Origin of the sequence: Pedobacter sp. GR22-10, assembly GCF_026239715.1 — a bacterium.
Lineage (GTDB): Bacteria > Bacteroidota > Bacteroidia > Sphingobacteriales > Sphingobacteriaceae > Pedobacter.
On record NZ_JAPIVR010000007.1, the window covers coordinates 1 to 115,343 of the forward strand.

Consider the following 115,343-nt stretch of genomic DNA (forward strand, 5'->3'; position numbering starts at 1 on the left):
GCCTACAAAAGGTTTGTAGGTGTAGGTGGTCATTTGAGCGTCCTTTGGATACAGCCTAATGTCATCAATGTAGGTATAGCCATTACCAATGATGACGTCTGTGTAATTGCTGCCTGCTGAAACCATCTGTTCTACATAGGTCCAGGGAGCTGCAGCATCTACTTTACCCCAATAAGACAATATCAGCTGACTATGGCCTGAAGAAGCGGGCGGCACTTTCACTGTGAAATTACCCAAGTGACATTGCTCTCCCGTCTTTGCATAGGAAGTACTGATTTGATTGGTATCTTCCTCAAAACTGGTATGAAATGGCGTCGTCCAATCTACTGTCGTCGTAAAAGTCAGATTCACCTCAATTTCCTGGAAAAACAAAGTATTTGACTGAGCTGGCTGATAACCTGTCCTTACTTTCATAGTATAAGTACCTGCAGGTAATGTGACCTGCCCCGTCAACGTTAATGCAGTTGACGATGCTTCCATTTTGTCAGAAAATGATGCGACCAAACTATTGCTACTGTTGTAGATATCGGTATAAAACCAGGCTTCATGATCATCACTTTTATAATAGGTACGGGCAATTGTGGCACTAACCGTTTGCGAAAAAGTGGTGCTGCCATCCATAGCGTAAGTGGTGCCATTGCTCATCTGGTTCATAAAGTGATGATAGCCATACGATGTACCCTCTAATGAAGTGCCGGATACTGATGTCGAATTGTCTATTTTAGCAATAGGTAAGGATTGTTTATAAGCCCATATATAGGATGTTTGAGCAGCTGATTCCTTTGACAAAGAGGTAGCGTTACCCTTTGTATCGTAGGTGTGATAGCGGAGACGGGGCTCATAAGTTGTCTGATTTTTTTCTTTTGTTTCCACAAGCCGGGGCACAATAAGATTAGTAGCGGTTGTACTCCAGGAAGAGCCATTCCCAAAAATCGTATCCATTTCTGGTAGATTCCAGCAAACTCCCATTTCTATATTTAGATTCCTCTATGACTGGTGAAACCATAAAACGACCGGCCATCGTTGTGTAAGGCTCGGCAACTGAAAAATCTATAGGGTAGCGATATTTCTTTTCTAAAACGTCGCCGATGCTTGAAACAAGCTTCTCCTCGGCGATGTCGCCATTTGCATTGTATTTAAAAGATTTTAATGTCTCAACAAATTGTGCCGGATCGGATTGAGCATAGTTTCTCGTTAGCGAGGTTTCGAGCTGGAGTGAATTGTAGAAGACCTTATACGCTGACTTGTGAAAAGTATTGAAATTAATCGTATAAGAATTAGTTGGAGAGGTAACACTGCAAAAACTTTCCTTACCATTCCTAATGGCACGTGCATAATTAGTGTTATTACGAGTATAGGTATTAATGATCCTCGAAACTGGTATCCCAAGGTTACTGAACATGGTTTCTTCCGATAATTTCCCCCGCTCATGTGCGCGTGATGAAACTGGAAACTGGTAATTAAATCCTCCATTGTTAGAAGCTATGAATATCTCATCCCCATATCCATTATCATGATTGGTATATTTATATATAGTATAAGCACCATCACTTCGTTTTTCCACTACTTCTGAATAACCTATATAGCTACCAGAACTAAATTCAGTTAAAGGAATTACAGGATTTGAATAGATTGCGTAATATGAAAAAGAAACGGGGGTAGAAACATTAAGAGACGAACTATATTTTGGTCTTGAATGTAATATGCCAGATGAAACGAGGGCATTAGTATCCACACCAGCCGTATAACCTTTCACATAAAGGTACTCTTTCACTGTGGTTCCGCTTGTGGCATCATCACTAATAATCTTCTTTATGCGAAGTCCACCTATGGTATTTAAATAATCTTCCAGAACAATATTTGCCTGATTATCTACCGCTGATATAGCGGCAACTTTGCTACACCTGTTAAGTTCATATTCGAATTTCGTATTTCCACCAGTAGGATAAATGATTTCATTCAGGACGCCGGCTTGGGTATATTGCAAACTCGGCCCCCTATAATTCGCTATGTTAGCGAGATCATTTGAAAAACTTGAATAAATGCTCGGCAATGTCGGACCATTATTATAAAACCCCCAATGATCACCAACTGACTCTAAATACCTCGCAATTGGCTGTTTATTGTATTTAAATTGATATTTTTCCTGAGAAATCGCCCCTGCATCAAGAAAGGTTATTCCTGAAAGACGTAGTCTTTCAGCCGAACTATTATCATAATCGAAGCGAAAAGTACGTTTGATATTGGTACCCGCTATGTTGGTTATTTCAATTTTATCAAGTTTAAGCCATATCAGGTTTTTCCAATAAGCCGTTTCTTTGTCATGTGTCTGAAAATAGGGAACATTTGTATTCATGAATTGCGGAGTCAGAAAATCACCAGGTGTTATCGGATAAGACAAAGGATCTGCATTTTCTCCATTTTCATCTTTGTAGGTTCCGATAAATGCCCTTAAATAAGGGTTGTTCTGGGGGTCGTTATGGTCTGTATTAGGAGGCAGATAACTCATTTCATTACTGGCAGATGTCTGAAAATTGAGTTTAACATCCATTTGTGCACATTTAACAGATTTGAGATATACCGGCGAGATCAGGTTTCCCCGCTCCGGATAACCTAAGCTTTTACTCCAGCTATTTATAGTACTTCCACAACCCCATGAACCGGAAAGTCCTGAGTATGTTTTTTTGTAAGCTGCTATGTACAGTTGAATAATAGTTGGGCCTCTTTCGTATTCCAGATCGAATACCAGCTCTCCTGAAGGCGCGATGATTTGCGTAAGCTTCCATGAGGTTGCGGAAAAATAATTAAAGTTGGTACTGTTAGGGTAGTACCTGTCTGAATATTCAATAGCGGGCTCTACACCACCATATACGTATTTACATCCCATACCATCCACCAGCACGAACTTTTTGAATACTTCACCTGCCCCAAACACAAGAGAATTAACACCTGTTTCAGAGGTAACTACTTTAACAGGCTTTTCCGATTGCACACACCAGACACCCTTTTCATTTAGGAAGAACCGTCCGGAATTTCCAGGGTAAGAAAACTGGAAATCATCTGGCTCAAGATCTCTGTTCAACTGATCTGTCCCATCGGAATTGATACCAGTAAATAAAAAAGAGCTTGACCAACTCGTCGCATTATCAAGAAGCGCATAGGTACCATAAAAGCCTTTAAGAATCCCACCAGTCGTTTGGGGGCTATTATAATTCTTTTCATCAGGGATGCCCCGTTGTACACGGTCTATCGATCCGCCGGCAACAAGGCTCCAGCCCAAACCTATCCAGGAAGGGTGCTGATCTATTTTGCTGCCCGAGGCATGGTAACTCGCATTGACTGGTAATGTGATTCCTTTGTTATTGAACTGATAAATTGGTACTGATATTTGTGGTAGTCCAGAGAATAAAGAAACGGGTACTTCACCATATACACCAAGATTTTGTGTATTAGGTGACGGGGCAGCCGATACTGGTGTATAGCTGAGGCCGCTTTGAGAATAGCAAGGAACAATACAAGTGCAGCAAACTAAAATGATTAGGTATAGTTTTTTTAACATATGCTTTCGATGAGTTTTTATATATGTATTATAGTGAGCTTACAGTTTTAGCACCAGGAATGCTGTACTGATCCTGGCATTACCAACATGCCCCTTGGGTGATGTTGGTAATTTCATGACGAATTTTAATGGTTTTAATAGATTACAGCAGGAAATTAAAGAATACAAGCAGACCTTTTAAAGCTGCCATTAAATCAACAAGGTTAATCTGAATTAAATATTTTCATAAAATCTGCCATAATGGTTCTACTCCATACCCGGTTTGTATATATGTTAAAGCATCCGATGGATAATTCTGTCGTCATATGGTTGTCCCAACCTGAATCTGTCAGCGTTACCGGATAAAATTTATCTCCATGTACAGTAATTGAGGTATTGGTTTGTGCGTAACTTTGCTGATAAGCCCAAGTAAAGAACAAAATAGTAAATAGCATTCTCATGGTCGTTTGTTTTTTTTGGAGTTTTGGTTCTCTTTAATCATTTGCTGAAAAAGCTGTTTAGTGGATTTTGCTTATGGATTTGTTGTGCCTATTCCAACATTTCCATTAGCCGGAAACATGTTGGTTTGTGCGTAACCAAATGTGATTGAAACCATCAACAGCAAAAGAATTGCTAATATTCTCATCATTAATTCTTTTTATTTAAAATTTGCTCAATCTCCAAAAGCCGTCTATTTTGGTTCTCTATCTGTTTCTCTTTATCTATCAAATGTAACGTCAACTCTTCCACCTTCTTCAATAAAAGCTTATTCATTTCACCCAGTGTAACCCCATTGGCTTCCACTTCTTTTGCAAATGGTATATCCGGAAGGTGGCCATTAAGCTTGATTTGTTTAGCTATCTGAGTAAGTGTAGGCAATTGATAATCTTGTAGAAATACATAATCCGGCCAGTTGGTCGCTTCCACTTTAATTTCCCGTGCCTGGATTTTACCTTCCACATTTAACTTTTCGGTAAGGCTTGAGGTTCCGATGCCTATATTTCCGGCCGTAACCATGAAACCATCTACATAAAGTCTGCTGAAATAGTTGTTCGGACCACCGCCGTAAGGCGCAGGTGATCTTGCCGAGTTTTCGCCAGAACTTTCCAGGTAAAGTACATTTGATCCATCGGCAGCAAGCCTGAATTGTGGCCCACCGCTGCCATAACGGTGAAAGGCAAGCGTAGGCGAAGAATGATTAACCGTGCTGTTATTATTTACGATCTCGATGCTGTTTGTATTGAGAGCCGCATTGGTCCAGCTGTAACCACCCATATTGGTATTACCGTAAGAAAATGATGCCTGTCCGTCCACTATTGATTTACCATCCGTTTGCAATAGTATTTTAGACCAGGGCTGACCGGCATTATTATTCGTTTTCCGAAAAAATAGGTTCTGATCGAAGAAGCTGCCAGAAAATTGCATGGCATAATTATTTTCTGCGTTGCTATGCCTAACATCTAACAAATGCCACCAACTTCCAGCACCAGCAGGATAATTAATTGGATTATACGTTTCAAAAAATCCGGATACGGCACCAGCATTACCTTGTGAACCCACATTATCCCGTGTTAGACTAAAAGCTAAAAAGGGTACAAACAGAAAAAAGAAAATAAATTTAGATTTCATAAAAGTTTATATAATGTTTTCTACGTTCTTCGAACCATAATTATCATTCAGCAAGCCTGACAATCAAAAACAAAGAAGGTAAAAAAGAATAATTATGGTCTGATCTTTTTGACGAACGTGCAATATGAAGTGATATTCTACTGTTTTGGAGTGACGAACGTAAATCAGTTTTTTTAAAAATTAAGGTCTACGAAATTTATTCCTTAGCTAAATTGTAGTGGTTTAATTAGAGTGCAGGAAAAGTATCCATTTGTAGAGGAAGGTTGATATCACAGAAGAATTCATTACATTTTTTGAGATAAGCTTAACATTAGCTACTCTTCAACTCTGCCAGCAAATGAACATTTTAAGTCACTAGAAAGTATAGGATAATACCCATTTAAACTGTCTGGCAGCGAAAGCCAGCAAATTTTAGTACAAGGCGACTTTCGCTTTGACCCGAAAAACCTTTTCAAATCTCACTAAAGCGCATTTCATCATCGAACTCAAATTATTAGCTATATAGTTTTATCAAAGGTTTTTAAAAGTGAGCATAGAGGTTATAAACTAGCAAACATAGTTTGCTAAGAGGGATTCATTTTAATATTAGCAAGACGTCTCTCGCAGATGAAATCGATTTACGCTGAAAAATCTAAGACATTTATGTCAAACCAAAAAACAAGCATCTATCCTGTATTTAATTAAGGGTTGCCTTAGATATCAGCTGCATGAATCTGTTATTACCATTTGTTCGACATTGCATTACCTTTTGTTAACCTTTTCTGTACCCTTGGTTAACCCTTAGCTTACCCTTTGTTAACCCCTTGCTTACCCTTTGTTAACCCATCGGTTACCCAAAAGGTAATCAACCAGACCAGAAATGGTGAAGAACAGGTCATAAAGGATGCCACTATTTTCAGATCATCTGTATAGAAAGGCCAATAAAATAAAGAATTTTGCGTGATCAAATCAGAAAAGCTGCAATGCTTATAACCATATAACAAACATTTACTTTCCTAACCCGGCCAGTGCATTTATAGTCAATGCCACAATAACGGTATTAAATACAAAAGCAATTAAACTGTGAAGTAACGAAAGCCGGCGGATTCTCCGGGAAGAAATTTCCACATCAGAAACCTGAAAAGTCATGCCGAGAACAAAAGAAAAATAAGCGAAATCAATGAAATCTGGTGCTTCATTCCCGGGGAAATCCAATCCGGAGCCTTTTTTCCGGGCATCGCCCTGATCAATGGTTTCGTAATAAAGATGAGCATAACGCATACTGAAGGTAGTATGCACCAAAAACCAGGATAAGAACATGCCTGATATGGCGATGATGAGGTCAAATGGCTTGATATCCTGATCAATTAATAATAAAACCACGGCAAGCAAGCCTGCGAAGGTAGAAACCACCACAACGGCAAAGATCTCGCCCCGGGTTTCATCCTGCTTAACGGCCTTTAAATGGGTTTGCGCTACAGAAGTATGAAAAAACATGTACCAGTGCAGGCTGATTAAAACCAGGCAAAAAAGATCCCAGCCAAACATCATATGGGTTAAAGTTCCGAATTGAAGCGGCAATACAATAAAATAGCCAGCAATACCTGTAAGCAAACTGATCAGCAGTATATATAAAGCAGATAACTTTTGAATGCCCTTTAATTTCGGTTCGATGTTCACTGTTTAAATTTTAATTTAAAATGTTCTTTTGCCTGACCTTTCTTAAAATAAACCAAACCGATCCAGAATAAATCGATCGTTACGGTCACATCCGGATGGCTTTTAATCTCTTCCCAGGCTTCTTTCATGCCCTGGCTCCAGTAAATATCATCAAAAATAAGCAATGAATGTTCAGTTACTTTCGGCAGGCACCATTTAAAGTAATTCAAAGTGGCATCTTTTCTATGGTTGCCATCAATGTAAACGAAATCCAGACTCGGTTGCTTCGCGATAATATCTGGCAGGATAAGGTCAAAGTTCCCTACATGAAGTTCGACATTTTGCAGGTCAAGATCTTTAAAGTTTTGATGGGCAACTTCAGCAGTTTGCGGACAACCTTCAATCGTGATAATTTCAGCCTCCGGACAGGCTTTGGATAAATAGGAAGTAGTGATACCTAAACAGGTGCCCAGTTCAATGGCTGTTTTAGGCCCGGTATCTTTTGCCAAACGATATATCAATTTGGCTAAACGCGGACTCTTAAGTGCGTTCTGTGCAATCTGATTGACTTTCTTTGTACGATTTTTATTGAGATGAGAACCGGCCCCCAAGTCAGTAACGGTTATAGTGGATTCGTCAGAAAAAAGTTTTTTTCTTTGCGCTTCTATTGTTTTGTATTCAGATTTGTCGGTAAAATCGTAAATTACCTCATCTGCAAGCTTGTACACAAAGGGTGAGTGTGTACCGTGTCTGGTTTTAGCTGTTAATTGGTGTTTAAGATAATCGGTAATAAATTGAAATAGCATATTGCAAAAGTAATTAATCGCCGCATACAGGTTATATGTTTTATGGAAAATATCACAGAGATAAGTGCTTTAGTTAAATTACTTGATGATCCTGATGAAGAAGTTTATCATCATGTAGAAAAAAAATTACTGGAATATGGTGGTGAAGTGATTCACTATCTGGAAAATGCCTGGGAGCAGTCTTTTGATGGACTTTTACAGGAGCGCATCGAAAATATCGTTCACCAGATTCAGTTTAGTACGGTTAAAGAAGATTTAAATTTATGGTATCTGAGCGGTGCATTTGATCTGCTTCAGGGTGCCATGATTATTAACCGCTATCAATATCCTGATCTGGATGAACAAAAAATCATCATCCAGATGGAAGAAATCAAACGCGATATCTGGCTGGGTTTGCAATATGAGATGAGTTCTGTAGAAAAGGTTAAACTCATCAACCATGTATTGTACCAGCAATATGGCTTTGGCGGCAATACGAAAAACCACCATGATCCACAAAACTCTTATTTAAACCAGGTTTTAGAAAGTAAAAAAGGCAATCAGATTTCACTGGCCATCATTTATTCTACCCTTGCCCAGAAATTGGATTTACCTGTTTATGGTATCAATTTGCCTCAACATTTTATTTTAGGTTATATTGACGACAGCAAACAGGAAGGAACGGATTATAGTGTTTTATTCTATATTAATGCCTTTAACCGGGGCAATATTTTTGGCAAGCATGATGTAGACCAGTTTCTGCGTCAGCTCAATTTAGAGCCGTTGCCAGAATATTATAAGCCCTGCAGCAATACAGATATCATTCGCAGGGTGATCAGAAACCTGATTTCTGCTTATGAAAATGCCGGTGCAACTGAAAAAGCAGCAGAACTAAACGAATTACAAGATATCTTAAAAGAAGAGCCAAATACCCATTAAAATTTTCAGGATGCAGTCTAAGTCACTTTTTTTTACCTTTTTTAGTTTTACAGCAATATTTTTCAGTACCAGTCTTTTTGCTCAAAAACCTCTTAAACCGAATGTGATTGCCTACTATACGGGTAATGGAACAGTGATCGATAGTTTTCCGGTTGAAAAGATCAGTCACCTGATTTATAGTTTTGGTCACTTAAAAGGTGATAGCCTTTACATCAGTTCTGCTAAAGATTCTGCTTTAATTGACAGAATGGTACATTTAAAAAAAAGAAATCCCGTTTTAAAAGTGATGATTGCCATGGGCGGCTGGAGTGCCTGCCCGAATTGCTCCGAAGTTTTTAGCCGGGCCAATGGCCGGAAAACTTTTGCCCAAACCACAAAAGCCTTATTGAATTATTTCAAAGCTGATGGAATTGATATCGACTGGGAATACCCGGCAGTTGAAGGTTATCCAGGGCACAAATACATGGCAGCTGATAAACAAAATTTCACCTTGCTGATTAAGGATTTAAGAGATGAACTGGGCAGCAAAGCCGAAATCAGCTTTGCTGCCGGTGGCAATAAAAACTGTCTGGATTCATGCTTTGAATGGAAAAAAGTGATGCCCTTGGTTGATCGTGTTAATTTAATGAGCTACGATCTGGTAGGCGGTTATGCCAAAATCAGCGGTCACCATACGCCACTTTATTCTACGCCGCAGCAACAGTCATCAGCAGATTATGCCATTAAAGAAATGATTAAATATGGTGTTCCGCCAGATAAAATTGCCTTAGGTGCGGCATTCTATGGAAGAATATTTGAGAATACCACGGATGCGAATCATGGCTTATATCAGCCTACTAAATTTCTGGATGGTGTTTCATCCAGAGATTACAAAACCTTTTTCAGTAAAGACAGTGGCTATCAGTACTATTGGGATGATGTGGCTAAAGCGCCATATTATTACAATGCCACCGCCAAACGTTTGGTTACATTTGATGATAAGAAATCTATAGCACTAAAAACCAGATATATTATCGATCAAAAACTGAACGGGATCATGTTCTGGGAATTGAATGATGACCCTTATAGTGGTGGCTTACTTCAGACAATTCATGAAGCGTTACCCCATCAATAATAAATCTAATTGCTGAATTTTAAATTAAATTTGCCCTCAGTAATTTTAATGATAGCACCATTTGTTCCTTTTACCTGACCACTAAACGATCCCTTTATTATACCACCATTAGTGTATGCCACATCAGAATAAAAGAAATAAATACCTTCGCTATCATTAATAGTCGAATATAAAGCGTTTGATGCATTTGTATATTCTACATATGAAAATGGATAGGTGTAATCGCTATTCCCTGTATTTAATCCCGGCGAAAATCCGATAACTGACTCATTACTAAAGAATTTAAGTCTTGGCGCTGTGCCATTAGCCATAGTACCTAAAATGGTTAATGATCTAGGTGTTGAACTTGTATTTCTCACTGCTGAAACTTCCTTTTCAGTTATAGCAATACCATCTGCCTTAAAAGTAATGAAATATTCAGAGGTAGCTCCACCATTACTACTTTCAGGACTTGTGTTCGGCCCTAAACCGTCCCAATCAATTTCTTTTCTACAACTTGCAATCGAAATAATGGCTACAAGAGCCACCATGAGGTATTTAATCTGGTTATTCATCTTCACAGCATTGAGCGTAATTACTAGCAGCAAATATATTAAAAATTTGCAAGTCTTAATCTTTTGGCAGCCAGCTTAATTCCTGGTATTTAAGCAACAAGCTAATTCATTTTTTGCGCTTTAAGCCAGTTTGCCATCAGGTTAAACCAATCCACATTTGAGGTTTTATTGATAAGGCCAAAGCCATGACCACCTTTTTCATAAAGATAAACTTCAGAAGATATACCATGGCTCTTCAAAGCATCATGCATTAAAATACTATTAGCATAAGGAACCGCGTTGTCATCCTTTGCATGAACGAAAAACACCGGCGGAGATTTCCTGTTGATGTTTTTATTTGCTGAGAAATAATGTTTCAAACTATCTGTCGGGTAATCGCCCAGTAAGTTTTTCATTGTTCCGGTATGAACAGATTCTTCAAAACTAATTACCGGATAAACCAATATGCCAAAATCTGGCCGGAGATCAATTTTTTCAGGGTCGGCAATTTTTATATCATGATAATGCGTAATCAGGGTTGAAGCAAAATGTCCACCGGCTGAAAAGCCCATGATGCCGATTTTATTCTTTTTAATGCCATATTTCCTGGCATTTTTCCGCACCAGATAAATGGCTTGCTGCGCATCCTGCAAGGGGCCATAGGTTTTCTCCGTCATGATCTGATCACTTGGCAAACGGTATTTCAAGACAAAAGCGGTAATACCAATGGCATTAAAACGTTTGGCCACATCAATGCCTTCATGACTAAAAGCTAAAGCGCCATAACCACCACCCGGACAAATGATTACAGCCGTACCTGTAGCTATATTTTTAGGTGCTTCGAAAACCGTAAGTGTGGGTACAGCAACTTTGGTGATACTTAAAGTACCATTCGCACGCGTTTCAATATTTTCTATATAATCTGACGGGGTTGGTTTTGCACCAGGAATATTTCCTGCGTAAAGGGGAATAACTTCCTGGGCTTTTGTGATAATAATACAATGAGAAATGATCAAAATTAAGAATAGTCTATTCACTGTTTTATAAATTATTTGGATTAATACATATTAAAGATTCAACTTTAGCAAAATCCTTATCATTGTCAGCTATTAGCGTTAGATTATTAATTAAACAGGTAGCAGCAATCAATGCATCAGGTAATTTAAGATGATAAGTTTTTCTAACTCTTATCGTCTCGGCAATAATCCCATTTTCCAGAAATAAGATAATGGAGTTGGAAACAAATTGCCTGTAAATATTGATATCATCCGGATTAATAGGATTCCATACCTGCAATTCTATTTCTGAGATAAATGACAATACAGATTCAACATCTAAAACATCATCCATAAAGATTAAACCTTTTAATGGGAATGTTCCATTTAAATATTTTATGGCAGCAGATGTATCAATTAAATATCTCTGTGCCATTCCTCACGTAAATGATTTAATTGTGCATCAATAGATTCAGTATTCATCGGACTTTTAATTTGATTTCGAAGAGTGGATATTTTAGTTGAATCATTGATTACCTTAATAAGATGTAACTCTTCTAATTCCTTTAAAAGTTTATAGGCTTTTTGATTGGTTAATTCTATCGTTAATGTATTCATAATGATTTAATTAATATTAATACTTGCTAATCAAATATACAAAGATTTAAATTTAGCTAATCAAATCTCCAGGATTAAAATTCCATTAAATAAGCTTTCAAAAAGTCGTTGATATCACCATTTAATACGGCATCAGGATTTGAGGTCTGGTAGTTCGTTCGGTGATCTTTAACCCGCCTGTCATCTAACACATAACTTCTGATTTGCGAACCCCATTCTATCTTTTTCTTCGATCCTTCTACCGCTGCAATGGCTTCATTCCGTTTACGTTCCTCTACCTCATATAACTGAGATTTTAATAAACGAATGGCGTTTTCTTTATTCTGCAATTGCGATCTCGACTCCTGGTTTTTAATAATAATGCCTGACGGTTTGTGGTATAAACGAACGGCTGTTTCCACCTTGTTTACGTTTTGTCCGCCGGCACCACCCGCCCTGAAAGTTTCAAATTCAATATCAGCCGGATTAATGTCGATCTGAATCGTATCATCTACCAGAGGATAAACATATACCGAAGCAAAAGAAGTGTGTCTTCTGGCATTGGAATCAAAAGGTGAAATCCTCACCAAACGGTGAACGCCGTTTTCACCTTTCAGGTATCCGTAAGAAAAATCACCGTCGAACTGGAGGGTAACCGATTTAATCCCGGCAATCTCCCCTTCCTGACTATCCTGTTCCGTAATTTTATATCCGTTTTTCTCACCCCACATGATGTACATCCGCATGAGCATATAAGCCCAGTCGCAACTTTCTGTTCCACCTGCACCAGCGGTAATCTGCATCACTGCAGAAAGCTGATCTTCCTTGTTGCGCAACATATTTTTCAGTTCCAGTTCTTCAACGGCCCTGGTACTGGCTTCAAACTGTTCCTTCATCTCTGCTTCTGAAGCATCGCCAGCCTGGAAAAACTCCAGCATCACCGCCGCATCTTCCACAGCATTATGGGTATCATTGAAACCATCTGTCCATTTTTTCTTGGAACTGATTTCAGCCAGAATTTTTTCTGCTTTTTTTGGATCATCCCAGAAATCGGGTGCCATGGTTAATTTTTCTTCTTCGCGAATGGCGTAAAGGAGCTCATCAACGTCAAAGATGCCTCCTCAGGGACGTTACTCTGTCCCTTAAATCCTGCAAGTTTTCTTTTGTCATAGTGGCAAATATATAAAATCGGATTGAGCATCAGGCATAGCCAGATGAGGATCAAAGCGAAACGTTACGGTAAAATCAGTTAAAGTGATGCAGAATTACACTTTTTTATTTTTTCATCGCCAAATAATCAAGCGTAAGGTTGGAAAGTAATTTAACGCCCAATACAAAACCACTTTCATCCAGGTAAAAATCGGGTGTATGATGCGAAGGGGCTTTTAAAGGATCTTTACCTTTGGGCATACCGCCTAAAAACACAAATAGTCCAGGGATTTTTTCCTGGAAGAATGAAAAATCTTCGGCTCCGGTAACCGGTGGCCTCAATAATACATGATCTTTGCCGGCAGTCGCCTGCATACTCGGCAGCATTTTTTCCGTGAGGGCGACATTATTAAAAGTAACCGGATAGTGGTTGCTGTAAGGGATCTTTACTTCTGCAGTTGCACCATTTGCTTCTGCTGTTTTGGTGGCAATGGTTTTAATGCGCGCGATAAACATGGCTTCATCTTCCTGACTGAAATTACGAACCGTGCCCAGCATTTCTACTTTTTCCGGAATGATATTAGAACGGATACCTCCATTTATAGCACCAATAGTCACCACACCAGGATTTTCGGTTACATTGAGGTTTCGGCTGACAATGGTTTGAAGGTTATTGATAATCTGAGCTGAAGTCACAATAGGATCAATGCTACTCCATGGGTATGCGCCATGTGCCTGACGACCAGTGACTGTAATCTTCATATCATTCACGGCAGCCATTGTTCCGCCCGGACGATAAGTGACATTTCCAACTTCAGTTTGAGAATTGATGTGCAAGCCAAAAATCACATCAACTTTTGGATTTTCTAAAACACCTTCTTTAATCATTAAAGCTGCCCCGCCTTCTTCACCGGCAGGTACGCCTTCCTCAGCAGGCTGAAAAATAAACTTCACCGTTCCGGGAATATCTTTTTTCATGGTACTCAATACTTCTGCAACCCCCATCAGTATGGCCACATGGCTGTCATGACCACAGGCATGCATTACGCCAACTTCCTGCCCGTTATATTGTGTTTTAACTTTTGAAGCAAAAGGCAAATCAACCCTTTCCATTACGGGTAACCCATCCATATCTGCACGCAAGGCCACCACTGGCCCGGGTTTACCACCTTTTAATACCCCAACCACACCTGTTTTGGCCACACCGGTAGTCACCTGAATACCCAATGACTCCAGGTGTTTAGCGATAATGCCAGCGGTTCTGACCTCTGTATTGCCCAATTCGGGATGTTCATGAAAATCTCTCCGCCAGGTAATCACTTTTTGTTCAATCGCGTTAGCTTTTTTAGCAACCTCTTCTTTTAAAGGTGATTTCTGAGCAAATAAGTTGAGCGAAAGGAATGACAAGCCGGCGAGATAGATGTATTTCATGAGCGGAACTGAAGTTTAGTTTAAGATAACCTAAGCTATACATTTTTGCCCGAAATTACAATAATCAACCTCCCTTACTCGCTTACTGCTACAAATGAGCGCAGGGGAGTTAATCATAATGATTTTTGAACATTAAAAAGACCATTTTAAATTTTTGCTTTATTACTTTTACAAAAAACAAATATTATGTTACCAAAAATAAATTTTACAGAAACAGCGGCCTATAAGTATTTAGCCGATCATTTTATTGATATTAACCAGAAAAGCATTAAAGATCTTTTCGCTGAAGATGCAGATCGTTTCAACAAGTTTTCTGTTTTTTTTGAAGATATTTTATTAGACTACAGCAAGAACCGCATTAGCGATGAAACTTTAGCTTTGCTGATGCAACTGGCACGTGAGTGCAAACTGGATGAAGCTATAAAATCAATGTATGCTGGTGATAAAATTAACGAAACTGAAGATCGTTCGGTTCTTCATATCGCCTTGCGAAATTTAAGTAACACCCCTATCCTGGTGGATGGTAAAGATGTGATGCCGGATGTAAATGAGGTATTGGCCAAGATGGAAAAGTTCAGCAACGGCATTATCAGTGGCGAATGGAAGGGTTACACCGGCAAAGCCATTACAGATGTAGTAAATATTGGTATTGGCGGATCAGATTTAGGCCCGGTAATGGTGACTGAAGCTTTAAAGCACTATAAAAATCATTTAAATATACATTTCGTTTCCAATATTGATGGAACACATATTGCGGAAACCTTATCCGGATTAGATGCTGAAACCACGTTATTTTTAGTGGCCTCCAAAACTTTCACTACACAAGAAACCATGACAAATGCACACTCTGCCAGATCATGGTTTTTAGAAAAAGGTGGTAAAGAAGGCGATATTGCGAAACATTTTGCAGCATTATCAACCAATGCCAAAGATGTATCCGCTTTCGGGATTGATACTGAAAATATGTTTGAATTTTGGGATTGGGTTGGCGGTCGTTATTCTTTATGGAGCGCCATTGGTCTATCCATTTCATTAAGTATCGGCTTTGACAATTTTAAAGAATTACTTGCTGGTGCACACGCCACTGACCATCACTTTAAAACTGCAGAATTTGAAAACAACTTGCCTGTAATTTTAGGCTTATTGGGTGTTTGGTACATCAATTTCTACAATGCAGAAACGCAGGTAATTTTACCATATGATCAATACATGCATCGTTTTGCTGCTTATTTCCAGCAGGGAGATATGGAAAGCAATGGTAAACATGTAGATAGAAATGGCCATGAGGTGGATTATGAAACCGGACCCATTATCTGGGGCGAGCCCGGCACGAATGGCCAGCATGCTTTTTATCAATTGATTCACCAAGGCACCCGGATTATTCCTGCTGATTTTATCGCGCCTGCACAAAGCTTAAATCCATTGGGTGACCATCACCCGATTTTACTTTCAAACTTTTTTGCCCAAACAGAAGCCTTAATGAATGGTAAAACGGAAGAAGAGGTAGTGGAGGAGCTGAAAAAAGATGGTAAATCAGAAGCAGAAATTGCGAAAATTGCGCCATTCAAAGTTTTTGAAGGCAACCGTCCTACCAATTCTATTCTCTTGAAGAAAGTGACACCATATACATTAGGCAGCTTGGTCGCTATTTATGAACACAAAATCTTCGTTCAGGGGGTAATCTGGAATATTTTTAGTTTCGACCAGTGGGGAGTTGAACTGGGAAAACAACTGGCGAAGAAGATTCTTCCTGAATTAGACGGCAGTGAAAAAGTAGAAAGTCATGATAGTTCAACCAATGGCTTAATCAATCAGTATAAAGCCTGGAGATAATCATATTATTTCCATTGATTAATTCATACAGCCGTCGCATTGTAAAATGCGATGGCTTTTTTATTGGCACCCTGTTTATGGAATCTTTCAAACCCATACATCCTTAAATTGTTATATCATTAAGAAACAGCAATATGAAACATTTAAAACTGATTTTGAGCATTGCCTTAACTGCATCTGCCTTACAGTTATTTGCACAAACAAATAAAGAAACTACTGTAAAAATATTGAGCGAAAAAAATTACACCTTCGTAGCCAATTCAGCCATGCCTTTGGCCAATATGGATGTTTCCAGGATTTTATCCAGCATGCCTGGGAATCAGGGCGGCGCAACCATCAATTTAACCGGTAGTCAGTATGATTTAAAAGTAACCAAGGATAGCGTAGTTGCTTATTTACCTTATTATGGCCGCTCCTTCAGCACGCCGATGAATCCGAATGAAGGCGGCATTAAGTTTACCTCAAAGGATTTCAGCTATAAGGAATCGAAAAACAAAAAGGGGGCATACACTATACAGATTAACACGAAGGATGTTTCACGGGAGAATTTCAGGCTTACTTTGAACGTAACCGAAAATGGCTATGCAAACTTAATTGCCAGTGGAAACAATAAACAGCCCATTAACTTTAATGGTTATTTAAGTGAATCAAAGAAAAAGGACAAATAATGAAAAAGCCAGATGAGTTCTGGCTTTTTTATTGAATCGTACACTGAAATATGTTATTGCTTTGATATTTTAATTTCGAAAATGTGTGGCCATTTTTTGCCTGTTACAAATAGTCTTTTAGAAGCTTTATCGTAAGCGATTCCATTCAGCACATTATTAGCCCTTGCATCATCTGTTTTGAAATAATCATCTGCTAGTAAGCCGCTGAGGTTGATTTTACCTTCAACTGCACCAGTTTCCGGGTTAATGATGAGGATATGATTTGTTGTATAAACATTGGCATAAATTTTCCCGTCAATATATTCCAATTCGTTGAGTTGTTGAATCGCTCCCTTATTGTCAAAAACATCAATCTCGCCAATGGTTTTATAGGTGTTTTTATCTAAAAAGAATATGGTATTGGAACCATCTGTTTTCAGTATTTTTTCACCGTCAAAATTTAATCCCCAACCTTCCTGCGTGCCTTCATTATAGGTAAATTCTGATAATTTTTTAAAAGTCTTTTTATCGTAAACAAATCCGGTTTTTTCACGATAGGTTAACTGGATGATTTTATCGCCTACCACCGTCATTCCTTCTCCAAAATACTGCTGATCAAGGTCTGCCTTTAACACAACCTTTCCTGTAGCGGGTTCTACCTTGCGTAAACTGGAATGACCATAATCGCCGGCACTTTCATAGAAAAATCCATCATGATATTCCAAGCCTTCTACATATGAAGACGTATCATGAGGAAGTGTTTTGATTATTTTATAGCTGTATTCTACCGGTGCCTGGGCAGCCAGTATGTTTACATTAGAGGTAAGATCTTCTGATTTTCCATCACCATAAATTCTAGCCGTAATTAAGTGATTACCCAATTTTAAACCAGCAGTTTTCATTTTTATAGCCATGGTATCGGTTTTGGCGGTAACCTTGGTACTATCCATCAGGTAAATTACGGAATCTACTTTTCCTTCTTTACCAAACAGGGCTTTAACCTCAAAATCATTTCCCGATGCAACGTTAAGTCCCATCATGGGTGAAATCAAAGACCGATAAGTTTTCGGCGCATCATCTTTACAAGAGCCTAAAAAGGCAAGGGTAATTCCAAAAAGGATAAATGTGCTGATTTGTTTAGTCTTCAGGCCAAAAAGCATCTTCAATATGGTTTAATGTGTACGTATTATTTTTTGTAAAGGTAATGGCAATAATGTCAAAACGAATATCATTTTGATGATTCATGATTTCGATGTATTCTGCAGAGGCCAGTTCCAGCTGCTTTTGTTTGGCGGTGTCTACAAAATCTTCGGGTTCACCAAACGCAACAGAAGTTCTGGCTTTTACTTCCACAAAAACCATAATTTTATTTTTGTAGGCAATTAAATCGATTTCAGCCTTTCCATATGTCCAGTTTTCATCGAGGATCTCATAATCATTGGCTTCCAGGTAGTCCTTAGCAATTGATTCACCATGTTTGCCTAAGTCGTTGTGAACAGCCATAAGGAATTATTGATTGAGTGAATTTTGAATGAGTGAGTGAGTGAATTTTGAATGATTGAATTATCGAATTATTGAATGAGTGAGTGAATGTTTATTTGTGTTCATGTATCCCGATTCTACATTCTATCATTCATTTATCCAATAATTCAATCCTTCTTTTATTCTATCATTCAATAATTTAATCCTTCTTTTATTCAATCCTTACTTTACAATTACCGAACCTAAAAATTTGTTAATCTCTCTTTCCACGCCCTTAATTACACTATATCTTTGCATCAGGATCATTTGATTATCGGCATCTTTTTCCTCTTTAATTTCTTTTAAAAGGTTGGTTAAAATGCGGTCGACTTTCCTTTTCTTCAGGTGGAAAATTCCTCCCAGAATAGTGGCTTTGAGATTCATAGATTCATCCTTTACGTAAATTAAGTGCTTATTGAGCCAATTTTCACTTAATGCATATTCGGATGTGGATAAGGTAATCGCTAAATCAGCAATATCGCGATCTTCATGTTTGATAAAATGATTGGCTGTTGGTAATCTGCCATTATCAATTTCCGACTTATAGTAATCGATAATGCTTTTACAAAGTTGATTTTCAAATTCAACATCGGCCAGATTTTGCATGACGAAAGAGCCAATGTACATGTCATCAATACTATCCCAGTTCACAAACTCATGTCCGTAGGCCAGCAGCAACCTTACTATTTCTTTCTCCTGGATCTCATCAGTATCAACCTTTGGTTCTCCATATCCGGAAGGCCCGGCATTATCATCCCATAAATCATCTGGTGGCCCAAGCGGTTCTGGTGCACCTGATGAATAGGATTGCGGCTGACTGCTTTGTGCATGAGCCCTTTGGTTGCTCTCAAAATTCTTTTTAACCTTCCCGGAACGGATTTTATTTAATTCTGAAAGCAATACGCTTTCTTCAATCTCGAGTAAACTGCTGCTCTCTCTGATAAAAACAGAAGCCTTAATCTGATCGGGAATTTTAGCAATACTTTCTACGATGTCGCGAATAATCCCGGCGCGTTTAATCGGGTCGTCACCAGCATCCTTCAGCAGAACATTTGCCTTGTACAGGATAAAATCCTTCCGGTTATTTTCGAGGTAAGTTTTAAATGCGCCCGCCCCCACATGGTGCATATAGGAATCGGGATCGTGCCCATCGGGAAAGGAAACAATTTTAACATTGAGCCCCTCTTCCAAAATCATATCCAGACCACGAAGTGAGGCCTTTATTCCGGCAGCATCCCCGTCAAACAGGATGGTAATATTTTGCGTAAAACGACCAATCAGCTTGATCTGTTCTACCGTTAAGGAGGTACCTGAAGAGGCCACCACATTTTCTATTCCGGCCTGGTGAACGGAGAGCACATCGGCATATCCTTCTGCCAGGTAACAGTTGTCTGAATCGCGAATGGCTTTCTTGGCATGAAACAAGCCATATAAAACATTCGATTTATGGTAGATCTCGCTTTCAGGCGAGTTTACATATTTCGGAACATTTTTATCGGTTTTTAACGTTCTGCCACCAAAACCAATAATTCTACCGGTAAAATTATGAATGGGGAACATCACCCGGCCGCGAAAACGATCGTAAATTTTCCCGTTATCATTTTTAATGGATAAACCGGTTGATTCCAAAAATTCGAGTTTATGGCCAGCGTGGGTTGCGTTTTGTGTTAAAGCATCCCAAACATCGGGAGAATAACCGACTTCAAACTTCTTCAGGATGTCTTCCCTGAATCCGCGTTCCTTAAAGTAACTTAAACCAATCCCTTTACCTTCATCCGTTTCCCAAAGTTGTTTGACAAAAAAAGCCGCAGCGTACTGAGATACGATGTAAAGACTTTCTTTTGCACTCTGCGCTTCCGCAGCCTCCGGAGAAAGTTCAGCCTCCTCTACTTCTATATTATATTTGTTGGCTAAAAATTTAAGTGCTTCCGGATAAGAGTATTTCTCATGATCCATGATAAAACGCACCGAATCGCCACCCTTGCCACAACCGAAACACTTATAAATGCCTTTGGTTACGGATACGTGAAAGGAAGGTGTTTTTTCGCCATGAAAAGGACAGTTACCAATTAAACTGGTTCCGCGTTTTTTTAAGTGCACAAAATCCCCTACTACCTCCTCTATCCGGGCGGTATCCATTATCTTATCTATCGTTTCGCGGTTTATCATACTTATTATTGTCCGTCATTGCGAGGCGGCATGACAGCCCGTCCCGAATTTCGGGAAAGCAATCTTTTTTGCTATTATATACTTTTAATCAGTTATCGCCTTGCAGAGTAGATTGCTTCACTCCATCGCACATTCCATTTCCTCAGTTCGCACAATGACGATACCACTTATCGTCATTGCGAGGAGGCTTTTTCAGCCGACGAAGCAATCTTTTTTGCTATTCATTTTTAAATCATTAACGTCTTGCAGGATAGATTGCTTCACACCAACACTCAATCCCAACCCTTCGGTTCGCAATGACGATTCCACTTTTCGTCATTGCGAGGAGGCTTTTTCAGCCGACGAAGCAATCTTTTTTGCTATTCATTTTTAAATCATTAACGTCTTGCAGGATAGATTGCTTCACACCAACGCTCAATCCCAACCCTTCGGTTCGCAATGACGATACCACTTATCGTCATTGCGAGGAGGCTTTTTCAGCCGACGAAGCAATCTTTTTCGCTATTCATTCATTTTTAAATCATCAATGCCTTGCAGGATAGATTGCTTCACTCTAAACACTCAATCCCAACCCTTCAGTTCGCAATGACGATACCACTTGTCGTCATTGCGAGGAGGCTTTTTCAGCCGACGAAGCAATCTTTTTTGCTATTCATTTTTAAATCATTAACGCCTTGCAGCATAGATTGCTTCAAGCCAACACTCAATCCCAACCCTTCAGTTCGCAATGACGATACCACTTGTCGTCATTGCGAGGAGGCTTTTCAGCCAACGAAGCAATCTTTTTGCTATTCATTCATTTTTAAATCATTAACGCCTTGCAGGATAGATTGCTTCACTCTAAACACTCAATCCCAACCCTTCAGTTCGCAATGACGATATATTCTATTTTACCAATGGCAACAATTGTTCTGCCACCAACTGATTACCCTTTTCATTCAAATGAACCCGGTCTTTAGTTAAAACATCCTTTTCTTTATCTTCAGGATTATGATTTGCTTCGTATTCCGCAAATACTTTTCTTAAATCGCATACAGGCAAATTGTTTTTAGCGGCTAACTGCCTGATGCCTTCAGCATATTTATTTAAGTCGGCATCCATTTCGTTCGTACCATCCTTTTTTTCACCAATTACAGATGGCGTACATAATACCACCTTACTTCCAATGCCCTGAATTTTATTAATCAGTGCCTGATAAAATTTTAAATACTTATCATAATCTGTCCCGGTATGCGACGATTGTTTATGCCATACATCATTAATGCCTACATAAATCACCACCAGATCTGGTTTTTTATTTAATACATCATCCTCTAAACGTAAATATAAATCGTATATTTTGTTGCCACCTACACCAGCACCCATCACTTCATATTTTGATGAATCAAGCGACTTTTTAAGCAATGTGATGTAGCCCATTTTAGATACGCCTTGTTGGGTTATAGAATCACCGAAGAAAATAATTCGTTTTGGTTTTAGCGACATTGATGTGAAGATCACCAGGCATAAGCCTATTAAAATTGTATTCATTAAGGTTCTCATATTTTGCAGGTTAATTATGGTTTCTTTTTAAAATCAAGATCTTGAAAATCGAAGCTGAAATCTGTTAATGGAGAAATGGCTGCTATTTTAAATCCATCCGCAACGGCGTTATTATTCAGGCTAAAGTTGACAAATGCATCAGCATCTAAACTCCGGTCGTACCATTTTACAATAAATGTATTCCCTTTATAATAAGTCATGTCACCCCGCAACTTTGGTGCATTCTTCGCCTGGAAATGCATTTTTCCATTTACCTCGCTTATGGTCACTTCGCCAAACCAGGCATCCTGATAAGTTCCGTAGTAGTTTTTAATAACTGGTTTTGCAGCAGTAGCTTTTTGTGCATCTTCAATTTCCGTCCAAACCTTGGTTACTATTTCCTTCGCCTCTTTCTCATCAGCCAGCCGGCTATCATTAGAAGATTTAATTCTATCCCGGCCTTTTATTCCCAGGTAACCATCTTTAATGGAATTGGTAATTGCACTAAATGCGGCACCGGATTGTTGATTGGTTAAAACAATGATTCCTAATTTTAATTCCGGTAAAATTGTTACCTGCGTTACAATTCCGGATAAGCCGCCGGTGTGGGTAGCCTGGAACTTACCATTCACGTTACTGAGAAACCAGCCCAGTCCATAGCTGTTAAAGCTGCCCTGATTGCCAGCTGCAATAATGGTTTGAGGGGTCCATAGTTCGCGGGCTACAGCGTCGCTGAATAATTTCTGATTAAGTTTCTCGCCATATTGACCACCATTGATCATTGCCTGAACCCATTTACTCATATCAGTTACGTTTGAATAGATACCGCCTGCTGCGTTTGCGATCTCACCAAAACTTAACCCAACAGGCAACAACTTTCCTTCATAGGGTGCGTGGCCGTCAATTACATTTGATTTATCTTTCAACCGATACCATGATGCGGCAGTTTTAGTCATTCCTAAAGGTTTGATCATCCGGCTTTCGATAAAATTTTCGTAAGTCATTCCTGACACCCTGGCCACCACATCGCCTGCAACAATATACATCAGGTTATCATAATCGTATTTGGTACGGAAAGAAGAAACAGGCTTTAAATACCTGAGATTATGGATCAGTTGATTTTTAGTTACCGTTGAAGAATCGGGCCAGATCATTAAATCGCCTGCTCCAAGGCCTAAGCCACTGCGGTGCGTTAATAAATCACGGATGGTAAATTCACTGGTGACATAGGCATCATACATCTTAAATTCCGGAATCACGTCAGTCACTTTCGTATCCCAGGTAATTTTTTTCTCATCAACCAGTATGCCTATCGCAGCTGCGGTAAAAGCCTTTGTATTGGATGCTACGCCAAAAAGTGTATTCTCATCTACTTTCTTATTGGTTTTGACAGAGCGGACGCCATAACCTTTCAAATGAATTATCTTACCATCTTTTATGACAGAAACGGCTATCCCCGGAACATTAAAAGTAGTTAAGGTCTTTTCAACCACACTATCAATCTGACTGGAAGAAAGGATTTGAGCCTGTAGGTTGACCACACAGCAAAGGAAAAGAACAGGAAGAACGGTAAATTTTAAAAAGAAAGAAAATTTCATTTTTGAGGATTTAAATAACGGCTTAAAGATAATAAATCTTTTATGCGCAAGCCATTCTTACTTCCCCTTTTCCAGCTTATAATCTTTATGTACAATCAGGAAACTTGCCCGCTCCTCTTTCTTAAATGGGTAATCCCAATTTCCCTGATAGGTGATTTTAGTTGGTAGTTTATCCTCACCAAAATAACCCATTTCAATATTCATCTGCACATTAAAATCAAATAACATGTTGCCATATTTCATGTCTACATATCTTCCCAGAATATTAAAATTCCGTTTATCAAATATGGTTACCAGTTCTTTGATCATGATACCATCCTTGGTCCAGCTGCTTAAATCTGGTTTCACTGAAACTTTAAAACGGTAAACCGGAATAGAATCCAGGTATGTACCGCTGGTGAAAGCATAGTCATAATACTGACGCATATTTGCGCTAAAAATTTCAGTTTTACTCCCAATAAAGGGTACCTTAACCGGCCTGCCCGGATTAAAAATCAGGGTTTTGAGTTTGTCTTTGTAGCCTTCATTAGTCCCACCTTTACCATCGCCTGTTGGCGCATTTGGCACAAAGTCAGTATTATAGGCATTCATAAAAATATAGTCAAACATCTCTACGGTGTAAAGTTGATATTTGCCGTTTTTCTTATAAACCTTACCAGTATCCTGTTTTACCAGGTATTCCATTTTATAAGGGCCGTTGTTGTTGTGTTTAATCTTTCTGTAAATCTTTCCGTCAACCTTATTTTTTTTATCATAGGTATAAATCCTGTTTTCGGCGATGAAACTATATCGTTTCATGTTTCTAAAGGATTGATAAAATGACGTATCATTAATCACTTTATTGATAAAGGTTTCAATATTCAGCTTTTCGGCTTTAATATTTACGGTAGAATCCAGCGTAATGGTTTTAATCGTATCGGGATTAAAACGTGGAATTTCCTGTGCAAAACCTGTAAAATAGATTGCGGTAATGACCAGGATTAAAAATATTTTCTTCATGCTTGTGTAGCTTGGCAAAAACGATGCCTTATTTAATTTGAGAAGCATTAATTACATGCACAACATTTATTCGTTACCCAATTGTTTTAATGCAATGTAAGCCATTAAACCGGTTGAGATTTTCAATGCATCTTCATCAATATCAAACTTTGGTGTATGCACAGAATATTGCGTATCCTTTGCGGCATTCCCGGTACCTAAACGGTAAAAACAGGCATCTGTTACCTGTGAGTAGAAAGAAAAATCTTCTGCAGCCATCCAGATATCCAGGTCAACTACATTTTCCTTGCCTAAAAAATCTTCGGCAAAAGATTTAGCATTGGCGGTTAGCTTTTCTTCATTAATTAAAAACGGATAACCCTTGTGGATATCGAAATCACAGCTTCCGCCCATGCTTTCGGCCATACCTTCAGCCATTTTTTTCATGCGTCTGTGCGCTTCCGCTCTCCACTCCTCATCAAGGGTTCTGAATGTACCTTCAATTTTAACTTCGTTAGGGATAATATTCGTAGCACCATTGGCCGTAACCTTACCAAAGGATAAAACAGAAGGGATGCGTGGATCGGCATTACGACTTACAATTTGCTGCAAGGCAATAATAATATGTGAAGCAATCACCACCGGATCGATATTTTGATGCGGCTGCGCACCGTGTCCGCCTTTTCCGGTTACGGTGACATATAACTCATCCGTTGATGCCATGTAAATTCCCGAGCGGAAACCTACCTTACCAGCATCTATTAGGGGCATTACGTGCTGGCCAACAATATAATCGGGTTTTGGATTTTCGAGAACACCTTCCTTAATCATGATGCTAGCTCCTCCGGGAAGCAACTCTTCTGCCGGCTGAAAGATTAATTTTATGGTACCACCAAAATCAGTTTTCAGCTGGTTTAAAATATAAGCTGTTCCCAACAGCGACGAGGTATGCACATCATGTCCGCAGGCATGCATCACTCCCGGATTCCTGGAAGCATAAGGCTTATCACTGATTTCGGTAATAGGCAGGGCATCCATATCGCCACGAAGTGCAATGACTTTTTCAGAAGGAAGATGGCCTTTAATTAAGGCGACAACACCGGTATTGGCGCAACTGGTAAATTCAATTCCCCATTGCGTTAGCTTTTCCTTCACAAATGCAGCAGTTTCAAATTCCTGGTAAGATAATTCGGGGTTGGCGTGTAAATGCTGGCGGTAGCCTACGACATCATTGAAAATGGAATGCGCTACATCTTTTATTTTATCTTTGATCATCGGTTGTAATATCTAATTGCGGAGCATTAATTTTCTCCCTGAAAATAAATAAAGTAGGAAAGGTTGGCCGGATTTCACTCATTAATCGTTGTGCTTCCAATCTCGTTCTAAAATCGCCTACCCTGACATAATAATTGGGTTCTTTATAAATCAGGTATGTATTCAGTTTAGGATACAATGTTTTAAAACGTGCCTGCTGATTAAAAACCTCCCGCCGGTCAGAACCATAAAAAATCTGCACCCGATAACCGTAAGAGGACACAATGGGTTTACCGGTTTTTACCTCACCTGAAGTCCGGTAGACCTGTATTCTTTTGGCAATCAAGCTATCAATTAATGGGTCTTTTATCACCACAACCTCACCTTTTTGAGCGAACGCCATGTTAAAGAAAAATAAACTGAAGATTAGCGTATAAAATATTTTCATGATGGTATGACAGTAGACAGGCAAAAATTGTTTTAAATACAGGAATGCCGAATTCGCTGCAAAATTCGGCATTCTTTATGGGTTGTGCAAATGTTGGCCAATCTTAGTATTGTTATCCTTTTGTGATTCGCTTTGCTGAAATAAAATAAACATATGGAGGTTTATTCATTTCGATAATCTTAACTATTTCGATCCAATGTTTAATAATTACTTGCGTCTTATCCCAGTATCGATAACCTTTTGGCAACTTTAAGAAAAACGCTCCAATATTATGTTTAGTCAAAAGTGCTGCCTGTAATTTGGTTGAATAGATTCTTAAATCCTGAGAAATAAAAACACCAGATCGATTTCCCCAATCTGGAATCCATTCTTCGTCTTTTATTCCTTTGCCAAATTCTTTTTCAATAGAAGTGACCTCAATATTATTTCCGAGAGGATATTGTAATTTGTCTAAGCCTTCAGCAAAATATTTTGAGAGGTTCTCATCTATTAAAACTTTTATCATGCCACGGCTTTACGGTTAAATAACTCAATGGCACAAACCACATCTGCTTCACGAAGATCATATAATCTGGTTAAGAAACCTACCGTTTCACCTGCTGTATAAAGATCATATAATGTTTGTGCCAAAATATTAGTTTCCTCTATAACAGGCTGGCCAAACTGGTGATGAGGGTCTATTATGATATGTTTTTCTTTTCCTAAAGGATAAAACCGCTCTGCTATATCCGAAGTAGAAAATTCAATTTTCTTACAAAATTCTTCAATTATTTGTTTAAAAGCTGCTTGTCTGGATTTGTCTGCGTGCACAACTGTTCCGTCATCCAGCGTAAAAAGAATACTTTTCCCATCAGATAACATTTTAGAAGAGGCAAAAGGATAGGCTGTGCCTAAAATCTCGGCCATATCCTGATGAGCATTTATTATTTTATTCACGCTAACATTAATTTCTCTTAATTGATAAAAAACGTAAAATTCTATGAGTGTGAAGAAATTTGTCGCTTTTTCACGGCCGTCCCCCCAGGAATATTCAACATGATGCTTTTCAGAAAACTGGTTATCCCAAAAATCTTTCATCCACCGGCGTACTTTAGCCGTTGGCAACTTTAAAATAAAAGCTACTTCAGGAATAGTGTACATCCCGCTACCAAGTTCTTGATTTAAGTTTTTACCTTTCATAGTTGATAACAAATATAATACTAATTAATTTAGCTTACTTATCATATTATTTAATAAAAATCCATTATCTAAAATACTAAACTTCCTCACCTTACTATTTTATCGCTAATATTTCCTTACACCAAAAACAAGCATATCAAAAAACAGCAAAGCCGGATTTCTTATCAAAATCCGGCTTTGCTACCTGGTTTGGTTAACTATTTCTTTTGTTCCAGTTTAAATTCGTAAACTTTCGGATCGTACTTCATCATTGCACCGGTGGCAGCGTCAATAATAAAACCTGGGACAAACAGAAAATTGACTACAGATACCGCATTAAATGTGGTGGTTGGTTGAAATGTTTTTGCTTCGTAACCATTTAATTTAAGACTGACAGTTTGCCCCGTGAATCCTTTTTTTAACGTCACGTCCATTGGTGTTACACCAACTTTAATACCGTCTACTTCGATGTCGGCAGCCGGTGGATCTGTCTTGATATTAACGGTTTGTTTTGTACCGGTAAAAACGGTTGCGCAGCTCGAAAGCATCAGTGTTGCCGAAATGGCAAAAATGTTAAAAATCTTTTTCATTTGTGTGTTATTTTGTGTGTTTCTAAATATAGGTTTAATCCTACAGATTAAAAACCAAATTACACAAAAAAGGCCCTGACAAATGTCAAGACCTTAATAATGTGCGATATAATTTATATTACAAATTTGCGCCGTGGCAATTCTTGTATTTTTTACCACTACCACAAGGGCAAGGTTCATTACGTCCTACAGTGGCTTCTTTACGAATAGGCTGCTGCGGAATGGCTTCACGCGTATCACCAAATTCAATACCCGACTCCTCTCTTCCAAACTCCTGTTTGGTGGTTTGTAATTTAGGCTGCTTAGCCGGTGCCGGTGCTTCCCTTATTTCATCAGGCTCCTGCTGAACCGGAATACCGCCTTTATATAAGAAACTGACCACTTCTTTATTTACCGCATTAAGCATGTTTTTGAATAAGTTAAAGGCTTCCATTTTATAGATTACCAATGGATCTTTCTGCTCGTAAACGGCATTCTGAACAGACTGTTTCAAATCATCCATTTCACGTAAATGCTCTTTCCAGCTGTCATCAATCAAAGCCAGTATAATGGTTTTTTCAAACGAACGAACAACCTCTTTACCTTTATTTTCAATGGCTTTCTTCAAATCAACCGCAACCTGAATGCCACGAATTCCATCTGTAAAAGGAACCACAATTTGTTCGATATGCTCGCCACGTTCTTCATAAACCTGCGTTAAAACAGGCAATGACTGCTGTATTACGGCTTCTGATTTTCGGGCATAGAATGATTCTGCCTCATCAAATAATTTTTCAGTAAGCTGAGTAATATTGCCGGAGGCAAATTCTTTTTCAGTAATGGTGGTATCCAGAGAGAAATTTTTGATAACTTCCAGTTTAAAACCATCGTAGTTAGCTTCTTCTTTGTATTCTGTTACGATATCTTCTGCCACATCGAACACCATGTTGTTCATATCCACATCCAAACGTTCGCCAAATAGCGCATTTTTACGTTTGGCATAAATCACCGTACGTTGAGCATTCATCACGTCATCATACTCCAATAAACGTTTACGAATACCAAAGTTGTTTTCTTCTACTTTTTTCTGCGCACGTTCGATAGACTTGGTAATCATAGAATGCTGGATCACTTCACCATCTTCAATACCCATGCGTACCATAATGCTCGAAATTCTTTCCGAACCAAACAAGCGCATGAGGTTATCTTCCAGTGAAACGAAGAACTGTGAAGAACCCGGATCACCCTGACGGCCGGCACGACCGCGTAACTGCCTGTCTACACGACGTGATTCATGGCGTTCAGTACCCACAATGGCTAAACCACCTGCTTCTTTTACACCTGCACCTAACTTAATATCGGTACCACGACCAGCCATGTTGGTGGCAATTGTAACCGTTCCTGCCTGACCAGCTTCGGCAACAATATCGGCCTCTCTCTGGTGCATTTTAGCATTTAATACATTGTGTTTAATGCCACGAAGTTTAAGCATACGGCTTAACAATTCCGAAATCTCAACAGAAGTAGTACCAACCAATACCGGACGACCAGCTTGTGTTAACTTCACAATTTCATCGGCAACCGCATTATATTTTTCACGTACCGTACGGTAAACATAATCCTGCTGATCTTGTCTGGAAATATTTCTGTTGGTCGGAATCTCAACCACATCCAGTTTATAGATTGACCAGAATTCACCTGCTTCGGTAGTGGCCGTACCCGTCATCCCACAAAGTTTATGGTACATACGGAAATAATTTTGCAAAGTTACGGTAGCATAGGTTTGGGTAGCATCTTCAACCTTAACGTTTTCTTTAGCCTCAATAGCCTGATGTAATCCGTCAGAATAACGGCGGCCATCCATGATACGGCCAGTTTGCTCATCAACGATTTTAATCTTGCCTTCATCAATGATGTATTCCACATCAATTTCAAACAAGGTATAAGCTTTTAATAATTGATTTACTGAGTGAATGCGTTCTGCCTTTACCGAATAATCACGCATTAAAGCATCTTTAGTAGCTACCTTTTCTTCTAATGGCAAATCAGATTTTTCAAGCTCTGCCACTTCTGTACCCACATCCGGTAACACGAAGAAATGAGGATCCTCACCTGATTGTGTAATTAACTCAATACCTTTTTCTGTTAACTCCACCTGGTTATTTTTCTCATCGATGTAGAAATATAATTCAGAATCTACCTTGGGCATATTCTTCGATTGATCGGCCATGTAGTAGTTCTCTGTTTTTAACAACAAACCACGCACACCGCTTTCACTTAAGAATTTAATTAAGGCTTTATTTTTAGGCAATCCGCGGTAAGCACGTAATAAAGCTAAACCACCTTCACCTTCTTCTGTTCCGCTGTTACCGGCATTGATTAATTTTTTGGCTTCATTTAAGGCCTGAGATACATAAGCTTTCTGCGCATTCACCAAACGCTCAATACGTGGTTTCAACTCATAAAACTCATGCTGGTCTCCATGTGGAATTGGACCTGAAATAATCAATGGTGTACGGGCATCATCAATTAAAACGGAATCGACCTCATCCACCATGGCGAAATGTTGTTTGCGCTGCACCAATTGATCTGGCGTTTGCGACATATTGTCACGCAGGTAATCAAAACCAAATTCATTATTGGTTCCGTAAGTAATGTCTGCGGCATAGGCTTTTCTTCTTTCCTCAGAGTTTGGCTCGTGTTTATCAATACAATCTACACTTAAACCATGAAATTCAAATAAAGGTCCGTTCCATTCACTATCCCTGCGGGCCAGGTAATCATTCACGGTTACGATGTGAACACCTTGTCCGGCAAGTGCATTTAAGTATGCTGGCAAAGTACTCACCAAGGTTTTACCCTCACCAGTGGCCATCTCAGCAATTTTACCACTATGCAGCACAATACCACCAATTAACTGCACATCGTAATGAACCATGTTCCATACCACTTCGGTTCCGGCAGCATCCCAACGGTTTGCCCATTGTGCTTTATCACCTACAATCTTAACATTACCCTTACGTGCGGCATAATCCCTGTCAAACTGTGTAGCGGTTACTTCCAGGTAATCATTTTCACTTAAACGTCGTGAAGTTTCTTTTACCACGGCAAAAGCTTCAGGAAGAATTTCTAAAAGCACTTTTTCCAGTTCTGCATCGCGATCTTTTCCTAAAGCATCTACCTGATCGTAAATGGCCGTTTTTTGATGAAGATCCAACCCTTCACCTTCGGCTTCAGCCTTTAGGGCAGAGATTTTACCATCAATTTCTGTTAAAAAATCAGATATCCTGCTTTTAAATTCTATTGTTTTACCACGCAACTCATCATTACTGAGTGCTGAAAGTTTGCTGTACTGTTCATTGATTTTACCAACCAACGGCTGAATAGCCTTAATATCTCTTTCTGATTTACTTCCGAAAACCTTCGCTAAAAATCCTAACATTATGTTTTAAATCGTATTTATTATTAAAAAAATGGTGTGTTACAACAACTAAGCCATTGTATTGTGCTGGTCAGTTTGGCAGTTGCTGGTATAAACGGGGGCACAAAACCTTATAAAAGATTTGTTTAAGAAAAGTGTACTAAGGACTATTGTTCTTCGGTTTTTTCCTGATTGTTAAATCAGAAATCACTTGATTTACACTTACATATTTTGCAGCTTTTAATTGAGGTTGAGTTCCAATTAAAGCTAACCTTGAGTAAGATAACAAATAAGGATTTCGGTCTTCATTCAGTTGAACCGATGCCTTACCGATGGTATTGGTGCTGATATTATGCTCATTACAATACTCATTTAATATCCTTAAACCTTCAACACGTTCGGCTTTTGCCAAATGCGTTAAGCTAAAAAATACTAGCGATATGGTAACGAGGTGTTTCATGAATAGCGACAAAGCTACTTTTAATCTTTTACAAAAAAAAATCGACCTGTTGCAAAAAGCATAGCGCAATTTTTGACTAATTTTTTGTTTACGCTCCCCCCCGTATACCCTGGCAGATCTGGAGATTGTACCTTTGCTTAAATGAAACGTCAGTGCCTGGTAAGCCATATTTTCGTATTTTAGCGGGGTCGTTAAGAATTTCCTGGCGCTTTTTTAAATTTTACGCCATGGCAAAAAACGTCATTAACATGTGTTACCGGAAACTAATTGATGCAGGCAGAAGCAATTATTGTGGTCAGCATCCATTCATTAAAAATACCAACTAAGCTAATGGATATTCAGGGAAAAGTATACCCGGCAGATGAGCGGGGTTTAACAGAAACTTCAATAGTAAAAAGGCATAGCACATTCAACTTTGAAAAGTATTACCATAAAGACAAAGTGGCTTCGGGAGCATTATTTATTTGCAATGACGAATACATTGCCGGAGGTAAGCTTTCTTTCTTTCTATCCAGGGAAGATTCCCATCAGCTGTTTTTTCCTGTTACCGGCAGATTAGATATTGTACAGAATGGCAAAGCATTTTCCATTGAAACCGGACAGGTACAGGTTTTGAATGCTGGTAAAGGTGAGGTATTGGAAATCAGTAACCCTTATTCAAACGATTTGGTAAATTACCTGCAGATTGGACTTACGACAGATCTGTTTTTACTCCGGGCAGGTGAAATGCGCTTCAACTTTGATTTCGAAAAATATCCAAATCAGCTGACAGAGATTATTTCCAGCACGAAATTACCATTTAAATTAAGCACAGGGATTTTTACCCCACAGGAAGAAATCACCTATCCGCTTCAAAACCCGGAAAACAAATTTTTCTGTTTCATTATTGATGGCGCTTTCGAAGTAGAAGGCAGGCGATTGCATGCAAGAGATAGCTTAGCACTTTGGAATGTAGAACAGGTGAAATGGAGTGCCTTGAGTAATCATGCCATTATTTTGATCTTAGCACATTTGTAACATGTGTTTAATTTTTTATTTCTCTATTCCCTGATTATCTATTCCTACCCCACAATTCCCACTATAATCTTTCTTTACGCTCAAATATGACACCCCACTTAAATTAATGCAAATCGAAACTTTTATCTTCGATAAACCGTTAATACAAGCACATGAGAGGTTTCCGTTTTTCTGATTATAAGCCTGGCGATACGCCAAAAGGTGGGTTTGATGAGTTGTTGAAATTATTCAGCGAGTTGCTGAATTATACAGCAGGTGATGCAGCAGAGGCGTTAAGCTGGCTCAACGAACTCGACAAGCAATATAAATTAACCAATAACGACTATGGCATTGGAAATTTTATCGATGATTTAAAGGATAAAGGGTATCTAACAGAAGACAATCAATCCGGAGAATTTAAAATCACCGCTAAAACGGAGCAAACCATTCGCAAATCTGCATTGGATGAAATTTTTGGCAAGCTTAAAAAATCAGGTCGCGGCAATCATAACAGCAACCAGTCTGGTATCGGTGAAGAAAAAAATGCCGACAGGAGGGAATATAACTTCGGCGACAGTTTAGATCAGATCGACATGACAGCCTCCATCCAGAATGCACAGATCAATCATGGCATCGGTGATTTTACTTTAACGGACCGGGATCTGGAAGTAGAGGAAAAGGATTTTAAAACCTTAACTTCTACCGTATTGATGATTGATATTTCACACTCTATGATCCTGTATGGTGAAGACAGGATTACACCCGCGAAGAAAGTAGCAATGGCCTTAGCCGAATTGATTAAAACCAAATACCCGAAAGACACCTTGGATATTGTGGTTTTTGGAAATGATGCCTGGCCCATTACCGTAAAAGATTTACCTTACCTCCAGGTAGGGCCCTACCATACCAATACTTTTGCAGGTTTGGAACTGGCAACAGATTTACTTCGCCGCCGAAAAACGCATAACAAGCAAATTTTCATGATTACGGATGGGAAACCAACCTGTTTAAAGGAAAATGGCAAATACTATAAAAATAGCATGGGCCTGGATAGAAAGGTTATTAATAAAACCTTAAATATGGCAGCCCAATGTAAGCGGTTGAAAATTCCGATTACCACCTTTATGATTGCCAAAGACCCTTATTTGCAACAGTTTGTACGCCAGTTTACTGAAATAAATGGTGGCCGGGCATTCTACAGTTCATTAAATGGCCTAGGCGAATACATTTTCGAAGATTATATTAAAAACAGAAGAAAAACAGTAAAATAGATGAAAGAACAAAGATTAAGGCACAATGACAGGATTTTGCAATTAAATCTTTTATCCTTGCTCCTTTATCCTTACTCCAAAAACATATGCAAAACACCACACTAGGCGAATTAAAAACCACAGGATATCAGTCAAGATCAGTTAAGGAAGAATTAAGAGAGAACCTGATTAAAGTTTTAAGAGATAAAAAAACAGAATTTGAAGGTATAATCGGATACGATGAAACCGTAATACCCGAATTACAGACTGCCATTCTTTCCCGCCACAACATTTTACTGTTGGGTTTACGCGGACAAGCCAAAACACGCATTGCCCGTTTAATGGTCAACCTGTTGGATGAGTATGTGCCTTATGTAGCGGGTAGTGAAATCTTCGACGATCCGTTGAACCCAATTTCCTGGTATGCCAGAAATGAAATCGCTACCAAAGGTGATGCTACTGAAATTGCCTGGCTACACCGGAGTGAACGCTATACGGAAAAACTGGCTACACCGGATGTTACCGTAGCTGATTTAATTGGTGATGTAGATCCGATTAAGGCAGCCACGTTAAAACTGACATATAACGACGAGCGGGTAATCCACTTTGGCCTGATTCCGCGGGCGCACCGCAGTATTTTCGTAATTAATGAGTTACCAGATTTACAGGCCCGGATTCAGGTAGCACTATTCAATATGCTGCAGGAAAAAGATATCCAGATTCGTGGTTTTAAACTGCGTTTACCATTGGATATCCAGTTTGTATTTACTGCAAACCCGGAAGATTATACCAACCGTGGAAGTATTGTTACGCCACTAAAAGACAGGATAGAAAGTCAGATTCTAACCCATTACCCGAAAAGCATCGAAATATCGCGTAAAATTACTTTTCAGGAAGCCAGGCTTACCGCAGCACAAAAAGCAAATATTGAAGCCGATGGCCTGTTAAAAGACCTGATTGAGCAGATTGCATTTGAAGCACGTAAAAGTGAGTACATTGACCAGAAATCTGGTGTATCTGCCCGGCTGACCATCTCAGCTTATGAAAATTTAATCAGTACGGCCGAGCGCAGGATGCTTATTTCAGGCGAAAAGGCTACGTTTGTACGCTTATCAGATTTTGCCGGAATTATTCCCGCCATTACCGGAAAAATAGAGCTGGTTTATGAAGGTGAGCTGGAAGGGCCGGCACATGTGGCCACCACCTTAATCGGCAAGGCCGTAAAAACCTTATTTGCCCGCTATTTTCCTGATCCTGAAAAAGCAAAAAAAACCAAAACAGCCAATCCATATACCGAAATTACAGAATGGTTTACAGAAGGAAACAATGTCGATGTAACAGACCATTTAAGCAACGCACAATACAAAAAAGCACTGATGTTGGTACCCGGTTTATATGATACCGTTAAAAAGTTTCATCCAAAACTGAGTGAAAACCAAACTTTACTGCTGATGGAATTTGTTTTACACGGACTGGCAGCGTATTCCCAGTTAAGTAAAAATTATTTAAATGGTGGCTTTGGTTTTTCTGACATGTTTGGCAGTTTATTTAATGCCGAATTTGATGAAGAAGAAGACGAGGATGATTTCAGATAAACATGATTAATGGAGTTTAACGGATATCTTTTATCGCTAAGGTTACAAAGAGAGAATCTTCCTGAAGGATATCCGTTTAACATTCCATGCCTGCAAACTTTTCAAGAACTTGAATTCCACCCGAATGTTACATTTTTCACCGGCGAAAATGGGATTGGAAAATCAACTTTTATAGAGGCAATTGCCGTTAACCTAGGCTTTAATGCCGAAGGAGGAAGTAAAAACTTCCAATTTAGCAGCAGGGAAACTCATTCCATATTACACCAATACCTTACGATTTCCAAAAGTTTCAGACATTTCAAAGATGGTTTTTTCTTAAGAGGAGAAAGTTTTTATAATGTTGCCAGCCAAATTGATAAGCTTGATGAAGAACCTGGTTTTAGTCAGAAGATAATAGCATCTTACGGCGGCATATCCCTACATGAACAATCTCATGGTGAATCTTTTTGGTCACTTTTCATGAACCGATTCAACGGACATGGCGTTTATATTTTAGATGAACCAGAGTCTGCACTTTCAGCAAATAAACAAATTGCCATGTTAGCAAAGATTAATAGCCTGGTACATACAAATGCTCAATTTATTATCACAACCCATTCTCCGATCCTTTTGGCCTACCCTAATGCGATCATTTATGAAATGGCCGATGGTGAAATCAATAGCATTAAATACGAAGAATCTGAAGTTTACAGGATTTATAAATCTTTTTTAGATAATCCAAAAAGAATTTTAGATAATTTATTTACATCAAATACCTAATTTAGGCAGGCCAAAAACCTGCCTTATTTTTTAAACTAATTTTTCAAACCCGATCATGGGAAGACTACCTTTTATCATTGCTGCCTGCATTTTCATTATCATTTTCGATATCTATTGTTTCAAGGCAATTGTAGCTGTTTTCAAAAAATGGAAACCAACCACAAAAAAAATCTTTGCTATCATATACTGGAGTTACAGCATCTTGCTGATAATAGGCGTCTTTGCCGGGATTTACCTCAACCTTTTTTTAACACTAAGGGCCATGATTCTGGTGGCATTCTTTTTAACTGTAGCCTGCAAAATGGCCATGTTACCGTTTTTGGTGTTAGATGATTTAAGAAGGCTCTGGATCAAAGTATTCAGGAAAAAAGAAGTCGCACCAACTGTACCAGTATCAGAAACTGATCAGATTTCCCGTTCAGAATTTTTAGTGAAGGCGGGGTTAGTCGCTGCTGCGGTACCATTAACATCATTAAGCTGGGGAATTATTTCCGGCGCTTATGATTACCAGGTAAGAAAGGTAAATCTCATTTTACCAAACTTGCCAAAAGCTTTTGATGGCATCACCATGGCACAAATTTCTGATATCCATTCCGGCAGTTTTTACAATAAAACAGCTGTAAAAGGTGGTGTGGAAATGCTGCTGGCAGAAAAACCTGAATTCGTTTTCTTTACCGGCGATTTAGTAAATAACCTCACCAATGAAGTGAGCGATTATCAGGATATATTTTCAAAAGTAAAAGCACCTCTAGGTGTTTATTCTTCACTTGGAAACCATGATTATGGCGATTATTATTTTGGTAAAGAAACATCGCCGGCTAAGGTTAAAAACCTGAAAGACATGGTTGATGTACACAAGATAATGGGTTATGATTTGCTGATGAATGAACACCGCAGACTTAAAGTAGGCGGCGAAGAAATTGGTATCCTGGGGATCGAAAACTGGGGAATGGGGCGTTTTCCGAAGTATGGAAAAATGGAACTGGCGGTTCAGCATACGGATGACTTACCTGTAAAATTATTATTAAGTCATGATCCTTCACACTGGCGTGGCGAAGTATTACAGAAATATCCTCAAATTGATGCCATGTTTAGCGGTCATACCCATGGGATGCAGTTCGGCGTGAGGCTGAAGGAATACCAGTGGAGCCCTGTACAATACATCTATAAAGAATGGGCAGGCTTATATCAGGAGCAAAAACAACAGCTTTACGTGAATGTTGGCTATGGTTTTCTAGGCTATCCTGGAAGGGTTGGAATTTTACCAGAGATTACGGTTTTTACCTTGAAAAGAGCTTAATGGGAGAATGACTGAATGAAAGAATTATTGAAGGACTGAAGGAAAGAATGACTGAATGACTGAATGACTGAAGGAAGGAATGATGGATTAATTGAAAGGAATGAGAGAATGGATAGGTATTACGCCAACACATTCAATCATTCAAAATTCAATCATTCAAAACTTTCTCATTCAAAACTCAATCATTCATGCATTAAATCTACCCTGCGTTAAAACGATATCCAACACCTCTTACCGTTTGCAATAATTGCGGATTATCGGGGTTTAATTCTATCTTCTTACGCAAGCGTACAATATGCATATCAAGGGTCCTGGTGTTCACATCAGAATTATAGCCCCAAACCACCAGCATCAGTTCATCGCGGTTAATGACTTTACCAGGGTTGCGCAAAAAGTATAATAAAATACGGTTTTCCAGTATGGTCAACTCAATTTTCTTTCCATCTCTGAATAAAGTATGAATATTCGGATGATGCTCCATATTACCAAAGCGGTGAATTTCAGCAGTATCTTTATTGACGATAAACTTCACCTTACTCTCCAGCATGGCCACCAATACATCCATATTAAAAGGTTTGGTAATATAGTCTGATGCGCCAAAATTATAGGCATCAATTTTATCTACATCCTGCGCCTTTGCTGTCATCATAATGACCAGGTTTTCGAAGCCTTGTTTACGCACACTCTCGCAAACTTCTGCACCTTGTTTGCCCGGCATCATCCAATCCAGCAATACAATATCAGGCTGGTCTGCCATAATAATCCGTTCACCAGATTCACCGTCATTGGCTTCCAATATGTGGTAACCCTCGCCTTTTAAACGGTGTGCAACCAAAAAACGAAGATTTTCATCATCTTCAACAATTAATATTTTTACTTCTTTAGACATCTATATGTGTATTTATATTTTAATGTTTAAAGGTTAATTCCACTTTATAACCTTCCAACTTTAATTTTCAACTTTTAACATTCAGCTATTAAAGGGCAATACGATCTTAAATTCTGTGCCTGAACCTACTTTACTTTTAACCGAAATTTCTCCTTCCATAAAGTTAACCAGTTCCTTGCAAAAAGCCAAACCAAGCCCCACGCTCCCCATTTGATTGTATTCGTTTTGTATCCTAAAAAACTTCTTAAAAATATTATTTAATTCCCCCGAAGCGATACCAATTCCCTTATCGGCAAAACGGAATACCAGCACACCTTTAATCAGCTTGGCACTGATGTGCAATTTCTTGTTTTCGGGTTTTGAATATTTGTATGCATTTTCAGCCAGGTTATCAAACAAGCTACCTAATAACACCGGATCGGTAATGAAGGTTTTAAAACCAACCACTTCATAGGTCATCTGAAAATCGGGATGTTTTAATGTATGAGACTCAATGGTACTTTCTATAAAATCGCGAATATTTACCGTTTCCTGGTTCAGTTTAATGGCTTTGTTTTCAATTTGCGTAAAGGCCAGTAATTTATTCATTAAGCCATTCAGTTTATCGGCCTCCTCATCCAGTATCTTACCATAAAGCTGTTGTTCCTTCTGGCTTAAAGCAGTAGCACTTTTAATATTATTACCTGCAATTTTAATCACACTTACCGGAGTTTTAAATTCATGCGTCAGGTTATTTACAAAATCGTACTGCAGCTTAAACATTTTACTGTTGATATTTAAATTGCGGTAAATTAAAAAGGCCACTAAAAGCAGCACGCCATACACCAGGAGCAGCACAAGCGCGATGGGCATAAAGTAGATAAAAATTTCTCTTTTGACGTAAGATTTAGAGCTGGTGAGGTATAGTTTGAAGTCGGAAAAAGCACCAGGCAAAGCAATTTCAGTGGTCATATTTTCCTCAGAAGTATCAATCGGATCGTATGTTAACGGCTCTACCTGAATTTTCTGGTACAACAATGGCCGGGTATTCACCACTTTAATTTTATTTGGATTCAGCTGAAAAACAAGCATATCCTGCTGATAAACCGGCAAAGGATTGAGTTTACGCCGCATCATATCCTTATAAATTTTCAGGTCTTCTCTCCTGGGAATATTTAAGTAAGTGATTTTATTGGAATTTACGACAGAAAAATTGGTGAACAATTCTTCCTGAGAGGGTACCACAACCGTATCCAGCTGATCAACAAAAGTAACCAGCTTATAGGCCATGGTATTAAAATCATCGCCAACCTTGAAAGACCGGGTATCGGCTTCTGAAAATAATCTGATAGAATCAGCAGGAACATTTTTACCAAACTGGAAAATAGACTTCGGACCGATTGATAATTTCCCTACGTTCATTCCATCCTTTACCGGTATATTTTTAACCTCGGTATCGTAAAAAGTAACCCTCGACACGAACGGATATTTGAGCACAATGGTATCTACAAATTTTGATGCCGTAGCAGAATCCAGAAATCCATTATAATAAGAAATCTCGGGCATTTTATTCTGAAAGAAATCGTTATAAGGTTTGATGCTCTGCTCCAGCACATTTACCTTCTCTGAAACAAATTCATTTTCGATGGATTTTTTACTGAAATTAAAAGCCAGGAAAAGCGATAAGACAAACAAAATGGAAATGAGTACAATGAAAGTAACACCCAATGAGAAATTTTTGCGATAGCCGCTTTTCTTATCCAGCGTCATAACTTATTTCCTGCTGATGTTGTTTTTTAAGAACTCTTCCAGTGCTTTATACAAAGCTGTTCTCCCCTGTTGCCTTTTAACCGGATTTGGTCCTTCTTCCTTTTCTATGTAGGTAACCGGGATGCTTCTCTTCTTAAGTTCTTTGATAAACTGTACCCCTTCTGTAACGTTAACCCTCGGATCTTTTGGGTTCTGGGCAATAAACAATGGTGACTTAAAACGGTCGGCATGAAAAACAGGCGAAGCCAAGCGCAGGTAGTCTGTATCTGTTACCGGATTGCCAATGATTTCGTAATACATCTGTAGATTTGACTTTAAAAATGGTGGAATCCCTTTCAGGTAACTGAATAAATTAATAACGCCAGAATTTGATCCGCCACAACTATAAAGATCGGCATTTTTATACAAACAATTTAGGGCAATATACCCTCCGAAACCATTACCATAAATGGCAATCTTTTTAGGGTTTGCAATCTTTTTTGCAATCAGCCAGCGTACACCATCATTAACATCTTCCTGAATTTTATTACTCCATTCTTTAAAACCTGCCGCATAAAAAGATTTGCCATAACCATTTGATCCCCGATAATTAACCTGCAAAACCGCATAACCCCGGTTAGCCAGAAACTGAACTTCGGCATTATAACCCCAGGAATTCCTTCCCCCCGGACCATTGTGAGGCATTACAACCACAGGTAAATTGGTTTTCTTGTTACCTTTAGGCAAGGTTAGATAGCCGTTAATAGTTAAACTGTCAGAACTTTTAAAACTAACCGGCTTCATATCGCTCATCAACTCCTCCTGAATAGAAGAGTTAATATCATTTAGTTTTTTAAGCTTATTCTCGGCAGCCATGTATAAATAGTACGATCCCGGATTTTTATCGGTAAATGTTCTGATGATGAAAACATTATCCATTTTATCATTATCCATAATGCGCCACTCGGTGCCTGGCAGCAGCCGGTCTATTTTACTATAAGTTAGTTTACTTTGTGCATCCAGGTAATATTTCTGTTTTTTCCAGGTTTCACAGGTAACAAACATAATTTTATTCTGTGTTCTGGAATATCTGGTTTCCGTAACATTCAGGGTATCATTGCCAAACAGTACTTCTTTCTCTTTACCTGTTTTTAAATCAAAAGATACCAATGCATTTTTATCCCTGTTTACGCTGGATATGGCATATAATACATCAGGTTCATTTTCCGGAAAAGCCACCGGCTGAAAAGTCGTTTCAAAATTATTTGTCATCAGCGGTGCAAAAGGTTTGCTCTCATTTTCACGGTAAAGCAAGGTTTCATTCACCCCATCGCTGGCCACGGCAATTTTGAGAATACCTTTATTATCGGTTACCCATTCGGTAACATTACCCGGGTTTTTAGCCGCAATTTCCATTTTGCCGTTCCGGACATTCAGGCGATACACATCGAAAACTGTTGAATCACGTTTATTGGAAGCCACAATAATATATTTATCATCAATCAGCTGATCTTCAATTACGCGGACTCTTGTTTTTTCATTCGAACTCAATTGCACTTGCCTGCTTCCATCCTTATTGATGACAAAGAGATCAGATTTACGCTCCTTTGTATCATCTTCAGCATAATAAATCAGCTCATTGTTGCTGGTCCAGAAGTAAAAACTGATCGATTTTTCTGTCAGGTGTGTCAATTGGGTGCTTTTCCCTGTGGCCAGGTTCTCCACAAATAAGTCAAGCTTTTTATCCTGAAGTTTAAGGTAGGAAAGGCTTTTCCCGTCAGGCGATATGTGGTAATAAGCCTTATCCTGTGTTTTAAAAAAATCATCAACAGGTATAATGCCTGCTTTATCTGAGCGCTTACAGGCACAGATCAGAGCGATTAAAACCAATAAACCAATTCTTTTCAGCATAAATATTTTTTCACCGGGATGACAAAAATAGGCATCTCAACCACTTAACTATACTTTACACTAACAATGTTACTTTAGCTTGTTTCCTGTTAATGGCCACTTAACAGCATACATCTCGGCAACATACAAAATAAAAATGATGTCACCAGAACGATCAGATTTAATATGACAGCTACCATACTACACGAAATCCATTCGGCCAATGTTTAGCGTTAAATCTTTTACCTTTCATGTCTTTTTATTACATTTAAAATTTATAAAACAGGATTATGAATCGTTTAATTGTCTTTGCATTTTTGATGTTGAGCTGGAATGTGCAGGCACAAATTTCACGCAATAATCAGGCTGTATTAAATGATGAAAGTGCTTTAGCCACGCAGTATTATCGCGATGGAGATTATGAAAAGGCTGTTGTTTTACTGGAGAAAATGTTTGCCAATCCTGATAACGAAGGTTATTTCGACATCTATTTCAATGCCTTATTAAAATTGAAGCGTTATGATGCTGCGGAAAAGATCGTCAAAAAAACCATCAAACAGCATCCGGAAAATGATGCTTATCCGATTGCAATGGGTAAACTTTATGAGGAACAGGGCAATGTATCATCTGCCAATAAGATATTTACTGACATCATTGCCAAACTTCCAAAAGATGAATTTAAGATCCGGAATTTAGCGAACAACTTTTACCGTTTTGAAAACTATGATCTGGCTGTTCAAACGTTTAAGCAGGGCAGAAAACTTTTAGGAAACGACCAGCTGTTTACTTATGAATTGCTGAACATATATCGGTATAAAAAAGACAAACCCATGCTCATGCAGGAGTACCTGGATGTATTGCCTTCCACCCCGCAATTGCTCCCACAGGCAGAGAATGTACTTTCCATGATTTTTGAAGATAAAAGTGACTACCAGACTTTTCAAACTGCAATACTCAGAAAGATTCAGAAAGCACCTGACGCAGAAGTATACATCAAGCTGCTGACATGGAACTATATCCAGCAGCAGGAGTTTGAACCGGCATTACGCCAGTTGATTGCCTTTGATAAACGAACAAAAGCTGATGGCGGAACCCTCTTTAATGCCATTTATACATTTGTTGATAACGGCGCGTACGAAACCGCTATAAAGGCTTATGAATACCTGCTCACTAAAGGAAAGGAAAGCCAGTACTATCTTCCATCGAAGATTGAAATGCTAAGCACACGGTACAACCTGCAAACCTCCGGAAAATATACGACAGCCGACTTAAGTTTACTGGCCAAAGATTACCAGGGCCTGCTGGATGAATATGGTAAAAACAGGAATACATTATTTGCCATTAAAAAACTCGCCAATCTGCAAGCCTACTATTTAAATGAGGCAGCCAAAGCTGAAAAAGGGCTGGAAGAAGCTTTGCAAATGCCTGGAATTGGCACAGCAGACCTGGGCCAGCTAAAGCTGGATTTGGGTGATGTTTATATTTTAACCAATCAGCCATGGGAAGCATTTCTGGTTTATGAACAGGTAAGTAAACAGTTTGAAAGTCAGCCCATCGGGAATGAGGCACGCTTCAGAAGTGCCAGACTTTCCTTTTACCAGGGCAATTTTGAATACAGCAACGGACAATGCCAGGTACTCAAAGCGGAAACTTCCCAGCTGATTGCTAATGATGCCCTTAACCTGAGTTTACTCATTTCTGACAACATTCAAACACCAACTGATAGCAATGCATTAAAAATGTATGCTGATGCTGAAATGCTGGAATTCAGAAACCTGCCGGCACAGGCCATTAAAAAGCTGGATAGCATCGGAATCTCTTACCCCCAAAATGAACTGGCCGATGCCATATTAATGAGTAAAGCCAAAATATTTATTAAATCTGCTGATTTTCAAAAAGCGGCAGATATGCTCAAAAAAGTTGCAGATAACTTTAAGGATGGTATCTGGACTGATGATGCCTTGTTTACATTAGGCGATTTATACGAAAAGAAACTCCATGATATTGCACAGGCCAAAAGCTATTTTCAACAATTGATTACGGATTACCCGGGCAGTATGTTCAGTGCCGAAGCTAGAAAAAGATTCAGAAATTTAAGGGGAGACGGGGTTTGATGATGAGTTCAGTTGTCATGAGTTTAGTGGTTCATTAGTCAATTGGAAAATTCTTTGATGGATAATATTTAAGTTGAACGGACTCCAAATGCCACAAAAACTAGCTTTTCAAATCCCATACCACAACATTCCATTCCACCCCACTACTGTCTGTATAAACATGAACAACTTCAAAGCCTATGCGTTTATGCGCATTCATTGAGCGCAGGTTAATACCTGCAATTTCGGTGATTGCGAAATCATATTTTTCATTAAAGTAATGCTTATAGGAATTGTAGCATTGATCAAATAAACCCTGCCCCCGATAGGCTTTATCTACACAAACCTGCCCTACAACGATATAATGGTAATCATCAACCGGTTTTCCATTAAAATGAATATGCTCAAAGCTTTCGTATAATTCAACCAGGCGCGGTATTTCATGCTTTGATTGTTCGGTCATCCCCAATACATAGGCAATCACCTGACCGCCGTCTTTAGCAATGATATTCTTTTCATGCAAATGCATTTTCTTCAGGTCATCCCATGTATGCGAAACCGTTACAAAACCCTGCGCTATAATTTCATCAGGGGATAAATCCGTTTTCAGGTTTCTCTTTTGAAGCGCAAGAATCCCTTCGAGATCTTCATTGGTTTCAGATGTGGTTATTTCAATCATTGGATCAGGCAATTAATAGCTTTCGAATATAGGCAATCTGTTTTGTTCCTCTGTTTTCTTCCTTATCTTTGCCACATGCTTTTATATAATGTTACGCTAATTTTAGAAGAATCTGCAGCAGCAGAATGGTTACAATGGATGCAGGAAACTCATATTCCAGCGGTAATGGCTACCGGCATGTTTGTTTCCAACCGTTTATTAAAAGTGTTGGATTCGCCAAATGAAGGTGTTACCTATTGCACACAATATGTTGCGGAGAATCAGGAAAACTACAATCAATATCAACAGGCCTATGCGCCAGCTTTACAGGCAGACCTGAATGAAAAGTTCAAAAATCGTTTTGTTGCTTATAGAACATTAATGGAGTTTATTGGCTAAGCCAATAAGTGAGTAAGTTTTGAATGAATAACTAAGTGAATGAATTTTGAATGAGAGAATTTTGAATGACTAACTGAGTGAATGAATTTTGAATGACTGAATCTTCAGGCTTTTTTCTCATTCTCTCATTCAAAATTCTCTCATTCAAAATTGACTTTCTCATTCAAACTGCTCCCAATCAAACCCTCACTTTAACTTCTCGTTATTCTTGTGCCGGTCTGCATCGCGGATGTTTTTCTTTTCCAGGTTTTTGTGAAGTGCTTCTGTTAAATTGATGCCGGTTTGGTTGGCCAGGCAAATCAGCACAAAGAGTACATCGGCCATTTCATCTGCCAGGTTTACAGATTCATCACTTTTTTTAAAAGATTGCTCACCGTATTGACGGGCCATTATCCGGGCCACTTCCCCAACCTCTTCCATTAGAATTGCGGTGTTGGTGAGTTCATTAAAATACCTGATACCCGTGGTATTTATCCATTGGTCTACGGTTTCCTGTGCTTCGTTAATGGTCATGATTTTCTTTTATTTTTTACTGGGTTAAATTTCCTAATTTAGGCTGACATAAAACTTATCTTTCTAAAGATAAACGCTAATCATCTAAATTGAACTTATGAATATGCTCTTCAGTGAAAAACAACAAAAAGCCATCAAATCGATTTGGATTTTATGGGCAATCGTAGCTTTTCTGCAAATCAGTTGTTATTTTATAGATAGCTACGGACCAGATACCACTGCATATGATTACTTATGGAGAATACAGACCTGGTTTCTGGAGAGTTTGATCTTTGCGTGGTATTTTTATAAAAATAAGATGTTCTCGAAAGCCATCATCATTCAGCTCCTATTTTCTCCATACTATATTTTTAAAAAAGACTGGCCAAGTTTTATCGATTACCATTTCAATTTTACAAATAGTGGATTAATCTACCAGGTTATTGGTGTACTTTCTTTCTTTGCACCTATACTCACCTTCGCTTATTTCTACTTTAAAGCAGAAGGAAACCTCAATACCATTTCTAAAATTAAATCATTGATAATACAGCTGATTTTTGTTCTGATTTTCAGTGTAACCATTTCTTCCGATCCTGATTCTTTATACAATTATATCAGCAGTTTCAGTACAAGTAATCTTTATTTAAAAGATGCCATCGTAGCCCTTATTTTTGCCATAATATCCCTCAAAATGATTTCGGTTTTAATTGGCTTCTTTTATCTTTCCAATAGAATTTATTCGGTAAAGCAGGTTTTAAATCCAATAGATGAACAGCCTGTTTCCAGCAGTTTTTTTAAATATGGGTTTTTGATTACTTATCCGATTTTACTGCTCTCTATTTTAGATATGGGTGCCTCTGCACTTAAGGTTTCTTTATCTTTTTCATCAATAGAACTTGTAACGGTGTTTTATATCACGGCAAATCTGATTGTACTTTTTATTTGCGGACGGTTTTTTGCCACATTAATTCAATATAGAAACTTCACACTCAAGCGTTATTTCGGCGTAGTGAACACATTATCCATTTTACCTGTAATTAACCTGGCTCCATTTTTCGCCTTACTTTTCTTTAAGCAAAAACCGGAAACAACCGGCACCTATATCGATAAATTAAAACAGAATAGAAATGTACATCTCTCGATTTATTGTGCTTTACTTATTCTATATTATACCTATCATTATGTTTCGGTAAAAGCCGATTACAGAACCTTCGAGCCCATTTATAAATTAGTGGTATTTAGCATATCGGCTATTTTACTGGCAAAATTCAAATGGAGCACCAAGGTAATTCCGTTTTTAGCCGTGATGAGTTTGTACTATGCTGATTTTAAAGACTTTTTCGACTTTGCTGATGGCTTGTGGCCTTTCATTCAGAAAAAATTAATCTCATTTGTCTGGATAGGAACCTTGGCGATGTTTATCACCTACTACATTATAGATTACATCATTCATAAGTGCTTTTACACACCTTACTTTGAAGATCAAAACCGTGATGAGTTTGAAGCCTACATCAATAAGTTCTGATTGGTTTACGATTTACGCAAGATTATAGCCAGTTTATTTCCGAAGAGGCTGCTATTATTGGAACGGTCTATGAGTTTGAAATCAAAAGTATATTTTCCTTCAGCAGGTGCGGTAAATTTTTTACTCTCTGTTTCATACTCATGCACCGTGTAATAAACAGTACTATCACCTGAAGAACTGCTTTCTGTGTAAGATTCCTTCGTTTTTTTTGAATTGATGATGTGATCTTCTGCATCCACATTTAAGCTATCAAGAAGAATGGATTGTCCGTTGGTTTCGACATTAAACTTTACAGCGAATACACCAGCTTCATCTTTACTGCTTTTGGAAACCTTCGTCCAGATGGTAATTACATCACCTTTTTTTAAACTCACGTTTTCTGCAGATATGATCTCGCCGCTTGCCAATTCTAAAACCGTTAATTCTTTCCCAACAGGATTACAAGAACTAAGACCTAAAATAAATAAAACTGAAAATAAATAGTTTTTAGACATATCAGAGGGGCGTTATGGGTGAGCAGTTATTTGTAAGGTATCATGTTTACTAAAATAGCTGAACATTTTTACAAAAAAATCAGCATTGGATGGTGTCAGTTCTTGATCTGTTTTGAGGATAAAAGTTCTTCCCTTATAAATAACCGGACAAAAAACAGTGGCAAAAGTATGGGCTGCATAGCCATCTCTCATTTTTGCAGTACTTGTAACCACATAGCAGCCGGAATCTTCCTTTAATTGATATGAATATTGGTTACTTATATTTAAAATAATTCCTCGTGAACCATAATCCGATTCAACAACCTGATTGCTTTTGATCTGATTGATGCTTTTATTAAAATCGCTTAAGGTTTCTGGTGATGGGCTAAACAACTCTACGAAAGTATAGTTACCGGGTGTTCGCGGAGAGACCTGATCATTTGTGTCGAGAAAATATTTGAGTTCTTTCTCTATTTTCATGAACATATTATTTACCCAGTTTATTTTTAAAGCAGGCATATTCTGAACATAATCATTCCACGACTCAAATTTAACGACCAGATAATTGGTTGCCATTAAATTTTTTGCATGTTTTAAAAGATGTACCGAAAGTTCCAGTTTTTGCTTTTTAGGGTATTTCTGGGTCCAGCTGATTTCAGCACTATAAACTAAAAAGCATTTTTTCACTGCATCATATTGGAGATTATAGGTGAAGAACGTTTCACCCTGACTATAAATAACGCTATTATCATCTTCGTAATAAACGGCATCTATTCTTTCACCGGCAGCCTTTAAATCAGCTACAGAAAACTGTTTCGAATCATTTGAAGGAATGATATAAATATGCTCCGAATGAAGCTTTTCATTACTGGTAAAAAAATCAGCTAAATTTACGCTTAGAGAATTGGTGTCGATTTTCGCAAGATCTATATCCCCTAATAAAACTTCTCCGGGTGCAACTTTTTCCACTTCAAAATCACAATTTTCGGGGATAGTCAGCGAATAAGTTTTGTTGATTAAAACTGTTTTTAAGGGCAGTTTTAATTTCATAATTCTTTGATATTCTGTTTTGGAAACCTCTTCCATATCATCAATGCCAGAATCCTCTTCACGATCCGTTTTTACTGTCCGTTTGCAACCATAAAAACATACGGCTGATAATATGATAAAGACCAGGAATTTTTTAATACAGAAATGGGAGCGCATATTCATCATAAGTTTTTTGAAGATAATCAAATATAGAATAAACCTGTTAATTACACTTATTCTATGATCAACTGTTTCTTGTACGCTTCAAAATTTTATTGTTGTTCTTCTATTATTTCTGCCTCAATGATTGGGTTGATGTTAATTTTGGCACCTTCCAGTAAGAAAACACTTGCGCCAAATTCTCTTGAAAATGGATTTTTTACTTCGCCAATTTTGGTAATCTTCGCAAAAATGGGTTGCTCCTTCTTCCTTTGCGGATCTTCATCATAAGTACCCTGAATTAAAATTAAATCTTTAACCGGCTTCTTCAACTTGAACCAATGCAAATAATCATCACTATAGGCAACAGCTCCGATATTGGGATATTTAGAATAATAATTGATTGCAGCTGCCTGCCCATAGTTGTCTGCGCGTACGAGTACCCTGCTTTTATCTTTAACCTGGCTGTATGCCATATCCGCTAAGTGTGCAATTTCCTTCCAACCCAGCATATCAGCATAATCCTGCGGAAGCTGATGATTTTTTCCATCTTCCCATCGCAATGCTCCTACGCTTTCAAACCGCTTATGGCTTTTGATAATTTGAGCAGGCGAATACACCGGCATAAGCAAAGGAAGTACATATACAAATGATACCATCGTAAAAGCTATAACTGCACCCTTTACCAAATATCGCTTTGATAAAATTTGCCCGAAATATACTGCACCAAAACAGAGCAATACCGGATAAAGCCCTAAGGTATAATAATCCTTTCCTTTGAAATAGATAAACACCAGCATGGTGAAAAGATAAGTTAAAATTACCCAACGGTATTTTAAGAAGGTCTTATGCCAGATCAAAACAGAAATCCCGGCCAGAAGAAAAAAGAAGGAATTGATGAAGAACAAAAACTGGCTCATCAAAAAGTTTTTTAAAGAAACATTTACCAGCTGATATTTCTGCAACAGTTTCATATGGTGTAATACCGGGAAGCCACGGTTGATTTGCCAGATGATATTTGGAAGTGCAATGAATACCCCCACTAAAACCGCAAAATAAAAATGTTTCTGCGTAAATATTTTTCGCTGCCTGCCAATTAAGATAGCGGGGAATAAGCCAATAACCAGGAACAGGATATTGTATTTATTCAAAAAGCCGATGGCAATGGTGATGGCGAAAAAATACAGGTATTTGGGTTGTTCGCCATCAAAATAGCAGATCAGATAATAGAAAGCAGCTGTCCACGCTAAAACATCAAAGGAGTTTGGTTGATATAAGGTATTCAATCTTAAAAAGATTGAGCAGATCATGGCAATACAAACTAAACATTTTGACAACAAGTTACCGTTGATGGCCTCAACGATTTTCCAGCAAAAAACCAGTGTTAATGTGCCTAAAAAGGCAGGTACAAAACGTATCAGGTAAAAGCCGCCCCCTAGTAATTTAATCAACAATGAAAAAAATGATATCAATGGAGGTACGGAAGTAAATCCAAAGGCGGGGTGATTGGCCTGATCGAGGTACAAGAATTCATCCCGGTGTAATTCGTAAACTGAATTCACCAATACAAAAGATAAAACTAATTTTAAAATTAAAAAAAAAGCAAGACAACTATATTCTTTTATCCGGTTCTGATATTGAGCCTCCATATTTATTTAACCGCATTGATGTATTGAAATATATTATCGTCTTTGACAGCCAATTGCTTAAATAGTTACGGTTCTAAAGTTTAATTTTTATTTACTCTTTATTCTTAGTATCAATCAAAATAGTAGTGGGTCCATCATTTACTAAAGCAATTTTCATGTCTGCGCCAAAAATTCCGGTTTCAACTTTTTTCCCAAGCAAAGCCGATAACTTTTCTATCATTTTCTCGTACAGGGGAATAGCAACATCGGGCTTCGCAGCTTTGGTAAAGCCCGGCCGGTTGCCCTTTTTCGTGGAAGCAAATAAGGTAAACTGACTAATCAACAGAATATCCCCGTTAATATCGGCCAAAGCTTTATTCATCAAGCCGTTTTCGTCACCAAAAACACGCATCCCGATAATTTTCTGGGCCAGCCATTCCAAATCTTCAGTGGTATCGGCATCTTCAATACCCAGCAGCACCAGAAATCCGCCTTTGATTTCTCCTGTAATCTTTTCTTCTACTGTACAACTTGCTTCGGTAACCCTTTGTAAAACTGCCCGCATTTATATTACTTTTGATGGATAAATTTAGTATGCGCAAGATAAGTATTTTAGTCATTGCTACAGTTCTGCTATTCAGCTGTAAGCAAAAATCAATCGTTCACCCTACCTTCTATTTTTGGAAAACCGATTACCATAATACTAAATCTGAGACCCAATATCTTGATCAGTTCAAATCGAAAGCCCTATATGTCCGGATCATGGATGTGGATGTTGACCCCGATCTTCAGCAGGCCGTACCGGTATCTCCAATAAAATTTTCTGAGCCATTGCCACCTCAAGTGGAGATTATTCCAGTGGTTTTTCTGGTTAACCGGCTATTTTATGAAACCGATTCGAACAAGACCAAAATGCTCTCCAGCCGGATCGCGAATTTTGTGGATGCGAAAGTAAAGCAAGCGGGAAAGCAGCGTTTTACGGAACTTCAAATCGATTGCGACTGGACCAAAGCCACCCGTGAGCAGTATTTTAAATTTCTTAGCCAATTGAAAAATCAGCCATTGCTAAAAGGAAAAAGTATTTCAGTGACACTCCGGCTACATCAGGTAAAAAACATATTAACCAGCGGAATACCACCGGTAGAAAAGGCCATGCTGATGTGTTATAACATGGGCAATCTGAGGCAGTATGGCGATCAGAATTCTATCCTCAATCAACATGAAATGGATATTTACCTCAAAGATGTGCTTGAGAACTACCCCCTGAAACTGGATGTGGCACTACCACTTTTTGAGTGGACAGTGGTCTTTAGAAATAAGGAGTACGCCGGGATTTCGAAAAGGATTAATCAAAGCCAATTGCAAAACAAAAAACTATTCAGACAGCGGGGAGCTTCTATTTTATATGACCTCTTATCAGACTATCCTGCTGCCGGATTAAAACGAGGGGATGTAGTAAGATGGGAGGAAGTTTCAGCAAAAGATTTACTTGCCACATCCACTTTTTTATCCCGATATTTGAAACCAGACGAACGAAATCTCGTTTTTTACCATCTTGACGCCGATCTTTTAAAACATTATACACATGAAGACCTTCAAAAAGTTATCGCTAATTTCTAGTGTTTTCCTGATTACATTTTTTGGCGAAATCGCAGTGAACCTAGCCTGTGGTGGAGAAGTAGATCCTTACGATTACTATATTTCATATTTCCATAACAATGTGCAGGGAGATGATTACATACCCTTTGCATTCAACCAAATGGCCTATTTAAACAGTGAAGAAGATGTGCTGAGTGAATCGGAAATTAACAGCAATGAATGGGGAAAATATTTGGAGGTAAACCCGCAGGATGTACATAAAGTGATGTACCAGATAGATAGTGCCACCAATGTTAAACTGAGAAATTTTGATGGACAGGTTTCATCCTTACCGGATAGCTTACAGAAAAACACTTTTATCCAGGCTTTAGGGAAAAATAAAAATGCACGGAAGTACTTTACCTTCGCCAAAAGTACTGAACCTTTTGCCAATGTTAATTTTGATCTATGGGATCCTAAACCAAGGGATACCACCGCAATGGCTGACCTGGCCACAGCAGCATTGAAATTAACAGCATCAGAAAAAGACAGCTTTTTAAAACTCCGTTACGCTTATCAGGCCGAAAGAATGTTTCACTATGCCGGCTTACATGCCGAAAGCAAAAATGTTTATGATCAATTTATAAAAACGAATAAAACCACCAGTGCTGTTAAGGGATGGGCACTGGCACTCTATGCCGGATCAACCAGAAGGCTGGGCAATCCGGAAGAGTCTGCTTTCTTATTCTCGAAGGTGTTTACCACTAATCCTGAGCGTAGAATCCAGGCTTATAAAAATTATTACTACAATAGTTCTTCGGTAAATGGCACTTTAAAATATGCCAAAACAAACGATGAAAAGGCCAGTATCTGGGCCATCAATGGTTTTGGAAATCCAGATTTTAATATCGAAAGCTTAACCAGGGTTTATCAATATGAACCGAAAAGTGAGTTAAATGGTGCACTTTTAGTACGTGAGGTAAATAAGCTGGAACAGGCTTTAATTAAAGACAGCGATCTGGCTAAAATCTCCTACCAATATTATTTTTATGATAGTGATAACTCAAAATCCAGAGACAGCATTAAAACCCTGAACTTAAAGCAACTTCACCTGGTTAAAGATTTCGCCTTAAAACTGGCTGAGGAAAATAAATATCCACAACCAGAACTTGGTACTTTAACAGCCGCCTACTTATCCTGGATGGAAAATAAAGATCTCGAAGCCTCAGGTTACCTGGCAAAGCTGAATGCTGATAAACTGCCGGAAAGATTGAAGGATCAATACCGGATTACGGATTTACTGATTAAAGCTAAAAACATTAAAAAGGGCAATCCATTTAATGAAAATGATTTGTTGCCCTCTTTAAAATGGCTGGATGAAAAACGATTTGCGGAGAATAAAACGGAGAAAAACGGACCATATGTCGCCTGGGCAGATCAGGATAAACGCTTTACCAGAACCACCAGAAATTTTTATCAGCAAATTCTGGCTCCGGCTTATTTGAAAATGGGCGATACCGCTAAAGCAGCTTTGGCCATGGTTAAGGGAGACCTCTCCTTCAGCCAAATGAAAAACAATTCACTGTTCGATAATATAAGTTATGCAAGCACTTCATTCTGGCGACAATATTTGAGTCCGGAGAGTATGCAGGGTATTGCAAACTATAAAACGAAAGCAAATGGAAATGACGTCACTGCTTTACTGGCGAAGGCCATAAACAGACTGAGTAAGGATGAATTTTATGAGCTTTGGGGCACTACTTATCTAAGAACGCATCAATATGATAAAGCGGTTCAAATGTTTGCGAAATTATCCCCTAACTATAACTATTCCAGTCCAACCAACTGGTATGCCGATGATGCAAATGGGAAGCTCTATTCGAATCCATTTATCCAAACCCTTAACGATTATCCAAAAAAATATGTGGTTGCAAAAGCTTCCGTTACAAAAAAAGCATTCGCAGCAGAAATGCTCCGGTTACAAAAATTAACCATCAGCGACAAAAAGAACGCGGCGCTTTACTTTTATAAAATGGCAAACGCAGTTTATCAAACGGGTTATTTTGGCAACAGCTGGTTTTTGATCAGTTATGACTGGTCATCTTATGATCATGCCAGTGCTGCAAAATTTGATTATGATATAGATTATAAAAAAGCACAAACGGCGAAAGCCTGGTATTTAAAAGCCAGAACTTTGAGCACAAATGCAGACTTCCGGGCGAAATGCACTTTCATGCTGGCCAAGTGTGCACAAAAGCAAATGATCTTAAATGCTAAATTAAACTCTTTCAGCTATTGGGACAAAAAAGATGTCAAATACAAAAACTTCATCAACGCCAATTATAACAATCCTTATTTTAAAGAAATGAAGTTGAAATACAGTAAAACGCCATTTTATCAGGTTGCCGCCGGAGCGTGTAGTTATCTTGGAGATTTTATAGCGAAAAAGTAGCGCAAGAGCGGGAAGGAACAAAGAATAAAGAGCAAGGAGTAAAAATCAAGAAAGCTAAAATCCAGCTAATAACGAGGGAAAAAACGATCGACCTGAAACCCTGAACCTTCTCCCCTGCTACCACCTGATCAATGCACTAGCCCAGGTAAAACCAGAGCCGAATGCAGCCAGACAAACCAGGTCGCCATCTTTTATTTTCCCGGCTTCCCAGGCTTCACAAAGCGCAATGGGCACAGAGGCTGCTGTGGTATTCCCGTATTTATGAATATTGTTAAAAACCTGATCATCACTTAGGCCAAGCAGTTGTTGTACATACTGGCTGATGCGTAAATTAGCCTGATGCGGCACGAGCATATCGATATCTTTTTCAGTTAAATTATTTGCAGCCAGTGCTTCTTTAATCACTTCAGGGAATTTAACGACTGCCTTTTTAAAAACCGACGGACCATCCATATAAGGTAAGGCTGCACCACTATCTAAAATTTCTTTTGTCATGAACAACCCACCCAATTCCTGATCAGGAAAAGCTGGTTTATCCTTCATCCATTTATTGGCATGAGAACCCGGATAATGCATCGCCAGGATCTCTGCATCAGCGCCATCACTATGTAGGTGCGTACTCAAAATACCTTTTCCAGGCTCATCTGTAGGCTGCAATACGACTGCACCTGCCCCATCACCAAAAATTACCGATACATTCCGGCTCCTGGTTTCGAAATCCATGGCGAAAGAATGTTTCTCGCTCCCCACTACCAGAATATTTTTATACATGCCGGTTTTAATAAACTGATCGGCAACAGAAAGTGCATAAACGAAACCTGAACACTGGTTACGAATATCCAAAGCACCAATTTCCCCCATGCCCATTTCCCGCTGTAATAATACTCCACAACCAGGAAAATAATAATCTGGACTGAGCGTAGCAAAAATGATAAAGTCAACATCCTGTACGGTGATGCCGGCACGTTCGATGGCAATTTTCGCAGCCTCGATTCCCATGGTCGTGGTGGTTTCTTCGTAACGATCAGCAAAACGACGTTCCTGGATTCCGGTACGCTCCTGAATCCATTCGTCATTGGTGTCCATAAAACGGCTTAAATCAGTATTGGTATAAACATTTTTGGGAACGTAGTAACCAATTCCGCCTATTTTAGATTGATGCATGTTATTATTCATAATTTGGTTAGGTAAAGTTAGTTATTTTATAAAGATAGCGCGGCGTACTTCTAGTGGATAAGCAGCTAAATGTCTAACATCTCAAATCTAATCTCTCAAATCTTCCAATTATTGTTTATTTTTGCCTCATGTCTACAGAAACCAAAGAAGAGACCTTTACGCTCGAAGAAATTTTAACTTCCCTAAAAACTGTACATCGCCTTATTTTGTGGAATGATGACATCAATACTTTCGATCATGTGATCTATTGCATGATGAAGTACCTGGATTATAACGAATCTCAATCTGAAAAAATTGCCTGGAAAGTACATAATGATGGCAAATGCCCTGTCTTAGAAGGTTCTTTTACAGAAATGGAAGTTTACCGGAAAATTTTGCAACAAGAGGGATTGACCGTTTCAGTGGACTAGATGCCAGCTTCAATCGATAAATCTTTAGACTGCAGTTGAGGTGTCGTCATTGGTAGGAGTAACAAAGAAGCAATCTTTCCACTCAGGATAAAGATTGCTTCAGCCAATCAAAAATCAGCTTCGCAATGACGATTTCCGGGAAAGAAATGCTATCGAACGTACTATTATAGCAAGCCTTTCAATAGCCCAGTCAACTCTGCCTGCGTAGTTTGGGTTTTATCTTTAGCATACCAGCCATGTAGTTTTTCGGCCAGGATTGGCATCTCAGTTGTTTCCCTTTTCCATTCTTTTAAAAGTTCCTGCAAAACCTGTGGCCTGGGTGCCCAAGTGGCTAAAACCTGATCGGCTGATTCATTCAGCACAATTAAAACTGGAATTGCCCTGCCACCATTCGTCAAATGTGCATCAATTAATGGCAGATTTTGATCTCGCAGTACAAATTTCAAATCAATTTTACCTAAAGATGCAGTTGCGATTTTATTAAACACCGGAACAATCTGCGCAGCATCACCACACCAGCCTTCCGTAATGACTAAGAACTTACGATTACCCGCTAATTGATCAATAGCAGTGGTTAAATCATCAGTCAAACTAATGGTCTTATCTACCCGATTCATGCGCTGCACGTTCATTTTAGTGTAGTGCAAATCGTAAGTTACATCGCCAGTAGCCTTTCCTTCTAACAGCAGTTGATCTATCAGGGCACGATAGGTTAAATAGTCCATCCCTTGTTCTTTGAATATTCCGCTATAATTCACCATAGTGTTTTAAGATATACCGCAAATAAAAGCAGAAATTAAATCAAAATAATCATGGCTTTGCAAGAAATCGCTTCGCGGATGATTACAGAGATTTTTAGATTACACAGCTATTTTTACAGGCTAAAAACAGCTACGATTTGCTGCCCTTCATTAATTGTAGCTTTATTTTGAGTAAAATAAATTGAATAGAATCTATTGAGAAAGAAAGCTTACAAACTTGATTATATTTAAGCTTCCATCAGTTTGCTGAGGTGCTGCGTTAGCGCCACAAAGTCTTCAACAGTTAATTGCTCGGCACGTTTCTCAAAATAAAAATGATCATCCATTTTGTCTTTCGGCATTACAGCAGACACCGCATTACGCAATGTTTTTCTGCGTTGATTAAAGCCTGCTTTAACTACACGCCAGAACAGTTTTTCATCGCAATCCAGCGTTTCTACTTCGTTTCTGATTAAACGAATAACGGCAGAATGTACCTTTGGTGGTGGATTAAATGTTCCAGGCTTTACGGTAAATAGGTATTCAATTTTATAATACGCCTGAAGAAAAACACTTAAAATCCCATAGTCCTTAGTGCCAGCAGGCGAAGCACAACGTTGCGCCACCTCTCTTTGAAACATCCCCACCATCTCTACAACCTTCTGGCGGTTATCTAAAATTTTAAATAGAATCTGAGAGGAAATATTATAGGGAAAGTTACCAATAATGGCAAAAGGACCTGGAAAAATGGTGTCGAAATCCAATTTTAAAAAGTCGCCGTTAATTAACCGGTCACCCAGCTGCGGGTATTTTTCATTCAGAAAATGATAAGATTCTGTATCAATATCAATCAGGTAAGTTTGTAAATCTTCACGCTGCAGCAAAAAATCAGAAAGAATGCCCATTCCGGGGCCAACCTCTAAAACCTGATGATACTGATCGGTATTCACCAGACTTTCAACAATGCGGTTGGCAATGCCTTTATCGGTTAAAAAATGCTGACCTAAATGTTTTTTCGCTTTTACTAAACTCATATCTCAAATTTTTGCCGAATATTTAACCGCAAAGAGCACAAAGATAGACTTATTATTGCTTTGCGAATAACTTAGTATTCTTTGCCCTTTCATTTTTTTTAAAGTCTTTAAACGAAAATCAGTATTTTGCGCTAAAATTTTCCAATAATTATGAGCGATAAACTTAAAATAGGTATTAGTATAGGCGACGTGAACGGTATTGGTTTAGAGGTAATTATCAAAACGTTATCCAACCCGGCTATTTTAAATTATTGTATTCCAATTGTTTACGGACACACAAAGGTCTCCTCTTTTCACAGAAAGGCAAATAATCTAGGTGATTTCAGTTTTAATGTGATCAATCACGCCAGCCAGGCACAGGTAAAAAAAGCAAACATGATCAATTGCTGGGAGGAAGATGTAAAAATCGAACTCGGGCAGGTTACTGCTACAGGTGGAAAATATGCACTTTTATCACTCGAAAAAGCTACAGCAGATTTAGTGAACGGCGACATTGACGCGTTAGTTACCGCGCCAATCAATAAGCACAATATCCAGTCTGAAACCTTCGCTTTCCCTGGTCACACGGAATATTTACAGGAAAAAAGTGGCAGTAAAGATGTGCTGATGTTCCTAATCAGTGAAAATTTACGTGTAGGTGTCGTTACCGGGCATATTCCTGTAAAAGATGTTCCAACTGCTATTACAAAAGATAAAATTTTAAGTAAACTGAGGCTGATTAACGAAAGCTTAAAAAAGGATTTCTGGATTGAGAAACCAAAAATTGCGGTACTAGGTTTAAATCCGCATGCCAGCGATAATAGCCTGCTTGGCGCGGAAGAGGCTGAAATTATTACGCCCGCCATTCAGGAAGCATATGATAAAGGCCTGATGGTTTTTGGCCCATACTCTGCCGATGGTTTTTTTGGAAATGGCAGTTACAAAAAATTTGATGCCGTTTTAGCCATGTACCACGATCAGGGCTTAATTCCGTTTAAAACTTTAGCCTTCCATAGTGGTGTTAACTTCACTGCCGGATTAAACTTTGTCCGTACTTCTCCAGATCATGGAACAGGCTACGACATCGCCGGAAAAGACCTTGCAGATGCTACTTCATTTACAGAAGCATTATTTTCGGCCATCCACATTGTGAAAAACCGCAGAGAACAAGAGGAAATGTTAAGCGGCCAGTTGCGTTCGGGTGGGAAGGTCGTTGAAACGCAGTTTGATATTAAAGACGATGCTTCATAAGCGAACCTTTCAGGCTTTAGAAACACTATAGGTTTAATCAAAAGAAGAAAACCATGTCAAAATTACCTCCAATTATACATCCAGCTGCTTTAGCCTCGCTTAAGGCTAACAATGATATTATCATTATTGATGCCAGTGCAGGTTCAAAAGCACGATACGTGGAACAACATTTGGCGGGTGCGCTTTTTGCAGATGTAAACGAAGATTTGGCGAACATCGGTGACTTCGCTAAAGGTGGCCGTCATCCATTACCTGATGTTAAACAATTTGCTCAGGTGTTGCAAAAATTTGGCATCAGCAAGAATAGTCATGTTATTGTTTATGACGATAAGAATGGTGGCAATGCAGCTGCCAGGCTCTGGTGGATGCTCCGTGCAATCGGCCATGAAAAAGTTCAGGTGATAGATGGTGGATTTCAGGCAGCGGTAAAGGCTGGTTTTCCAACAACAAATAAGGTAGAAACCCCAAGGACTGCTGATGCGTACGAAGCGGATGCCTGGACTCTCCCCTTATCAGATATGGCCGAAGTGGAAGCAGTGGCAAAAACAGCCGGCCACCTGGTTATTGATGTACGTGATGCTAACCGTTATGCAGGCTTAACAGAACCCATTGATACCCTTGCAGGGCATATTCCGGGTGCGGTAAATATTCCTTTTACTGAGAATTTAGATGCTGAAGGATTTTTCCTTCCACCTGAAAAACTTAAAGCTAAATACAGTAAAGCCCTGGCTAACATTAAATCTGAAAATGTGATTGTACACTGTGGCTCCGGTATCACCGCCTGCCACACACTACTTGCTTTGGATTATGCCGGATTACCAATGGCTAAGCTTTATGTGGGATCATGGAGTGAGTGGAGCAGAAATAATAAGGAAATGGTTTTTAAATAGATAACAATTTTTAAAAAACATTTTTTATCTAATTATTTTATCCATACATTTGCAGGCTAAAATTTTACAGTACTTTGAACCCATTAAAACAATTTTCTATACCGTTTACCGGACTAAAATTGGGAACTCATCAGTTTGATTATGAGCTTGATGACCGTTTTTTTAATGCCTTTGAGTATTCGTTAATTAAAAGTGGTAATTTAAAGGTTAACCTGGAACTTGATAAGCAAGAGACCATGTTACTCTTAAAATTTAAGGTTATTGGAACATTAAATTTAGATTGCGATAAATGCTTATCGGAATTTGCTTACCCGGTTAACTTATACGAAAGACAAATCGTAAAATTTGCAGGAGATGAGCTGGAAAGCGATGACGAAGAAATCATTTCGCTAAGCCGTAAAGATTCTGAGATTGATATATCAGGTCCATTATACGAAATGATTAACGTTTCTGTACCTTATATCAAAAACTGCGAGCAGGCAGATAAAGAGTGTGATCAGGAAATGATTGATCGCTTAGCGCAACTCTCTATTGATAAGCAGGCAGAAGAAAATGAACAAACAAGCGACCCACGTTGGGAAGCCCTTAATAAGTTAAAAAAATAATTAGATTATACACCAATGGCACATCCAAAACGGAAAATCTCGAAACAGAGAAAAAATAAAAGAAGAACACACTACAAAGCAGTGACACCTTCTTTGGCAACTTGCGCAGCAACAGGTGCTATTCACGTACCTCACCGTGCATACAACGTTGATGGTAACCTATACTATAACGGTAAATTGGTTATCGAAAATACTCAAATCGGGTAATTTTCTTAAGAAATTGTTTGTGTTTTCAGCGGCTTTAGTCATACCTTAGTCCACTGAAAATTTAGGATTGAACCTAACTTAACACAAACAGATTTTTTCGATGAAAATAGGCCTCGACATAATGGGCGGAGACTATGCTCCCAAAGCAATCGTTTTGGGAGCAATAGCAGCTCATCAATCGCTAAACGCCGGAGAACATATTGTTCTTATCGGTGATACCGAACAGATTAAACCCATTCTCGCTGAAGAAGGCTTTAATCCGGATCATTTTGAATACGTTCATACTGATGAAGTTATTGGTATGGGCGAACATCCCACCAAAGCAATTGTTCAGAAACCAAATTCGAGCATTGCAGTTGGTTTTAACCTTTTAAAAGAGGGTAAAATCGATTCATTCGCCAGTGCAGGTAATTCTGGGGCAATGCTGGTTGGCGCTGTATTTAGCGTTAAAACCATTCCGGGCATTATCCGCCCATGTTTATGTTCCATACTCCCAAAACTTAAAGGCGGTACAGGCTTGTTATTGGATGTTGGCGCCAATGCAGATTGTAAGCCAGATATCTTATTGCAGTTTGGCGTTTTAGGCAGCCTATACGCTGAAAATTTATTTAAAATAGATCATCCGAGAGTGGCCTTAATGAACATTGGTGAGGAAGATGAAAAAGGGAATATGCTCAGTATGGCTACATTTCCACTGATGAAAGAGACCAGTTTATTTAATTTTGTAGGTAATGTAGAAGGAAGGGATCTCTTTAATGATAAATCAGATGTCATTGTTTGCGATGGCTTTACCGGAAATGTTATGCTTAAACTGGCAGAATCTTTCTACGTGATCACCATCAAAAAGGGATTAAAAGATGAATTTTTTGATCGGTTTAACTACGAACAGTATGGCGGAAGTCCGGTTTTAGGTGTTAACGCTCCAGTTGTTATCGGACATGGAATTTCCAGCCCGCTGGCTGTTAAAAATATGGTTCTTCAATCCCGGGAAATGATTACCACAGGATTGGTAGAAAAAATTAGAATGGCATTTAAATAATAAAAAAAATTCTTAAAATGAGTAAAATTCATGCTGCTATTACAGCAGTAAATGGTTACGTTCCAGACTATGTGCTCACCAATGAAGAGTTAGAAACCATGGTTGATACCTCTGATGAATGGATTACGAGCAGAACGGGTATTAAGGAACGTAGAATTTTAAAGGGCGAAGGCTTAGGTACATCAGATATGGCCGTTCATGCCGTAAATGGCCTGCTTAAAAAAAGGGGAATAGATGCAAAGGAAATTGAACTGATTATTTTTTGCACGACAACACCTGATTTTACTTTTCCGGCGACAGCCAATGTGTTAGCCGATAAAATTGGTGCCACTAACGCCTGGGGTTACGATTTACAGGCAGCATGTTCTGGTTTTATCTTCGGTTTAGCAACTGGTGCATCTTTTGTAGAATCTGGAAGACATAAAAAAGTTTTGGTTGTTGGTGGCGATAAAATGTCATCCATTATCAATTATGAAGACCGTACCACCTGCATCATCTTTGGTGATGGTTGTGGTTGCGCACTACTGGAGCCTAATGAAGAAGGCCTGGGTGTTCAGGATTCCATTCTTAGAACAGATGGTGCTGGAAGAGATTTCCTGGGCATGAAAGCAGGAGGTTCTGTTCAGCCGGCCACGCATGAAAGCATTGATGCTAAATTACATTACGCCCACCAGGAGGGCCCTACGGTATTCAAATTTGCCGTAACCAATATGGCAGATGTTGCTGCTGAAATTATGGAACGCAATAATTTAACGGCTAATGATGTGGCATGGTTGGTTCCGCACCAGGCAAACAAACGGATTATTGATGCGACCGCAAACCGCATGGGGGTTACTACCGATAAAGTAATGATCAATATTGAGCGTTACGGAAATACCACCAATGGTACTATTCCATTGTGCTTATGGGAATGGGAAAGCAGGTTAAAAAAAGGCGATAACATCGTTTTGGCTGCTTTTGGTGGTGGTTTTACTTGGGGATCAATTTACCTCAAATGGGCTTACGATTCGAACTAGTCCTCAGCCGGAAGTCGAAAGTCTTCAGTCTGTTAACTATAAAATTTAAAACAAAAAAAGTATAACTTAGTTAATTCATTATACACTATTTTTTACATAACAAGGATTAAAAAATGGATATCAAACAAATACAGGAACTGATTAAATTTGTTTCTCGTTCTGGAGTAAACGAAGTTGCTATTGAGCAGGAAAACTTCAAGATTACGATTAAAACAAACCAGGCACCAACAGTTGTGCATGCTACCGTACCACAAGCACCGCTTGTACAGGCAGCAGCTCCGGTTGCTACGGCTCCTACCGCTCCGGTTGCAGCAACACCTGCTGTTCCAGCTGCTGAAGAAGATGCATCAAAATATATTACGATTAAATCTCCGATGATTGGTACTTTTTACCGTTCAGCAAGTCCCGAAAAACCAATGTTTGTAAATGTTGGCGATGAGGTTGGCATTGGTAAGGTTGTTTGTATCATTGAGGCAATGAAGCTTTTTAATGAAATTGAAAGTGAAGTTTCAGGTCGTATCGTTAAAATCCTGGTTGATAATGCATCTCCGGTAGAATATGATCAACCATTATTTTTAGTAGAACCTATTTAGAAGCTGATTTCACAGATTAATTTGATTTCATAGATTTTTGATCATACCGTTAAACCGGTGTAATCATTTAAATCTGTGTAATCCTAAATTAAAAATTATGTTTAAAAAAATACTGATTGCCAACAGAGGGGAAATTGCATTACGCATTATCCGTACCTGTAAGGAAATGGGCATCAAAACTGTTGCTGTTTACTCTACCGCCGATCGCGAAAGTTTACATGTACGTTTTGCTGATGAGGCTGTTTGTATTGGTCCTCCACCAAGTAAAGATTCTTATTTAAATATTCCAAATATCATATCGGCCGCAGAATTAACCAACGCTGATGCCATACATCCGGGTTACGGTTTCCTGTCAGAAAATGCTAAGTTTTCTAATATTTGCCGTGAATACAACATCAAATTTATTGGTGCCACACCAGAGCAAATTAACGGGATGGGCGATAAAGCTTCTGCAAAAGAAACGATGAAAATTGCAGGTGTACCAACTATTCCGGGATCAGAAGGCTTACTTACCAGTGTTAAAGAAGGTATAGCTATTGCCAACGAAATGGGTTATCCGGTTATTTTAAAAGCTACTGCCGGTGGTGGTGGCCGTGGAATGCGCGTGGTTTGGAAAGATGAAGATTTCGAAAATGCATGGGATAGTGCACGTCAGGAATCTGGAGCTGCATTTGGTAATGATGGTTTGTATTTGGAAAAATATATTGAAGATCCCCGTCACATTGAAATCCAGATTATTGGTGACCAGTTTGGCAAAGCCTGTCACTTGTCAGAACGTGATTGTTCTATTCAACGCCGTCACCAGAAATTAGTGGAAGAATCTCCATCACCATTTATGACGGAAGAACTTCGTGTAAGAATGGGTGAAGCAGCCATCAAAGGTGCACAGGCTGTAAATTATGAAGGTGCCGGTACAATCGAATTTTTGGTTGATAAACACCGTAACTTCTATTTTATGGAAATGAATACACGTATCCAGGTAGAGCATCCGGTAACTGAAGAAGTCATTAACTTCGATTTAATCAAAGAACAAATTAAAGTGGCTGCCGGAATTCCGATTTCGGGTAAAAACTATTTCCCGGATATGCACGCCATTGAGTGTCGTATCAATGCCGAAGATCCTGCAAATAACTTCCGTCCTTCACCTGGAAGGATTACGAACTTCCATTCACCAGGTGGACATGGTGTTCGGGTAGATACCCACGTTTATGCTGGTTATTCTATTCCTTCAAATTACGATTCAATGATTGCAAAACTGATTTGTGTGGCACAAACCCGCGAAGAAGCCATTTGCACAATGGAACGTGCTTTAGGTGAATTTGTAATCGAAGGGATCAAAACCACCATCCCATTCCATTTACAATTGATGAAAGACCCTAATTTCAGGGCAGGAAATTTCACCACTAAATTCATGGAAACATTTGAATTTGCAGAATAAAATATACTGATAGATCAATTATTAATCCCATTTTGTTTTATCAAAATGGGATTTTTTGCTTATTTAAATTTAGATTTTTTTTCATTAAATTTGATTATGGAAACATTAATTGTACATCCCGAAAATAAAGCTCAATTAAATGCTGTAAAACAAGTTTTGAAAGCGATGAAAATTTCTTTCGAAAAGGAAGAGAAACCATACAATCCTGAGTTTGTTGCAAAAATCCAAGAATCAGATCAAAATTACAGGGATGGCAAATTTAAGATTATAAAAGTAGATGATTTATGGAAATAGCCTTTGATGAAGTTGCCGAAAATGATCTTCTTTTTTGGAAAAAATCTGGCAATAAGGCTATTCAAAATAAAATTCAAGAATTAATACAATCTATTGTAGCTACTCCTTTTTCTGGTATAGGAAAACCAGAGGCTCTAAAATACAATCTGACAGGAAAGTGGTCGAGAAGAATCAATTCACAACATAGAATTATTTATGAAGTTTTAGAAGATAAGCAGATTATTAAAATACATTCATTAAAAGGCCATTATCACTAATTATTGACGTCAGCACCTGAAATTTTTAATAAAAGCCTAAACTATTTCTATATTTAACACGTAAATACCATTCTATTCATTTAGAATGGTATTTTTGTTTTCAACATGAGCGACACTACAGAAAAAACATCCCTACGCAAAGCAATCGGGCAAAAAGGAACAACACTGGAAGCAGAAATGTCTTTTTTTGATCACCTTGATGTACTCCGTAAACATTTAATCAGAGCCGTAATTGCCATTGGTGTATTTACAGGTATCGCCTTCTATTTCAATGAAGAAATTTTAGACAAAGTTATTTTCGGACCTAAAAAACCTGATTTCTGGACCTATAGAATGATGTGCAAACTGGTTGAAAATTTTCCATCACTCGGTAAAGATATGTGTATCACTAAAATTAATGGTGAGATTATCAATACTGAAATGGCTGGTCAGTTTAATCTGCAGCTCAATGTGTGCGTAATGTGTGGTATTATTGCAGGCTTCCCCTATCTTCTCTGGGAAATCTGGCGTTTCATTAAACCAGCGCTACACGATAATGAACGGAAATCTGCCAGCGGATTTGTCTTTTTCGCATCCATCCTGTTTATTATTGGTATTCTTTTTGGCTATTTCGTGGTTTGTCCGCTTTCAGTTAATTTCCTAACGGGCTATACCGTAAGTGCAGAAATTAAAAATACTTTTACCGTAGATTCTTATCTTTCTTCTGTTGCCACATTAACTTTAGGAACAGGTATCATTTTCGAGCTTCCGGTCATTATTTTCATTTTATCGAAATTGGGATTAATGACGCCTAAACTGATGAGATCAAGCAGAAGATATGCCGCCGTGATTATTCTGATTATAGCTGCCATTGTAACCCCAACTCCGGATATCATGACGATGCTGATTGTGGCCACGCCTTTATTCTTATTATATGAATTAAGTATTTTCGTATCTGCATACATCGAAAGAAAGAAGAAAAAAGCAGATGCTGCTTTCTATGCTAACTAACAAAAACATTACGAACAGATTTTATAATTCTGTATAAATTTGAACATGTCTGAGACTAAAATTAAAATCGCCATTGGAGGCGATCATGCAGGCTTTGAATACAAGGAAATACTTAAGGATTTTCTAAAAGATTATGAAGTAAAAGATTTTGGACCACATTCTGCTGTTTCAGTTGATTATCCTGACTTTGCACACCCCCTGGCCTCCTCGGTAGAAAAAGGCGAATTTACTTATGGTATACTGCTTTGCGGTTCTGCAAATGGTGTGGCCATTACTGCGAATAAACATAACGGAATCAGGGCCGGCTTATGCTGGGAGAATGAAGTGGCCGCTTTGGTTCGAAAGCATAACAATGCCAACATCTTATGTATCCCAGCCAGATTTGTTTCAATAGCACAGGCCAAAGAAATCACCAACACTTTTTTAAATACTGCATTTGAAGGCGGCCGTCATCAAAACAGAATTGAAAAAATTTCATGTTAACCCTATTCACTCAACTAACCATTACCCATAATGAATAAAAGATTTTTAACCCTTGGGCTAGCCTCACTACTTAGTGTTTCCTGCTTTGCACAAGTTAAACCACTGGTGCCAAACAAAGATGCCATCAGATTCAGCAAGGCTATTAATCCTGAAACGGCATTCAAACACCTTTCTGTTCTAGCTTCTGATGCATATGAAGGACGGGAAACCGGAAAAAAAGGTGCCTGGATGGCTGCAGATTACATTCGCGATTATTTTAAATCAATTGGATTAAAAGGACCGGTTGACGGCAGTTACTTCCAGAAAATTGACCTTGCCAGTTATGTGGTTAGTGAAAGTATGTTCACCATCAACGGACAGCCAAAACAAGCATACAAAGATTATCTGATTACCAGTAATGCCGTAGGTTTAAATGGCTTCACTTTCAGTGCAGATGAAGTTGTTTTTGCAGGTTATGGAATTTCTAAAGATGGTTTTAACGAATATGATGGCCTTAACATTGAAGGCAAAGTCGTGATGATTTTTGGATCGGGAGACCCAACTTTGAAAGCTACGGATAAAACAGACAGACGCGCGGCCATGATGGCGAGGCAAAAAAAATTAAATTACCTGGCCCAAAATAAGGCAAAAGCAGTAATTGTAATTGACCCTGCTGTTGATCAGATCTCTCCGGAACGCAAAGCAGCCTATGAAGCGGGCCAAGTGATAATGAGAACAGAAGAAGTGGTAGAGCGCATGAAAAAACAAAACCCTTTTACTATCATCAGCATTTCTACAGCTACTGCAAATGAAATTTTAAAAGCGGCAAATACTTCTGTTGATGCTTTTCAGAAAAAGACAGCTGAAACAACAAAACCAGCATCTCAAACCATCAATGTTGCCCTTTCTGCAAGTGCAATGAAAAAAGGAATGGCTGTTCGTGGAGAAAACGTATTGGGTTATTTAGAAGGTTCTGATCCTAAACTTAAAAAAGAAGTGCTGGTATTAACCGGTCATTACGATCATATTGGAATTACACCTGAAGTAGAAGGGCCAGACAAAATTAATAACGGCGCAGATGATGACGGATCAGGCACCACTGGTGTTCTTTTAATGGCTAAAGCATTTACTGATGCAAAAAAAGCAGGTAAAGGCCCGAAACGGAGCATTTTATTTATGACCGTAGTAGGAGAAGAAAAAGGTTTGTGGGGTTCTGATTGGTACTCGCAACATCCTGTTTTTCCGGTAGAGAATACCATTGCAGATTTAAATACAGATATGATTGGCCGTATCGGTGAGGAGTATCTTGGAAAACCTGATTCTGCCAATTATATTTATTCTGTAGGTTCAAAAATGTTGAGTTCTGATTTAGGCAAGTTAAGTGAACAGGTAAATGCAACTTATACTAAAATGAAACTGGATTATAAATATGATGATCCTCAGGATACCCAGCGCATTTATTACCGTTCAGATCATTATAACTTTGCTAAACTGGGTATTCCAATTATTTTCTATTATGACGGAATGCTGGAACAGGATTATCACAGGCCGGGGGATGAAGTTAGCAAGATTAACTTCACTCTATTGACAAAAAGGGCAAAATTAACTTACTACACTGCCTGGGAATTGGCTAATGGTGCGAAAAGACCAGCCGTTGATTTAGATGGAAAAGGAAATCCTAAGAAATAATAAAGTCATAAAATTAAGCCTCCTGATATTCGGGAGGCTTTTTTATGCACATTACTTTTGGCGGCAATAGAAATTCATATCTTTGGTTTATGATGAAGACAGCCGAGGAATTTTTAGAAAAATCTGATGAAAAAGCTTTCGATTTACCGCATCGTAAAACCATAAATTATAATATTGGCAAATACAATACGGCAGTAGAACGTGGATTATCAAAATTCGAAAACCTCGAGGCATCTAAAAAGAAAGCTCACGTGATCAAATGGCGTGTGATGGAGAATCTGGATAAATTCCTGCCTGAGTTTGAATCAAATTTTCAACGTCGAGGAGGCAAAGTCATCTGGGCAAATGATGCCGAAGAAGCCCAGCGGGAGATACTGAACATCATCCAACGCAATAATGGCAAAACGGTAATCAAATCAAAATCGATGACTACCGAGGAAATTCACCTGAATGATTTCCTGGAAAGTAACCAAATCGAATCTTTAGAAAGCGATTTAGGTGAATACATTGTGCAATTGCTGGGACAAGCACCTTATCATATTGTTACGCCAGCCATGCACCTGAGTGCAACCGACATCGCCAAATTGTTTCATGATAAATTCGGTACGCCTATAGATGCCACGCCACCACAGCTCGTTCAAAAAGCACGTGAATTGCTTCGCGATAAATATTTAAAAGCAGATATCGGCATCAGTGGTGGGAACTTCCTGATTGCTGATACCGGCAGTATTGCACTTACTGAAAATGAAGGGAATGCCCGTTTAAGTACCACTTTCCCAAAAATACATATTGCTATTGTGGGTATTGAAAAGGTAATCCCTTCCATGGCAGATTTAGATTTATTCTGGCCGCTGCTGGCTTCACACGGAACCGGACAAAACTTAACGGTTTACAATACCATTTTAAGTGGCCCGCGTCAGCCAAATGAAACCGATGGCCCTGAAGAAATGTACGTTATCCTTTTAGATAACGGCCGTACAAATTTACTTGCTCAAAAAGACCAGCGCCAGGGCCTATACTGCATCCGTTGCGGCGCATGTTTAAATGCCTGTCCGGTTTATAAAAACATCGGTGGTCATACCTATAACACTACCTATAGCGGACCAATTGGCGCTGTTATTACGCCGCACCTTAAAGGCATGGAAGAGTTTAAACACTTAAGTTATGCCTCAAGTTTGTGCGGAAAATGTTCAGAAGTTTGTCCGGTTAAAATTGACATCCACAAGATGCTTTTGCTGAACCGCAGAGATGCTGCAACAGCACATGAAAACGCTAAGGTGGAAGAAATGGGCTGGGGAATGTTTAACCGGATGATGCAGAAACGTAAATGGATGGATTTCTTCGGCGGAAAGTTTAAAAATTTTATGCTTAAATCTTTCTTTAAAAAGAGTTGGGGCAAATATCGTGAAATGCCAAAGGTTGCCGATAAATCTTTCGCAAAACAATGGGAGGAGTTGAAGAAAAGTAAGGAGTCTTGAGTCCAGAGTCATTAGTCAAAATAACCAGATATGCAATTTCTAAGAGGAGATAAAGACGACAAATTCTTACTGAATTTATATAAAAAGCTGCTTTATCCTCGTTTGGTAGAAGAGAAAATGCTAAAATTATTGCGCCAGGGCAGAATTGGAAAATGGTTTTCGGGTATTGGTCAGGAAGCCATCGCAGTAGGCAGCACTTTGGCGATGCATAATGATGAATATATTTTACCCATGCACCGCAACCTGGGTGTTTTCACCTCGCGTGGTATTCCATTAAAAAAATTGGTGGCACAGTGGCAGGGCAAAATCACCGGCTTTACTAAGGGCCGCGACCGCTCTTTCCATTTTGGCACACAAGATTATAAAATTATTGGAATGATATCCCATCTCGGCCCGCAAATGGCCTTGGCTGATGGTATAGCATTGGCTGATGTATTACGCCAGCGGCCTAATGCTACACTGGTTTATACCGGAGAAGGTGCAACCAGTGAAGGCGATTTCCACGAAGCTGTAAATGTTGCCGCTGTTTGGAATCTTCCGGTTATTTTCCTCATTGAGAATAACGGATATGGCCTTTCCACTCCAAAATCAGAACAGTTTAGATGTAAAAACCTGGTGGATAAAGCTATCGGTTATGGCGTAGAAGGTATTCAGATAGACGGAAACAATATTCTGGAGGTTTATAATACCATCAACCAGCTGGCTATGGAAATCCGGAAGGATCCAAGACCAGTTTTAGTGGAATGCCTTACTTTCCGGATGCGTGGACATGAAGAAGCATCAGGTACTAAATACGTTCCTCAGGAATTATTTGAGGAATGGGAAAAGAAAGATCCGCTCAGCAATTATGAAGCTTATTTAATTGAGCAAGGTATTTTAACATCCGACTCAATCATTGATCTCAAAATTAAAAATAAACGGGACATTGAACTGGAAGTGGAAGAAGCCTTTAATGAACCGGAACCAGTGGCAGATACCCATCATGAAGAAGCTGATATGTATTTTCCCTTCGCTCAACAGGTTACAGAACCGGAACACTCATCAACCGAAAAGCGATATCTGGATGCCATAAGCGAAGGACTGGACTTGGCCATGCAGAAATACCCCAATTTGGTTTTAATGGGACAAGACATTGCAGATTATGGAGGAGCCTTTAAAATTACAGATGGCTTTACCGCTAAATATGGTAAAGAAAGGGTAAGGAACACACCGATTTGCGAATCTGCCATTGTTGGTGCGGGCTTGGGTTTATCCATCAATGGCTACAAGGCTGTGGTAGAAATGCAATTTGCAGATTTTGTAACCGTTGGATTTAATCAGATTGTAAACAATTTAGCGAAAACACATTATCGGTGGGGTGAAAAGGCCGATGTAGTCATACGTATGCCTACAGGGGCTGGAACGGGTGCCGGACCATTTCACTCACAAAGCAATGAAGCCTGGTTCACCAAAACCCCGGGATTGAAAATTGTTTACCCCGCTTTTCCGGCTGATGCAAAAGGATTATTACTGGCTGCCATTGAAGACCCAAATCCTGTGCTCTATTTTGAGCATAAGTATTTATACAGAAGCTTAACCGCTCCTGTTCCCGATGGTTATTACACTACTGCCATTGGAAAGGCCGTTACTTTAAAAAAAGGCGAAAAGTTCACCATCATAACTTATGGTTTGGGCGTTCATTGGGCTTTAGATTACCTAAAAAACAATCCGGATAGCGATGCAACCTTAATTGATTTAAGAACATTGCAACCCTGGGATAAGGAAACTGTTGCCAAAGCAGTAAGAACAACGGGAAGAGTTTTAATTTTGCATGAGGACACGTTAACCAATGGATTTGGTGCTGAAATTTCAGCCTGGATCGGAGAACATTGTTTTACTGATTTGGATGCTCCGGTTATGCGATGCGCCAGTTTAGACACCGCAATTCCGATGAGTAAAATATTGGAGGAAGATTTTTTAGCAAAAGCGAGATTAGCGCAAACGATAGATAAGTTATTAAAATATTAAATAATTTTTGCCACGGAAATACAGAAATTACGGAAGATATTAGTTTTCATTCCATCCCAATCTGTATTTCTGTGGCCAATTCATAAAAAGCACAAATGAACAATTTTAAAGTCAAAGGAAACATAGTTGATATCACAAACCGAAATATTTTCTTTGGCGAAGTGGAAGTTGAGGATGGAAAAATAAAGTATATAAACGCGATTTCCGAGGCAAAAGAAGATGCTCATTTTATTTTGCCAGGATTCATCGACAGCCATGTACATATTGAAAGCAGCATGTTAATTCCGAGTGAATTTGCCAGGTTAGCGGTTGTGCACGGAACAGTTTCTACCATTAGTGATCCACACGAAATTGCCAATGTTTGCGGCATGAAAGGTGTTGAGTTTATGATTGAAAACGGGAATACCGTACCTTTTAAGTTCAATTTTGGTGCACCCAGCTGCGTGCCGGCTACCATTTTTGAAACAGCAGGAGCTGAACTCAATCATGATGATGTTAGCAAGCTTTTAGAACGGCCGGAGATCAAATACCTGAGTGAAATGATGAATTTTCCGGGTGTGCTTTTTAAAGATGAAGAGGTTTTACAGAAAATTGCTTCTGCACATAAATTGGGCAAACCTGTAGACGGGCATGCCCCAGGTTTACGTGGTGATACCGTTCAACAGTATATTGATGCCGGTATTTCTACAGATCATGAATGTTTCACTGCTGAAGAAGCATTGGATAAATTACAGCGTGGGATGAAAATCCTCATCCGCGAGGGAAGTGCCGCTAAAAATTTCGATGCCCTGATCGGTTTATTAAATGAATGGCCCGACATGATGATGTTTTGCAGTGACGACAAACATCCTGATAGTCTGGTCGACAATCATATTAATGCACTTTGTGCAAGGGCAATAGATAAAGGAATTGATATTTTTAATGTTCTTCAGGCTGCGTGTATTAATCCGGTTCTTCATTATAAACTGGATGTTGGTACCCTAAAGCTTAATGATCCGGCAGATTTTATCGTGATCGAAGATCTGAAAAACTTTCAGGTTAAACAAACCTACATCGACGGCATATTGCTTGCTGAAAATGGAAAAACAGCTGGTGACTGGGTGAAGCACCTGCCTGATCAGGAATCAGTAAACCATTTCAGCTGCAGTTTCAAAAAAGAAGAAGATTTTGCTTATCCGTTTACAGACCAGCAGGAAATCCCGGTGATTGAAGCTTTAGACGGGCAGTTAATTACCAACAGGCTTTACTCCAAACCTCAGGTTTTAAATGGAAACATCGTCAGCGATTTGAAGAATGATGTATTAAAAATAGTGGTGGTGAATCGTTATCATAACGCCCCCATTGCTGTTTCCTTTGTGAAAAATTTTGGCCTCATAAAAGGCGCTATTGCATCCAGCGTAGCGCATGACAGTCATAACATCATTGCTGTTGGTGTAGATGACAAAAGCATTTGTGATGCAGTTAATCTGGTTATTAAAGAAACTGGTGGTGTAGTTGCATTAGGAGATGGAAAAGAAGAAGTTCTGCCTTTACCGGTAGCGGGTTTGATGAGTAACCAAAACGGCTATCAGGTGGCTGAGCGTTATACCTCAATTGATCAGTTTGCCAAGAAATTGGGTTCGACTTTGGTCGCTCCTTTCATGACACTTTCTTTTATGGCACTCTTAGTGATTCCACATTTAAAGCTGAGCGATAAAGGTTTATTTGATGGGGATAAGTTTGAGTTTGTGTAAGGCGTTCGACACCCTGAATTTATTTCAGAGTCTTTTTTGTTGATAAAGATGCCGGAACAGTTCGCAGGGCGGCGATCGCGAAAAAATTATTCTACCACAAAAACCTCCGCTAAGGGATTAAACAGATACAAACGTTTATCATCCAGACAAATACAGCGGTAGCGCTTTCTGATTCGTTCTCCTTTGGTAAAACGCCGGCCATCTTTAATTTTAAAGTTAGCGTTAAGCGGAATTTGTTCTAAATGTAAAGTCTCCGTTTGATTGCGATCATACTTTTTTAAAACACGTGATAAATGCAGGTCAGAGCAACTTGATGCAGCCGGATTGGACATATAATTGTTTATGGCCTGATGAATATCTGCCGGAAAGATGTGCATATCGAAAAACGGAACCATCATCCGCTGGAAGTTTTTTTTCCACTCTGCACCATGAGGTTTTACTTTGTTCTTGAAATCATTCCAGGTGAGTAAGTGCGCAAATTCATGGACAGTAGTTACCAGAAAGGCGTAATGATTGAGGTTAAAGTTTACCGAAATTCTGTGGCCCTTGCCCTGATAAGGATGGCGGTAATCGCCCAGTTTTGTAGAACGGGTTTTAGAGATTTTAAATTCGCACTGAAAATAATCAATCCACTTGGCAATTAGCGGTGCCGCAGGCTCGGGCATGTACTGCGCTAAAACTTTAACCTTTTCCACGGATGCTAAGATAAATAATTTTAAGGTTTAACCACAAAGGACACAAAGTTTTACACAGAGGAAACAGAATCTTCTTGTAGTGTATAACCACAGAGTGCACTAAGTTTACACAGAGAAAACGGAGATGTTTTAGTAACCATTAACAACTCTTTTGATCCCATCTTTCAATCTTAAAACATTAAAATTAATCAGCAATCCAAACCTATAACCACCTAATTTCATATAAGTTAAGGTTTGTGCTAAATGAATATCATTTAAGCCTTCAACACTTTTCAATTCTAAAACTAACTTATTCTCTACCAAGAGATCAATTCGATAGCCACAATCCAAACTTACCTCTTCAAAGAACAAAGGCATTATTTTTTCTTTTTCAACCTGAAAACCTGCTTTATCAATTTTATAAAACAGACATTCCTTGTAAGCACTCTCAAGCAATCCAGGGCCAAGAGCTGTGTGAATATCTATAGCCAATCCAATAATGGTCCTAATTAATAAATCCTCTTTCATAATCCTTTGTGTTCTCTGTGCCTCACTCTGTTCGCTCTGTGGTAAAAACATCGATCTATTCCTCTGATGGGAACAATGATGCCAGCACCAACTTAATCTCCCCGAAAGAATAATCTTTACCCAAAAACTCCCTTATTGTAGCCATCGATTTTGTTTTCTGGCTTTCTACCGCATCCGTAATATTCTTAATTTTGTTAGGCTTTACCAGCTTACTCACATCCAGTTGCCGGGTAGAAACATAATATGCCAGATGCCCTTCAATCGTACCAATAGAAAAACCCCTTTCTTTTGCAATCTCTCCTAAACTTTTACCCTGTTCATAAAGCTCAAAGCTTACCAGCTTGGTATCAATTTTAGGCTCCTTTTTCTTTTTCTCCACTGCAGACTTTACCTTCAGTGTTTCACCCTTCAACTGAATGGCCTTTTGCAGCTGCCGGTTTCTTTCTGAAGCATTTAATAGCGCATCTGTATCTGCCTTGCTAAACTCCTTACCATCGATAATTGCCTGCAGTAAGGCCTTGCTTTTATGCATTTTCTTCAGCTGTTCATACACCAGTATCTCCAGTTCCAGCAACTCTGTCAGATAAGTTTTAATCTGTTTTTCTTCTTTTACCGCCTCAATATGAGCTAATAACTGATCTGAGACACCCTTAATTAGCGGATTGAAATATTTTAATGCAGCCCCTACCCTTTTTGAAACATTAAATAAAGTGTGTTCAGTTTGTTGAGCGAACAGGTTTTTCAGTTGATTGATAAAGGTATCAGCCGTTGCTGCTATTTTCTGAAAATCACGGTAGAGATTCATCGTCCACTCATCATAACGCTGCTTGGTGGATTTGGCCTCACTTTTATCGAAAGTCTGAACATGTTCCTTCAGGTAATACCTCACCAGGTTCAGGTCAAAAGCCGACAATAAATAAGTTCTGATAAAATCATAGCTCTCCAAACTGATCCGCTGATTCAGCACTTCATTTGGTTGTTTCGTTTTAGAAAAATAATGAATATTCTGATCCTGCTGCAGACCGGTTTCACGCAGGTGAGAAGTTAATACCAAGCCTTTTAATGAACGTAAACGCGAAAGGGCAACATAAGCCTGTCCGGGTGCAAAAGCATCTCCAATATCGATGATGGCTTTATCAAAGGTTAAACCCTGACTTTTATGTACCGTAATGGCCCAGGCCAGTTTAATCGGATATTGTACAAATGAGCCAGCAACATTTTCATCGATTTCATTGGTCGCTTCATTCAGTTTATACTTGACATTTTCCCAGGTATAAGGCGAAATCTGAATCACCACCTTGTCTTCCGGCAATTCAATTTCTACCACATCCTTTTCAATATGATGAACCACACCTATTTTACCATTGTAATATCGCTTCTCGGCCGTCATATCATTTTTAATGAACATGATTTGTGCCCCTACTTTAAGTTCCAGGCGTTTATCATTGGGATAGGCATGTTCATTAAAATCACCGGTAATTTTGGCATCAAAGAAATAGGATTTCGTTTTTAACTGCGTTAACCTTTCTCTGTTAATTGTATCTGCCTTATTATTATGCGTGGTTAGCGTAATATAATTTTCATCAGTATCCGGTTTAAAATCCTGTCTGAAATGTTGCTTCAGCAAAGCCGTATCTTCAGCAGTAATCTGATTATTTCGTAAGTTGTTCAGTAAATTAATAAATACGCTATCATTCTGACGGTAGATTTTATCCAGCTCGATGTAAACCGGTGGATTTTCCTGCAAAGCCAGTGCATCAAAAAAATAAATGCTCTTATAAAAGCCGGCCATCACCCGCCATTCATCATTTTTCACCACTGGTGGCAACTGGTGCAAATCACCAATAAAAAGTAGCTGAACACCTCCGAAAGGTATATTTCTGTTTCTGCGGATATATCGAAGAGAAAAATCAATTGCATCCAGCATATCGGCGCGCAACATACTGACTTCATCAATGACCAGTAATTCTAATTCCTGAATCATCCGCCGCTTATTGCCCTGCATATTTAAATGCTTCACAATGGTTTTGGGTGTATTAAAATTAAAAGTGATATTCTGACTGATAATACCTGCCGCCGCATCCGGAAAAAACGCACCAAACGGCAGCTGAAAAAGAGAATGAATGGTTACACCGGCGGCATTAATGGCAGCAATACCCGTTGGCGCACAAATCATTGCTTTTTTGTGCGTAAGCTGAATGAGTTTTCTTAAAAAGGTAGTTTTACCTGTACCAGCTTTCCCGGTTAAGAAAACGTGCTTAGCGGTATAATTCACAAATTTAGCCGCGATCTCAGCGGGCATAGATGTTTCTTCCAGAGTGGGCATTAGCAGTAAAATTTTAATTGGTAATAAACGGAGGGACGAATAAAGCTAAACATTTTAGTACAAAACTAAAGAAATGATTGATGAGAAAATTTAATTTTAGGCGGATATTTTTGGTCTAATGTTTATTTAATCGATAATATCATCATTCGCAGAATAAAAACCTCAATAGAATTACTGCATAAGCAATCTAAACCTGACAGAAACGGCAGCCTCCGATTTAAGCACCGGTTTATGCTATATTTTGGTGTGCTTGCTTGTTTCACAGGTTTTCTATCGGAGCTATAGTGTATGGCAGGGCTTCAATAACAAAAGAACCACTGTCCTTACTTTTCTAAATCATTTTCTAAATCTATCCACCTCAACAATAAAACAATACAACAACCTAACAATTAATGATAAAGCTTTTTATTATCTTTGCGGCCTGATGAAACAACAATACTCAAATCTTATCGCTGTTAAATTCCTTTAACCAGGTTTCATCTCCCTTCACACCCAACATTTTATTATGCTTAACCCTGAAATAGAAAAACGTAAAACCTTTGCCATTATTAGTCACCCCGATGCGGGCAAAACCACTTTGACGGAAAAATTCCTGCTCTTTGGTGGTGCGATCAATACTGCAGGTGCGGTAAAACGGAACAAAGCCAACCAAAGCAATACTTCCGACTTTATGGAAATTGAAAAGCAACGTGGTATCTCGGTGGCTACATCCGTAATGGGTTTTGAGTATAGTGGAAAACGGATCAACATCCTGGATACACCTGGTCACAAGGATTTTGCCGAAGATACTTACAGAACTTTATCAGCGGTAGACAGCGTTATTCTGGTGGTTGATTGTGTGAAAGGTGTTGAGGAACAAACAGAAAAGCTCATGTCGGTTTGCCGCATGCGGAACACCCCGGTTATCATCTTCATTAACAAAATGGACCGCGAAGGTAAAGAGGCTTATGATTTACTGGATGAAATTGAGGAAAAACTGAACATCAGCTTATGCCCGCTTTCATGGCCTATCGGACAGGGCCACACCTTTAAAGGCGTTTACAGCATTTACAATAAACACTTGAATTTATTCAATTCTGATAAAACAAAAGTAACCGATTCAGTTGTGGCGGCCAGTGACTTAAATGACCCCTCCTTATTAAATTACCTGAAGGAAAACGAAATCAATACCTTAAAAGATGATGTAGAACTGGTTGACGGCATTTATGGCAAAATCGACAAAGATTTATACACGGAAGGCTTAGTGGCACCGGTATTTTTTGGCAGTGCCATCAACAACTTCGGGATCAAAGAGCTTTTAGATACTTTTATTGATATCGCCCCTAGTCCGAGATTACGTGAGGCCGAAGAAAGAGATGTATTGGTTGAAGAGAAAAATTTCAGTGGATTTGTATTTAAAATTCATGCCAACCTTGATCCGAAACACCGCGACAGAATTGCCTTTTTAAGGATCTGTTCTGGCAAGTTCGAGCGAAATAAATTCTATTACCATACCCGTCAGGATAAAAAACTGAAATTCTCCAACCCGATGGATTTCATGGCTAACGAGAAAAGTATTGTGGAAGAGGCCTGGCCAGGTGACGTGGTGGGTTTATATGATAGCGGCAACTTTAAAATTGGCGATACCTTAACTGAAGGCGAAAAACTGCAGTTTAAGGGCATTCCAAGTTTCTCTCCATCTATCTTTAAAGAAGTAGAAAACATGGATCCGATGCGCACCAAACAATTGGAAAAAGGTATTGAGCAGTTAACGGATGAAGGTGTGGCGCAGCTATTTGTAATGCAGCCCGGAAACCGTAAAGTAATTGGTGCCGTAGGTGAACTTCAGTTTGAAGTAATCAATTTCCGTTTGGAACATGAATATGGCGCAAAATGTCGTTTCCGTACCTTAAGTTATACCCGCTCAAGTTGGGTAACTTCAACTGATAAAAAGAAACTGGATGAATTTGTAAAACGTAAACAACAGCACATTGGCTTTGATAAAGAAGCCAATCCTGTTTATCTGGCTGATAGTGAATACATGATTAATTTAACTAAACAGGATTATCCGGATATCGATTTCCACAAAACAAGCGAGTTTAAGAGTTAGTTGGGAGTTTCCAGTCCTGAGGCTGAAGTTTAAATGACAGAAGAACCTGTAAGATTTATTTATGTACCCGTAACATAATCATAACTTAAGAACAGATTTTTGAACTCAAAAATTGTGTAGATTCGAGCGTTTTTATACCTAATACTGATGCACTTGATGAAAAATAAAATAAATTATTTTTTGGTTGTTTCTACACTTTTATTTGTGGTTTCCTGTAAGAAAGCTAATGATACGGTTCCAGTTCCTGAGCCTGTTAATCCTACAGAAATAGATAAGACAGAAGTAATAACCTGGAAATTCGATTCCTTTATTGTTGATGATCTTAACGTTAAACAAGTTTTTCCAGGAGCAATCTTCACCATCAGGGAGAATGGGAACGATCTTGAAGTAGTGTCGTTAAAAGATAAATATACCCCGTTGCCCATTACTGCTTCTACTTCTCTTGTTGGTGAGATCAACAACAGTTTTAAAGATGTTCCCTCCTCAGAAAAGATTGCTGCTTATGCCAAAAGCCTGCCGATTAAAAATGATAATGAAAGTCTGGCCTATTCGGAAGATGAATTTAAGGATTATAATGTATTAAAGTATTATTTATCGAACAACGATGATGTAAAATCAGTATTTGAAAAAATTGGAATTACAACATCTACAAGGATCACCAAAAAACACGCTGCATATTTTTTCTCCAACCATATTAAGTTTTCACTTGATATGGACTTGCCCACTAAAACCGAATTATTATCCATAGCGGATGTAGAAAAGATAAATACTACTAATAATGCATACTATATTAATAGTGTGATGTATGGAAATAATACTTTAATTTTAGCCGAAGCTGATACCGATTATGCCATCCTAAAAAATGCGCTAAAAGCCCTGCTTTTAAAACAGGAATTAACACCCGCACAAATTCAATCCTTAAGCACAGCAAAAGTTACTTTTTATGCCAGGGGAGGAAGCGAAAAGTCTTTTATCAAGATTGCTAAAGGCTCAGAAGAGATAAAAGCTGCAAACAAAGAATTTGAAACATTTAACAATACAGCCATTTCTTATCCCATTTCATATTCGCTACACTCGGTAAAAAATTTCACCTTGTTTAAACATGAAATAAAGGTTAATATGATTCATTAGTAAATGCACCAATGGCCAGGTTTAGGAGCTAATTATTTTAGCGTCTGCATTTTTTCTATTTCATATCGCTGATAAGTTTGCGCCAATCTTCTTTTGATTTTAGCAATCAATATTCTTGGGGCAAGCACTTTAACGCATTCTCCAAAACCCAGAATTTCACGCTCCAGTTCATAGTTTAATACGACATCAATCCTGAAGGTGGTAGTTTTTTCATTCTTATTTAATACAACCTGAGAATGGTGCAAGGGTTTAGTTACCACATATGGTGCATGGTCATTGGTAAATTCGAGAATTACTTTTTGTGCACGGTCACGTTCGCTCTTGGTTACGCCAATTAAATCTTCATAATAGCGGTCGAAATCTACCCCTTTGTAAGCAACAAATTCTTCGTTGGGCAGTTCTTGAAATTCTATTATCCTATCTAAGGCAAGGTTCAGGATTCCAGCTCGTTTTTTAGCTTTACAGATCAGAAACCACCTGTTTCTATATTCCTTTAACAGATACGGATAATAAATGCCCTGTTGAGCCTGCTGCGCCTTGAAAGATTTATATTCGATCAGTAATGAACGCTTATTTAAAACCGCCTGGTATAATGGCGGAATGCAGTCTAATCCTTTAACCAGTTTATTGCTTTCCAACTGGATGTGATTGCCACTTTGCTTGGTTGATTTGTTAAGGTTATTCTCCAATCGTGCAATCATATCACTCATTTCATCGAAATAATTAAAAGCATTAAACTGCTTCAATACCCCAACAATCTCCTTCATTTTATCCACGTCGGCATTATTGATCGGTGCTTTGGTAATGCTGAAAGCCGGATCTTCGTAAGCATAAAATCGTTTGTCTTTCACTACAATTGGAGCATTATAGCCCAGTTTATCACTTCGCATCAGTTGAATATCAGCCTGGATAGTTCTTTTGCTTACCCCCGATGTGATACCTTCCAATTCGTATAAGGTTTCTGATACTTTTTCGATAATATCTTCTAATGTCCATTTTCGGAAACGGTTTCTTAAGCAATCATCGATGGTTTTGTAACGGATCAGTGCCAGTTTATTTACAGCCATTTTGGAGTGGATTTGGGTTTCTGCTAAAAATCTGTTGATTTCGCTGATCTAAATATAAGAAAGAGTTTTACTACTACGCAATACATTTGCGTAGTTTATGATTAAAAGAGCTATTCTACGCAATAAATAAAATTTATTTATTTAATTATCAAACACTTAAAAATGATCTGCTAAATATTTTTATCTGCGCAAATGTAGCGCGTAGTAGTGGTGGCATCTTTGTAATGTCGCCAGTCGATAAAGTTCTTTGAGAAATTAATCATCATATATAAGATATCCTGAAAGGGATGGCAATACTAAATAATGACTATCCATAGTTGCGGGTTTCGAAACAGCCCCAAAGTATCCACGCTTTTGCGCAGCATATTCTGATAGAAATTATGATAGATTGTCTAAAACACGTTGTGTGTCGTGGGTTCGAATCCCACTTCCGGGAAATCGGAATAGCTCAGGGGTTAGCGTAACAACATCAAAATGCAGGTTCGAATCCTGCTTCCAAATACCACTTGGAATAGCAAAATGGTAATGCAATGGATTTAGGTTCCATCTAAAAGAAGGGCAACTTTTCAAACCGCCCACCAGAATAAGCGTTGTAAAACCGCATTTGGCTTAAGGATTAATTTCAATCTTAAAGCAAATTCGTCTTTCGCTTTGTAAGTAAAAATGATGAAAGAGCTGATTTAAAAATCAAATCTCGCCGAAAATTTATTTAAATCCTCGGATTTACCTACTTAATAAAGCTTGATTTCATTCTTAAAAACATCATAATTCTTCTTACTTCCGCAAGAAACAAATGAATGCGCTTTTGCAATGCTTTGTAAAGAAAAAATCAAATAATTATAAATCTTAACATCAAAAAACATGAAAAGAGTAAGTATTAACACCAATTATGTTGGATTGGTGTTTAAAAAAGGAAAATTAAAAAACGTTTTAACAGCTGGAACTTACTGGTTAGGTTTTGGCGAAGACATTACCGTATACGACATGGGTAAGGAATATTGCTTCACCATTGCAGAGTTAGAAGTTTTGTTAATGAACAACGACTTTGTAAACTTAGTGCATATTGTTGAAGTAGCTGATAATGAGTTGGCTTTGGTTTACAGAAATAACAATTTTAAAAGTGTATTAACCGCAGGTAAACATGCCATTTGGAAAGGTTTATCAGAATACAACTTTATTAAGGTAAACATCAGCAACATTAATATTGACGAAACAATTGATAAAAACTTATTGGACAAAGCACCATTAATAAATTACATCAGGGCCAACAAAGTAGAGTCATACGAAAAAGGATTGTTATTTATCGATGGAAAATTTGAAAAAATAGTGGGTGCAGGAAACTATTTGTACTGGAAAAATGCCACTACAATTCATGTTTTAAAAACTGATATGAGACAATTGAACATGGAAATTCTTGGACAAGAAATCTTAACCAAAGATAAAGCACAATTGAGGGTAAACTTCAGCATTCAGTATAAAGTTGATGATATCATCAGGGCGTTATTGGAGAACAAGGAATTCGAAAAACAATTGTACATCACCATGCAATTGGCATTAAGAGAATCTATTGGCCTTATGACTTTTGACGAATTGATGGAAAGCAAGGAAAAAATTGCTGAAATGGTAATGGCCACCACATTGGATAAGGTTGAAAGCTTAGGTGTAAAATTGACCAACTGTGGTGTTAAAGACATTGTTTTACCAGGTGATGTGAAGGAGATTATGAACCAGGTTTTAGTTGCTGAAAAACGGGCACAAGCCAATATCATTACCCGCAGAGAAGAAACGGCCTCGACCAGAAGTTTGTTGAATACTGCCAAATTAATGGAAGACAACAGCATGTTGTATAAGTTGAAAGAGATGGAATACGTAGAGAAAATCGCGGAGAAAATCAATAACATCAGCTTATCTGGCAGCGGACAAATTGTCGATCAGTTGAAACAGATTTTCGTGAAATAAACTAAATTTAAAAACCCTCGGTTAGGTGAATGTTGCCTGCCGGGGATTAATGTAGAAAAAAATGAACAACAACATCACAGGTAATAACCTGATCGAAATAGGTTATACCGAAGGAAAAATAGTAGGCTTAGCATTAGCTATCGTGAAAGAAAATTTTGCGGATATTGAAGAAAAAGAATTATTGGCCTTATTTAAGAAAGTAAAAGATTATCCGGAAAGTTTTTTGGATGATGAAATATTGAACACTTTGGCAACAGCCTTGATTGAGGAAGCCAATCCAAAATCAGACGGAACTATTAAACTGATTGATCACGCAAAAGATTATTCAATTTTCGGCGCTGATTACATTGAAGAAGGCGCAAGAAACCAAATGGATATTGCCATGAAATTACCGGTTACGGTTGCAGGTGCATTAATGCCTGATGCCCACCAAGGTTATGGTTTGCCCATCGGTGGCGTATTGGCTACGAGAAATGCGATTATTCCTTATGGAGTAGGTGTAGATATCGGTTGCCGGATGGCTTTAAGTATTTTTGATATTCCCGAAAAACATTATTTCGGTAAAGATGCCATGTACAAACGAGAACTGATTGCTTTTACCAAATTTGGTGCAGGTCAAAATTTTAAAGGTAATGAAAAAGCAGATCATGAGGTTTTAGAGAACGGGGCTTTCAACAGCATTCCTTTCCTGAAAAACCTGCATGGAAAGGCTTGGGCACAATTGGGTACTTCGGGTGGTGGAAATCACTTTGTGGAATGGGGGATCATTGACTTCGCAGAACGAGATGAAATTTTAAACATTGATAAAGGCCGTTATGTGGCTTTATTAACGCATTCAGGTTCGCGAGGCCTTGGCGCAACAATTGCTGGTCATTATACTAAACTGGCTAAAGAGATCTGTAAATTGCCCAAGGAGGCTGTAAATCTGGCTTACCTTGACTTAAATACTTCCGAAGGACAAGAATATTGGATTGCCATGAATTTAGCCGGCGATTATGCATCAGCCTGTCATGAAGTGATCCATAAAAGGTTGACTAAAGCCATTGGTGCCAAAGTTTTGGCCAAAGTAGAAAACCATCATAATTTTGCCTGGAAAGAAATGCTTGATGGCGAAGAAGTAATTGTTCACCGAAAAGGTGCAACGCCTGCCGGTAAAGGCGTGATGGGGATCATCCCGGGAAGTATGACTGCACCAGGATTTTTAGTTAGGGGAAAAGGTGAAGTGAATGCCATCAATTCTGCTTCGCATGGTGCAGGTAGACAAATGAGCCGAACAAAAGCGATTCAATCGATTACGAAATCGGAGATGAAGGCCATTTTGAAAGATCATCATGTCACCTTAATCGGCGCAGGTTTAGATGAGGCACCAATGGCCTATAAAGACATTGATAAAGTGATGGCAGCACAAACTGAACTGGTTGATGTTATCGCTAAATTCGAGCCTAAAATGGTGAGAATGGCTGATGATGGAAGCAGGGAGGATTAGCGTGGAGTGTTGAGTCTTTAGTCCAAAGTCCTTAGTCTATAGAAAAGTCGTCATCTCGACTGAAGCATATGGAAAATGGAGAGATTTATATTAGATTTCTCAATTACGTTGCATGTGCCCCAAATGACGATCAAACTAAAAAAACCTCTTCAAAATTAATTGAAGAGGTTTTTTTATCTATTTATAATCTTATTTCAATTTACTCAATGCCGCTTTAATCCTTGGCAACATATCTTTAATATCCTGCAAAGTACATGCACCTACTGATGCCCTGAACCAAGGCATACTATCTGCATTTCCGAAGGCAGAAAAAGGAACCAAAGCTGCGCCAGCTTCTTTGATCAGGTAGAAATTCACATCTGCACTGTCTTTTAAAACCTGACCATCTTCAGTGGTTTTTCCGATATAGTCGATTTTAATGGTTAAATAAATGGCACCCATCGGCTCTACAGCCTCCACATTAAAGCCCTCATTCTTTAATTCGTTAAAGCCATTATAAAGGGCATTCAAACTATCCTGAATCTGGCTCTTAAAACTGGTTAAGAAAGTATCAACCTGTACTTTATTATTAAAGTAATTTGACATGGCCACCTGCTCAGCCTTAGGTGCCCAGGCACCCATGTGCCCAACCAATGCTTTCATCCTGTTGATAATATCTTCCGGACCAAAACCCCAGCCTACACGCACGCCGGTTGCAGCTAAACACTTAGAACTGCCATCTACAAATACGGTAAACTCACGCATCGCCGGACGTAAAGAAACCGGATTTACATGGGCTTTGCCAAAAGTTAGAAGCGAATAAATCTGATCATACATCATGTACAATGGTTTTTCATCTGCGCCACGCGAAGCATTTTCTTCTAAAACCGCATCACAGATTTCAGCCAGCGAATCTGCATCAAACATGGTTCCGGTTGGATTTAATGGCGAACATAAAGCCAATAAAGTTGCTCCTTTTAAATGCGGTTTTAATTGTGCAGCTGTTGGCATAAAATTATGCGCAGCATCTGTTTCTACAGCAATAGTTTTAGCCGAAGTTAAGTGGCAATAGTGATTGTTATTCCAGGAGGGTGCCGGAAAAACAACGGTGTCTCCCGGATCGATTAAGGCTAAATAAGTTGCATAAATTAACGGACGGGAACCGCCTGAAACCAAAATACTGTTAGTATTGTATTCCAATCCGAATCTATCTTTCAGTAATTCAGAAACAGTTTCGCGTAATTGTAAAACGCCATCTGCAGGAGGATAGTTAGTTTGATTTGCATGGTATGCATCTACAATTCCGGCTTTCAATTCGCTTGGTATCGGGTAAATATTCGAATCGAAATCACCGATGGTTAAGTTAGCGATTGAAGCGCCTTTGCGTTTCATTTCGTTAACTTCATTGCCAATTTTTATAATTTCTGAGCCAATTAATGCACTGGCTAATACTGAAACTTTCATATTATGCTATTAAATCTTCTATTGCTTTATTCACTTTTTCAAAACCAAACTGAGCTAAAACCTGCTGCATTGCTGCCGTAATCTGCTCGTTACAAAGGTTGCCAATACTGCCTTCATGTGTATGTTTGATCTCACTTGATGGTGCAAAGGTACCATTTTCAATCTGTTCGCCTACAATTTTATATGCTTCCCTGAATGGAACCCCCTGCAACGCCAGTTCATTAACCACCTCTACACTAAACAGATAATCGTATTTTTTATCTTTTAAGATGTCATCCTTGATAGTGATGTTTTGAAACATGAATGTAGCGATCTCCAAACATTCATTCAGGGAAGTAATGGCTGGAAAAAGATTTTCTTTCAGCAATTGTAAATCTCTGTGATAACCTGATGGCAAATTGGTGATCATCATGGCAATTTCATTGGGCAAAGCCTGTATTTTATTGCAACGTGAACGAATCAGTTCAAAAACATCCGGATTTTTCTTGTGCGGCATAATACTCGAACCTGTAGTCAGTTCTGCCGGAAAACTAATGAAACTGAAATTCTGGTTGATGAATAAACATACATCCATTGCCATTTTGGCCAAAGTAGCCGCAATGGAACTCATGGCCTGTGCCAAAATTCTTTCTGTTTTTCCACGCCCCATCTGCGCATAAACCACATTGTAGTTTAAACTTTCGAATCCTAATAATTCAGTCGTTAAAGTTCTGTTTAATGGGAATGACGAACCATAACCAGCGGCAGAACCCAATGGATTTTTATTGGTAATTTTCCAGGCAGCAAGCATCAGTTCAAGATCATCGGCAAGGCTTTCCGCGTAGGCACCAAACCATAGTCCGAATGATGATGGCATGGCAATCTGCAAATGCGTGTAGCCTGGCATCAATTTATCTTGGTGTGTATTACTTAATTCAATTAATTGGTTAAACAAGATTGATGTCTGATTGACCATATCTTCAATACAAGCCCTGAAAAATAGCTTTAAATCAACCAGAACCTGATCATTACGTGAGCGTCCACTGTGGATCTTCTTTCCCGCCTCACCAATTCGCTGCGTAAGCAACCATTCTACCTGCGAATGAACATCCTCTACGGTATCTTCAATAGTGAAATTTCCAGCCTCAATTTCAGCATAAATATTTTTCAATTCCTGCTGAACGGTTTTTAATTCATCAGCAGTAAGCAGGTTAATGGTTTCCAACATTTGCGTATGGGCCAGAGAGCCCAACACATCAAATTTTGCCATTTGTAGATCCAGTTCACGGTCTTTTCCAACCGTAAAGGTTTCTACAAATTTATTTACGTCTGTATTTTTTTGCCAGATTTTCATTTTAAATCTATTTAACCGCAAAGGGCACTAAGTTTTTTCGCAAAGTGCGCCAAGCTATTTTATAATTTTAGCACAGAGTTCATGAAGTTTTTCAGAGAACACAAGGCTATTTTTACCACAAAGACACTAAGCACAAAGGTTTTTGAATCTTTTAAAAGATAAAGGGGGCATTTAAGTTTCACACCTGAACCTTACGCCTTAAACCCTCAACCTTCAATAACCGGTTTTAACATATTCACATATCCTTCCACACCTTCTGCTACTTCCCTCACATACAAAAACTCATCAGCCATGTGCGAGCGGCCAGAAAAACCTGGTCCGCATTTTACAGATGGAATATCTAATAAAGCCTGATCGGATGTTGTTGGCGAACCATAAGTGGTTTTACCCAATGCCATACCAGCCTGAACTACAGGATGGTTTTTATCGATTGATGATGGCTTTAAACGGATAGATCGTGGCGTAACATCACAATCTACATTGGCCCGGATAATTTCTAAAACTTCTTCGTTGGTATATGCATCAGTCACCCGGACATCTACTGTAAAAGTACAATTTGCCGGAACCACATTATGCTGCGAACCCGCATTGATAATGGTAACCGACATTTTCAGCGGACCAAAAACCTCAGAGACTTTCGGGAACTGATAATTCCTGAACCATTCGATAGCTGCCAATGCTTTGTAAATGGCATTTTCGCCTTCTTCACGTGCCGCATGACCTGCTTTGCCATGAGAAACACAATCCAATACTAATAATCCACGTTCAGCAATGGCTAAATTCATTTCTGTCGGTTCACCCACAATTCCGAATTCCAATTCACCTAAATCAGGCAGAACCAATTCTAATCCGTTATTACCGGAAATTTCTTCTTCCGCCGTTGCGGCCAAACAGATGTTATATTTTAAATTTTCCTGTTCATAGTAATATAAAAACGTACCGATTAAGGAAACCAGACAACCACCAGCATCATTACTGCCCAAGCCGAATAATTTATCTCCTTCAATGGCTGCATCGTAAGGATCACGGGTATAACCAGAATTTGGCTTTACCGTATCATGATGGGAATTGAGCAACAGTGTTGGTTTCTTCGCATCAAAATGTTTGTTATATGCCCAAACATTATTCATTTTGCGGTGGGTTTTAACGCCCCGCTCATCCAAAAACTGCGCAATTAAATTAGCCGTTCTATCTTCTTCTTTACTAAAAGACTGGATACGAATCAATTGACGCAATAAATCCAGACTTTCCTTTTGTATATTTTCTAATGACATAGTATCAAGTAATGAGTATCAGGCATCAAGACAATTTTCATCTTAACATGCATGATACTTTTTATTTTGCTTTCAGCTTTAGTCTTTCTGCTTTTAGCTTTCCTTGGTATATAAATTCCCGGCTTTTAAGGCCGAAAGTTTAATTCCCTTTATTAGTGATGAGCTAAAACCATTGTGTTCCATTTCGTTTAAACCGGCAATGGTACAACCTTTCGGCGAAGTTACTTTATCTATTTCTGATTCCGGGTGTGTACCATGCAATAAAAGTAAATCGGCCGCTCCTTTTGCCGTTTGAACAGCCATTTTAAGTGCTTCATCGGCATGGAAACCAATTTCTACGCCACCCTGCGATGCTGCCCGGATCGCCCTTAAAAAAAACGCAATCCCACAGGCACAAAGTGCGGTAGCAGAAGTCATTAAATCTTCGTTTATTTTAACTACCGAGCCTACGGTTTCAAACATTTTGGTCACATCCGCAATATTTTCAGCCGAGGCATTATCACTGGCCATGCAAGTCATCGATTGTCCGATGGCAATTGCCGTGTTTGGCATTACACGAATCACTTCTACATCCTCACCCAGTTTCGCTCGAACCGCAGCACAGCTGACACCGGAAATTACAGAAATAACCAAATGTTTAGCCGAATCTATCGACGCATTGATTTCATCTAAAACAGTGTTTAACTGTTGCGGCAAAACGGCGAGGATGACAACATCAGCTTTGGAAACAGCCTCTTTATTGTTATTGCTCACTACAAATCCAGCTTCGGCGAAAGATTTTAAATGATCAATATTTCTACGGGTAAGTGTAATATCGCCCGCTTGAGCAAAGTCGGCCTTTACCAAACCTTTAGCTAAAGATAAACCTATATTTCCGCTACCAATGATGGCTATTTTTTTTGTCATGATTCCTAATTTTCCTGCGGGTTGATTACACAGATGATTTGATTACAAAGATTTATATATTTTTTGAAAAGCAATTTCAGCAATTCTATTGATGTTCAGTCCTGCTATTCGTTACAAGTCCCGATGAAAAATCGGGAGCTTTCCACTACTATCAGGTTTAAATGGCAAAAGCAGAATTCATCGGTTTCTTTTCCTTTCTAATCCCAGAACCTTCAGCCTTTCTTCTCTACCTTTACTTCAGCATTTTGGTGCCAAACATTCCATCAGCCAGTTCTGCTAATTCATCGGCTTTGCCAATATAAACGGCAGAAACACCTTTTTTAATGGCCTCGAAAGCATTGTGCAATTTTGGAATCATTCCGCCCTGCACAGTTCCATCAGCTTTAAGTCCTTCAAATTCATCTGCTTTGATTTCTCTAACTACAGAATCATCATCATTTACATCTTTCAACACACCTTTTTTCTCGAAGCAATATACCAAACGCGTTTCGTATAAAGCCGACATGGCTACCGCAACCGATGATGCAATGGTATCAGCATTGGTATTTAACAGTTGGGTTTCTCCATCATGTGTAATGGCACATAAAACAGGAACCAATCCGGCTTGCAATAATTTACTTAAGGTTTCGGCAGAGACAGATTTTTCATCCAAATCACCTACAAAACCATAATCGATCTCTTTCACAGGACGTTTTTTTGCCTGAATGATATTTCCATCCGCACCAGTTAAACCAATGGCATTGCTACCCTTCGCCTGCAACTGGGCAACCATATTTTTATTAATTAATCCTGCATAAACCATGGTAACAATTCGCAAGGTTTCAATATCGGTAATCCGGCGACCATCCACCATTTTCGCTTCGATGCCTAAACTTTCGCCCAGTTCTGTTGCGATTTTGCCACCACCATGAACCAGGATTTTATCGCCTGGCAAAGCGGTAAAATCCAGCAAAAACTGATGTAAGTTTGCGGAGTGATCGATGACGTTTCCACCAATTTTGATGATGGTCAGTTGCTTATTGTTCATTTCTATAAAAAATTTCAGAAAGTTGATGCAATTTTTCTGCGAGCAGTTTTTTATCAATCAACTTGGTTTCATAATCGGCAATGAGTGCTGGTTCTCTTCAATGCCTTTTGTTTTTGACAGTATTAACAGATGATGTGTCCAGTTTATTTTTAATAATATCCTTTTGCAAAAAGTAAAAATACTGCTTTCTAATTGTGTCACCACTGGTGACACTTTTAAGTTATGATCAGCTTGCAATTTTGTCAACAGTGTCGAAACAATTTGCTCATCGCTATACACTTCATAAAATTGTTTCATTCTATAAAGTCCGCGGCGGTTAAATCCCTTTAAGAGCGGTTGCTTTTCGGCGATATAATCTGCCAGATCATTTACTGTTCCATCACCCCAATTTCCAGCCAACACTTTTTCAGAAACAATTTTTCCAATATTAAAATACAACATTACCAACTCGGCGTTTGCCTTACTGTAGGCCCTGTTCCGTGCATCGTTGATCATGATAATCACCTGATGGAAATCGGATAAAGTACTTGTAATTGGCTTAGCCATGTATAAAAATAATTATAATTTTTATGATCGTAAGCTGTCTTCCTGATAAGTTGCAGGTTATAGGCCTTCAAATCGTAACAGATTATTTCAATTCTTCCAGCATCGATTTAATTACAGCTTGTGCGGCCCATAAACGGTTACCAGCTTCGTGAATGACTAATGAATTTGGTCCATCTAAGATTTCAGATGATAATTCCAAATCTCTGCGAACAGGTAAACAATGCATCACTTTCGCATCATTGGTGAATTTTAACTTTTCATTGTCCATCATCCAGCCTTCAGGATAATTTAATACTTGACCATATTCCTGATAGCTGCTCCAGTTTTTTACATATACATAATCTGCTCCGGCCAATGCCGCCTCTATATTATACTGAATATCGGCACCTTTGGTAAAATCTGCTGAAAGTTCATACCCTTCAGGTTGAGCAATGGTAAAATCGATCATTTCTTCTTCCTGTGCCTGACACATCCATTCAGCAAAAGAATTTGGCACAGCCTGTGGCAAGGCCTTTACATGAGGTGCCCAGGCTAAAACGACCTTTGGTTTACGTCCATCAGGTTTGTTCGTCCAGGTCTCGTGAATGGTAATGATATCAGCAAAGCTCTGTAGAGGATGGCGTGTAGCACTTTCTAAACTTACCACAGGAACTCCACAATATTTCACGAATTTATTAAAGAAATCTTCGCTATAATCTTCTTCACGATTATTTAGTTTAGGGAAAGATCGCAAGCCTAGAATATCGCAATATTGACCCATTACGGCAGCAGCTTCGCGGATGTGCTCCACGGTTGAGCCATTCATCACCACACCGTCCTGTGTTTCTAAAGCCCAGCCTTCTTTATCCAGATTCATCACCATCACATTCATCCCTAAATTTAAAGCAGCCTTTTGGGTACTTAAACGGGTGCGCAGACTTGGGTTCATGAAAACCAAACCCAGGGTCTTGTTTTTACCTAAATCCTGATGCGCATAAGGATTTGCCTTTAAGGCAAGCGCATCATTTACAAACTGCTTGATGCTTGGAACATCGTGCACGGAAGTGAAAAGTTTCATTTTAAAACGTTGTAAGTAGTAAGTTATACGTTATAAGTTTCGTATTCCTCATCCAAAATAATTTATAAATAGAGTCCTGTGTACTTAAAACGTACTACTTAGAACTTAAAACTAAAGCAAACGCTTCCAAAAATTCATCAGCATGTGCCTTGGTTAAATTCAAAGCCGGCAATAAGCGAATTACATTCGGCTTTGCTTCGCCGGTAAAAATATAGTGGGTGAGTAATAACTCTTTTTTAACATGGGCAAGCTCGGCTGGCAATTCAATACCAATCATTAATCCACGACCGCGAACTTCAACTACCTGTTCAATTTTTTTTAATTCTGTAATTAAGTAATTTCCGATTTCTTCGGCGTTTTTCATGAGGTTATCTTGCTCCATTACCTCTAAAACGGCTAATGCTGCTGCACAGGCCAGGTGATTACCACCAAAAGTGGTACCTAATTCTCCATGCCATGGTTTAAACTTAGGGGCAATTGAAATTCCTGCTACCGGAAATCCATTACCCATTCCTTTGGCCATGGTGTAAACATCGGCTTCAACCCCGGCATAATCGTGTGAATAAAATAAACCAGTTCTGCCATAACCACACTGAACGGAATCGGCAATGTAAACCGAATTGTATTCATCACAAAGCGCACGGATTTTCTGCAAGAAACTTTTTGAAGCTTCCTTAATTCCACCTACACCCTGAATACCTTCAATAATTACGGCCGAAATTTCATTACCTTGCGCTTTGAAAGTTTCTTCTAAAGCAACCTCGTTATTAAAAGGTAAAAAGATTACGTTTTTCGTCTGGTTAACCGGCGCAACAATTTTCGGATTATCAGTTACAGATACGGCCAATGATGTACGTCCGTGGAAAGCACCGGTGAAAGCAATCACTTTCTTTCTGCCGTTGTAAAATGAGGCTAATTTTAGCGCATTTTCGTTGGCTTCTGCTCCTGAATTTACCAAAAACAATTGGTAATCTATCTTACCAGAAACCTGGCCCAATTTTTCTGCCAGCTGTACCTGTAAAGGAATTTTAACTGAATTGGAGTAAAAACCAACTTTGTTTAACTGCTCGGTTAAGCGATTAACATAATGCGGATGGGTGTGACCAATGGAAATCACGGCATGGCCACCATATAGATCTAAATATTTTTGTTCATTAGCATCCCAAACATTGCTGCCGGCTGCTTTGGTAATTTCTATATCGTTAAGAGGATAAACGTCGAATAAGTTCATTGTTTGAGTTATGAGTTGTACGTTTTAAGTTATAGGTTTCGGTGCTTAGTTCTAACTTTCAAAATTAAACTGATAAGCATTGCCTTAACTTCATTAATACTATTTGATAAAATTGTAAATTGTTCTTCAGCTAGGTAGTCTAAATCTTTAGATAAAATCAAAAAGTATTCAGTCTCATTTGCTGAACCTAAAGAAATATTTAAAAAATTTGCCAAATCTGCCTGTGAATTTTTCCCACAGCCTTCGGCAATATTAGCTGGTATTGATGCCGATGCCCGCCGGAGTTGATTGGTAAGACTATACACTTCTTCTTTTGGGAAGCTCGCACTAATCTTATAAATACTAAGTGTAAGCTGGTGGGCTTTATCCCATACTTTTAAATCTTTAAAATTTTGCATACACTTATTATTTAAAACTTATAACGTATCACTAAAAATAGGCCGCTTTCAATTTAAGCCCTGCTGTTTCTTCCAGTCCGAACATTAGGTTCATATTCTGAACCGCTTGTCCGCTGGCACCTTTTAAGAGGTTATCAATAATGCTGATGATAAATAATTTATCGCCGTGTTTCTCTACGTGAACCAGCGCTTTATTGGTATTGACCACCTGTTTTAAATCGATATTTCGCCGGCTTACATGCGTGAAAGGATGGCTACTGTAATATTCTTCAAAAATGCGTTGTGCTTCTTCCAAAGAAGAATCACTTTCCAGATACATGGAAGCTAAAATACCTCTGGTAAATGCACCACGCTGCGGAATAAAACTCAAACGATCTGTTAGTGATGGCTGCAACTGCAACAAACTTTCACCAATCTCATTCAGGTGTTGATGCTCAAAAGCTTTGTAGATAGATAAATTATTATTTCTCCAGCTAAAGTGTGAAGTAGCATTTAAGCCTTGACCAGCACCTGTTGAACCCGTAGTCGCATTGATATGAACTTCACTATTGATTAAACCTTTTGCAGCCAGAGGTAATAAACCTAACTGGATACAAGTGGCAAAACAGCCAGGATTTGCAATGTTTTTGGCAGATTTTATTGCTTCGCGATTAAGTTCGGGTAAACCGTATGTGAAGTCTTTAGTCGGGAGCCCGGAGTCTGGATTCGAAAAAATGGCATTTGCAGTTAATCTGAAATCCTGAGATAGATCAATGATTTTAATGCTTTCCTTGATTGGATTGGCTGCTAAAAACTTTTTCGCATCACCATGGCCAACACATAAAAACAACACATCAATATTTTGTGGAATATCACTTACAAATTTTAGATCTGTATCTCCAATTAAATCAGTATGTACATCAGAAATCAGGTTTCCGGCATTGCTGGTACTATTGACGAAAGCAATCTCAACGTTTGGGTGGTTAACCAGAATACGAAGCATTTCACCACCAGTGTAACCCGCACCGCCAATTATTCCTGCTTTTATTTTATTACTCATAATCTGTTCTATCAATATAGATGGATATGAAAATTAGATTTTAATACTCCTTCGACAAGCTCAGATGACAACCCTTTGGGGATTGCTTCGTCGTGCCTCCTCGCAATGACGAGATGCATAAAGGTAGTTTTCCGCTTTAGTCTTTCAGCTTTAAGCTTCTTCTCCGTTTACCTTATGCCAAATCATCACCTGGTTACCAAAAATTTTAGAGAAGCCTTTCACATCTTCTCCGCTCCAGGCATTGTTCATTTCGCCGTAGCTACCAAATTTATTGCTCATTAAATCGTGGTTCGATTCGATACCAATAATCTGGAAGCGGTAAGGCAACAACTCCACAAATACTTTGCCGCTTACTACCTTTTGCGTATCAGTTAAGAAAGCTTCAATATTCCGCATGATCGGGTCGTGGAACTGACCTTCATGTAACCAATTGCCGTAAAAAGATGACAATTGCTCTTTCCAGCTTAACTGCCATTTGGTTAAAGTGTGTTTCTCTAAAGTGTGGTGAGCTTTAATAATTAATACCGGTGCCGCAGCTTCGAAACCCACACGACCTTTAATCCCGATGATGGTATCGCCAACATGTATATCGCGACCAATTCCAAAGGGTTGAGCAATGGCCTGTAATTTTTGAATCGCGCTTACAGGTGCCAATGTTTCACCATCAATGGCAACCAGTTCACCTTTTTCGAAAGTTAATTCAATTTTGCGTGCTTCCGTTTCCGAAACCTGCGTTGGCCAGGCACTTTCGGGTAAAGTTTCGTGAGAGGTTAAAGTTTCCTTCCCACCTACTGAAGTGCCCCATAAACCTTTATTAATGGAATATCTGGCTTTTTCTGCACTGTATTCCACACCATGTTCTGCTAAATATTCTATTTCCGCTTCACGGGATAATTTTAAATCTCTAATAGGTGTAATGATTTCAACTCCAGGGATCAGGATATTAAAAATCATATCAAAACGTACCTGGTCATTACCTGCACCAGTACTTCCGTGCGCCACATAATCTGCACCCACTTTTTTAACATAGTTGGCAATTGCCGTAGCCTGACTTACACGTTCGGCACTTACGGAAAGCGGGTAAGTTGCATTTTTCAATACATTACCAAAAATCAGGTATTTAATGCAGTCGTTGTAATAACTTTCTGTTTCATCTACTACGGCATGTGAAGCAACACCTAAAGCATAAGCTCTTTTCTCAATCTCCTGCAATTCTTCCTCAGAAAAACCACCGGTATTTACAATAACTGAATGAACTTCCAAGCCACGATCCTGTGCTAAATAAATACAACAAAATGAGGTATCAAGACCTCCGCTAAAAGCTAAAACAACTTTCTTTTTCATTATTTATGAAATAATAGGGTAAATAAAAACATCAAGGCCTTGAACCCGGATTTGGGTTTAGGTTTTACAACTAAACGTTGCTTGATGCGCATGAAGCGCTCATATAATTTAGGTTTCTTTTGTAATTCTTCTGCAAATCTTTTGGCCGCATCATGTTTCTGCGTAGCAGGATCATATAACATGGCTGTGCACATGCAGTTTTTACGTTCCTTCATTTTCAGGATCTCAAAGTTCACACAACTCTGACAGCCTTTCCAGAATTCCTCATCCTGTGTTAACTCAGAATAGGTAACCGGTTCGTAACCCAGGTCGGAATTAATTTTCATTACGGCCAAACCAGTGGTTAATCCGAAAATTTTTGCTTTGGGATACAAACTTCTGGAAAGATCAAAAACCTTTTCCTTAATGGCATGCGCTAAACCTGCCTTCCTGAATTTAGGAGAAACAATTAACCCGGAGTTTGCCACAAACTGACCATGGCTCCACGTTTCTATATAGCAAAAGCCGGCCCATGTACCATCTTTATGGAAAGCGATCACGGCCTTGCCTTCGATCATTTTACCAGCAACATAGTCTGGAGAACGCTTGGCGATACCGGTGCCACGTGCTTTTGCAGACTCAGCCATCTCAGTTACAATTTCTTCTGCAAATACACGATGTTCAGGAAGTGCAACCTGCACTATAAATTCGTTAATATCCATTCGTTTTCTAACGAAAAATTATAAGTATTCTTGTTAATTGGGTTTTTAGAGAGGATCAATTCCTCATAACGTTTAGTGGAGGTACTAAATACGTGGCGTGAAATTTTGCCGGCTTGTGGGATAATAAAATACAGGCTGAAAACGATTAATAAACAAACTCTTTCCAAACGCCAGTTGCGCGGAGAAAGCAGAAAGTTTATGTAAAAATTGTTTAATCATTTCAGGCGTATTAAAACGGCTATAACTCTATTGAGGTGCAAAGGTTTAAATAATAATCGAGTTACACAATATTTTTTGAATTTTTTACAATAATTGTAAAAATTAAAGCCCCTGAGTTGGGGCCTTAATTTTATTTTTTTGTTAATCCGACTGAAACCCTTGTTCCATCTACGAAAAAATTTAGTTTTTTAGGTGAGGTGCCTGCAGGCAAGCTAAATTTCCATACGGCTTCTGATGAAGCCTCCGGCTCAGGTTCGGTATTACCGCTCTCTTTATTTCCGGGAACCGCTGTACCATTATCCAATTCAAGTCTGGCATCAGCGGCAGAAACAGAGAAATATTTCTTAGCATCGAGGGTACTTTTATTGGTAACCTGCAGTTTAACAGTAAGTTCAGCACCTGTAGATTTACCATCCGCATCCTGCAATTCTACTGCAGTTGCTTCAGTTACCTTAACCAATGCTTCCTTGCTTTTGCCTAAAACAGCACTATCAGGTGTGATACTAAAGCTACTGCCTGCCGGTGCATTTTCTTGCTTCTCCGGTACAGTTACAACCGTTTCTGTCTTGGTAATGGTGGTATCAGCAGGTTTGTCCTTTTGAGAACTTCCACATGAAGCCATCACCAGTGTACCTAAGCAGATGCAGATTAATTTTGAGCTGTTTTTAATCATTTTAATAAATTTAGTGGTTAAACAAAATTATAATTGACATTTAATATTAAGATTACTAAATAGTTAAGTAAACCTCAGTTGAACAACTAATCATTTATTTTGTTTTTGAAAGAAGCGAGCAATAAACTGCCTCAACATTTAATTTCACTAAATTTATTTTTAAGGTTATTTAATTAGGAAACCCCACTCATACAGAAAGGCAATTCCATATGAAATTGCCTTTCCGTTTAATTGAATTTACATACTATTTTTTTGTTACATCAGGAAATTTCACCTGTATTACATATGTTCCTTCAAGCTTTAATTGCCATGACCACCGGGGATTTACAGAGAATGTTCCGAGAGATGCAGGAAAACCATCAACGGTGACAAAGTTACTTGGGATCCTGTAATACATTAAAAAGCCCCAATCTGTTGTTGGCGTAACATATTTGGTCAGTGGGAAAGGCGCTACCTCAAAATCACAAATCATGGCTGTATCAGTCTTAATAACCGGATTAAACTTTGCATAATTTTCAAAAATCGGCCGATCTCCTCTTTGTATGATTTCGCCTGCCTTAGGGTTAAAAACCTTTCCATTTTTATCAACCATTTTTAATATCGCCCTTGCACCATTATTAGAGATTTTAGTACAGGTAATAATGGGATTTTTCATAGGCGTTGCCACACCTGTAACATCGTGAAATGCATTCGAAACATTATCCGTAACCACAAATAAATCATCGCCTTCAGGGTCTACAACATTTATCGTTGCCAATTTTGGAAAAAGCTTTGTTCCGGTAACGTTTGTCATTTCAACATCAAAAACATACTTGCCCAATGGTAAATTTGCTGAAGCCCTATTGAATGTGAGTTGTCCGCTGTTTTCGTTGAAATACATGGGTAATCTTTTAACCGTTTCTCTTTTCTTGTTCAACAAATCAACAGTCACATCCTTTTCTGCATCGAAACTGGTACCCTCCTTAAACACCAGAATTTCATAGGCTTTAGAAAATTCTACCGGTGCAGGAGAACCGTCTTCTTTCCTGAGGTTTACCATTTTATAGGTAAATGGCGGTGTAGAGCCATCTGCATTAATCCTGTCAGACTGAAAAAGTATCAGGCCTCGTTTAGCATAAATATCGTTGTCTTTATAGCGAATGGCGTTACTTTGAAAACCTTTCTCAATTTTTAAGCAAGAATAAATACTCAGTAAAAACAGTATGCCTAAAATATATTTAATTTTCATGATTGAATATTTTATGGTTTAATTCCCTAACGATTGTCCATTAAAAAACAACCTATGATTTCCGTTTAAAACATGAACAATTCCTGTTTTTGTGATAATACCGGAGGTCTGTACGTCTACCGCTTTATCTTTTTGGTTATCCGGTATAGCATTCAGATCAGGTTCCGTATCATCGCGCGTACCTATCACTTTGGTATAGGTAACATAATCTATGTAATTCAAATACTGGGTATATTCCAAAGTAGATCGTCTAAACTTAATTAAATATTGGACATTTGGAATGGCACCTAACAAGCTATTGTACAGCTTCCCGGCAAGGCTAATCTGATCCCTGTTTATTTTACCTGCAAACAGGTAAGTTTTTAATGAATCACTAAGTTCCTGAGCCGGGATATCTTTGATTCCGAAATCAAAATTTTCTTTACCGAGTTGAAGACTCTTTTGATATTTTTTCGCTTTTACATAATCTGCTATTCCATAATTTGTGGTAGCAAAGAAGGTAGCATCGCCATTTACAGCATCTTTCAAACCCGCCTTATCAATCACTTTCACCAATGAATCAAAATTGCGATTGGATTTTAGGTAGTCATAAGTGGTCATATCAACAAAAGGACTACTCTGCCCCCCATCTCGTTTATAGTCGTCTTTTTTACATGCCGACATGGCCAGTAAAACAATCGACATATATATTAAAATAGTATTTTTCATGATTTTTAATATAAAAATTAATTATTTACACCTTACCCAACCAATATGTAGTTTGCTTTAAGAATGGATTGTTCCTAAACAAAGCGGGATCTACAGGCCAGTAAAAACCTTCTTTTTTAAATCTGTCTTCCGGTAGCCAGTCTACGATGAACCCATACCTTCTGGTGCGTAGCAAATCATAAAACAGGTGTCCTTCGAGATACATTTCCCGTCCGCGTTCGATAATGTATTCATCCATGACATCGCTTACAGACAAGCCGTTATCTACCAACACAGGATTGGGATCATTCCTCCTTCTGAATGTATTGATAATTGAGGTAGCCGTGGCGGCATCTCCCTTATACAGTGCGATTTCAGCTTTTAGCAATCTCATATCACCTAACCTGAAGATTATGATGTTATTGCTTAAATATGGATTTAACTTTTGCCCCGGATTTCTGTATGTCACATTGGAATATTTCAGACACACTGGCTTATCCGGCAGGGTTACATCAAAGCCTTTGGTGTATCTGATATCAGTAGTTGTAGAAAAATGATCTTTCAGATACCTGGGCACCACAAAGTACCTTGGATTATTACCGTTTCCTTTTACATAGCTTTCGTTTAAAAAGCCCCCGCCTATTGAACTATTAGAACCTTCCAACGTATTCTCGCTTATATTGATTTCAAAAATACCTTCTGAAGAACGACCTATAAAAGTATTCTTATAATTGGCCGTATCAGTTAAAGTATAGCCACCACGATTGATTAGTGTGTTAATCGTAGTATCTGCGCTATTTACATCAACCAGGTTGGGCGTGTCTGAACTGACATTGGACATGGTGGCCCGCCATAAATACAAATGGGCTAAAAGTGCATATGCAGCTCCTTTGTTAGCTGTAACTTTCGCATCGCCACTGTTTTCATAAGTCCAGGTCAGCAAATTAATGGCTTTATGACAATCATCTTCAATGAGTTTCATTACCTCTGCCTTTGGCTTTCTGGGAAGTTGAGGTGCATTAAGTGGATCTTCATATGCTTCGGTAACAATTGGCAGATCGCCCCAAACCCTTACCATCATAAAATAACTTAATGCCCTTAAAAAATAAGCCTGGCCTAAAGTGTTATTTCTAAATGCAACAGCATCATTTTCCGCCGATAATTGGGCGTCGGTCATCGCCGCTACTTTTAACAATATGGTGTTCGACATCGCTATACTTTTATAGTAAAGCGTGTAATTGGCTAATGAGTTTAGGTTATACTGAAAGGTAAAATCGCCGGTTTGTATCCCCTCAAGCCCATCCCCACTATACTGAATGGTAAAATAATTTTTAGCAATTGCATCTCCATACATGTAATAGCGGTTATTTTTATTCGTAATTGCACCACGGAACAATGCGTAATTACCCGCCATGGCACTCCTTACATCTTTAGAAGTTTTCCAGAAAGTTTGCTCATATGGTGCATCTTTTGGTTCTTCATAAAGGAATTTTTTACAGGCACTGGTACTCAAGATCAAGGTTAGAGCACATAATATGCTGAGTTTTGTACGTAAATTTTTCATGTGAATGGTATTAAAATTGAACTTGAAGGCCTAATGTATATTTTCTAGGGATCGGGTATCCATTTCCATTATACTCGCCATATCCGTTTACAGCCTCCGCATCAGGCAGTTTTTTAGATTGCTGGAACATATGAACATTGTCAACTACCGCAAATATTTTAAGCTGGCTCAATCCCAATCTTTTTAAAGTCCTGGCATTCAGGTCGTAGCCGATATTGATGCTTCTTATCCTCAAATAACCACCCTTTTCTAAGAAAAAAGTTTGTGCCCCTGTATAATAATAGTGGTAACTACCCAAATCGTATTTAGCGTATTCAGCATTGTCGCCTGGATTTCTCCAGATATTAAGTCTGTCTAAATCAGGGGTGGAGAAATTTGCGAAATTTGATACAGCATCAATAGACGTTGAATTAGCAAAACGATCTGAATCAAATAAGTTCAGTACATCTCTTTTAAATGTAAATGTTGCAAAAATGCTCAACGAGAAATTTTTGTAGCTGAAATTATTGGTCCATCCACCTGTAAAACGCGGATTGGGATCGCCGACTGGCATTTTATCAGGATTAATTCCATCATTGAAAACATCAATAACACCATCTCCGTCAAGGTCAGCCAGATAAAATTCACCGGCTGCATAGGTACCACTCGTATTCTTGTACAATTCTCCTGTGAAAGGATTAACAGGGATATCACTTGTTCTCGAAAATACCCCATTTGTTCTATATAAGTAAAATGCATTTATTGGGCTCCCGACAGAAAGGATATGGGATTTATCAAACCGGTCACCTCTCAATACAATGTCTCTGCCACCGTTAGGCAGGCTCATGATCTGGTTTTTGTTGTAGGATATATTAAATGAGGTATTCCATTTAATCTTTTTACTGATTGGAGTTGCGTTAAAGGTCAATTCCATACCAGAATTGCGCACAGAAAATGCATTGGTAAACGCGTTATCATAACCAGAAGTAACTGGCAAGTCTACATTAAACAATTTATCCTTTACCTCTTTATTGTACACATCAAACGACAGTGCGTATTTTCCATTTTGGAATTCAAGATCAGTACCGATATTCCATTGCGTTGATTTTTCCCAGCTTAAATCTTTTTGTGCCACACCGTTAATAAAATTTGGAGTTATCGCTGTAACGCCGTTATATGAAGTTGCACCGGGGAGTCCATATTGAACACCATTAACAGCACCATTACCTTCAAACCCACCATTATTAACCAGGTATTTATTATACTGTACGTATGAATTCCTTAAATCTTCATTGCCGGTAGCACCGTAACTACCCCTGATTTTCACTAGTGTAAATGGATTATTAGTGATGTTTTTCATAAAATTTTCTTCGGATAATATCCAGCCTACCGATACCGAAGGGAAAACACCATATTTGTTGTTCTCGCCGAAACCAGATGAACCATCAGTCCTGAGTGTTCCGGATAACAAATATTTACTATCGTAGTCATAGTTAAAACGACCGTAATAGGCAATTAAACCATGTGCCCGATACTGCGACAAAGCAAAAATATTGGCTTGCTGAAATCCCGTTACCACTTGTATGTTATCAGAAGCACCACCAAATCCGGCAGCCTGTGTATTCTGATATTTATTGTATTCTATATCCTGCCCTACCACAGCACTGAAAGAATGCTTTCCAAGCGTACCATTGTAGTTTAGGTAATTAGAAGTTCTTAAACCAATACCACTGGAAGAAAAACTAGTCGCGCTGTTTCCAAAATTATTATTGAGCAGGCTACTTCTGCTGGCATCTCTCCGGGTATTGTCTGAAGTATATGAGGACTGCGAGTTTAGCGTAAAATGCTTATTAAACTCATAAGATAAATTCAAGTTGATGCCAAACTGATTACTGATGTTTTTATCGAGGTTCTCGCTGTTAGGACTTACAAAAAAATCTAGTTTCTCAGGTGACAAATTGATCAGTGACGAGGGCAGATTGCCAGCGCCAATTTTGGTTGGTTTGTTCGGATCATCTGGATCTTCATTTCCTCTCGCCCGATCAGCGCTTGAGTAGTAAAATTGTGGATTAATCATCAGCTTTTTATTCAAAGCCCTTGACGTTAAATTAATCCTCGAACTATACCTTTTAAATCCTGTTCCCTTTATAATTCCCTGCTCATTATAATAACCACCACTAAAACGGTAGGTCATTCCGTTGTCCGATCCACCGGTTATACTCAAGTTATTATCATTAATCTTACCCACCTGATAAAATAAATCCTGCCAATCTGTATTTCCGTTAAAAGCCGGATTTAAACTATCGGTAAGCAAATAGGGCAACTGTCTTCTTTGGTCGTAAGTAAGCTGACGCTGCAAAACTTCCATTTTTTGTCTGCGTTCTGTAGCGCCTATCGTTGCTTCCCTCAGATCTGGCCTTTGCACAAAACCCACATAACTACTTAAGGAAACCCTGGTTTCTCCGCTAACTCCTTTTTTGGTTGTAATCAGAATTACACCATTTGCCGCTCTTGATCCATAAATAGCTGCAGCTGATGCATCTTTCAACACATCGATTGATTCAATGTCGTTCGGATTAATCCCTGCAAGATAGTTTGTACCAGTTCCTGTACCAGGTGGCACAAAGTCATCTGAAGATTGTGGCACCCCATCAACCACGTATAATGGCGTTCTTACGGTATTAAACTGATCGTAGCTCGTACTCGCTGTTGAGTTACCACGTACCGAAACAGTTGGTGACACCCCAGGCTGGCCGGTAAAATTTTGAACATTTACGCCCGAAAGTCTGCCCTGTAACAATTGGTCAAAACTTGCAGCAGGTAAATTAGCCAGCTCTTTTCCGGAAATACTGGAAATAGAGGCCGTTGATTTTTTTCTGGTAATTTTTTGATAACCAATCAGTACCACCTCATCAAGCATCTTATTGTCGTCTTGTAAAGAAAAGTTCAGTATGGCATTTGCCGTAACAGGTTTCTCTACCGTTAAGAAGCCCACAATCCTTGCCACAAGTATTGCTTTACTATTTTGTACAGTTAATACGAACTTTCCATCTCCATTTGTGGAAGTACCATTTTTTGTTCCCTTTTCCAATATAGATACCCCAGGAATGGGTTTATCGTTCTGATCTAAAACGGTTCCCTTTATTATTTGCTGGGCAAATGCCAGCCAGGGAATTAATAAATAAAAAAATGTTGCAGATAGAAATTTCAGATAGAAATGTCTTGTAAAAGTTTTTTCCATTGACGGTTAGTTAGTTATGTTTGATTTTTAATAAAAGTAATGGTATTATACCAGCGTCTTTTATTCCTTTTTACCCAACAAACACCATATTTTAACTAAAACCAATCATTAGCCTCATGCGCTAACTAAAAATATTACTCATCACCTACATAAACCCGTTTATAGCTCCTTATTCCGCATGATGATGTAGCTTAAAAGCTGTTTACCCATAAAACTGAGGGCCTAAACATTATCATTTGAATGACTTAAACTTTGTATCAAATAGGTGTTGAACATCCTCCTATTTATTTTTATTGAGCAGATTATTTCTACAGCATCCTAAAACTGTTAAAATCTGACAGTTATCATTAACATCCCTTAACAAGATTTAACAATCACTGCTGATATTAAAACACAATATTTGTGCTATTGTAGCGCTTCCTAACCCGTCGCCGTTTAACCTTACACTACATTTATTAATCAAAATTTAAAAACCAATGAAAATGTTTACCCTTAAAAAACTGAGTTACTATTCCTTCTTAACCCTTATCATTTCAATGGGATTTATTTCCTGTAAAAAAACCGAAACTGTTGATCCAAACTTATCGAATTTAAGAGTAACTAACATTTCGCCTACACTGGGCACCTATAATGTATACCTGAATGAAACGCTACTGAATACCGCTGCATTACCATTTGCCGGATCAACCTCTTACACTACCAGAACCTCTGGCAACTATACCTTAAAATTTACAACGGCCGCTTCAACTGAAGGTATACTCACTAAAGCCCTTAATTTAACCGCCAGCACTAATCAATCTTTTTACCTGATCAACAAACCCGCTGCATTAGAAGTGTTAGCCTTAACGGATGATTTAACTATATCCTCCACAGACAAGGCATACATTCGCTTCATCAATCTTGCTCCGGATGCTTCCGCTATGGATTTGGTAAAAACAGGCAGCACAAATAGCTATGCAACAGGCAAACCTTATAAAAGTGCCAGTGGTTTTATCGCTGTCGACCCCGGAACATTTACCCTGGAATTAAAAGAAACCAGTTCCGGAACGGTTAAAGCTGTTTCTGAAAACAGTTCCTTTGCCGCAGGATATCACTATGATGTTATTGCCGGAGGTTTGGTTTCGCCTGCCAATGATACAGAAAGACCACTTAGCTTGAGGGTAATCCAAATCAAATAAACTTTTTACCGTTGTTGGTTTTTTGGGTTTCAATCCTGGTATAACCAGGAAACTAACATTTATCAGCTTCAGGATTCATCATTTCCGAGTGATGAAATGTTAATGTCAGCTGAAACAGCTTTTAAAATCTGGTTACGGGCAATTTAAAAGGCAAACATCTTTTTGAACGCTATTCTTATTTAGAATTATTACAAATTATTTGGATTATAATTATTTCTACCGTTATTTTGCAGCTGTTTAGAATTAATCCAAATAAATAAGCATGCTTAAACTTAGACTCTTCAATTTAATACTTCTACTTTTATCTTTTACTTCAGCAACTTTCGCTCAGCAAACATCAACCATCAGTGGAAAAGTAACCACTTCAGATGGTAAGCCAGCCCCTTATATTTCTGTTGGCCTTAAAGGAAAAGGCATCGGGAATACCACTGCCGAAGATGGTTCCTTTACTTTAGACCGTATTAAACCCGGCACCTACATCATTCGCACTTCGGGTGTGGGCTTAAGTTCTGAGGAAAAAAACATTACCGTAACATCAGGTCAACCACTCACCATAAATTTTGTACTGCGAGAAAATGCTGACCAGCTTAAAGAGGTGAACATTAGCAGTAATAAACGGAATAAATTTGCTACAAAACCAAGCAATTACGTGGCTAAGCTGCCTTTAAAAAACCTGGAAAACCCTCAGGTATATGTGACCATCAGTAAGGAATTAATGGAAGAACAAATCGCTACAGATTTTAACGCTGCCTTAAAAAATTCTCCCGGAATCGATAAACTATGGACCTCAACCGGCAGAGCTGGCGATGGTGCAGCTTATTATAACCTACGTGGTTTTGTTACGCAGGTATCTATGATTGATGGTATTGCCGGACAAACCAACGGAGATCTTGATCCATCCAATATTGAAACGGTTGAAGTAATAAAGGGACCAGCCGGCACTTTATATGGCGGTGCACTCACCAGCTTTGGAGGCTTGATTAACGTAGTGACCAAAAAGCCGTTGGATACCACCGGTGGCGCTGTTTCTTATTATACTGGTAGTTTTGGTTTAAACAGATTAACCGCCGACGTTTACAGCCCGGTGAATAAGGCTAAAAACCTACTGTTTAGGATGAACGCAGCATATAACAAGCAAAATAGCTGGCAGGATGCAGGTTTTAATAAATCAACTTTTTTTTCTCCGGCTTTAGAGTACAGGGTTAATGATAAATTAAAATTAAATTTAGCTGCCGATTTCTATAGCTACGAAGGCACCAACCCTTTAATGGTTTTCTTAAACAGAAGCAGACCATTGATTGCCCGCACCCCGGATGAATTAAACTTTGACTTTGGAAAATCTTATACCAGTAACGATTTAACTGTTAAAACACCTACTAACAATGTTCGCGGCCAGGTAACCTATAAAATTTCTGATGAGTGGGTCGCTCAAACAAACTTCTCTCAGAACACCCGTAAATCTGACGGATTTTATCAGTACATCATGTATCTCGGCGCTACTGATAATGTGCTTTCCAGGTATATAAACATCCAGAATTCAACCAGTAACGGGGCTAATATTCAACAAAATTTTATTGGAGATTTTAAAATCTGGGGTATCAGAAACCGGGTAGTCATCGGGTTGGATTATTTATCTCAAAAAACAAACAACAGCAATTCTCCATATGTATTGTTTGATTTAGTTAATAGTGTAGGTACACCCGCAAACTATGCCAGCATTACCCGCAGTGCTGTAGAAGCTAAAATTGCCGCAGCTTCAGGCCCGGCAAAATCATCTACTTTAAGTAAAGTATATAGTGCCTATGTATCAGATGTGGTAAACATCACTGATGAGTTGGGTGCAATGCTGAGTTTAAGGGTTGATCGGTTTGACAATAAAGGATCTTATGATATCTCGACTGGCATAACCACAGGTAAATATTTACAAACAGCGTTATCGCCTAAGTTTGGTTTAACATATAATATTGTAAAAGATCAGGTAGCATTATTTGCCAATTACATGAATGGTTTTAAAAACCTGGCACCTGTTATTCAGCCATTGGCAGATATTAATGGCACGTTTAAACCTCAGCAAGCCAATCAGATTGAAGGTGGTGTTAAGGCTGATCTATTTCATAACAAGCTCAATATTACAGCAAGTTATTTCGACATCAAAGTGGATAACATTATCAGGGCTGAATCCATTAACAGAGGTGTAACCAATTATAACATCAGTGTTCAGGACGGAACGCAAAGAAATAAAGGTATTGAAATCAGCTTAAATGCCAATCCGGTAGCGGGCCTGAATGTAGTTGCCGGCTATAGCCATATCGACAGTAAGCTCACTAAAGCCGCTCCATCTGTAGAAGGCAGAAGACCAGTTGATGCGGGACCGGAAAACATGATTAACGGTTGGATCAGCTATACCCTTAGTAAGGGAAGCTTAACAGGGTTGGGTCTTGGTTTTGGTGGCAATTACAACAGCACAAATATAATTACCAATAATGCTGTTACAGGAATTTTCACGCTGCCGTCATATACCGTTTTAAATACCACTGTTTTTTATAACAGGAATAAGTATCGACTCGGACTTAAGTTAGACAACATCACAGATAAGAGATATTATAAAGGCTGGACAACAATCGAACCTCAAATGCCTAGAAATCTGGTAGCAAACATCACTTACAAATTCTAATTTTTAATTCAATGAGATTATTAACACTAACAGCAGTGATGCTGATGATCAGTCTGATTACTGCTGCACAACAAGTGGCCACTATTAAAGGAAAAGTAAGCACTTCAAATGGTCGCCCAGCTCCCTTTATTACCATAGGTTTGAAGGATAAGGGTCAGGGTACCACTTCAGATGATGCCGGTAACTATACCATTCATCGCGTAAAACCAGGAACATATATTATTGTGGCTTCCGCCGTAGGCATTAAAGCATCAGAACAAACCATCACAATCACTGCCGGAGAAGATAAAGTGGTTAACTTTACACTGGTAGAAACTGATCAGGCCCTGGAAGAGATAACCATTGCCGGTAAAAATAACAGGTACAAAATAGGATTACCTTCCGCCTCCCTGCGTTTGAATGAACCTCTTTTAGAAGCGCCTCAAAATATACAAACCGTTAGTGATCAGGTGATCAAAGACCAGCAAATCATTAGCATGAGCGATGGTTTAATCAGAAATGTGAGTGGTGCTACCCGAATAGAGCATTGGGGTGATATGTACACCAACATTACCATGCGCGGATCCCAGATACAGGCAATGAGAAATGGTTTCAATGTCGTGTCATCATTCTGGGGACCCCTGACAGAAGACATGAGCTTTGTTGATCATATTGAATTTGTAAAAGGTCCGGCAGGTTTTATGCTCGGAAATGGTGATCCAAGTGGCATGTATAATGTAGTGACCAAAAAGCCAACTGGTTTTAACCGTGGGGAGGTTTCCTTTACCTTGGGGAGTTATGACCTGTACCGCACTGCAATTGATTTCGACCGCAAGTTAACAAATGATGGAAAACTACTGTTCAGGCTAAATGGTGCGGTACAAAATAAAGGATCTTTCAGGCCTTATGAGAAAAATGATCGCTATAGCATTGCTCCGGTATTAAGTTATCAGATTACAAACCGCACTAAATTGACCGCCGAATATACCTTTCAAAATGCAAAAATGACTGAGGTCGGATCATATTATATTTTCTCGCCGGATGGATATGCCACGCATCCACAGGAGCTTACCATGACGCAGCCTGGAGTTCCGCCAACACGTATCAAAGACCAGAGTATATTTTTAAACCTGCAGCACAATTTTGACGATAACTGGAAATTAACCGCACAGGCCGCCTATTTTAAGTATAACCAGGTAGGTTATAGTTCGTGGCCATCTGCCGTGAATGCCAATAGTACAGTCATTAGAAATGTGGCCATTTGGGATGCCGAAAGCAGCATGAAACTGGCTCAATTATTTATCAATGGAAAGGTGAGAACCGGTGGCATTAACCACCGCATTTTAGCAGGCTTTGACGGTGGAAAGAAAAATTATATGGCAGACTGGGGTCAATCGCATAATTTAGATTTACCAACTGCTCCATTTGATTTAAATAACCCAAACTATGGTTTCCCTTTAAATGGGTATCCGGTTTTTGATCGCACAACACCCTTAACACAAAGAGCCGTCAACGCTGGCGGGTTAATGGATTCAAAATATTTAAGTGCCTACGCACAGGACGAACTTGGTTTCTTCAACAATAAAGTACGTTTAACATTAGCCGGCCGCTATACTTATGTGAATCAATCAGCCTGGGGCGGCGAAGCTTATTCAGCTAAAAAAGTTACACCACGAGTTGGTTTAAGTGTATCCATCGATAAAAATACGGCAGTTTATGCCGTTTATGATGAAGCCTTTACCCCGCAGAGTGGCTTAATCCGTAACGGTGGTAAGGTTGAACCCATTACCGGCACCAATAATGAAATTGGTATAAAGAAAGATTGGTTTGATGGGAAATGGAATACAACGCTATCAGTATATAGAATTCGTAAACAAAATGAACTGACTGCTGATCCTGCAAATGGCGTAATTAATAACCCAGCAGATCCGGCTAATCCGATAAGAGAGAACTTTAGTGTTGTTTTAGGCGAGAAAAGATCCCAGGGTATCGAGTTCGACTTAAGGGGTAAAATCACGGATGGTTTAACTTTAATTGCCAACTACGCCTACACAGATTCTAAAGTAACCGAAGTTACACCTGGTGTTACCGGTATTAATGTGGGCGATGTTGTTCCGGGTTTTGCTAAACATGTATCAAATGGATGGTTAACATATACCTTGCAAGATGGGGCATTAAAGGGTTCCGGAATTTCAGCTGGCTTTACCTATCTGGCCGGCCGCGCAACAGATACCTGGAGTGTGGGTTTACAAAAATTACCCAATTACTTTAAGTTAGATGGCGGATTGTTTTACGAACGCTCGAAATTTAGAATCACCGGAAATGTATTTAACATTCTGGATAAATATTTATACAGTGGTTCTTATTACCAATTTTTAAATGCTTACTACTACCAGGCAGAAGCACCAAGAAATTACAGAGTAAGTGTAGCCTATAAATTCTAACAAATCTGCGAGCAGAAATTGGTCAGATAGTTTCTGCTTGCTTTTACCTAAAACCGAAATACAATGAAAACGAAATTATCACTATTGTTTTTTTTCTTCACCTTCAGCCTTTCCCAGGCATTTTCACATGCCTTATGGATTGAAACAGCATCAACAGGGAAGAAAGGTCAAGCTCAGGAAGTAAAAATCTTTTTTGGAGAATACGAAGCCAATGAACCAGACTCCACCGCAAAATGGTTCAGCAATTTAAAGGATTTTAAACTGATGTTAATTGCACCAAACGGAACAACAAAAGTATTGACGGCTTCGCCAGATTTACATTTCTACAAAGCCAGTTTTACCCCGGATCAAAGCGGAACCTATAAATTAGCTGTGGTACATGAAGTGGCAGATATTTATGAAAAAGGCAAATTAATGTACTATGCATTTGCCGATGTTGCTATAGGTGGCAAGAAAGTAAATAATGGTTTTCCGGCTAATGCAGCATTAACCATCAGGCCAGATCAACCTGTTCTAAAAGTTGGCGAATCATCTACTAATCAGCTTATTTACGACAAAAAGCCTTTTGCGAAACAAAAAATAACACTGGTTAATCCGGAGAGAAAAGTTATTCCGACAGAAACTGATGCTGATGGAAAATTCATCTTTAAGCCGGAAGCAAAAGGAAATTATTTCATTGAAGCATTTACTGAAGATAAAACTGCCGGAAAGCTGAATGGAAAAGATTATGAAAAGGTTTGGCACCTGGTTACTTATACTACCCAGATTAATTAAAAACCAATGCAACATTTACAACCCATTAGCAGCATAAAACCTGCAATGGGTTAATTTATTACAATATTGATGGCACCAACCAAACCAGTCCAAAAAAAACCAGCAAAATCCCGGATTCGAAAAATCAGCGATTGGCTACACTTGTGGCTTGGAATTGCTTCGGGTTTGGTCGTTTTTCACCTGGGTATTACCGGATGCATTTTTGCTTTTCAAAAAGAAATCACCGAATGGATTCATCGGAAAGAAATTTTTGTTGATGTGCCTGCTAACAGGCAAACTGTTCCGCTTAGTGTTTTAAAACAAACAGCAGAGAAAGCTTTAGGTGGCAACAAACAAATTTCCTTTATTTCTACTTACCAGGAAGCAGATCGTGCCTGGGAATTTGGCACTTTTAAAGCAGGAGACCCCAAAGCTTTCTGGTATTTTGATTCAATAGACTATTACGATCTGGTACTGGTTAATCCTTATACCGGAAAGGTAACAATGGTTGCCGATCACAAATATGAATTCTTTGCCATCGTTAAAATGCTCCATTGGAGTTTTCTAATGAATCATCCCATTGGTCAGCAGATTATTGGTTGGGCTACCTTCATTTTTGTATTTCTACTGATTTCCGGAATGGTGATGTGGTGGCCCAAAAACCTTAAAAAATCCAATTTTGATAAAAGTTTCAAAATCAAATGGCGTGCAAAGTTTAAAAGGGTAAATTATGATTTACATAACGTACTGGGTTTTTATGTGATGATCATTTGCCTGATGCTGGCGCTTACCGGCATGGTTTGGGCTTTTAAATGGTTCCAAACCACGGTATATGTGGTTGCTTCCAGAAGCATTACCCCTCCGGTACAGGCTGATGTGAAGTCGGATGCTACAAAAAAAATCACAGCAAATCCGTTCGATATCGCTTTTGAAAAAGCAAAACAGACGTTTAAAGACTTTGACCGGATCGGTATGTCGCCTGCAGTGCCAGGCGGAACCAACACCATTTATGCCACCGGCTATCATGGTACTGAAACGTATTGGAATTTTGATGTTTTACAGTTTGATCAGTATACAGGAAAATTGTTGCATCGCAAAAACCAACGTGATAAAAATGCCGGCGAAGCACTTATCGGAATGAATTACGATATCCACGTGGGTGCAATATTGGGCTTACCTGGAAAAATAATGGCCTTTTTTGCAAGCTTCATTGCCGCAAGTTTACCCATTACAGGTTTCATCATCTGGTGGGGGAAAAAGAAAAAAAAGAAAAATCCCGCCCTGGCGGATCAGTAAACCTTAACCTTTATAAAATGAAAAATCTAAATTTCTTAGCCGTATTGATTGTACTCATAACAGCTAATGTCCAGGCTCAGGATAAATTTGAGCAAGATAGAAAAGCCATTAAATCACTAGCAGGTTTCTATAAGGTAAATTTCAATTATGCAGAAATTACTGCCCCAAACACGGAATATCAGTTTAGCAAGCCTTACCGGAGCCATGGAAATGAATGGGCAGAAATCATTGTTGATGAGCCTAAACGCATCGTGATTCAACATATGTTAGCCATTAATGATTCTACGGTAATTAAACACTGGCGCCAGGACTGGACCTATGAGGATACTGATATTATGCTTTATACACAGGATAATTCCTGGAAGAAAACAACCTTAACGCCTGCTCAGGTAAAAGGGAAATGGACGCAAAAGGTTTACCAGGTAGATGATAGTCCACGTTACCAGGGTTATGGAACCTGGAGCCATGTTGGCGGTCATGATGCCTGGCAAAGCGAAACAGATTCGCCACTTCCAAGAAGGGAATCAACCGTTCGGAATGACTATAATGTTTTAAATCGTGGCAGCAGAATTTATATTACAAAAGAGGGCTGGATGTTTGAGCAAGACAATAAAAAAGTTTTGCGTACGCCGAAAGGTGACCAGTTGCTGGCTATAGAAAAAGGATATGAAGAATTTACTAAAATCGATCCAAAGAAATTTGAATATGCCCAGAAATGGTGGGATAACCAAAAAACATATTGGGCTGATGTTCGTGAGGTATGGACAGATTTAACTAAAACCTCGCCAGCTGATTTCAAAGTTAAAACCAAAGTAAATGATAAATTATTATATGAAGTACTATTTGCATTAGGTGATCAATCCATTACAGATAAATGGACTTCAGTTCAAAATAAAGAAAAGATAAAAGTGGCACTGCAACCCTATTTAGCAAAGTAGCATGGCTAAAACCATATTTACAAAAGCCATTCGATTTCAAAATTGAATGGCTTTTTGCATGGATTTTGTTTAGCATTTAAAAAGCATATTTACCGAATTTATCATTTAACAACAATTTCCGCTTAGCTTTACACTTCATACTTTTTTATGAAAAAGATCTTCACGCTGTTTTTAATGTTGTCCAACATCGCCTGCTTCGCACAGGATTCTCTTTACGTGCGTAAGATGGTTAACACCTTAGCATCTGCGTCCTTCTGGGGGCGTGGCTACACCAAAGATGGCATGAAGAAAACTGCAGATTTCTTATCAGCAGCATATAAAAACATAGGCTTGCTACCTATGGGAACAGACTTTAAGCAAGAATTCGCTTATCCCGTAAATACTTTTCCTGGTAAAATGTTTGTAGCCATTAACGGTAAAAAGCTTATGCCTGGTAGAGACTTTATCGTTAACAACGAAAGCGCTGGCATCAGGCAAAAAGGAAGTTTGGAAAAAGTTGACAGCTTAAATTTCATCGCACATCCAAACCTGCGTATTCAATTAAAAGATAAGTTAACCTGGTCTGTAGCCACAACTGTTGCGCAGGAAACAACCATCGAGATCAATCGTAAAAATTTCAAAGAAATACCAAAGGAGATCAGTGTCGATATAGAAAACAAATTTATTGAAAACTTCAGGGCATCCAATATTTGCGGATGGATTAAAGGAACCAAACAACCCGATTCCATGTTGATCATCACGGCACATTATGATCACCTTGGTGGAATGGGTGCTGATACCTATTTTCCAGGAGCCAATGATAATGCTGCAGGTGTGGCTACTTTA

General features: G+C 38.7%; 100 protein-coding genes (1 of these 100 running past the window's edge). 42 read left to right on the plus strand and 58 right to left on the minus strand.

Annotation, left to right across the window (positions count from 1 at the left end; genetic code table 11):
* The 6 genes from OQX64_RS20910 to OQX64_RS20935 form a co-directional block, all read right to left on the minus strand.
* On the minus strand, window positions 1-942 hold a 942-nt coding region (locus OQX64_RS20910; RefSeq protein ID WP_265820215.1), incomplete at its 3' end, for a hypothetical protein.
* Window positions 893-3,559 carry a hypothetical protein gene (locus tag OQX64_RS20915; RefSeq protein WP_265820216.1) on the minus strand — a complete coding sequence of 889 codons (2,667 nt, stop codon included), beginning with the start codon at window positions 3,557-3,559 and terminating at the stop codon, window positions 893-895. The genes OQX64_RS20910 and OQX64_RS20915, both read right to left, overlap by 50 nt.
* A gap of 203 nt (window positions 3,560-3,762) precedes the next feature.
* Window positions 3,763-3,999, minus strand: coding sequence for a hypothetical protein (locus tag OQX64_RS20920; protein ID WP_265820217.1), 237 nt, complete (start codon window positions 3,997-3,999; stop codon window positions 3,763-3,765).
* Between the two features lie 187 nt (window positions 4,000-4,186).
* Window positions 4,187-5,167: a hypothetical protein gene (locus tag OQX64_RS20925; RefSeq protein WP_265820218.1), complete on the minus strand. Its 981-nt coding sequence runs from the start codon at window positions 5,165-5,167 to the stop codon at window positions 4,187-4,189.
* A gap of 987 nt (window positions 5,168-6,154) precedes the next feature.
* The gene (locus tag OQX64_RS20930; RefSeq protein WP_265820219.1) at window positions 6,155-6,826 is read right to left on the minus strand and encodes a DUF1345 domain-containing protein; all 672 of its coding nucleotides are present in this window, start codon (window positions 6,824-6,826) and stop codon (window positions 6,155-6,157) included.
* Complete coding sequence (locus OQX64_RS20935) at window positions 6,823-7,611, minus strand: O-methyltransferase (RefSeq protein ID WP_265820220.1); 789 nt, start codon at window positions 7,609-7,611, stop codon at window positions 6,823-6,825. The genes OQX64_RS20930 and OQX64_RS20935 overlap by 4 nt, the downstream gene beginning before the upstream one ends.
* A gap of 42 nt (window positions 7,612-7,653) precedes the next feature.
* Between OQX64_RS20935 and OQX64_RS20940 the strand changes: the two genes are divergently transcribed.
* Complete coding sequence (locus OQX64_RS20940) at window positions 7,654-8,529, plus strand: transglutaminase-like domain-containing protein (RefSeq protein WP_088302196.1); 876 nt, start codon at window positions 7,654-7,656, stop codon at window positions 8,527-8,529.
* Between the two features lie 10 nt (window positions 8,530-8,539).
* Window positions 8,540-9,643, plus strand: a complete 1,104-nt coding sequence (locus tag OQX64_RS20945; protein WP_265820221.1) for a glycoside hydrolase family 18 protein — start codon at window positions 8,540-8,542, stop codon at window positions 9,641-9,643.
* A gap of 5 nt (window positions 9,644-9,648) precedes the next feature.
* On the opposite strand, the gene OQX64_RS20950 is transcribed toward OQX64_RS20945, so the two are convergent.
* The 6 genes from OQX64_RS20950 to OQX64_RS20975 form a co-directional block, all read right to left on the minus strand.
* Complete coding sequence (locus tag OQX64_RS20950) at window positions 9,649-10,197, minus strand: hypothetical protein (RefSeq protein ID WP_265820222.1); 549 nt, start codon at window positions 10,195-10,197, stop codon at window positions 9,649-9,651.
* Window positions 10,198-10,298: 101 nt separating this feature from the next.
* Window positions 10,299-11,213, minus strand: a complete 915-nt coding sequence (locus OQX64_RS20955) for an alpha/beta hydrolase (protein ID WP_265820223.1) — start codon at window positions 11,211-11,213, stop codon at window positions 10,299-10,301.
* A 4-nt stretch (window positions 11,214-11,217) separates the two neighbouring features.
* On the minus strand, window positions 11,218-11,607 hold the full coding sequence (locus tag OQX64_RS20960) for a type II toxin-antitoxin system VapC family toxin (protein ID WP_088302192.1): 390 nt from the start codon (window positions 11,605-11,607) through the stop codon (window positions 11,218-11,220).
* Window positions 11,589-11,789: a hypothetical protein gene (locus tag OQX64_RS20965; protein WP_088302191.1), complete on the minus strand. Its 201-nt coding sequence runs from the start codon at window positions 11,787-11,789 to the stop codon at window positions 11,589-11,591. The genes OQX64_RS20960 and OQX64_RS20965 overlap by 19 nt, the downstream gene beginning before the upstream one ends.
* Window positions 11,790-11,863: 74 nt before the next feature.
* Window positions 11,864-12,938 (minus strand): peptide chain release factor 2 gene (gene prfB, locus OQX64_RS20970; protein ID WP_216359252.1). Its coding sequence is split into 2 segments (ribosomal slippage): window positions 11,864-12,877 and window positions 12,879-12,938, totalling 1,074 coding nucleotides; the frame shifts between segments, so codons are not numbered across the junction.
* A 105-nt stretch (window positions 12,939-13,043) separates the two neighbouring features.
* Window positions 13,044-14,348 carry an amidohydrolase gene (locus OQX64_RS20975; RefSeq protein ID WP_265820224.1) on the minus strand — a complete coding sequence of 435 codons (1,305 nt, stop codon included), beginning with the start codon at window positions 14,346-14,348 and terminating at the stop codon, window positions 13,044-13,046.
* Between the two features lie 186 nt (window positions 14,349-14,534).
* Between OQX64_RS20975 and pgi the strand changes: the two genes are divergently transcribed.
* Entirely contained in the window at window positions 14,535-16,181 is a 1,647-nt protein-coding gene (gene pgi, locus OQX64_RS20980) for a glucose-6-phosphate isomerase (protein WP_265820225.1), read from the plus strand.
* 134 nt (window positions 16,182-16,315) lie between these two features.
* The gene (locus OQX64_RS20985; RefSeq protein WP_265820226.1) at window positions 16,316-16,849 is read left to right on the plus strand and encodes a DUF4251 domain-containing protein; all 534 of its coding nucleotides are present in this window, start codon (window positions 16,316-16,318) and stop codon (window positions 16,847-16,849) included.
* 53 nt (window positions 16,850-16,902) lie between these two features.
* On the opposite strand, the gene OQX64_RS20990 is transcribed toward OQX64_RS20985, so the two are convergent.
* The 13 genes from OQX64_RS20990 to OQX64_RS21050 all read right to left on the minus strand — a co-directional run bounded on the left by OQX64_RS20990 (window position 16,903) and on the right by OQX64_RS21050 (window position 31,925).
* Entirely contained in the window at window positions 16,903-17,988 is a 1,086-nt protein-coding gene (locus OQX64_RS20990; protein ID WP_265820227.1) for a glutaminyl-peptide cyclotransferase, read from the minus strand.
* A complete protein-coding gene (locus tag OQX64_RS20995; RefSeq protein WP_265820228.1) occupies window positions 17,966-18,331 on the minus strand; it encodes a YraN family protein in 366 nt (121 codons plus the stop codon). Before OQX64_RS20995 ends, OQX64_RS20990 begins: the two co-directional genes overlap by 23 nt.
* A gap of 201 nt (window positions 18,332-18,532) precedes the next feature.
* Entirely contained in the window at window positions 18,533-20,518 is a 1,986-nt protein-coding gene (gene dnaG, locus OQX64_RS21000) for a DNA primase (RefSeq protein WP_265820229.1), read from the minus strand.
* An 885-nt stretch (window positions 20,519-21,403) separates the two neighbouring features.
* Entirely contained in the window at window positions 21,404-22,048 is a 645-nt protein-coding gene (locus OQX64_RS21005; protein WP_265820230.1) for an SGNH/GDSL hydrolase family protein, read from the minus strand.
* A 26-nt stretch (window positions 22,049-22,074) separates the two neighbouring features.
* On the minus strand, window positions 22,075-23,637 hold the full coding sequence (locus tag OQX64_RS21010; RefSeq protein WP_265820231.1) for a serine hydrolase: 1,563 nt from the start codon (window positions 23,635-23,637) through the stop codon (window positions 22,075-22,077).
* A 57-nt stretch (window positions 23,638-23,694) separates the two neighbouring features.
* Window positions 23,695-24,636 carry a hypothetical protein gene (locus OQX64_RS21015; RefSeq protein WP_265820232.1) on the minus strand — a complete coding sequence of 314 codons (942 nt, stop codon included), beginning with the start codon at window positions 24,634-24,636 and terminating at the stop codon, window positions 23,695-23,697.
* Window positions 24,637-24,702: 66 nt separating this feature from the next.
* Window positions 24,703-25,890, minus strand: coding sequence for a M20 metallopeptidase family protein (locus OQX64_RS21020; RefSeq protein ID WP_265820233.1), 1,188 nt, complete (start codon window positions 25,888-25,890; stop codon window positions 24,703-24,705).
* Window positions 25,877-26,272: an SPOR domain-containing protein gene (locus tag OQX64_RS21025; RefSeq protein WP_265820234.1), complete on the minus strand. Its 396-nt coding sequence runs from the start codon at window positions 26,270-26,272 to the stop codon at window positions 25,877-25,879. Before OQX64_RS21025 ends, OQX64_RS21020 begins: the two co-directional genes overlap by 14 nt.
* Window positions 26,273-26,429: 157 nt before the next feature.
* The gene (locus OQX64_RS21030; protein ID WP_088302592.1) at window positions 26,430-26,822 is read right to left on the minus strand and encodes a hypothetical protein; all 393 of its coding nucleotides are present in this window, start codon (window positions 26,820-26,822) and stop codon (window positions 26,430-26,432) included.
* Window positions 26,819-27,496, minus strand: coding sequence for a DUF433 domain-containing protein (locus OQX64_RS21035; RefSeq protein WP_088302591.1), 678 nt, complete (start codon window positions 27,494-27,496; stop codon window positions 26,819-26,821). Before OQX64_RS21035 ends, OQX64_RS21030 begins: the two co-directional genes overlap by 4 nt.
* Before the next feature lie 197 nt (window positions 27,497-27,693).
* Window positions 27,694-28,065: a PEGA domain-containing protein gene (locus tag OQX64_RS21040; RefSeq protein WP_265820235.1), complete on the minus strand. Its 372-nt coding sequence runs from the start codon at window positions 28,063-28,065 to the stop codon at window positions 27,694-27,696.
* 118 nt (window positions 28,066-28,183) lie between these two features.
* On the minus strand, window positions 28,184-31,486 hold the full coding sequence (gene secA / locus OQX64_RS21045) for a preprotein translocase subunit SecA (protein WP_265820236.1): 3,303 nt from the start codon (window positions 31,484-31,486) through the stop codon (window positions 28,184-28,186).
* 139 nt (window positions 31,487-31,625) lie between these two features.
* Complete coding sequence (locus OQX64_RS21050) at window positions 31,626-31,925, minus strand: hypothetical protein (RefSeq protein WP_088302588.1); 300 nt, start codon at window positions 31,923-31,925, stop codon at window positions 31,626-31,628.
* A gap of 270 nt (window positions 31,926-32,195) precedes the next feature.
* Here OQX64_RS21050 and OQX64_RS21055 point away from each other — a divergent pair, with 270 nt between their 5' ends.
* The 5 genes from OQX64_RS21055 to OQX64_RS21075 all read left to right on the plus strand — a co-directional run bounded on the left by OQX64_RS21055 (window position 32,196) and on the right by OQX64_RS21075 (window position 37,825).
* Window positions 32,196-32,942, plus strand: a complete 747-nt coding sequence (locus OQX64_RS21055; protein ID WP_265820237.1) for a hypothetical protein — start codon at window positions 32,196-32,198, stop codon at window positions 32,940-32,942.
* Between the two features lie 152 nt (window positions 32,943-33,094).
* Window positions 33,095-34,192, plus strand: coding sequence for a vWA domain-containing protein (locus tag OQX64_RS21060; protein WP_047798931.1), 1,098 nt, complete (start codon window positions 33,095-33,097; stop codon window positions 34,190-34,192).
* An 86-nt stretch (window positions 34,193-34,278) separates the two neighbouring features.
* Window positions 34,279-35,766, plus strand: a complete 1,488-nt coding sequence (locus OQX64_RS21065; RefSeq protein WP_265820238.1) for a sigma 54-interacting transcriptional regulator — start codon at window positions 34,279-34,281, stop codon at window positions 35,764-35,766.
* 9 nt (window positions 35,767-35,775) lie between these two features.
* Window positions 35,776-36,525: an AAA family ATPase gene (locus OQX64_RS21070; protein WP_265820239.1), complete on the plus strand. Its 750-nt coding sequence runs from the start codon at window positions 35,776-35,778 to the stop codon at window positions 36,523-36,525.
* A 55-nt stretch (window positions 36,526-36,580) separates the two neighbouring features.
* A complete protein-coding gene (locus OQX64_RS21075; RefSeq protein ID WP_265820240.1) occupies window positions 36,581-37,825 on the plus strand; it encodes a metallophosphoesterase in 1,245 nt (414 codons plus the stop codon).
* A gap of 199 nt (window positions 37,826-38,024) precedes the next feature.
* On the opposite strand, the gene OQX64_RS21080 is transcribed toward OQX64_RS21075, so the two are convergent.
* The 3 genes from OQX64_RS21080 to OQX64_RS21090 all read right to left on the minus strand — a co-directional run bounded on the left by OQX64_RS21080 (window position 38,025) and on the right by OQX64_RS21090 (window position 42,353).
* The gene (locus OQX64_RS21080; protein ID WP_088302583.1) at window positions 38,025-38,714 is read right to left on the minus strand and encodes a response regulator transcription factor; all 690 of its coding nucleotides are present in this window, start codon (window positions 38,712-38,714) and stop codon (window positions 38,025-38,027) included.
* Window positions 38,715-38,795: 81 nt separating this feature from the next.
* Window positions 38,796-40,463, minus strand: coding sequence for a sensor histidine kinase (locus OQX64_RS21085; RefSeq protein ID WP_265820241.1), 1,668 nt, complete (start codon window positions 40,461-40,463; stop codon window positions 38,796-38,798).
* A 3-nt stretch (window positions 40,464-40,466) separates the two neighbouring features.
* Window positions 40,467-42,353, minus strand: a complete 1,887-nt coding sequence (locus OQX64_RS21090) for a S9 family peptidase (RefSeq protein ID WP_265820242.1) — start codon at window positions 42,351-42,353, stop codon at window positions 40,467-40,469.
* Window positions 42,354-42,622: 269 nt separating this feature from the next.
* Here OQX64_RS21090 and OQX64_RS21095 point away from each other — a divergent pair, with 269 nt between their 5' ends.
* Window positions 42,623-44,446 (plus strand): tetratricopeptide repeat protein, encoded by a 1,824-nt coding sequence (locus tag OQX64_RS21095; protein ID WP_265820243.1) that lies wholly within the window; start codon window positions 42,623-42,625, stop codon window positions 44,444-44,446.
* Window positions 44,447-44,546: 100 nt separating this feature from the next.
* Here the strand turns inward: OQX64_RS21095 and OQX64_RS21100 are convergent, their stop codons facing one another.
* Window positions 44,547-45,104 carry a GNAT family N-acetyltransferase gene (locus OQX64_RS21100; RefSeq protein ID WP_265820244.1) on the minus strand — a complete coding sequence of 186 codons (558 nt, stop codon included), beginning with the start codon at window positions 45,102-45,104 and terminating at the stop codon, window positions 44,547-44,549.
* Between the two features lie 75 nt (window positions 45,105-45,179).
* Between OQX64_RS21100 and OQX64_RS21105 the strand changes: the two genes are divergently transcribed.
* On the plus strand, window positions 45,180-45,482 hold the full coding sequence (locus tag OQX64_RS21105) for a DUF4286 family protein (RefSeq protein WP_265820245.1): 303 nt from the start codon (window positions 45,180-45,182) through the stop codon (window positions 45,480-45,482).
* 186 nt (window positions 45,483-45,668) lie between these two features.
* Here OQX64_RS21105 and OQX64_RS21110 read toward each other — a convergent pair whose 3' ends face one another.
* Entirely contained in the window at window positions 45,669-45,995 is a 327-nt protein-coding gene (locus tag OQX64_RS21110; RefSeq protein WP_088302577.1) for a nucleotide pyrophosphohydrolase, read from the minus strand.
* A gap of 97 nt (window positions 45,996-46,092) precedes the next feature.
* Here OQX64_RS21110 and OQX64_RS21115 point away from each other — a divergent pair, with 97 nt between their 5' ends.
* Window positions 46,093-47,499, plus strand: a complete 1,407-nt coding sequence (locus tag OQX64_RS21115) for a hypothetical protein (protein WP_265820246.1) — start codon at window positions 46,093-46,095, stop codon at window positions 47,497-47,499.
* Between the two features lie 5 nt (window positions 47,500-47,504).
* Here the strand turns inward: OQX64_RS21115 and OQX64_RS21120 are convergent, their stop codons facing one another.
* The 4 genes from OQX64_RS21120 to dtd form a co-directional block, all read right to left on the minus strand.
* Window positions 47,505-47,993 carry a hypothetical protein gene (locus OQX64_RS21120; RefSeq protein ID WP_265820247.1) on the minus strand — a complete coding sequence of 163 codons (489 nt, stop codon included), beginning with the start codon at window positions 47,991-47,993 and terminating at the stop codon, window positions 47,505-47,507.
* A 12-nt stretch (window positions 47,994-48,005) separates the two neighbouring features.
* Window positions 48,006-49,187 carry a hypothetical protein gene (locus OQX64_RS21125; protein ID WP_265820248.1) on the minus strand — a complete coding sequence of 394 codons (1,182 nt, stop codon included), beginning with the start codon at window positions 49,185-49,187 and terminating at the stop codon, window positions 48,006-48,008.
* Window positions 49,188-49,273: 86 nt separating this feature from the next.
* A complete protein-coding gene (locus tag OQX64_RS21130) occupies window positions 49,274-50,722 on the minus strand; it encodes a glycosyltransferase family 39 protein (protein ID WP_265820249.1) in 1,449 nt (482 codons plus the stop codon).
* Between the two features lie 178 nt (window positions 50,723-50,900).
* Window positions 50,901-51,353, minus strand: coding sequence for a D-aminoacyl-tRNA deacylase (gene dtd / locus OQX64_RS21135; RefSeq protein WP_265820250.1), 453 nt, complete (start codon window positions 51,351-51,353; stop codon window positions 50,901-50,903).
* A 14-nt stretch (window positions 51,354-51,367) separates the two neighbouring features.
* Between dtd and OQX64_RS21140 the strand changes: the two genes are divergently transcribed.
* Window positions 51,368-52,408 (plus strand): hypothetical protein, encoded by a 1,041-nt coding sequence (locus tag OQX64_RS21140; protein WP_265820251.1) that lies wholly within the window; start codon window positions 51,368-51,370, stop codon window positions 52,406-52,408.
* Window positions 52,374-54,818, plus strand: coding sequence for a hypothetical protein (locus OQX64_RS21145; protein WP_265820252.1), 2,445 nt, complete (start codon window positions 52,374-52,376; stop codon window positions 54,816-54,818). The genes OQX64_RS21140 and OQX64_RS21145 overlap by 35 nt, the downstream gene beginning before the upstream one ends.
* Before the next feature lie 117 nt (window positions 54,819-54,935).
* Here the strand turns inward: OQX64_RS21145 and OQX64_RS21150 are convergent, their stop codons facing one another.
* Window positions 54,936-55,994, minus strand: coding sequence for a 3-oxoacyl-ACP synthase III family protein (locus tag OQX64_RS21150; RefSeq protein ID WP_265820253.1), 1,059 nt, complete (start codon window positions 55,992-55,994; stop codon window positions 54,936-54,938).
* 128 nt (window positions 55,995-56,122) lie between these two features.
* Between OQX64_RS21150 and OQX64_RS21155 the strand changes: the two genes are divergently transcribed.
* Entirely contained in the window at window positions 56,123-56,404 is a 282-nt protein-coding gene (locus OQX64_RS21155) for an ATP-dependent Clp protease adaptor ClpS (protein WP_088302569.1), read from the plus strand.
* Window positions 56,405-56,568: 164 nt separating this feature from the next.
* Here OQX64_RS21155 and OQX64_RS21160 read toward each other — a convergent pair whose 3' ends face one another.
* Both OQX64_RS21160 and rsmA read right to left on the minus strand, forming a co-directional pair.
* Complete coding sequence (locus OQX64_RS21160; protein ID WP_265820254.1) at window positions 56,569-57,165, minus strand: thioredoxin family protein; 597 nt, start codon at window positions 57,163-57,165, stop codon at window positions 56,569-56,571.
* A gap of 227 nt (window positions 57,166-57,392) precedes the next feature.
* Window positions 57,393-58,178: a 16S rRNA (adenine(1518)-N(6)/adenine(1519)-N(6))-dimethyltransferase RsmA gene (rsmA, locus tag OQX64_RS21165; protein WP_088302567.1), complete on the minus strand. Its 786-nt coding sequence runs from the start codon at window positions 58,176-58,178 to the stop codon at window positions 57,393-57,395.
* Between the two features lie 150 nt (window positions 58,179-58,328).
* On the opposite strand from rsmA, the gene pdxA reads away from it, so the two are divergent.
* From pdxA to ade, 16 genes are all read left to right on the plus strand, one after another.
* Window positions 58,329-59,408 carry a 4-hydroxythreonine-4-phosphate dehydrogenase PdxA gene (gene pdxA / locus OQX64_RS21170; RefSeq protein ID WP_265820255.1) on the plus strand — a complete coding sequence of 360 codons (1,080 nt, stop codon included), beginning with the start codon at window positions 58,329-58,331 and terminating at the stop codon, window positions 59,406-59,408.
* 53 nt (window positions 59,409-59,461) lie between these two features.
* A complete protein-coding gene (locus OQX64_RS21175; protein WP_265820256.1) occupies window positions 59,462-60,298 on the plus strand; it encodes a sulfurtransferase in 837 nt (278 codons plus the stop codon).
* A 74-nt stretch (window positions 60,299-60,372) separates the two neighbouring features.
* Window positions 60,373-60,903: a YceD family protein gene (locus OQX64_RS21180; RefSeq protein ID WP_265820257.1), complete on the plus strand. Its 531-nt coding sequence runs from the start codon at window positions 60,373-60,375 to the stop codon at window positions 60,901-60,903.
* A gap of 15 nt (window positions 60,904-60,918) precedes the next feature.
* A complete protein-coding gene (gene rpmF, locus OQX64_RS22505; protein WP_010600130.1) occupies window positions 60,919-61,110 on the plus strand; it encodes a 50S ribosomal protein L32 in 192 nt (63 codons plus the stop codon).
* A gap of 100 nt (window positions 61,111-61,210) precedes the next feature.
* Entirely contained in the window at window positions 61,211-62,149 is a 939-nt protein-coding gene (plsX, locus tag OQX64_RS21190; RefSeq protein WP_265820258.1) for a phosphate acyltransferase PlsX, read from the plus strand.
* Between the two features lie 17 nt (window positions 62,150-62,166).
* Window positions 62,167-63,165 (plus strand): beta-ketoacyl-ACP synthase III, encoded by a 999-nt coding sequence (locus OQX64_RS21195; RefSeq protein WP_265820259.1) that lies wholly within the window; start codon window positions 62,167-62,169, stop codon window positions 63,163-63,165.
* A gap of 113 nt (window positions 63,166-63,278) precedes the next feature.
* Window positions 63,279-63,758, plus strand: a complete 480-nt coding sequence (gene accB, locus OQX64_RS21200; protein ID WP_088302561.1) for an acetyl-CoA carboxylase biotin carboxyl carrier protein — start codon at window positions 63,279-63,281, stop codon at window positions 63,756-63,758.
* 97 nt (window positions 63,759-63,855) lie between these two features.
* On the plus strand, window positions 63,856-65,196 hold the full coding sequence (accC, locus tag OQX64_RS21205) for an acetyl-CoA carboxylase biotin carboxylase subunit (protein ID WP_265820260.1): 1,341 nt from the start codon (window positions 63,856-63,858) through the stop codon (window positions 65,194-65,196).
* A 96-nt stretch (window positions 65,197-65,292) separates the two neighbouring features.
* Complete coding sequence (locus tag OQX64_RS21210) at window positions 65,293-65,490, plus strand: DUF2683 family protein (RefSeq protein ID WP_265820261.1); 198 nt, start codon at window positions 65,293-65,295, stop codon at window positions 65,488-65,490.
* Window positions 65,481-65,747: a Txe/YoeB family addiction module toxin gene (locus OQX64_RS21215; protein WP_265820262.1), complete on the plus strand. Its 267-nt coding sequence runs from the start codon at window positions 65,481-65,483 to the stop codon at window positions 65,745-65,747. The genes OQX64_RS21210 and OQX64_RS21215 overlap by 10 nt, the downstream gene beginning before the upstream one ends.
* Window positions 65,748-65,852: 105 nt before the next feature.
* Window positions 65,853-66,737 carry a twin-arginine translocase subunit TatC gene (tatC, locus tag OQX64_RS21220; protein ID WP_029287019.1) on the plus strand — a complete coding sequence of 295 codons (885 nt, stop codon included), beginning with the start codon at window positions 65,853-65,855 and terminating at the stop codon, window positions 66,735-66,737.
* A gap of 45 nt (window positions 66,738-66,782) precedes the next feature.
* Window positions 66,783-67,220 (plus strand): ribose 5-phosphate isomerase B, encoded by a 438-nt coding sequence (rpiB, locus tag OQX64_RS21225; RefSeq protein ID WP_088302559.1) that lies wholly within the window; start codon window positions 66,783-66,785, stop codon window positions 67,218-67,220.
* Between the two features lie 30 nt (window positions 67,221-67,250).
* Window positions 67,251-68,888: a M28 family peptidase gene (locus OQX64_RS21230; RefSeq protein ID WP_088302558.1), complete on the plus strand. Its 1,638-nt coding sequence runs from the start codon at window positions 67,251-67,253 to the stop codon at window positions 68,886-68,888.
* A gap of 89 nt (window positions 68,889-68,977) precedes the next feature.
* Window positions 68,978-70,366 carry a LutB/LldF family L-lactate oxidation iron-sulfur protein gene (locus OQX64_RS21235; protein ID WP_265820263.1) on the plus strand — a complete coding sequence of 463 codons (1,389 nt, stop codon included), beginning with the start codon at window positions 68,978-68,980 and terminating at the stop codon, window positions 70,364-70,366.
* A gap of 30 nt (window positions 70,367-70,396) precedes the next feature.
* Complete coding sequence (locus OQX64_RS21240; RefSeq protein ID WP_265820264.1) at window positions 70,397-72,373, plus strand: alpha-ketoacid dehydrogenase subunit alpha/beta; 1,977 nt, start codon at window positions 70,397-70,399, stop codon at window positions 72,371-72,373.
* A gap of 95 nt (window positions 72,374-72,468) precedes the next feature.
* Window positions 72,469-74,106, plus strand: coding sequence for an adenine deaminase (ade, locus tag OQX64_RS21245; protein ID WP_265820265.1), 1,638 nt, complete (start codon window positions 72,469-72,471; stop codon window positions 74,104-74,106).
* An 86-nt stretch (window positions 74,107-74,192) separates the two neighbouring features.
* On the opposite strand, the gene OQX64_RS21250 is transcribed toward ade, so the two are convergent.
* From OQX64_RS21250 to OQX64_RS22410, 3 genes are all read right to left on the minus strand, one after another.
* Complete coding sequence (locus OQX64_RS21250) at window positions 74,193-74,801, minus strand: SprT-like domain-containing protein (protein WP_265820266.1); 609 nt, start codon at window positions 74,799-74,801, stop codon at window positions 74,193-74,195.
* 129 nt (window positions 74,802-74,930) lie between these two features.
* Window positions 74,931-75,308 (minus strand): GxxExxY protein, encoded by a 378-nt coding sequence (locus OQX64_RS21255; protein ID WP_265820267.1) that lies wholly within the window; start codon window positions 75,306-75,308, stop codon window positions 74,931-74,933.
* Window positions 75,309-75,363: 55 nt separating this feature from the next.
* Window positions 75,364-77,634 carry a helix-turn-helix domain-containing protein gene (locus OQX64_RS22410; RefSeq protein ID WP_216359260.1) on the minus strand — a complete coding sequence of 757 codons (2,271 nt, stop codon included), beginning with the start codon at window positions 77,632-77,634 and terminating at the stop codon, window positions 75,364-75,366.
* 505 nt (window positions 77,635-78,139) lie between these two features.
* Between OQX64_RS22410 and OQX64_RS21275 the strand changes: the two genes are divergently transcribed.
* Complete coding sequence (locus tag OQX64_RS21275; protein ID WP_088302554.1) at window positions 78,140-79,723, plus strand: peptide chain release factor 3; 1,584 nt, start codon at window positions 78,140-78,142, stop codon at window positions 79,721-79,723.
* 156 nt (window positions 79,724-79,879) lie between these two features.
* Window positions 79,880-80,854 carry a thiol-activated cytolysin family protein gene (locus OQX64_RS21280; RefSeq protein WP_265820268.1) on the plus strand — a complete coding sequence of 325 codons (975 nt, stop codon included), beginning with the start codon at window positions 79,880-79,882 and terminating at the stop codon, window positions 80,852-80,854.
* Window positions 80,855-80,886: 32 nt separating this feature from the next.
* Here OQX64_RS21280 and OQX64_RS21285 read toward each other — a convergent pair whose 3' ends face one another.
* A complete protein-coding gene (locus tag OQX64_RS21285; protein WP_265820269.1) occupies window positions 80,887-81,921 on the minus strand; it encodes a helix-turn-helix transcriptional regulator in 1,035 nt (344 codons plus the stop codon).
* Between the two features lie 861 nt (window positions 81,922-82,782).
* On the opposite strand from OQX64_RS21285, the gene OQX64_RS21290 reads away from it, so the two are divergent.
* Both OQX64_RS21290 and OQX64_RS21295 read left to right on the plus strand, forming a co-directional pair.
* On the plus strand, window positions 82,783-83,880 hold the full coding sequence (locus OQX64_RS21290) for a slipin family protein (RefSeq protein WP_265820270.1): 1,098 nt from the start codon (window positions 82,783-82,785) through the stop codon (window positions 83,878-83,880).
* Window positions 83,881-83,941: 61 nt separating this feature from the next.
* The gene (locus OQX64_RS21295; protein ID WP_265820271.1) at window positions 83,942-85,366 is read left to right on the plus strand and encodes an RtcB family protein; all 1,425 of its coding nucleotides are present in this window, start codon (window positions 83,942-83,944) and stop codon (window positions 85,364-85,366) included.
* A gap of 189 nt (window positions 85,367-85,555) precedes the next feature.
* Here OQX64_RS21295 and OQX64_RS21300 read toward each other — a convergent pair whose 3' ends face one another.
* The 17 genes from OQX64_RS21300 to OQX64_RS21380 all read right to left on the minus strand — a co-directional run bounded on the left by OQX64_RS21300 (window position 85,556) and on the right by OQX64_RS21380 (window position 105,256).
* Entirely contained in the window at window positions 85,556-86,809 is a 1,254-nt protein-coding gene (locus OQX64_RS21300; RefSeq protein ID WP_265820272.1) for a pyridoxal phosphate-dependent aminotransferase, read from the minus strand.
* A gap of 1 nt (window position 86,810) precedes the next feature.
* Window positions 86,811-88,142: an argininosuccinate lyase gene (argH, locus tag OQX64_RS21305; RefSeq protein ID WP_265820273.1), complete on the minus strand. Its 1,332-nt coding sequence runs from the start codon at window positions 88,140-88,142 to the stop codon at window positions 86,811-86,813.
* A 206-nt stretch (window positions 88,143-88,348) separates the two neighbouring features.
* A complete protein-coding gene (locus tag OQX64_RS21310) occupies window positions 88,349-89,416 on the minus strand; it encodes a M20 family metallo-hydrolase (protein WP_265820274.1) in 1,068 nt (355 codons plus the stop codon).
* Between the two features lie 93 nt (window positions 89,417-89,509).
* Window positions 89,510-90,322 carry a pyrroline-5-carboxylate reductase gene (gene proC, locus OQX64_RS21315; RefSeq protein ID WP_265820275.1) on the minus strand — a complete coding sequence of 271 codons (813 nt, stop codon included), beginning with the start codon at window positions 90,320-90,322 and terminating at the stop codon, window positions 89,510-89,512.
* A 232-nt stretch (window positions 90,323-90,554) separates the two neighbouring features.
* Window positions 90,555-91,349, minus strand: a complete 795-nt coding sequence (argB, locus tag OQX64_RS21320) for an acetylglutamate kinase (RefSeq protein WP_265820276.1) — start codon at window positions 91,347-91,349, stop codon at window positions 90,555-90,557.
* Window positions 91,350-91,406: 57 nt separating this feature from the next.
* Window positions 91,407-91,895, minus strand: a complete 489-nt coding sequence (locus tag OQX64_RS21325) for a DUF1016 N-terminal domain-containing protein (RefSeq protein WP_265820277.1) — start codon at window positions 91,893-91,895, stop codon at window positions 91,407-91,409.
* An 82-nt stretch (window positions 91,896-91,977) separates the two neighbouring features.
* Window positions 91,978-92,952 (minus strand): acetylornithine carbamoyltransferase, encoded by a 975-nt coding sequence (locus tag OQX64_RS21330; RefSeq protein WP_265820278.1) that lies wholly within the window; start codon window positions 92,950-92,952, stop codon window positions 91,978-91,980.
* A 94-nt stretch (window positions 92,953-93,046) separates the two neighbouring features.
* Window positions 93,047-94,183, minus strand: a complete 1,137-nt coding sequence (locus tag OQX64_RS21335; RefSeq protein ID WP_265820279.1) for an aspartate aminotransferase family protein — start codon at window positions 94,181-94,183, stop codon at window positions 93,047-93,049.
* A gap of 29 nt (window positions 94,184-94,212) precedes the next feature.
* Entirely contained in the window at window positions 94,213-94,581 is a 369-nt protein-coding gene (locus OQX64_RS21340) for a four helix bundle protein (RefSeq protein ID WP_265820280.1), read from the minus strand.
* Between the two features lie 31 nt (window positions 94,582-94,612).
* Window positions 94,613-95,620: an N-acetyl-gamma-glutamyl-phosphate reductase gene (gene argC, locus OQX64_RS21345; protein WP_265820281.1), complete on the minus strand. Its 1,008-nt coding sequence runs from the start codon at window positions 95,618-95,620 to the stop codon at window positions 94,613-94,615.
* A 150-nt stretch (window positions 95,621-95,770) separates the two neighbouring features.
* The gene (argG, locus tag OQX64_RS21350) at window positions 95,771-96,964 is read right to left on the minus strand and encodes an argininosuccinate synthase (RefSeq protein WP_265820282.1); all 1,194 of its coding nucleotides are present in this window, start codon (window positions 96,962-96,964) and stop codon (window positions 95,771-95,773) included.
* Window positions 96,964-97,665, minus strand: a complete 702-nt coding sequence (locus OQX64_RS21355; protein ID WP_088302539.1) for an N-acetyltransferase — start codon at window positions 97,663-97,665, stop codon at window positions 96,964-96,966. Before OQX64_RS21355 ends, argG begins: the two co-directional genes overlap by 1 nt.
* 349 nt (window positions 97,666-98,014) lie before the next feature.
* Window positions 98,015-98,557 carry a hypothetical protein gene (locus tag OQX64_RS21360; RefSeq protein WP_088302538.1) on the minus strand — a complete coding sequence of 181 codons (543 nt, stop codon included), beginning with the start codon at window positions 98,555-98,557 and terminating at the stop codon, window positions 98,015-98,017.
* Window positions 98,558-98,801: 244 nt separating this feature from the next.
* Window positions 98,802-99,785 (minus strand): DUF5007 domain-containing protein, encoded by a 984-nt coding sequence (locus OQX64_RS21365; protein WP_265820283.1) that lies wholly within the window; start codon window positions 99,783-99,785, stop codon window positions 98,802-98,804.
* Window positions 99,786-99,803: 18 nt separating this feature from the next.
* Window positions 99,804-100,493 (minus strand): hypothetical protein, encoded by a 690-nt coding sequence (locus tag OQX64_RS21370; RefSeq protein WP_140418703.1) that lies wholly within the window; start codon window positions 100,491-100,493, stop codon window positions 99,804-99,806.
* A 25-nt stretch (window positions 100,494-100,518) separates the two neighbouring features.
* Window positions 100,519-102,036, minus strand: a complete 1,518-nt coding sequence (locus OQX64_RS21375) for a RagB/SusD family nutrient uptake outer membrane protein (RefSeq protein WP_088302535.1) — start codon at window positions 102,034-102,036, stop codon at window positions 100,519-100,521.
* 10 nt (window positions 102,037-102,046) lie between these two features.
* On the minus strand, window positions 102,047-105,256 hold the full coding sequence (locus OQX64_RS21380) for a SusC/RagA family TonB-linked outer membrane protein (protein WP_265820284.1): 3,210 nt from the start codon (window positions 105,254-105,256) through the stop codon (window positions 102,047-102,049).
* Between the two features lie 476 nt (window positions 105,257-105,732).
* On the opposite strand from OQX64_RS21380, the gene OQX64_RS21385 reads away from it, so the two are divergent.
* From OQX64_RS21385 to OQX64_RS21415, 7 genes are all read left to right on the plus strand, one after another.
* On the plus strand, window positions 105,733-106,434 hold the full coding sequence (locus tag OQX64_RS21385; protein ID WP_265820285.1) for a DUF4397 domain-containing protein: 702 nt from the start codon (window positions 105,733-105,735) through the stop codon (window positions 106,432-106,434).
* 262 nt (window positions 106,435-106,696) lie between these two features.
* Entirely contained in the window at window positions 106,697-109,108 is a 2,412-nt protein-coding gene (locus tag OQX64_RS21390; protein ID WP_265820286.1) for a TonB-dependent receptor, read from the plus strand.
* 11 nt (window positions 109,109-109,119) lie between these two features.
* On the plus strand, window positions 109,120-111,531 hold the full coding sequence (locus OQX64_RS21395; RefSeq protein ID WP_265820287.1) for a TonB-dependent receptor: 2,412 nt from the start codon (window positions 109,120-109,122) through the stop codon (window positions 111,529-111,531).
* 63 nt (window positions 111,532-111,594) lie between these two features.
* On the plus strand, window positions 111,595-112,305 hold the full coding sequence (locus OQX64_RS21400; RefSeq protein ID WP_265820288.1) for a DUF4198 domain-containing protein: 711 nt from the start codon (window positions 111,595-111,597) through the stop codon (window positions 112,303-112,305).
* A 69-nt stretch (window positions 112,306-112,374) separates the two neighbouring features.
* Window positions 112,375-113,580, plus strand: coding sequence for a PepSY-associated TM helix domain-containing protein (locus OQX64_RS21405; RefSeq protein ID WP_088302529.1), 1,206 nt, complete (start codon window positions 112,375-112,377; stop codon window positions 113,578-113,580).
* Between the two features lie 17 nt (window positions 113,581-113,597).
* Complete coding sequence (locus OQX64_RS21410; protein ID WP_140418702.1) at window positions 113,598-114,518, plus strand: DUF6607 family protein; 921 nt, start codon at window positions 113,598-113,600, stop codon at window positions 114,516-114,518.
* 147 nt (window positions 114,519-114,665) lie between these two features.
* Window positions 114,666-115,343, plus strand: partial view of a M28 family metallopeptidase gene (locus OQX64_RS21415; protein ID WP_265820289.1) — the 5' portion only. 462 nt of this gene lie beyond the right edge of the window; 678 of the gene's 1,140 nt are visible here — the first part of the coding sequence; the start codon lies at window positions 114,666-114,668; its stop codon lies off the right edge, out of view.

Coding starts and splice junctions, on each gene's coding strand:
- OQX64_RS20995 (WP_265820228.1), bottom strand. CDS start 18,331: ATGGCTGTTCACAACGACTTAGGCAAACATGGTGAATCAATTGCTAAG.
- OQX64_RS20985 (WP_265820226.1), top strand. CDS start 16,316: ATGAAACATTTAAAACTGATTTTGAGCATTGCCTTAACTGCATCTGCC.
- OQX64_RS21375 (WP_088302535.1), bottom strand. CDS start 102,036: ATGAAAAATTTACGTACAAAACTCAGCATATTATGTGCTCTAACCTTG.
- OQX64_RS21050 (WP_088302588.1), bottom strand. CDS start 31,925: ATGAAACACCTCGTTACCATATCGCTAGTATTTTTTAGCTTAACGCAT.
- OQX64_RS21400 (WP_265820288.1), top strand. CDS start 111,595: ATGAAAACGAAATTATCACTATTGTTTTTTTTCTTCACCTTCAGCCTT.
- OQX64_RS21280 (WP_265820268.1), top strand. CDS start 79,880: ATGAAAAATAAAATAAATTATTTTTTGGTTGTTTCTACACTTTTATTT.
- OQX64_RS21175 (WP_265820256.1), top strand. CDS start 59,462: ATGTCAAAATTACCTCCAATTATACATCCAGCTGCTTTAGCCTCGCTT.
- OQX64_RS21215 (WP_265820262.1), top strand. CDS start 65,481: ATGGAAATAGCCTTTGATGAAGTTGCCGAAAATGATCTTCTTTTTTGG.
- OQX64_RS21290 (WP_265820270.1), top strand. CDS start 82,783: ATGAAAAGAGTAAGTATTAACACCAATTATGTTGGATTGGTGTTTAAA.
- OQX64_RS21155 (WP_088302569.1), top strand. CDS start 56,123: ATGTCTACAGAAACCAAAGAAGAGACCTTTACGCTCGAAGAAATTTTA.
- OQX64_RS21040 (WP_265820235.1), bottom strand. CDS start 28,065: ATGAAAAAGATTTTTAACATTTTTGCCATTTCGGCAACACTGATGCTT.
- OQX64_RS21025 (WP_265820234.1), bottom strand. CDS start 26,272: ATGGCGTTCGCTCAAAAAGGTGAGGTTGTGGTGATAAAAGACCCATTA.
- OQX64_RS20935 (WP_265820220.1), bottom strand. CDS start 7,611: ATGCTATTTCAATTTATTACCGATTATCTTAAACACCAATTAACAGCT.
- argC (WP_265820281.1), bottom strand. CDS start 95,620: ATGAGTAATAAAATAAAAGCAGGAATAATTGGCGGTGCGGGTTACACT.
- rpiB (WP_088302559.1), top strand. CDS start 66,783: ATGTCTGAGACTAAAATTAAAATCGCCATTGGAGGCGATCATGCAGGC.
- OQX64_RS21150 (WP_265820253.1), bottom strand. CDS start 55,994: ATGAATAATAACATGCATCAATCTAAAATAGGCGGAATTGGTTACTAC.
- OQX64_RS21110 (WP_088302577.1), bottom strand. CDS start 45,995: ATGACCATTAACGAAGCACAGGAAACCGTAGACCAATGGATAAATACC.
- pgi (WP_265820225.1), top strand. CDS start 14,535: ATGTTACCAAAAATAAATTTTACAGAAACAGCGGCCTATAAGTATTTA.
- OQX64_RS21095 (WP_265820243.1), top strand. CDS start 42,623: ATGAATCGTTTAATTGTCTTTGCATTTTTGATGTTGAGCTGGAATGTG.
- OQX64_RS21285 (WP_265820269.1), bottom strand. CDS start 81,921: ATGGCTGTAAATAAACTGGCACTGATCCGTTACAAAACCATCGATGAT.
- accC (WP_265820260.1), top strand. CDS start 63,856: ATGTTTAAAAAAATACTGATTGCCAACAGAGGGGAAATTGCATTACGC.
- OQX64_RS21030 (WP_088302592.1), bottom strand. CDS start 26,822: ATGATAAAAGTTTTAATAGATGAGAACCTCTCAAAATATTTTGCTGAA.
- OQX64_RS21020 (WP_265820233.1), bottom strand. CDS start 25,890: ATGATCAAAGATAAAATAAAAGATGTAGCGCATTCCATTTTCAATGAT.
- OQX64_RS21340 (WP_265820280.1), bottom strand. CDS start 94,581: ATGCAAAATTTTAAAGATTTAAAAGTATGGGATAAAGCCCACCAGCTT.
- OQX64_RS21355 (WP_088302539.1), bottom strand. CDS start 97,665: ATGGATATTAACGAATTTATAGTGCAGGTTGCACTTCCTGAACATCGT.
- OQX64_RS21330 (WP_265820278.1), bottom strand. CDS start 92,952: ATGAAACTTTTCACTTCCGTGCACGATGTTCCAAGCATCAAGCAGTTT.
- OQX64_RS21070 (WP_265820239.1), top strand. CDS start 35,776: ATGGAGTTTAACGGATATCTTTTATCGCTAAGGTTACAAAGAGAGAAT.
- OQX64_RS21360 (WP_088302538.1), bottom strand. CDS start 98,557: ATGATTAAAAACAGCTCAAAATTAATCTGCATCTGCTTAGGTACACTG.
- OQX64_RS21325 (WP_265820277.1), bottom strand. CDS start 91,895: ATGGCTAAGCCAATTACAAGTACTTTATCCGATTTCCATCAGGTGATT.
- OQX64_RS20960 (WP_088302192.1), bottom strand. CDS start 11,607: ATGGCACAGAGATATTTAATTGATACATCTGCTGCCATAAAATATTTA.
- OQX64_RS21310 (WP_265820274.1), bottom strand. CDS start 89,416: ATGTCATTAGAAAATATACAAAAGGAAAGTCTGGATTTATTGCGTCAA.
- OQX64_RS21055 (WP_265820237.1), top strand. CDS start 32,196: ATGCAGGCAGAAGCAATTATTGTGGTCAGCATCCATTCATTAAAAATA.
- OQX64_RS21140 (WP_265820251.1), top strand. CDS start 51,368: ATGGATAAATTTAGTATGCGCAAGATAAGTATTTTAGTCATTGCTACA.
- OQX64_RS21100 (WP_265820244.1), bottom strand. CDS start 45,104: ATGATTGAAATAACCACATCTGAAACCAATGAAGATCTCGAAGGGATT.
- OQX64_RS21125 (WP_265820248.1), bottom strand. CDS start 49,187: ATGATGAATATGCGCTCCCATTTCTGTATTAAAAAATTCCTGGTCTTT.
- OQX64_RS21015 (WP_265820232.1), bottom strand. CDS start 24,636: ATGAAGAAAATATTTTTAATCCTGGTCATTACCGCAATCTATTTTACA.
- OQX64_RS21060 (WP_047798931.1), top strand. CDS start 33,095: ATGAGAGGTTTCCGTTTTTCTGATTATAAGCCTGGCGATACGCCAAAA.
- dtd (WP_265820250.1), bottom strand. CDS start 51,353: ATGCGGGCAGTTTTACAAAGGGTTACCGAAGCAAGTTGTACAGTAGAA.
- accB (WP_088302561.1), top strand. CDS start 63,279: ATGGATATCAAACAAATACAGGAACTGATTAAATTTGTTTCTCGTTCT.
- OQX64_RS22410 (WP_216359260.1), bottom strand. CDS start 77,634: ATGCCCACTCTGGAAGAAACATCTATGCCCGCTGAGATCGCGGCTAAA.
- OQX64_RS21115 (WP_265820246.1), top strand. CDS start 46,093: ATGAATATGCTCTTCAGTGAAAAACAACAAAAAGCCATCAAATCGATT.
- OQX64_RS21145 (WP_265820252.1), top strand. CDS start 52,374: ATGAAGACCTTCAAAAAGTTATCGCTAATTTCTAGTGTTTTCCTGATT.
- OQX64_RS21365 (WP_265820283.1), bottom strand. CDS start 99,785: ATGAAAATTAAATATATTTTAGGCATACTGTTTTTACTGAGTATTTAT.
- OQX64_RS20920 (WP_265820217.1), bottom strand. CDS start 3,999: ATGAGAATGCTATTTACTATTTTGTTCTTTACTTGGGCTTATCAGCAA.
- argH (WP_265820273.1), bottom strand. CDS start 88,142: ATGAAAATCTGGCAAAAAAATACAGACGTAAATAAATTTGTAGAAACC.
- ade (WP_265820265.1), top strand. CDS start 72,469: ATGAACAATTTTAAAGTCAAAGGAAACATAGTTGATATCACAAACCGA.
- OQX64_RS21120 (WP_265820247.1), bottom strand. CDS start 47,993: ATGTCTAAAAACTATTTATTTTCAGTTTTATTTATTTTAGGTCTTAGT.
- OQX64_RS21235 (WP_265820263.1), top strand. CDS start 68,978: ATGATGAAGACAGCCGAGGAATTTTTAGAAAAATCTGATGAAAAAGCT.
- rsmA (WP_088302567.1), bottom strand. CDS start 58,178: ATGAGTTTAGTAAAAGCGAAAAAACATTTAGGTCAGCATTTTTTAACC.
- OQX64_RS20990 (WP_265820227.1), bottom strand. CDS start 17,988: ATGCTTTTTGGCCTGAAGACTAAACAAATCAGCACATTTATCCTTTTT.
- OQX64_RS21390 (WP_265820286.1), top strand. CDS start 106,697: ATGCTTAAACTTAGACTCTTCAATTTAATACTTCTACTTTTATCTTTT.
- OQX64_RS20940 (WP_088302196.1), top strand. CDS start 7,654: ATGGAAAATATCACAGAGATAAGTGCTTTAGTTAAATTACTTGATGAT.
- OQX64_RS21255 (WP_265820267.1), bottom strand. CDS start 75,308: ATGAAAGAGGATTTATTAATTAGGACCATTATTGGATTGGCTATAGAT.
- pdxA (WP_265820255.1), top strand. CDS start 58,329: ATGAGCGATAAACTTAAAATAGGTATTAGTATAGGCGACGTGAACGGT.
- OQX64_RS20975 (WP_265820224.1), bottom strand. CDS start 14,348: ATGAAATACATCTATCTCGCCGGCTTGTCATTCCTTTCGCTCAACTTA.
- OQX64_RS20945 (WP_265820221.1), top strand. CDS start 8,540: ATGCAGTCTAAGTCACTTTTTTTTACCTTTTTTAGTTTTACAGCAATA.
- OQX64_RS21405 (WP_088302529.1), top strand. CDS start 112,375: ATGGCACCAACCAAACCAGTCCAAAAAAAACCAGCAAAATCCCGGATT.
- argB (WP_265820276.1), bottom strand. CDS start 91,349: ATGAACAATAAGCAACTGACCATCATCAAAATTGGTGGAAACGTCATC.
- OQX64_RS21240 (WP_265820264.1), top strand. CDS start 70,397: ATGCAATTTCTAAGAGGAGATAAAGACGACAAATTCTTACTGAATTTA.
- OQX64_RS21335 (WP_265820279.1), bottom strand. CDS start 94,183: ATGAACTTATTCGACGTTTATCCTCTTAACGATATAGAAATTACCAAA.
- plsX (WP_265820258.1), top strand. CDS start 61,211: ATGAAAATAGGCCTCGACATAATGGGCGGAGACTATGCTCCCAAAGCA.
- OQX64_RS21105 (WP_265820245.1), top strand. CDS start 45,180: ATGCTTTTATATAATGTTACGCTAATTTTAGAAGAATCTGCAGCAGCA.
- OQX64_RS21295 (WP_265820271.1), top strand. CDS start 83,942: ATGAACAACAACATCACAGGTAATAACCTGATCGAAATAGGTTATACC.
- OQX64_RS21230 (WP_088302558.1), top strand. CDS start 67,251: ATGAATAAAAGATTTTTAACCCTTGGGCTAGCCTCACTACTTAGTGTT.
- OQX64_RS21080 (WP_088302583.1), bottom strand. CDS start 38,714: ATGTCTAAAGAAGTAAAAATATTAATTGTTGAAGATGATGAAAATCTT.
- OQX64_RS20965 (WP_088302191.1), bottom strand. CDS start 11,789: ATGAATACATTAACGATAGAATTAACCAATCAAAAAGCCTATAAACTT.
- OQX64_RS21010 (WP_265820231.1), bottom strand. CDS start 23,637: ATGAAATTTTCTTTCTTTTTAAAATTTACCGTTCTTCCTGTTCTTTTC.
- OQX64_RS20915 (WP_265820216.1), bottom strand. CDS start 3,559: ATGTTAAAAAAACTATACCTAATCATTTTAGTTTGCTGCACTTGTATT.
- dnaG (WP_265820229.1), bottom strand. CDS start 20,518: ATGATAAACCGCGAAACGATAGATAAGATAATGGATACCGCCCGGATA.
- secA (WP_265820236.1), bottom strand. CDS start 31,486: ATGTTAGGATTTTTAGCGAAGGTTTTCGGAAGTAAATCAGAAAGAGAT.
- OQX64_RS21210 (WP_265820261.1), top strand. CDS start 65,293: ATGGAAACATTAATTGTACATCCCGAAAATAAAGCTCAATTAAATGCT.
- OQX64_RS21085 (WP_265820241.1), bottom strand. CDS start 40,463: ATGACGCTGGATAAGAAAAGCGGCTATCGCAAAAATTTCTCATTGGGT.
- OQX64_RS21385 (WP_265820285.1), top strand. CDS start 105,733: ATGAAAATGTTTACCCTTAAAAAACTGAGTTACTATTCCTTCTTAACC.
- proC (WP_265820275.1), bottom strand. CDS start 90,322: ATGACAAAAAAAATAGCCATCATTGGTAGCGGAAATATAGGTTTATCT.
- OQX64_RS20950 (WP_265820222.1), bottom strand. CDS start 10,197: ATGAATAACCAGATTAAATACCTCATGGTGGCTCTTGTAGCCATTATT.
- OQX64_RS21035 (WP_088302591.1), bottom strand. CDS start 27,496: ATGAAAGGTAAAAACTTAAATCAAGAACTTGGTAGCGGGATGTACACT.
- OQX64_RS21410 (WP_140418702.1), top strand. CDS start 113,598: ATGAAAAATCTAAATTTCTTAGCCGTATTGATTGTACTCATAACAGCT.
- OQX64_RS21195 (WP_265820259.1), top strand. CDS start 62,167: ATGAGTAAAATTCATGCTGCTATTACAGCAGTAAATGGTTACGTTCCA.
- OQX64_RS21380 (WP_265820284.1), bottom strand. CDS start 105,256: ATGGAAAAAACTTTTACAAGACATTTCTATCTGAAATTTCTATCTGCA.
- OQX64_RS21005 (WP_265820230.1), bottom strand. CDS start 22,048: ATGAATACAATTTTAATAGGCTTATGCCTGGTGATCTTCACATCAATG.
- OQX64_RS21065 (WP_265820238.1), top strand. CDS start 34,279: ATGCAAAACACCACACTAGGCGAATTAAAAACCACAGGATATCAGTCA.
- OQX64_RS21275 (WP_088302554.1), top strand. CDS start 78,140: ATGCTTAACCCTGAAATAGAAAAACGTAAAACCTTTGCCATTATTAGT.
- OQX64_RS21075 (WP_265820240.1), top strand. CDS start 36,581: ATGGGAAGACTACCTTTTATCATTGCTGCCTGCATTTTCATTATCATT.
- OQX64_RS21300 (WP_265820272.1), bottom strand. CDS start 86,809: ATGAAAGTTTCAGTATTAGCCAGTGCATTAATTGGCTCAGAAATTATA.
- OQX64_RS21160 (WP_265820254.1), bottom strand. CDS start 57,165: ATGGTGAATTATAGCGGAATATTCAAAGAACAAGGGATGGACTATTTA.
- OQX64_RS20925 (WP_265820218.1), bottom strand. CDS start 5,167: ATGAAATCTAAATTTATTTTCTTTTTTCTGTTTGTACCCTTTTTAGCT.
- OQX64_RS21395 (WP_265820287.1), top strand. CDS start 109,120: ATGAGATTATTAACACTAACAGCAGTGATGCTGATGATCAGTCTGATT.
- OQX64_RS21370 (WP_140418703.1), bottom strand. CDS start 100,493: ATGAAAAATACTATTTTAATATATATGTCGATTGTTTTACTGGCCATG.
- tatC (WP_029287019.1), top strand. CDS start 65,853: ATGAGCGACACTACAGAAAAAACATCCCTACGCAAAGCAATCGGGCAA.
- argG (WP_265820282.1), bottom strand. CDS start 96,964: ATGAAAAAGAAAGTTGTTTTAGCTTTTAGCGGAGGTCTTGATACCTCA.
- OQX64_RS21090 (WP_265820242.1), bottom strand. CDS start 42,353: ATGCTGAAAAGAATTGGTTTATTGGTTTTAATCGCTCTGATCTGTGCC.
- rpmF (WP_010600130.1), top strand. CDS start 60,919: ATGGCACATCCAAAACGGAAAATCTCGAAACAGAGAAAAAATAAAAGA.